Raw genomic sequence first — 113,197 nt, forward strand, 5'->3', positions numbered from 1 at the left:
TGCGGAGCACGGCCAGGAACGCCCGGTGGAGTTGACTCTCGTACGGCTCGCCGATGTGCGGCCCTGGCGGTTCCCGCCGGTGCGGGAGTTCCAGTACGGCGAGTGGCTCCGGGGCGCGTACGAGCGCGGGGAGACGCCGCGGCCCGAGGTGGATGCGGACCTGGCGCTGCTGGTCACGATGGTGCGACAGCGTGGTGTCGCCCTGTTCGGGCCGCCCGCCACCGAACTGCTCGATCCGGTACCGGAATCCGATGTGCGCCGCGCGACCGTGGCCGGGATCCCGGCGCTCCTTGAGGAGTTGGAGACGGACACCCGCAATGTGGTCCTGACCCTGGCCCGCGTCTGGGCCACCCTCGCGACCGGGGAGATCCTGTCGAAGAACGCGGCGGCGGACTGGGCCCTGGCCCGGCTCCCGGAGGAGAACCGCGCGGTGCTGGCGCATGCCCGTGCGGTGTATCTGGGCGAGGCGGAGGAGTCGTGGGAGCGGCTACGTCATCGAATTCGGCGCGACGCGGAGGCACTGGTCGCCGAGACCGAACGGGCCGCGTAGCACCGGCCTCCGGCCCGACCCAGCCCGTTACGTCCGTCGTAAGTTTGCAGCGAGACCCCACAGAGGAGAACCGTGTCGAGTGGGGCGGCGCTTACGAAAACGGTCTGGAGACGTCCCAGTGACACAGGAATCCCACCAGGAAACACACCACGTATCCATCGCCGAACACGTGGTGTCCGACGGCGCGTCCGGCCCCTACGCCCTCACCACGGGCCCGGACGACGCCCTGTGGTTCACCCTCGTCCACAGCGGCGAGATCGGCCGGCTCGTCCCGGGCGCCGATCCGACGCGCCACCGCCTCGACGCCCCCGACTGCGGACCGACCGTCATCACCCCGGGCCCGGACGGCGCCCTGTGGTTCACCGAGTACCGGGCGGACCGGATCGGGCGGATCACGGTGGCCGGCGCCGTCGACGAGTTCGATGTGCGCAGGCCCGGCTGCGGGCCGTTCGGGATCGCGGCGGGCCCCGACGGGGCGCTGTGGTTCACCGAGACGGCGGCCGACCGCATCGGCCGCATCACCGTGGACGGCGACGTCACCGAGTTCCCGCTCCCGGTCACCGGCGGCTTCCCCTCGGCGATCACGGCCGGGGCCGACGACGCGATGTGGTTCACCCTCAACCAGGCGAACGCCATCGGCCGGATCGGCATGGACGGCACGATCACCCTCCACGCCCTTCCTACGGAGGCGGCCGCCCCCGTAGGAATCGCCGCGGGCCACGACGGAGCGCTCTGGTTCGTCGAGATCGCCGCCGGGCAGGTCGGCCGGATCACTCCGGACGGCCGGATCACCGAGTTCCCGCTGGCCGACCGCGCCGCCCGCCCGCACGCCGTCACGGTCGACGCCGATGGCACCGCGTGGTTTACCGAGTGGGGCGCCAACCGCATCGGCACGCTCACGCCCGACGGCGCCCTCACCGTCCACGACCTGCCCACCCCGAACTCCGAACCGCACGGCATCGCCGTTGGCCCGGACGGCGCCGTGTGGACGGCGTTGGAGATCGGCGCGCTCGCGCGCATCGCGCCTGCGGGCCGCTCCACGTGACTGCCGAACCTGCCCACCGGATCGTCAGTTGCTGAGCGCCAGCCTGATACCGAAGACGCCGATGACGGTGCCGGTGATCCGGTCGAGCAGCCGACGGGCCTGGGGCTTGCGGAGCCAGCCCTGCAGGACGCGAGCGAAGCCGATGAGGACGGCGGACCAGAGCAGACCGATCACGACGTGCACCGTGGTGAGCAGGAGGCCCATGGAGAAGTGGCCGGTGCCCGGGGGGATTAACTGAGGCAGGACGGCGACGTAGAAGGCGCCCATCTTCGGGTTCAGGAGATTGGTGAGCGTCCCCTGCCGCCAGCCACCACTGAACGAGTCCGCGTCGGCGGCCGGACCCGAATCGTCCGTGTCCGCCGTGGGCAGCCCCCGGAAGGTGTCCCGGAGCATGCGGATCCCCATCCAGATCAGGTAGGCGGCACCGATCCAGCGCAACGCGGTGTAAGCGAGGTGGGAGGCCGTGAGAAGCGCGGTCACTCCGAGGGAGGTGAACGCGCCCCACACCAGGGTGCCGGTCTGGATTCCGAGGACGACGCCCCAGGCCCTCCTGCGCCGGCCGAGGGCCGACGTGCGCAGGATCAGCGCCGTGTCGAGTCCGGGAGTCAGAGTGAGAAGCCCTACAACTAGGGCGAAGGACCAAAGGGAGGAGCTTATTGCCATGGAATGCCAGGCTACCTCGCCAGATCGCCTGCCTTGTTGGCGGGTGCGGTGGATCTTGAGCTGTCACCGCTAATACCGCCGCGGACGGTCACCGCTGCTGTCACCGCTGCAGACAGGCGAACCCGCCTACGCCCCCACCAGCTCGCCCCACTCCACCGTCCGCCCGCACCACCGCTCCAGGAGCACCCGGTCGTGCCCCACGGCCAGCAGCCCCGCCCCGGTCTCCCGCCGGTAGTCCTCCACCACGCCCACCAGCGCGGCCGTGGTCGACGCGTCGAGCATGGCGGTCATCTCGTCGCAGATCAGCCAGCGGGGGCGCAGGGTGAGGGCGCGGGCGAGGCAGGCGCGTTGGAGTTGGCCGTCGCTGACCTCGTGGGGGCGGCGGGTCAGGAGGTCGGTGGACAGGCCGACCGTGTCCGCCAGTTCACTCACCCGGGCCGCGTGGTCAGCGCCGTTCGCGCGCAGGGGTTCCGCGATCAGGTCGGACAGGCGCAGGCGCGGGTCGGCGGACAGACGTGGCTGCTGGAAGACGACGCCGAACGCGGTGCGTTGGGAGCGCGGTGCGCGGTGGCGGAACACGTGGGCCGGTTCACCGTCGATCACGACCCGGCCCGCGTCCGGGGCGTGCAGCAGCGCCGCTACGCGCGCGAGGGTCGACTTGCCGCAGCCGCTCGGGCCGAGGAGTCCGACGCTTTCGCCGGGGCGGACGGTGAGGGTCACGTCGCGGATAGCCGGGGCGCGGCGGTCGTAGCCCGCGGTGATGGAGTGCAGTTCAAGCACGGGTGGCCTCCTGGTGGGCCGGTACGGGGTGGTGGCAGGCCACGCCGTCCGTGAGCGCGGGCATCGTCGTGCAGCGGTCGTCGGCGCCTTCGCATCGCGGGGCGAACGCGCAGCCCTCCCCCAGCGCGCTCAGCTCCGGCGGCATTCCGGGGATCGGGGTGAACTCGCGGTCGGGCAGGGCGTTGAGGAGGCCCCGGGCATACGGATGGCGGGGGCCGCGCGCCCCGAAGAAGGCGTCCGCGTCGGCCAGTTCGACGATGCGGCTCGCGTACATGACCGCCACCCGGTCCGCGATCCGCTCCGCCGCCGCGAGGTCGTGCGTGATCAGCAGCAGCGCCCGGTCGGTGCCGATGTGGCGGCGCAGTTCGTCGACGGTCCGCTCGACGAGGTCGCGGTCGAGGCCGGTGGTCGGCTCGTCGGCGAGGAGCAGCGGCGCGTCACCGACGAGCGCGAGCGCGGTCGCGGCGCGCTGCGCGAGTCCGCCGGAGAGTTCGTGGGGGTGGCGGTCGAGGTGGTCGAGCGGGAAGGCGGCGCGCTCGGCGGCTTCCTGGACGGCCACCGACAGCCGCGGACCCCGCCGCGGCGCTCCCGTCAACTGCCGCAGCGTCTCGGCCAGTTGTGAGCGCACCGTGCGGACCGGGGTGAGGTGCGCGGCCGGGCTCTGCGGCACCAGGCCGATCCGCCGACCTCGTACCGTACGCACGAGTGTCGCCTCGTCGGCCGCCATCAGGTCCAGGTCGCCGAGGCGCGCCGAGCCCGCCGTCTCCGCGTTCTGCGGCAGCAGCCCGAGGAGCGCGGAGGCCAGCACCGACTTTCCGCAGCCGCTCTCGCCCACGAGGGCCAGGCACTCCCCCGCCGCAAGGTCGAAGGAGGCGTCGCTGACGGCCCGTACGTACGCGCCGTCGCGCATTCGGAACCGTACGGACAGGTCGTCCACCGAAAGCACCGTGGTCACAGGGTCAGCTCCGATCGGCGGCGGGGGTTCAGGCGTTCACGCCAGGCGCCCGCGAGGCCCGCGATCGCCAGCGTCGGCACGATGATGAACAGGCCGGGGAAGAGGGTCGGCCACCAGTCGCCCGCGAGTAGCGAGCCGCGCGCCGTCTGGACGAGCGTGCCGAGGCTGGCCTGGTGGGTGGGCAGGCCCAACCCCAGGAAGGACAGGGCGGATTCGTGCCAGATCGCGTGCGGGACCATCAGCACCGCGGCGAGCGCCGCCTGCGGCAGGACTCCGGGCAGGAGGTGTCTGGCCGTCACCCGCCACCGTGAGGCTCCGCCGGAGATCGCCGCGTCCACGTAGGGGCGCGAGCGCAGCGACAGCACTTCCGCGCGCACGATGCGGGCGGTGGACAGCCAGTGCGTCAGGCCCACCGAGATCACGACCGGCCAGACGCCCGGCCGGAACATCGCCACGATGAAGATGCCGAGCAGCAGATGCGGCACCGACGAGAAAGTGTCCACCACGCGCATCACGCCCCGGTCCACCCAACCGCCGAGCGCGCCCGCGAGCGCCCCGACGGCGGTGCCGATGACGGTCGCGACGACGGCGGCCACCACGCCGACGAGCAGCGAGACCCGCAGCCCGTACACGCTGCGCAGCAACAGGTCGCGGCCGACGTCGTCGGTGCCGAACGGGTGCGCCCAGGAAGGTGGTTGGAGCTTCGCGGCGAGGTCGACGGCCTGCTGGTCCAGCTGGGTCAGCGGCGGCACAAGCAGCACGGCGAGGACGACCACGGACACGATCACCGCGGACGTACGTATCCGCCACGCGCGCGTGGAACGGCGCCGCACCCCGTGCGTCCGCCAGTTGAGGACCTGGTCAGCCATCGAAGCCCACCCTCGGATCGGCGATGCCGTACAGCAGGTCGGCGGCCCAGTTCCCGGCGAGCACGGCGAGGGTCGCGAGGACGGTGACGGCGGCGAGCAGCGGGAAGTCCACGGACGTGGCCGCCTGCACGGTCGCGGCGGCGATGCCCGGCCAGCTGAACACGGTCTCCACGAGCAGCGCCCCGGTGATGAGTTCGGGCACCCGTGACCCGATGAGCGTGAGCACGGGCAGCATGCCGGAGCGCAGCGCGTGCCCGAACAGGACGGTGCGCGGGGCCAGCCCGCGCGCCCTGGCCCCGCGCACGGGGTCCTCGTCGAGCGCGTCGCCCACGCCCTGACGGACGTACAGGACGAACCACGGCAGCTGCGATATCGCCAACACCCCCGCCGGGAGCGCGAGATGGGACCGCACCTGCCCGGCGGTGATCGTCGAGGAGCCCGTGTCGGTGAGCCCGCCGGCCGGCAGCACGCCGAGTTTCAGCGCGAACAGCCACACGGCGAGCAGGCCGAGCCAGAACGGGGGCGCGGCCTCCAGCGTGTACGCGAGCGAGGTGACGGCACGGTCGAGCCAGCCGCCCTGCCGGCGCGCCGCAAGGACGCCGAGGAGCGTGCCGAGGACGACCGCGACGAGGAACGCGGTGGCCGCCAGCAGCACCGACCAGCCGAGCCGCTCGCCGATCACCTGGGCGACCGGTTGCCGCATGACGGCCGAGTCGCCGAGGTCGCCGGTGAACGCGGACGTCAGCCAGTCCCACCAGCGGGCGAACAGCGGCTGGTCGACACCGAGGTTGACCCGCAGCTGGTCGAGGTTCTCCTGTGACGCGGTGAGCCCGGCCGTGCCCGCGTACGCCTTGACCGGATCGAAGGGGGAGGCCGCGGCGATCGCGAAGACGCCGAAGGTGACGGCGGCCAGGACGGGCACGGCGAACACGATCCGCCGGCCCGTCAGGCGCGCCATCGGCCCCCAGGGGAGCCGCCTGCTCATGCCTTCCAGTCCTCCACGTTCCACCACGGCCCGGAGGCGAGCCCGTGGTCGTGCGGCTCGATCTGCGTGGAGAGGTCGCCGAACTTCTTGTCGACTACGTAGAGATGGTCGATGTGGGTGAGGAAGGTGTAGCCGGGGTCCTTCACGAGTGCGCGTTGGACGGTGTCGTACGCGGCCTGCCGCTTCGCCTTGTCGTCGGTGCGGCGGGCGTCCTCCAGGGCGGCGTCGACCTTCTTGTTGTCGTAGTGCGCCATGTTGTTGAAGCCGTCGCCCGCGAGGGAGGACTTGAGCAGCGAGTACTGGTCGAAGTCGGGGTCGGCGGGCGCGCCGCCGCCCGCGAGGACGGCGTCCTTGGGCATGCGGGGCATGATGACTTCCCAGGTGCCGCTCTCGACCTTGACGTCGATGCCGAGCTTCTTGGCGTCGGAGGCGTAGGCGAGGGCGTGGTCCTGGCGGAGCTTGTCGCCGGTGAGGTACCAGAGCGGGAAGGCGGCGCGGACGCCGTCCTTCTTACGGATGCCGTCGGCTCCGGTCTTCCAACCCGCCTGGTCGAGGAGCTTCTTGGCCTTGGTGAGGTCGTGCGCGCGCTCCGTGCCCTTGGTGAACCACGGGCTGTCGGTGGGCACCGGACCGTAGGCCTCCTTGCCCGCGCCCTCCAGGATCTGGTCGACCATGGCCTTGCGGTCCACGCCGATGTCGAGGGCGCGGCGGATGTCGGTGTCACCGGCCACCTTGTTGCCGGTCGGCAGGGTGACGACGCGGTAGTCGAAGGAGTTCGCCGCGTAGGTCTTCTTGGCGGTGTCGGCCTTGAAGGTCTTGGCCAGGTTGGGCGGCAGGATGGCGCCGTCGAGGTCGCCGGAGCGCAGCCGGGTGGCGCGCACGTCGTCGTCCTTGATGATCGCCATGGTGAAGTTCTTGATCTTCGGCGCGCCGCCCCAGTAGTCGGGGTTGGCCTTGAAGACGAGCTTCTCGCCCTTGGACCACTTCACCAGCTTGTACGGGCCCGTACCGATGGGCCTCGTGGTGAACCTGCCGTTGTTCACGTCCTGTTGACCCGCGACGTGCTGGGGCGCGATGGGCAGGACGGTGCGCTCGGCGAACGGCGCGTAGGGGTACTTGAGGTGGAAGACGACGGTGTCGTCGCCCTTGGCCTCGACGTCCTTCACCGCGTCCAGTTCGGCCTTGGAGGCGTTGTTGGTCTTCTTGTCGAGGATGGTGTCGTAGGTGAAGACGACGTCCTTCGACGTGAACGGCTTGCCGTCGCTGAACTTCACGCCGTCGCGCAGCTTGTACGTGTAGGTGCGGCCGTCGTCGGTGACCTTCGGCAGCTCGTCCGCGAGCGCGGGCCTGAGCTTCATGTCGGCGTCGTGCGTGAGCAGCCCGTCGAAGATCTTCGAGTTGCCGTCCTTGCCGTAGCCGAGGAGCGGGCTGAGGCTGTCGGGCTCGTAGGCGATGCCGACGACGGCGCTGTCGCTGCCGCCGCCCTTGGCGTCGTCGTTCGGCGCCGCGCAGGCCGCAGCGGTCACCGCCAGTGCGGCGACCGCTGCTCCTGCTGTCGCGCTCCATGCCGGCCTGGCCACGCCACCCACCCCTATTCAAGATCAGCCGTTATTGCGAACAGGTCGCAATAATGCCATCCCGTCAAGAGGAGGTAAAACCCGGCTGTGGAGTTGTGTGCGCAGCAGCTTCCCTCAGGGGGCGCGCAGATCGACCAGTTCGGCCAGCTCCTCCCGGTGCCGTCCCGCCGTACCCAGCGCGATCGAGTCGGCCTTGGCGCGCTTGAGGTACAGGTGGATCGGGTGCTCCCACGTCATGCCGATGCCGCCGTGCAGTTGCAGCGCCTCCTCGGCGGCGTGCACCGCGACGGGCGCCGCGTACGCCTGGGCGACGGCGACCGCGATGTCCGCGTCCTCGCTGCCGGTGGCGAGCGCGTCGGCCGCATTGCGGGCGGCGGCACGGGTGTTGACCGTCTCCAGCCACAGCTGGGCGAGCCGGTGCTTGAGCGACTGGAAGGAGCCGACGGGCCGGTTGAACTGGTTGCGCTCCTTCGTGTAGCGCACGGTCTCCGTCAACAGCCAGTCGGCGAGCCCCAGTTGCTCGGACACGAGCAGCCCGGCACCGGCCCGTAGAGCCCGCCGCACCGCCGTCGCCGCGCTGCCGGTCAGCTTCCGCCCCGCGGTCCCCGCAAACGTCACGGCGGCCAGTGGGCGCGTACGGTCCAGGGAGACCTGCGGGTCGACGGTGACACCCTCGGCGCCCGCGTCGATCGCGAACAGGCCGCTCACGGTGGGCACGAGGAACACGTCGGCGGCGGCCGCGTCCGCGACGCCGGTGACGCGCCCGCTCAGCGCCCCGCCCTCTTCTCGTACGTCCCTGAAGTCCTGCCCGGGCGTGGCCGACAGCGGCACGGTGAGCACCCCGATGGAGCGGCCGGAGGCGAGCGCGGCGAGGACGGTGGCCGCCTCGTCCCCCTCGCAGGCGAGAAGCGCCTCGGTGGCGATGACGGCGCTGGTCAGGTACGGGACCGGGGCGACGGCACGCCCCAACTCCTCCAGGACCACGGCCGCTTCGCGGTGCGTGGCGCCCTGGCCGCCCTTGTCCTCCGGGACGAGGAGGCCGGCCAGGCCCATCGTCTCAGCGAGGTTCTTCCACAGCTCGCGGTCGTGCGGCGCGTCCGTGTCGACGCGGGCGAGGACCTCGGTGGCGTCGCAGTGGTCGGCGAGCAGGTCGCGAACCGCCGAGCGGAGCGCTTCCTCCTCCTCGGAGTAGAGGAGGTCGGGCTCGGTGTTCGTGGTGGTCGTCGTGGTCATCGGGCGAGGTCCTTCCAGGCGACGTCCTTGTCGGTGCGCGGCTCGGACGGCAGGCCCAGGACGCGCTCGGCGACGATGTTCAGCAGGATCTCGCTCGTCCCGCCCTCGATGCTGTTGCCCTTGGCGCGCAGATACCGGTAGCCGGCCTCGCGGCCCGAGAAGTCGACGATGTCGGGCCTGCGCAGGGTCCAGTCGTCGTACAACAGGCCCTCTTCGCCGAGGAGTTCGACCTCCAGGCCGCTGATCTCCTGGTTGAGGCGGGCGAAGCCGAGCTTCATGCCCGCGCCCTCGGGGCCGGGGTGTCCGGCGACGAGCTGCTGACGCAGGCGCTCGGACGTCAGGCGGGCGACCTCGGCCTCGACCCACTGCTTGACGAGGCGCTGGTGCAGGTCGTGGGTGCGCAGTTCGGGGCGCTCGCGCCAGGTCTTGGCGACGATGCCGACGAGCCCGCCCTCGCGCGGCACACGCATGCCGCCGATGGAGACGCGCTCGTTGTTGAGGGTGGTCTGGGCGACCCGCCAGCCGTCGCCGACCTCGCCGAGCCGGTGGGCGTCGGGGATCCGGACGTCGGAGAGGAACACCTCGTTGAACTCGGCCTCGCCGGTGATCTGGCGCAGCGGCCTGACCTCGACGCCGGGGTCGGTCATGTCGCACACGAAGTACGTCATACCCTTGTGCTTGGGCACGTCCGGGTCGGTGCGGGTGACGAGGATCGCGAAGCGGGCGTTGTGCGCGTTGGACGTCCACACCTTCTGGCCGTTGACGACCCAGGTGTCGCCGTCACGGACGGCGCGGGTGCCGAGCGCGGCCAGGTCGGATCCTGCGCCCGGCTCGCTGAACAGCTGGCACCAGATCTCCTCGCCGACCCAGAGCGGCTTGAGGAAGCGCTGCTTCTGCTCTTCGGTGCCGTAGCGGAGGATGGTGGGGGCGGCCATGCCGAGCCCGATCCCGTTGCGCCGGGGGTGGTTGTCCGGTGCGCCCGCGGCGGCCAGCTCGGCCTCGACGACGGCCTGGAGCGCGCGCGGCGCGTCGAGCCCGCCGAGGCCCTCGGGGTAGTGCACCCAGGCGAGACCGGCGTCGAAGCGGGCGCTGAGGAAGTCCTCGCGGCTCGTCGTCGCGGGCGGATGGGCGGCGAGGAACTCCTTTGTGCGGTCCCTCAGTTGGGCGGCGTCGAGGCTCATGCGGCGGCTCCTTCCTGCTGGCGGGCGTTCAGACCCGGCACCACCACGACGCGGCCCGTCGTGACGCCGTCGGCGACGCGCTGGACGGCGGACGCGGCGTCGCTCAGGTCGACGCGCTCGCTGACGAGCGGCTTGATGGCGCCGCTCGCGGCCAGCTCGATGAGCTTCTGGTGGCAGTGCGGGATGAGCTTCGGGTTCTTGGTGGCGTACAGGCCCCAGTGCAGCCCGAGGATCGAGTAGTTCTTCACGAGCGCGTGGTTGAGCGCGGCGGTCGGGATGGCGCCGGAGGCGAAGCCGACCACGACGATGCGGCCCTCGAAGGCGACGACCTTCGTGGACTGCCGGTACGCGTCGCCGCCCACCGGGTCGTAGATCACGTCGGCGCCCTGGCCGCCGGTGGCCTCCTTCACGGCGGCGATGACGTCCTCGGAGCGCCGGTCGATCACGACGTCGCAGCCGAGCTCGGCCGCGACCTTCGCCTTCTCGGGGCCGCCGACGACGCCGATGACCCGGGCGCCCGCGGCCTTGCCGAGCTGTACGGCGGCGCTGCCGACCCCGCCCGCGGCGGCGTGCACGAGGAGCGTCTCGCCCGCCTGGAGGTGGGCGCGCTGGTGCAGGCCGAACCAGCCGGTCTGGTAACCGATGTGGAGGGCGGCGACCTCGGCGTCGTCGAGCGATTCGGGCGCGGGCAGCAGGGACTTCGCGTCGGCGACCGTGTACTCGGCGAGGCCGCCGCGCGGCAGCGCGGGGTTGGCGATGACGCGGCGGCCGTCCTCGGTCTCGCCGCAGATCTCCACGCCCGGCGTGAACGGCAGTGGCGGCGTCACCTGGTACTGCCCCTTGCACAGCAGGGCGTCCGGGAAGTTGATGTTGGCGGCGCGCACCTTGAGCAGAACCTGCCCCTCACCGGGCTCGGGACGCGCCACCTCTTCGAGGCGCATCACCTCGCTCGGCTCGCCGTTCTCGTGCACTTGCCATGCCTGCATGCGGAGCCTCCACGGGACTGCTTCGTCAAACCGGGTTCGGCCGCATACTAAGCGGTCGCTTGCCGATCTGTGAATGCCCCTGCGGGGGTCACTGGTCCTTCTTCCGCGCGGGCCGTGCCCGTACGTGCATCCGCTCCCCCTGCGGCCCGAACAGCACGAGGAACTCGGCGGGCCCCTCCCCCGTCGACCCGAACCAGTGGGGCACGCGCGTGTCGAACTCGACGACCTCCCCCGGCTCCAGCACCACGTCGTGCTCGCCGAGCACCAGCCGCAGCTTGCCGGAGAGCATGTACATCCACTCGTAGCCCTCATGCGTCTTTTGTTCCGGCTCCAGCCGACGCTGCGGCTCGATCACCTTGTACGCCTGGAGCCCGCCCGGCTTCCGCGTCAACGGGATCATGGTCCGACCGCCCCGGATAATCGGCTTCGCCTGCACCCGCGGGTCCTCCACGGGCGGGGCGCCGACCAGCTCGTCCAGCGGCACCTTGTGCGCGCGGGCGATGGGCAGCAGCAGCTCCAGGCTGGGCTTGCGCAGGCCCGACTCCAGGCGGGACAGCGTGCTCACGGAAATGCCCGTGGTCTCGGAGAGTCCGGACAGGGTGGCGCCGCGGTCCTTGCGCAGCGCGCGCAGTCTGGACCCCACGCCGGACAGGACGGCGTCCATGCTCGCGTCCGACTGCTCGTCCTCATGGTGCTGATGACCTTGCCGATTCATGAATCCATTGCAGTTTCAGCAAGCTTGTTTGTCAATACGGCGAGAGCGGGTGCACCTTCGAGACCAAGGCATTCCACGATTATGAGGCGGTCACCATGCAGGCACAGGTCAAGCAGGGCACACAGGACACATACGAGGTCGTGATCGTCGGCGGCGGAACGGCGGGCCTGACCGCCGCGCTGATCCTGGGCCGCTCGCGCCGCTCGGTCCTCGTGGTCGACGCGGGCGAACCGCGCAACGCGCCGGCCGCGCACATGCACGGCTTCCCGTCGCGGGACGGCATGCCGCCCGCCGAATTCCTGGCGGAGGTGCGGCGGGAGGTCATCGAGTACGGCGTCGAGCTGGTACGGGACCGGGTGACGGCGGCCGAGCCGGACGGGGCGGGCGAGTTCGAGGTGACGCTGGCGGACGGCGGCCGGGTGCACGCACGACGCCTCGTCATCGCCACCGGCCTGGTGGACGAGCTCCCCGACATCCCCGGCCTCGCCGAACGCTGGGGCAATGACGTGATCCACTGCCCGTTCTGCCACGGCTACGAGGTGCGCGACCAGCCCATCGCCGTCCTGTACCGCAAGGCGACGGGCATCCACCAGGCCCTCCTCTTCAGCGGCCTCTCCTCCGACGTGACGCTGTTCCTGAACGGCGCGGACGAGGACGACCTCCCGGACGAGCACTGGCAGACGCTGGCGGCGGCCGGGGTGAGCGTGGTGAGCGGCAAGGTCGACGGCATCGAGGTGACGAACGACCGGCTGACCGGCGTGCGCCTCGAAGGCGGCCGGATCTTCCCGCGCTCGGTACTCGTCGTCCCGACGGTGATGGTGCCGCGCGACTCCCTGCTGAGCGCGCTCGGCGCCCGCACGAAGGACACCCCGGCGGGCCCCTTCGTCGAGGTCGACCCCACCGGCCTGACCAGCGTCCCGGGCGTCTGGGCGGTCGGCAACGCGACCGGCCCCGCCGAACAGGTCGTCAACGCGGCCAGCGCCGGCTACCGCGCCGGCGTCACCCTCCACGCCCAACTCCTCCACGCGGACCTGGAGCGCGAGGTCGCGCGACGCCGCGCCGGCGTGTTCTCACCGGAGGGCGAGCAGGCGGTGGCACGGGCGCGGCGGGAGGCTGTGGGGGCGTGACGGACATCCGGGGCTGGGCGTGCCATTCACGCCCAGCCCCGGGGTACGTCATTCGCCCGCGCCGCTCTCCCCCTCCCACCGCAGCAGATCTCCCGGCTGGCACTCGAGGACCTCGCAGAGGGCGGCGAGGGTGGTGAAGCGGACTGCCTTGGCGCGGCCGTTCTTGAGGACCGCGAGGTTGGCGGGGGTGATGCCCACGCGGTCGGCCAGTTCACCGACGGACATCTTGCGTTTGGCCAGCATCACGTCGACGTCGACGACGATCGGCATCAGATCACCTCGTCCAGCTCGGCCCGCAGCTCCGTCGCCTCGACGTCGCGCGCGACCGCCTGGGCGAGCAGCATCCGCAGTACGAGCACGATGAGCGCGACCCCGAGGACGGCCAGGCCGATGCCGCCCATGATGAGGGTGACGCCCGGGTCCTCCCGCTGGCCGGGTGCGTTGACGGCCGTGACCGTGAACCACAGGAGGCCGGCCGCGACGATCGCGCCGATCACCCCGTCCACGTACCGGAAGGCGGCGTCGGAGAACACGGTTCCGCGGCGGACCATCGCCACGAGCCGCCATACGCAGACCAGGGCGACCTGGGCCGCGGCCATCCCCAGGATCGTGATCACGCGCAGGGCGGTCAGCGGCAGCGTGCCGTCCTCCGGGTCGCTCCCGCTGATCAGCAGCCACGCCATCGACACCTGCACGAACACGGTGCCCGTGAGCACCACCGCGAGCACGGCGCGCAGTGCGCGCACGGTCCACTTCCCCATGACCCATCCACCCTGGTCTATCTATTGAATTGCGATGGGAAACTATCGAATTTCGATAGGTTGGGCAAGGGGGTCGGGTGAGGTTGGTTCAGGTCGCTCGTGGGTCAGGCGTGCTCGGGCACTGGTGTTTCCCGTGGCGCAGTGAGCCACGAACGCCGGCGGCGGCGTTCGATGAGCAGAAAGACCATCAGGCCGAGCAGGGTCATCGTGGCTCCGGCCACGGCCAGTTCCGGATAGTGGTGGGTGCGGTCCAGGACGAGGCCGCCCACCGCGGAGCCAAAGGCCACGCCCGCGTTGAACGACGCGGCCGCGAGCGCCGAGACCAGGGCGGAAGCGGCGCCTGCGATGTGCAGCACGTAGGACTGCAGGGGCGGAACCATGCCGAAGCCCGCGCCGCCGAGCAGCACCAGGAGGACCAGGGTGGCGGGCAGAACCGAGCCCAGCGCCCACAGGGCCAGCAGCCCGACGGTCAGGGTACCGAGGATGACGACGACCGTGCGGGTCACCGAGCGGTCCGCGTAGCGGCCGCCGAGGGCGTTTCCGGCGATCAGGCCCGCGCCGAACAGCAGCAGGATCCAGGTGACGGAGCCGGGGGACACGCCGGTGACGGTGGTCAGGTAGGGGGCGATGTAGGTGTAGACGACGAAGAGGCCGCCGTAGCTGAGCGCGATGGCGAGGAACGCGGCCCATAGTCCCCCGCTGCGCAGGACGGCGAAGCCGCGGTCCTCGCCCGCGCTGTCGCCGCCCGCGGGCGCCGCGGGCAGCAGCAGCCACATGGCGAGGGCGCCGATGGCGGCGAGGGCGGAGACGACCCAGAACGCCGACTCCCAACCAGCCGCGCGTCCGACGACGTTGCCGATGGGGACACCGATCACGTTGGAGACGGTGAATCCGGTGAAGACGACGGCGATGGCCGTGGCCCGCCGGTTGGGGGCGACCAGGCCGCCGGCGATGGTGATCGCCGTGCCGAGGAAGCCGCCCAGCATGGCTCCGGCGAGCGCACGGGAGACGGACACCACCAGCAGGTTGCCGGCGAGGGCGGTGACGGCGTTGGCCACCAGGAACACGAGGGTGAGGCAGATGACCACGGGCTTGCGGGGCAGGCGGAGCGTGGCGGCCGCAACGAGCGGGCCGCCGATCATCGCGCCGAGCGCGAAGCTGGTCGTCACCCAGCCCGCCTGGGAGACCGATACGGCGAGGTCGTCACTGATGAGCGGCAGCAGGCCGTTGGGCACGAGTTCCGCTGTGCCGAGCGCGAAGGCGGTCAGGGCGAGCGCAACGATGGGGAGAGGCATGTTCCCGATCGTGAAAGACGCGCAGGTCAGCTACCAGATCCCGGCTTTTGCACCCCTGGGGAAGGGTGGCACCGACAGGGATATGGTCGCGCGCGGGCACCACCGCATAAGGTTGATATATGAACGATCCAGGTGATCTGGCCGTCTTCCTCCGGGCCAAGCGCGCCGCCCTGCCGCCGGAGGCGACTCCCCTCAACGGCTTCGGGGTGCGCCGCCGCGTCCCCGGGCTGCGGCGGGAAGAGGTCGCGCAGCTGGCCGGGGTCAGCGTCACGTACTACACCCGCCTGGAACAGGGCCACAGCCGCCATGCCTCCGACGAGGTGCTGCTGGCCCTGGCCCGGGCGCTGCAGCTGTCCGTCACGGAGACCGAGCACCTGCTCGACCTCGTGCGCGCCAAGCGCACCACCGCCGCCGCCACGGACTCCGGGCCGGAGACCGCCGGCCGGAACGCGCGGACCTTGCTGTCGCTGGTCGACACCCGCCCCGCGGTCATCCTCGGCCGCCGCAACGACGTGCTGGCCTGGAACGAGCTCGGGCACGCCCTGATCGCCCCGCATCTGCCGGCCGACGCGCCCGAGCACCCCGACTCCCGCCCCTCCTTGCCCCGCCTGCTCTTCCTCGACCCACAGGCCCGGTCGCTGTACAGGGACTGGGGCCAGGAGGCCGCCGACTACGTCGCCTATCTGCGGCTGATCAGCGGGAAGTACCCGGACGACGAGGCCCTGACCCGTATGGTCGGCGAACTGTGCGTCCACGACGACGACTTCGCCGCCCTGTGGGCCTCGGGGCGCGTCGGCGAATGCGTCGCCGGCACCAAGCGCATGGTCCACCCCAGAGCCGGCGAGATCACCGTCGACTTCCAGCTCTGGGCCCAGTCGGACCGGCCCGACCACCGCATCGAGATCTACGAGCTGCGTGACGACCCCGACGGGATCCGCACCGGCGCGCTGCTGGACACCGGCGCCCTTCGCCTGCCGCAGTATTGATCGGGCCCCACCGGGCGCCGGGAACCCAACACCCCTCCACCCATGGAAGATTGAGCGTTCACGCGGTATCCATGTGCGCCATGACGCACTCCTCGCCCGCCCCGCGCGGCCTCCCCACCCCTCCCCCGCTCGGCACGCCCGCGCTGCCCCCGGGCACGTACGACGACCGGCTCGCGCTGGTGACCGGGGGTGGTACGGGGCTCGGGCGGGCCGTCGCCGCGGAGTTCGCGCGGCTCGGGGCCGGAGTGATGATCGTCAGCCGGAAGACGGAGCATCTGGCGCCCGCGCGCGAGGAGTTGCAGGCGATCGAGGGCGCGGGGCTGATCACGGCGGCGACCTGCGACATCCGGGACGCGGCCCGGATCACGGAGATCTTCGACGCGGCGTTCGCGGCGCACGGCCGGATGCCGGACGTGCTGGTGAACAACGCGGCCGCCAACTTCCCCGTACCGGCTGAGGAGTTGTCTCCGAACGGCTGGCGATCCGTCATCGACATCACGCTCAACGGAACGTACTTCATGACCCGCGAGTTCGGGCGCCGGCACCTGGCGGCAGGCACGCCGGGCTCGGTGATCGCCGTCGGCGCGTCGTACGCGTGGACGGGCGGGCCCGGTTTCGCGCACAGTTCGGCGGCGAAGGCGGGCGTGAAGAACCTGGTGGAGACGCTCGCCGTGGAGTGGGGGCCGTACGGGATCCAGGTCAACGGCCTGGTGCCGGGCCTCATGCCGCACGAGGACATGACGCCCGACATCCGCGACAACCTCGACCGCGCCGAGGACCCCGCCGCCCGCCAGCCCGCGCTCCGGGTGGGCGCGCCACGGGAGTTGGGGTGGGCGGCGACGTTCCTCGCCTCGCCCTACGCCCGTTTCGTCAGCGGCCACACGCTGGTGGTGGACGGCGCGAACTGGCAGCGCCGCACCTTGGTCAACGCGCCGGTGACTCCGGTGCGGGAGCAGATGGGTCGCGGCCCGTTCGAGGGAGGCTGACGGGCCACGGGCGCCGTACGGGTCTCAGCCGAGCCGCTGCCCGTACACGTGGTCCACGGCCATCACCATCAGCACCCGGCGGTCGGACACCATCACCGACCGGTACTCGTCCCAGTCCGGGTGCTCGCCCGCCGCTTTGCGGTAGTAGTCGACGAGCGCCTCGACCTCGGGGCCCTTGGGGTCGGTGCCCGGTCCGACGAGCGTCACGGCGCCCTCGGCGGTGGCCCAGGCACGGCCGTCGGAGGCTGTCACCTCCAGCGCGGCGCGGGGGTCGCGGCGCAGGTTCGCGGTCTTGGCACGCCCCTCGGTCATCGACACGTACAACGTATCGGTGTCGGGGTCGAAGAACGGCTGGACCGGGGAGAGTTGGGGCCGACCGTCGGCCTTGAGGGTGGCGAGCACGCCGAGCCTGCTCTCGGCGAGGAGGGTGCGGGGGTCGAAGGGCGCGGATGTCATGGTCACCTTTCGGGCGGACGCTACGACGTCGACGCGGTCCGCCGACACCTTTGCGAACGTCTCACGCGCCCCGGTATTCCGGCGGCCTGCGCCGCGCCTTCGCCGTGAATCCTTCGGTCGCGTCCTCGGAGGTGAGCGTCAGCGCAGCGCTCATGGCGACCCGGTCGAGCGCCGCGTCGAGCCCGGCGTCCGCGTACGCGTCGATGTCGCGCTTGACGGACTGCACGGCGAGCGGCGCGTTACCGGCGATCTCGGCGGCCACGTCGCGTGCGGCGCGCTCCAACTCGTCCACCGGTAGGACCTGTTGAAGGAGGTTCAGCCGGTGGGCGGTCCCCGCGTCGATCCGCCGCCCGGTCAGCGCGAGGAACTTTGCCCAACCGGCCCCCGCCTCGCGTGCGATCCGCAGATCCCCGCCCGCGTCGACCGCGACCCCCAACTGCGCCTCCGGCAGCGCGAACACGGCGTCGTCGGCCGCGATCCGCACATCCGCCATGAGTGCCAGCTCGAACCCGAAGCCCAGGCAGTACCCCTGTACGGCCGCGACCACGGGCTGCGGCAGCCGCGCGAACGCGGCGAACCGCTCGTGCACCCACCGAATGCCTTCGTAGTACGCCCGGTGCCGCGCGGAACCGCTCTCCCCCTCGATGCCACCACCGGGCGCGGTCACATCGATCCCCGCGCAGAAGGCCCGCCCCTCGGCGCGCAACAGCACGACACGTATCCGCTCGTCGAACCGGATCCGGTCGGCCATGATGCCCAGCTGCCGACTGGACTCCCAGCTCCAGGCGTTGAGCTTGGCCGGACGGCACAGCGTGAGCACACCGACGCCGCTCTTCTCGACGTCGAGGCGCAGCCGCCGCTCGTCCCCTTCGGGGATGCGGGTGTCGGTCGTGTCGATCATCCGCGCAGGGTAGCGGCGGGGTCTCGCATCCTGAAGACCTACCGAGCCCCCAACTCGCGCGCGCCGGCGAACTCCGCGCCGAGGCCGACACCCGCCGTAACCCCCGCACGACCGATCGACCTCCCCGTGGCCTGCGTACGCGGGTGGGCTGGACGCTGGTCGAGGTGGGCCTGAAGCTCGCCGCACCACCGAGGTCGGCGAGCGCCACACCGTAGCCCCGCGTCGAAGCGTCAGGCCCGGAGCAGGTCGGTCGAGACGGTCCAGAGGCGCTCGGCGGTCGCGGGATCGAGTGCCCATTCCTTGACACCGTGCGGGTGCTGCGCGAGTTCGGCGTCGTTCGGCACGGTGTACGCCTCTTGCCCATCGTCGAGGTAGCGGCCCCCGGTGTGGGCGAACTGCGGGGCGACCGCCGCGACGATGCTGGTGGCGGCCCCCTGCTCGACCGTCTTGTACGTGAAGGTGCCGGCGGCCTCGGCCGCGTCGAGCGACGCCTTCTGTTCGGGCGTGAAGTTCCGTTGCAGCCCCGTCGCGACGCCCCCGGGGTTCACCGCATTGGCCACGATGCCGTCGGACGCCCAGCGGCGGGTCGCCTCGACGGCGAAGAGCGAGTTCGCCGTCTTGGACTGGGCGTAGGCGAGTTGCGGATCGTACGCGCGGCGCTCGAAGTGAAGGTCGGTGAAGTCGACGCCGGCCCGCATGTGGGCCGTGGAACTGGCCGAGACGATGCGCGCCCCGTCTCGCTCGGCCGCTCCCTGCGCCAGTGCGCCACACAGCCCGGTGGCCAGCGCGAAGTGACCGAGATGGTTCGTCACGAACTGCAACTCCCAGCCCTCACGCGTGCGTTCAAGGCCACCGGTGACCACACCGGCGTTGTTGATCAGCAGATGCAGCGGCCCGCTCCAGCTGTCGACGAAGCGCGCGACGGAGGCCCCGTCGGCAAGGTCCAGCCGGACGACCCGCGGCCGGACACCGACCGTCGACTTCGCGATCCTCTCGGCGACGGCCTCCCCCGCGGCCGTGTCGCGGACGGCGAGCGTCACCTCCGCCCCGGCGGCGGCCAGCGCACGCGCCGTCTCGGCCCCGAGCCCGGAGGAAGCCCCTGTCACGACCGCGCGGACACCGGCGAGGTCAACGCCGCGCAGCACCTCCTCAGCGGTGGTCGAGGCGGTGAAGGGAGTGGTGATGAGGGCGGGAGCATCCATGCGACCGACTATACGCACTGGACTGGATTTGTATAGTTCGCGTACCGCTCTTACGCTCACACCATGAGCACCCCCGACGCCGACCGCCGCACCCTGGTCCTGGACTCCGCCATGGCCACGTTCGCGCGCTTCGGATACCGGAAGACCTCCATGGACGAGGTGGCACGAGCCGCGCACATCTCCCGGCCCGGCCTCTACTTCCTCTTCTCCTCGAAGGAGACCCTGTTCCGCGCCGCGGTCACCCAGACCCTGGAGCGGGACATCAGCGCGATCGAAGGCGTCCTGGCCGACACCGGCCGCCCCCTCGCCGACCGGCTCGTGGACGCGTTCGACCGGTGGGCGGGCCGGTACGTCGGTCCAATGTCGCGCGACGTGCCAGCGGTCATCGAAGGCAACCCCGGGCTCCTCGGCGAGATCGTCGACACAGCGCCACGACGCTTCGAGGATCTGATCACCGACGCGATCACCCTCGCATCGACCCAGGAGGCCGCCACCCCCGTCGCCCAGACCTTGATCAGCACATCGATCGGCCTCAAACACCAGGCGGAATCACGGGAGTTCTACGTGGACCGGATGAGGACCGCCGTGGCGCTGCTGGTGCGCTAGGCACTCCGCCGGCCCCTCCATCGGCGATCCACACGCGCACCGGCCAGGGGTAGACACTGTCTACCGCCATCGAGTAGACAGTGTCTATGCAGCCGAACGACACCGCCACCGGCGGCCTCCGCGAGCGCCTCATCGACACCGGCGTGACACTCGTCGACGCGGAGGGCGCGGCCGCGTTGTCGCTGCGCGAGATCGCCCGCAGGGCAGGGGTCTCGCACGGCGCGCCCCGCCGCTACTTCCCCACCCACCTCGAACTGCTGTCGGCGATCGCCCGACGCGGCTTCACCGAACTCGGCGCACACGCCACGCGGGCACTCTCCGACGCCGGACAGGACCCGCGCACGCAGGTGGTCGCCCTGTCGCACGCCTATCTCGACTTCGCCGCGCAACACCGTGGCATGTACGAGCTGATGTTCCGTCACGACCTGCTGGAGAGCGGAGAATTGGGGCTGCGCGAGACCAGCCTTCCGCTGTTCAAGGTGCTCTCCGACCTGGTCGCCGCGGCGCGCCCGGATGCGGAACCGGCGCTCGTGGCGGGCGCGTTGTGGGCGAATCTGCACGGTGTCGCTCAGCTGTGGGGCTGGGGCAGTCTCCAACTGGCCGCCGCCGTCGAGGACATCGAGCCGTTGCTGGCCTCGGTGCTCGACGCCCACCTGGGCCCGGCTCCCCGATGAATGGCCATACGCGTCGACGCGTCACACTCGCGGGCAGCGTCGTCGGCGCGGTCCTCGTCGCGCTCGACGGCACGGTCCTGACCATCGCCCAGCCCACACTTCAGGACGACCTCGGCGCCTCCCTCGCTCAGGTCCAGTGGACCAGCACCGGCTATCTGATCGCGGTGGCCAGCCTGCTGGTGTTCGCCGGGCGGCTCGGCGACCGCTACGGGCACGCCCGGCTCTTCGGCTACGGGATGCTCGGGTTCGCGGCGGCCTCCGCAGGGATCGGTGTCGCGCCGGACATCCACTGGGTGATCGCGCTGCGCGTCCTCCAAGGCGTGTGCGGCGCGCTGCTGCAGCCCGCGACGCTCGGCATGCTGCGGGCCGCGTACGACGCCGATTCGCTCGGTATGCCGATCGCTCTGCGCACCAGCGCGATCGGTGTCGCGGCGGCCGCGGGCCCGCTGGTCGGCGGGGTGCTCACGGCGCAGTTGGGCTGGCGTTCGGTGTTCTTCCTGGGCGTGCTGCCGGCGGTGGTGATCGCGGTGCTCGTCCTGGTGGTACGGGACCGGGACGCGGAGGCCGGAGCACGCGCCACCGGGCTCGATCCGGGCGGTGCGCTGCTGCTCGCGGTGGCGCTCGGCTGCCTGGTGGCGGCGCTGGCCGCACTTCCGGGAGCCGGGTGGTCGACGGGCACGGGGCTGCTCGCCGCCGGTGCGGGGACGGCGGTGGCGGTCTTCGTCGTGCACGAACGCCGTACGACGGAACCACTGTTGTCCCCCGCACTGCTCGCGTCCCCGGCCGTCGCGCCGGCGCTCGGCATCCTGTTGACGGCTTCGGCGGCCCTGTTCGGCACGCTGTTCGTGGCCACGTACTTCTTGCAGGACGTCCTCGGCCTCGACCCGCTCGGCACGGCGCTGCGGATGCTGCCCGCCGCCCTGTGCATGGTGCTCGCGGCGCCGCTCACCCCGGTGCTGCTGCGCCGCTACGGGTCCCGGGCGACGACATCGGCCGGGATGCTGGTCCTCGCGGCGGGGGTGTTCGGCTTCGGCCGCCTCGGCACGTCGGCGTCTCAACTGGCCATCGGGGCCTGCGCGTTGGCGATGGGTACGGGCTTCGGCACGGTGATGGTCGCCGCGACGGAGTCCCTCGTCCGCCGGGCCGACCTCCGCGTGGCCGGCGTGGCGGGCGGCCTCCAGCAGACAGCGATGAACGTGGGCCCGACGCTCGGCGTGGCGACGGCGACGACACTGCTCGCCTCCGGCGCGGACTTCGTGGCGTCGATGGGCGTGACGCTGACGGCGCTCGCGGCCCTGGTGCTGGCGGCCGGTGCGGCGGCGGTGCGGCTCCCCGACGGGGCGCCACGGGCAGCGGCCCGGGCCCGTACCCCTTAGGTGATACGGGGCGTGGCTCAGCCGGAGACCGGGGTGCGGGACAGCGCGGTGCGCAGCGCGAAGACGCCGAGCAGGCCGCCTGCCGTGAACCGCTGGGCGGTCATGGCGCGGGGGCGGGCGGCCAGGAACCCCGAAACCCGTGCGGCGCCCAGCATGATCAGGGCGTTCACGGTCATCCCCACGATGATCTGTACGCCACCGAGCTGGAGCAGCTGCCCCCAGGCGGGACCGGCGTGCGGGTCGAGGAACTGGGGCAGCAGCGCGGCGTACATGAGCGCGATCTTGGGGTTGAGCAGATTGGTCAGCAGCCCCATCGAGAACAGCCGGGCGTCGGAGACCGGAGGCAGGTCCGCCGCCGGAGCGAACGGCGAGCGGCCGCCGGGCTTGAGCATGCTCCAGGCGAGATAGGCCAGGTAGACGGCCCCGGCGAGCTTGACCACCAGGAACGCCACCGGCACGGCGGCGAACAACGCGGAAAGCCCCGCGGCCGCGGCCAGCAGATACGCCACGAATCCCACGGCGGTCCCACTGAGGCTGACCAGGCCCGCCCTGCGCCCTTGGGTGATCGCACGGGAGGCGAGGTGGATCATGTTCGGTCCCGGCGTGAGGGCCATGCCCAGTTCGATCAGGGCCACTCCCCCGACTGCGGTCGCACTGATCACCGGTCACCCTCCTGGTCGCTCGTCGGGCACCTGACGTGGATCGGGGCACCCGGGCGCCGGGGACGACTGCGACGCATGGCGTGCATGCCATCCGAACACCCGTGCCACAGATTACGCGACCAGGGGAACCCGCCGGTCAGCCCCTCAGTGCGGGATCCCGTCGATCAGTTCCCGCGCCCCCTGACGCAGCAGCGCCACCGCCACCGACATCCCCAGCGTCGCCGGGTCCAGCGGGCCCGCCCACTCCTGCGCGTTGAGCACCCGCTTGCCGTCGGGGGTGAACACACAGCCCCGCAGCGACAGGTCGCCGGATCGCTCGGCGCGGGCGTAGCCGGCGATCGGTGAGTTGCAGTGGCCCTGAAGGACGTGCAGGAACATGCGCTCGGCCGTCGCCTCGCGCCAGGTGTCGCGGTCGCCGAGACCGGTCACCGCCTCCAGCGTCGACTCGTCGTCCTCGCGGCACTGCAGCGCCAGGATCCCGGCGCCGATCGGCGGACACATCGTCTCCGGCGAGAGGATCTCCGTGATGACGTCGGTGCGCTCGATGCGTTCGAGTCCCGACAGCGCGAGCAGGAGTACGTCCGCGTCGCCCGCCGCCATCTTCTCCATGCGGCGATTCGCGTTCCCGCGCATCGGGACGCATTCCAAGTGCGGGTGGGAGGCGGCGAGTTGGGCCACACGGCGGACCGAGGACGTGCCGACGCGGGTCCCCTCGGGCAGCTCGTCGAGGGTGCGGCCCGCCGGGTCGATCAGCGCGTCCCGTACGTCGTCCCGCTTCAGGTACGCGCCGAACGTGCACCCCTCCGGCAGCGGCCGGTCGGCCGGGATGTCCTTGAGGCAGTGCACGGCGAGGTCGGCCTGCCCGTCGAGCAGCGCCCGGTCGACCTCCTTGGTGAAGGCTCCCTTGCCGCCGAGCTTCGACAGATCGCCCATCCACTTGTCGCCGCTGGTCGTGACCGGCACGACCTCGGTCCGGATCCCGGGGTGCAGCGCGGCGAGTTCGGCGCGGACACGCTCCACCTGGGCCAGAGCCATCGGCGACGAACGGGAGACGATACGGATCAACTCGGCTGACATGCCGACACGATAGCCCCTTGGGCGTCGAGGGGATCGACACCCCCGCGCGGAGTGCGACGCACTCAGCGGGGCTCGGCACTCCGCGACCAGCCGCGCGCCTCGCCCTCGTCGATGAGCCGCCGCCCGGCCTGCCACAGGGACGCGGACGCCTCTCCGATCACCGCTTTGCGGGCGCGGACGTCGTCGGCCGTGACGCCCGGGGTGCGCCACGTGCCGCCGCGCGCCATCCAGTTGAGCAGCAGGGGCTGCAGCCGGTCCATCGCCTTGGCGAATGCCGCCTCAGGGGTGCGCCGCTCCTCGAACTCGTCCCACAACGCCCTCATCCGCCGCCCCTGATCCGCCGGAAGCAGGCCGAACAGCTCGTCGGCCGCGGCACTCTCCCGCTCCTGCTGATCGACGCCCGCGGCACTGTCGTACAGGGGTGTGTCGCCGGCGTAGATCTCCACCAGGTCGTGCAGGAGCACCAACTGGACGGTGTGCCCGACGTCGATGGGCCGGTCGGAGTGCTCGGCGAGGACGACCACCATCATCGCCAGGTGCCAGGAGTGCTCCGCGTCGTTCTCCCGGCGGTCCGCCGCGGCCAGCGGCGACTGCCGCAGGACGGTCTTGAGCTGATCGACCTCTACGAGAAAGGTGAGTTGGTCCCGCAGCCGTTCGTCGAGGCCTTCGGGAAAGGGCGTCTTGTCGGCAAGCAGCCTGCGGCGCTCATCACTCATGCCTTCATCGTGGCATGCGCGAACGAGCGAGCGGCGGGGCACCGCGCGCCCTCATTCCGGGCGCAGGATTCCTTCCACCCCGTGCAGGAACGTCTCGGAGATGAGCGCGGGGTCGAAGAGGCAGCCGGCCGCCATGGCGCCGTCCCGGAGCATGACGAAATGCCGACCGGCCTCGTCCGCGGGCGCGCAGCCGGCCTGTCCGAGCAGCTCGACGGCCGTTTCCAGGAACCATTGCCGATGCGCCAGAACGGCCTGGTGGACCGGGTGGGACGGGTCCGGGTATTCGGCCGCGGCGTTCAGGAAGGCGCAGCCGCGAAAGCCCGAGGACCGGATGCCCTCGGTGATCGTGCGAGCGACGGCGCGGACCGTGTCGGGGGCCGGCAGTTCCTGGGCGCGGACGTCCTCGACCTGGCCCCGGATGCCCTGGTCGGCCAGTTGCAGGTAGGCGAGGACGAGTTCTTCCTTGCCCTTGAAGTGCCGGTACAGCGTGGCGCGGGTGACCTGGGCCTCTTCGATGATCCGGTCCACGCCGACCGAGTGGATGCCCTCGGTGTAGAAGATGCGGGTCGCCGTGGAGAGCAGCCGCGTCCGCGCCTCGGACGTCCTGCCGCTTGTCGTGCTCGCGCTCATGGCGCCCACCGTACCAGGCGTGCGAGGGAGAACGTTCGGTCTTGACGGCGAGGACCGGACGGCTTTAGATGAAAAGAGACCGAACGTTCTCCCTCGGTCAATCACTCCGGCGCGCCCTCCGAAAGGGATCCTCATGGAAACCGTCGTCTCCACCCCCGCCCCCGCGACGAACCCCGTCGCCTCGCTGCGTCGCCTGTACCTTCTCCGCTTCGCCTTCGCCGCCGTCTGGGCCGGGCTGCTGTTCACGAGCGCCGACTCCCTGGGGGTCCTCAGCAAGACGCTGCTGGTGCTCTATCCCCTGTTCGACGTGGCCTGCGCGATCGTCGACGTACGCTCCGCCAGGGCCACCCGCGGTCCGGTGCGCGGCCTTTACGCCAACATCGCGCTCAGCGCCCTGACCACCGCGGGGCTGCTCGCGGCCGTCTCCTCCGGCATCCCGGCGGTGCTGCGCCTGTGGGGCGCCTGGGCGATCACCGCGGGCCTCGTCCAGCTGGCCGTCGGTGTCCTGCGGCGCGGCATGGGCGGGCAGTGGCCGATGATCGCCAGCGGCGGCATCTCCGCCCTCGCCGGGGCCTCCTTCATCGCCCAGGCGGCGAAGGACGGCGCTTCCCTGACCAACCTGGCCGGATACGCCTTCCTCGGCGGCGTCTTCTTTCTCGTCTCCGCGCTCCGACTGCGGCGCTGAGACGGAGCAGCGCGAGCCCTACCGGCCGAACACCTCGAACGGCACCGCCGGCTTGCCGCCGAACCGCTCCGCCGTCGCCTGCGCGTTCCCCGTGAGGAAGGTGCGGCAGTACGTCTCCGGGTCCTCGTCCGTCAACACCTCGATGTACGTGCGGTGTTCGAGGAGGGAGCTGATGGAGCGCTCGAGCCCGGCCGTGGCGTCGACGGCGTGGGTGGGCTGCGCGGAACCGGCGATGGCCACCCACCGCACCCCGTTCCACGGCTCGAGGCCCTGCTCGGTCAGCTCGGGGAAGATCCACCGGTTGCCCGCGTCGCCGGCCGCGTCGAGCGTGGCCCGGCCGACGGCGACGTGGTCGGGCGTGTTCCAGGCGACGCCGCCCCACGTGTCACGGTGGTTGAGGGTGATGACGAGTTCCGGACGGTGGCGGCGGATCGCTGCGGCGATGTCGCGGCGCAGCGCCGTGCCGTACTCGATGACGCCGTCCCGATGGTCGAGGAACTCGACCGTGTTGACGCCGACGACCGCCGCGCTCGCCCGCTGCTCCTGCTCGCGCAGCGGACCGCACTTCGCGGGTTCGAGGGTGTCGATGCCTGCCTCGCCCCGAGTGGCGAGTACGTAGATGACCTCGCGCCCCGCGTCCGTCCAGGCCGCGACGGCGGCGGAGCAGCCGTACTCCAGGTCGTCCGGGTGGGCGACGACGGCGAGGGCGCGCTGCCAGTCCTCCGGCATGGGCTGCAGCGGGGCTTCGGTGCTGGATCCGGGCAGGGTCATACGGGCATCGTATGACCCTGCCCGACCGTAGGGCAGTCCCTACGCCTCGCCGCGCGCCATCGCCAGCAAGCGGTCGAGCACCCGCGGTCCGCCGGCACGCAGCCCGTCGTGTTCGAACTCGTTCGTCACCCACGGCCGAAGGCCCCGGATGGTGCGGGCCGTGCGCAGTGCGTGCTCCGTGTCCACGTACATGTCGTCGTGGTAGACGGCGGCGACCGCCGGGACCTCGTTCGCGGCGAGCCGCGTCGGGTCGTACAGGGGCGCCCAGTCGGTGCGGGCCGCGACCCGCTCCGCGACCTCGCGCAGCGGCCGCAGCGCCGGGTCGCAGTCGAACTGCCACGGGTGGATGGTCTCGCCGGTGAACAGCAGCGGACCGCCGCCCGCGAGGGCCTTCTCCCCGTCGAACTGCGGGAATTCACCGCGTACGCGCTCCGCGGACCAGTCGGTGGCCCGGCCGCCCTGCGCGTAGATCGCCTCGTGCAGCACGGCGTACAGCGGGTGGGAGCGGTAGGACAGGGCGCCCGCGACCTGTTCGCAGAAGGCGTCCGACAGTTCCCACCCACCCGGAGTCCGCACGAACGCGTCCTCAAGGAGGTAGTGCAGCCGGTCGCTGCCGTCGCCCGCGCCGAGCCAGATGCCGAGGGACTGGAAGGCGGGCAGGGTCAGCCGGTAGCCGTTCGGCAGGACGGGCTCGTGCTCGAGGACGTACGCGGCGATGTTCCCTGCCCGCTCGACGTCCATCGGGTAACGGGCGTAGTGCGCCCGGACCTTGCGTTCGACACGCGGGTACGCGGCTCGGTAGACATCGTCCGCGTGGCCGTCGAGCGTCGGCAGGCCACCCGTGATGATCGCGGTCTCGAGCCCCTCCGGCGCGGACGACAGATAGCGGACGGCGCAGAAGCCGCCGAAGCTCTGCCCGAGGATCGTCCAGGGCGCGCCGCCGGTGACCTCCCGGCGGATGAACTCGCAGTCGCGCACGATCGAATCGGCTCGGAAGTGCCCCACGTAGGCCGCCTGCCGCTCGACGTCGCCGCGCAGCGGGAGCGTCTGGCGGTTGACGGTGGCTGAGGCGCCGGTGCCGCGCTGGTCGAGGAGGAGGACCCGGTAGTCCTTCAGTGCGCGGCCGAGCCAGGCCGCCGGGCCGGAGAAGCGGTTGGCGCCGAAGCCGGGACCGCCCTGGAGGTAGAGGAGCCACGGCAGGTTCTCGTGCGCGCGCCCCGGTGCGACGGCCTCACGCGCGAAGAGCTCGATGCGTTCCCCGTCGGGAAGGTCGTGATCCAGGGGTACGGAGAACCGACGGTCGGTCAGGACGACCCCGGCCTGTCGATAGCTGGCGGCGCTCAATGCGGCTCCTGTGCGGCGGTGCGGACGGTATGTCCGACCAGTTCAGCACATGGCGATCGTGCGCTGGTGGGGGCTACCCCACAGGGCGTCCCCGCACGGTGTGCGTGCGGTCCTGCGTCCTGACAGATAGGGCACAGGTCACGCCGAAGCGCCGGGCGGCCCACCGTGCGGCGTGCCGGACAGCGACTCCAGGACGACCACCGTGGTCTCGAACGACCGCTTCGCCGCATGCGCGTCCAGGTTCTTCTCGGTCTCGCGCCAGCGGTCCCACAACCGCGCCCGCTCGTCGCCCGTCGCGGCGCGCGCTCGTACGACCCGTTGGCCGTTGACCGTGTGGACGATCGCCTCCGGGTGTGCCCGCAGGTTGAGCCACCAGGCGGGCTCGCCCTCGCCCCATCCGTTCATCGCCAGCGTGACCAGGCGCGGACCGTCCTCCACGTAGGCGACGATGACGCCTCGCAGGCGGCCGGTGCGGCGGCCCGTGGTGGTCAGCCGCAGGGTGCCCCATTTGTTGAGGCGCGGCTTCCACAGCCCGACCCTGCCGCCGGAGGCCCGGTACGCGCCCCGGTGCACCGACCAGGCCAGGCGGATGAACCAGCGCGGCGGGAGCCACGGCGCTTTCGTACGGTCCTGGGCCGGCATGTCGACCTCCCCACGCACAGTTGGCGGCGGTTCCGGTCAAGCTAGCCACGGCCGTCGGCAGCGGATAGAGCCGAACGGCCCACAGGATCTAGCGCGCGCCCAGGCTCGATCCGCGCACCACCAACTCCGGCTGCAGCACCACCCGTCGGTGCTCGTGCGCCCGCTCCGGGTCGTCCGCCGCCTCGATCTCCTCCAAGAGGAGGTCCGCGGCCAGGGCGCCCATGTGGACCGCGGGCTGGCGCACCGAGGTGAGCGGGACCGCGGCCGCCGCCGCGAACTCGATGTCGTCGTAGCCGACGATCGCGATGTCGTCGGGCACCCGGACCCCGGCCGCGTACAGGGACTGCAGGACGCCGAGGGCGAGGAGGTCGTTGGCGCAGAAGACGGCGGTGGGGCGCTCGGTGAGGCCGAGGAGGCGGGCGCCCGCGTCGCGGCCCGCCGCCACGTCGAGCCGTTCGGTCGGGAGTTCGCGCAGCGCGGAGGAGGGGAGGCCGGCTTCCTCCAGGGCGCGCAGCGCGCCCTGGCGGCGGTCCTGGACCTGGTTGAGCGTGCGGGGGCCGCTGACGTAGGCGATGCTGCGGTGTCCCGCGTCGATGAGGTGGCGCACCGCGAGCGCGCCGCCGTTGACGTCGTCGACCGAGACCGAGCACTCGGTGGCGCCCTCGGCGACCCGGTCGACCAGGACGAACGGGATGTCGTGCCGGCGGAAGGCCTCGACGGTGGGGCCTGTCGCCTCGGCGGGCGTCAGGAGGACTCCGCGCACCCGCTGCTCGGCGAAGAGCGACAGGTACTCGGCCTCCTCGGCCGGGCTCTGCGCGCTGTTGCACACCATCACCCCGAGCCCGGCGTCCCGCGCGGCACGCTCGGCGCCGCGTGCGACATCCACGAAGAACGGGTTGCCCATGTCGAGGACGAGCAGGCCGATGATGCGGCTGCGTCCGGCGCGCAACTGCCGCGCCGACTCGCTGCGGACGTAGCCGAGCCGCTCGATGGCGGCCTGCACGCGGGCACGCGTCGCGTCGGCCACGGCCTCGGGCCGGTTGATCACGTTCGAGACCGTGCCCACGGACACCCCCGCTTCACGGGCGACGTCCTTGATCCCCACGGACTGTCCCATCGGGTGTGGTCCTCCTGGTGAGCTGGTGCGGCAGTCGGAGTGTACGTGGCGGGGCCCGTCCGGTGTTCGAGACATCGGACGACCGGGTGAATCGTTTCGGTCCTGAGCATCTCTCCAACAGGCGGGACACCCCTCCCCCAGCCTCCGCCCGCCCAGCCTGTCGCCCCAGTAAGGCAGGTGTGCCTCATACATACCTCATGCACGCCCCTTGCCTCTCGAGGCGCAGACCTGAATCGTTTGAACCGGAACACCTTCACCGACGAAGGGACACCCCGAGATGCGCAGCGACATACGTCGCAGAACCGTCCTCGCCGCGAGTGCGGGCGCGGTGCCCGTCATCGCGGCCGCGGCCCCCACCGCCGCCGCGGCCCCCACCGGACCAGCCGCTCTCCCCGCTCCATCCGCTCTCCCGAACGGCGCCGTCACCGGCCTCACCACCGAACACCGCGTCGACCCCCTCGGCACCGACGCCACCCGCCCCCGCTTCGGCTGGCGGCTCGGTTCGCGGAAGCGGGGCCTGGCCCAGGGCGCGTACCGGATCCGGGTGGCGTCCAGCGCCGCGCGGCTCGCCCGCGCCGACGTGTGGGACAGCGGCCGCGTGACGTCGCCCGACTCGGTGGCCGTGCGCTACGCCGGGCCCGAACTCAAGCCGTCCACCCGGTACTTCTGGTCCGTGACGGTGTGGGACGCGGACGGCCGCGAGGTCGGCACCTCCCCCGCCGCCCGTTTCGAGACCGCCCTGCTGAGCAGCGACGGCACCACCCACTGGGACGGCGCCCAGTGGATCGGCATGAAGGGCAAGAAGCCCAACTCGGCCGGCGCGCCGCTGCTGCGCAGCGAGACCGCACTGCGCGGCAAGGGCCAGGTCCGCGAGGCGCGTCTGTACGTGTCGGCGCTCGGTGTCTACGAGGCGTACGTCAACGGCGAGCGCGTCACGGTCCCCGAGGGCGAGGGCCGCACGGCCGAACTGCTCACGCCGGGCTGGACCAACTACGACACGAGCGTCAACTACATGACGTACGACGTCACGGAGTCGGTCACGCGCGGCGGCGGCCGTGCCGTGACGCTAGCCGCCGTGCTCGGCAACGGCTGGTACAACGCGCGCGTCTCGGAAGGCAGCACGTACTACTCCAAGGACGGCAATCCGCTCGCCCTCAAGGCCAAGCTCCTGATCCGGTACGCGGACGGCAGCACGCAGAGCGTCGTCACGAAGCCCGGTACCGGTTGGAAGGCCACCGACACCGGCCCCTACCGCGCCGACGACATCTACGACGGTCAGACCTATGACGCCCGCAAGGAGCTCACCGGCTGGACGGCGAGCGGCTTCGACGCCTCGAAGTGGTCGGACGTGGAGGAGGTCGGCTACGCCGCGAAGTTCCCGGCCGCCAAGCTGACCGCCTACCCCGGTGAGACGGCCCGCCTGATGGAGAAGTGGGACCGCACCCCTCAGTCGCTGACCGTCTACTCGGAGGTCACGGGCGAGGAGTCGAGCGCCAACGGCAAGGGTCGCATCGTCCCCGACCCCGCCCGCTCCACCGACGGCAGGCCGGGCCCGGTCACCCTGCGCCCCGGTGACACCGCCGTCTTCGACCTCGGCCAGAACATGGTCGGCGTCCCCCGCTACACGCTGCGCGGCACCGCCGGAGCCGAAGTCGTCGTCCGATTCGGCGAGATGCTCAACGACGACAGCAAGGGCGCGGACGGCCCCGAGGGCTCGCTGTACCGGGCCAATCTGCGCTCGGCGAAGGCCACGAGCACGTACGTCCTCAAGGGCGCGGGCGACGGCGAGACGCACCAGGACTCGCTCACCTTCTACGGCTTCCGCTATGTGTCGGTGGAGGTGACCACGAAGGACGCCGAGGTCACGGTCTCGGACCTGACCGGCAAGGTCGCCACCTCCGCGATCCGCGAGACCGGCAGCATCACGACCAACGACGACGACATCAACCAGCTGATCAGCAACGTCCATTGGGGCCAGCGCGGCAACTATCTGTGGGTGCCCACCGACTGCCCGCAGCGCGACGAGCGGCTCGGCTGGACCGGCGACACGCAGGTGTTCTCCAGCACGGGCCTCTACAACACGGACTCGGTCGCCTTCCTCAGCCACTTCGAGGACATCCTGATCGAGTCGCAGAAGACGTACGGCGTCGACGGCGCCCAGTTCACGGCGGTCGCGCCCGGCAACCGGTACAACGCCGCGGAGCCGTGCAGCGGTTGGGCGGACTGCGGGGTCGTCGTGCCGTGGACCGTGTGGCAGATGAGCGGCGACCGGACCATCATCGACCGCAGCTGGGACGCGATGGTCCGCTACATCGACTGGATCAAGAAGAAGGGCGGCGACAGCTACGCAGGACAGGGCGCGATCTTCGCCGACTGGCTCGCCTTCCAGAACACCGGCACCCAGCTGATGAGCGACGTCTACTACGCGTACAGCGTCCGCCTGATGGCACAGATGGCGAAGGCCACCGGCCGCGCCCCGGAGTCGAAGGCGTACGAGGACCTCTTCACCCGCGTCCGCCGCGCCTTCATGGCCAAGTACATCGCCGTCGACGGCGACAAGATCACCGTACGGTCCAGCCTCGGCGGCAAGCCGGTCATGGGCGGCGACCCGGAGGACAACAGCCAGTCGGCCCTCCTCTGGGTCCTCAAGCTCGGCTTCTACGACACCCAGGCCCAACGCCGGGCGCTGGTCGGTCTGTTGGCGGACAACATCGGCAACGACGCGGCGTACAAGGCCGCCCACCCCGACAGCGCCCGCGTCGACTACGCCGAGAACACCCTGTCGGTCGGCTTCCTCGGCGTGAATGTGCTGGCGCCGGTCCTCACCGACGAGGGCCGCCCCGACCTCGCGTACAAGCTGCTGCACCAGGACGCCATGCCCTCATGGCTGTACTCGGTGAAGAACGGCGCGACGACGATCTGGGAACGCTGGAACTCGTACTCCAAGGACGACGGGTTCGGCCCGGTGGAGATGAACTCCTTCAACCACTATTCGTACGGCGCGATCATGGAGTGGATGTACGCGTACATGGCGGGCATCGCCTGCGACCCCGACCACCCCGGCTTCCGGCGCTTCCGGCTCCAGCCGCACCTCGACCCGACGGGCGCCGTCACCCAGGTGTCGGCGCGGCACCTGTCGCCCTACGGCGAGATCACCAGTGAGTGGGAGCTGGCCAAGGACGGGACGCTGACGTTCGAGGCCACCGTGCCCGCCAACACGGAGGCGACGCTGAGCCTGCCCAGCGTGTCGGCGTCGTCGGTCCGCTCGGGGCGTACACCGCTCGCGCAGGTCGAGGGCGTGCGAGCCGCTGGATTCGCCGACGGCAGGGCGACGTTCCGGCTGCCGCCGGGCCAGTACCGGCTGACGAGTTCGGTGCGCTGACGCGATCGGGCGGGCCCTCCTCATCCTCCGTCGGCGCTCGGCGGAGGGCGCCAGGAGAGCCCGCTCCGCCGGGAGAGTCTTCGCCATTCGCTGGGCGTGATGCCGTACGTCTGGCGGAAGCGGCGTGAGAAGAAGGCGGGATTGCCGAAGCCCCAACTGCGCGCGACCGCCTCGATCGTGCGGTGTGCGTGAGTGGGGGCCGCGAGGTCGCTGCGGGCGCCCTCGAGCCGGCGGCGGACGATCCACTTCTCGAGGCTGAGCCCGCCGTCCGCGCACAGTCGGTACAGCGTCCGCACGGACGTGTTGTGCGCCCACGCGATGCGTTGCGGGGTGAGATCGGGTTCCCGCAGATGGGTCCGGGCGTAGGCCAAGACCCGGGTCAGGAGGGTTTCCGCGGCGACGGCGCGGCGGGTGGTGTCGTCGCCCGCGACGGACACCACCCAGGCCCGGACGAGTTCCAGGGTGGCCGAGGCCAGGGCCTCGGCTTCGGGGCCGGTGGTGACCCGGTCGGCGATGCTGTGCAGGCCGTGCACGTGGTTGATCAACAGGCGGCCGACGGGGCTGTGTTCGAGCGTCGGGATCGCGGTGCGGATCGACTCCTCTGGCAGGCCGAGGCGTTCGGTGTCGAACATCAGGGCAAGCGTGCTGCCGAGCCCCGACCACCAGTACTCGTACCCGGCGGGCATGTGTTGCAGAGTCGCGCTGTTCGGGCCGATGCGCTGGTGGTGGTCGGTCCAGGAGAAGCCGCCGGATCCTTGGCGATGAATATTGATCGCGACGGTGTCGAGCGCGTCGCGTCGCGCCTGCCGGAGTGAGCGGGAGACGCGCATCCCGGTGCCCTGGGTGTGGAAGAGCGTCAGTGGGCCGAGGGGCCAGAGTTCGAGGCGTTGCCAGACCGTTCCCTCGGGCTCCTCTCCCTGGACGGAGGAGACACCGCCGGCGCCGGCGGCCACCGCTTCGAAGGCCGCGATCCGGTCGCCGACCGGAAGGTCGCTTGTGTCGAGGACGAGCACAACGCCTCCCCTGCCGGCGGCGTCCTGTCGCCGCCCGATGCGCCAGTGTCCGCCGCGTGCGTCTTGCCGGGCAAAGGTGAATGTACGCAGCACGGTCCTGCCCGAATGCCTCCTGGGGCGCACGGTGCGGCAGGTGCGGAGAGTCGCGCGCGGCCAGGGTCGTGGCACGGAGAGGACAGGCACCGACAGGCAGGGGCAAGCCGACGGGCGACACCCGTGCCACGCTCCCGCACAAGTCCTTCACAACTATGGGGTGCGGCGAGAGGTGCTGGGTATGACCTTCCACGGCCGGTCCGACGAGCGCGCACCACTCGACCTGCTGGTCGCGGACTTGCGTCAGGGACTGAGTGGGGTCGTCTTCCTGCAGGGCGACGCGGGGATCGGCAAGAGCGCACTGATCGACCACGTGGTCACGGAGGCGGCGGACCTTCGGGTGCTGCGGTTGGCGGGGATCGAGGCGGAGGCAGGGTTCGCGTTCGCCGCGCTGCAACGGCTGCTGGTTCCGTTCCAGGACGAACTGAAGGAAGGCGGCGCGTTGTTGCCGCTCCAGCAGGAGGCGCTGAAGGTCGCCTGCGGGCTGGCCGACGGGCCTCCGGCGGACCGGTTCCTGGTGGGGCTCGCCCTGCTGGCCTTTTTCGCGGACAAGGCCAAGCTGCGTCCGGTGCTGTGCTGTGTCGACGACGCCTGCCTGCTCGACCGGGACTCCCTGGAGGTGTTCGCCTTCGTGGGCCGTCGGCTGCACGCCGAGGGAGTCGGCTTCGTGTTCGCCGCCAGGTCCGGTTTCGACATCCCGCCCGGCCTGCCCGTCGTACCGGTCCCCGGACTGGCCGAGCCGGACGCGCTGGAGCTGCTGCGGTCCGTGGCGGACGGTCCTCTCGACCCCGTGGTCGGGGCCCGCATCGTGGCGGCGACCGGCGGCAACCCCCGAGCGCTGAGCGACCTCGGCCGGGAGCTCTCCGCCGAGCACCTCGCCGGCTCCCTCGCCCTGCCCGAGCCCTTACCCGTGGGGAGCCGGCTGGAGGAGCACTACCGGCAGCAGGTACGCGGGCTGCCCGACGCCACGCGCGCGTGGCTGGTGCTCGCCGCCGCCGAGCCCAGCGGTGACCTCCACTATCTCGCGCGCGCGGCGCACCTGTTGGGAATCGCGGCGGACGCGTCGGGGCCCGCCGAAGGCGCCGGGATGGTGACATTGCGCGCCGCCGTGGAGTTCCCGCATCCGCTGGTGCGCTCGGCCGTGTACGGCGGTGCCACGAGCGTGCAACGGCGCGCTGCGCACCGCGCGTTGGCGGAGGTCACGGACCGGCCGGACGACCGGGATCTTCGCGCGTGGCATCTCGCCGCCACCGTTCCCGGCCGGGATGCCGCCGTGGCGGACGAGGTGGAGCGTGCCGCCGACCGGGCCGCGACACGCGGCGGGCATGCGGCACGGGTGACGTTCATGACGCGGGCGGCGGAACTCTCGCCGGACGGCGGTGCCCGGGCCGGGCGGTTTCTCGCCGCCGCCGAGGCCGCCGTCGCCGCCGGAGCGCCACGGCAGGCCGACGTGCTGCTGGGGGCGGTCGACGTCGGTCTGTTGAGCGAGGCGGGGCGGGCGGGCGCGCTGCTGGTTCAGGCCGGGGTCGTCGACGGCCTGGGCGGGCCCGATGCCCCCGCGCGGGCGTCGGCGCTGTGCCTCGCTGCCGCGTCGGCGTACGGGAATCGGGAGCCAGGCCGCAAGCGCCAAGCTTTTCTGCACGCAGCCGAGTTGACGTTCACCGCAGGGCACCGCGCCCCCGCCACGACGGCTGCCGAGATCGCACGTGCGGTGGACTCCCTGGCAGCGTCCGGGCCGCCGACGGGCATCGACGAACTGCTGCGCGGCTTCACCGTCCTGGCCGGTGCCGGCTATGAACAGGCCGTTCCCCAGCTGCGCAAGGCCCTGACGGCGCTGCTCGCACCAGGCACGCCCGACGACGTGGTGCTGGGCGGCTACGGATTGGGCGTCTGGTTCTCCACCCTGTTGTGGGACCACAACGCCCGTACCGCCCTGTTGGAGCGCGCCGATGGCATCGCCCGGCGGCGCGGAGCCCTGGGACACCTCGACGCGATCCTCTCCTGCTCCGCCATGGCCGAGACCACGCTGGGACATCTGGCGGCCGCCGAGACACTGGAGGCCGACGGCCGGCAGCTCCGGGCGGCGATGGGCAGACCCACGGCACAGCCGCAGCATTACCGGAACGCCGAGTTGCTGGCCTGGCGTGCCGTCGACAACGGCCCGCGGGAAGCACTGCACCGGGCCCTTGAGGACGCGCGCGCACGCGGCGACGGAGCGCTGGCGTCCCTCGCGCACGGCGGCGTGCTGATCCTCGCGCTGGGAAGCGGGGACTACGCCTCGGCCCGCCCAGTGGCGGAAGAGCTCGTCCGGCCCGATGCACTCGGGCTGCACTCCCGGCACCTGCCGGCGGTCGTCGAGGTGGGCGTGCGCTGCGGGGACCGTACGCTGGCGACCGCGGCCCTGCGCATCCTGGGCGTCCGGGCCACGGCCGCAGGCACGCCGTGGGCGCTGGGGCTACTGGCGCGCTCGCGGGCCCTGCTCGCCGGGGCTGGGGACGCCGAGCCGCTGTACCGCGGGGCCATAGATCTGCTGTCCCGGACGAGCGCGGAGGCCGATCTGGCCGTCGCCCACTTGCTGTACGGCGAATGGCTGCGCCGGCGAAGGCGCCGCAGGGACGCACGGGCGCCGCTGCGGACCGCCCTGACCATGTTCCGGGCGATGGACGCGGGCGCCTTCGCCCAGCGTGCCGCGCGCGAACTGGCCGCCACTGGAGCGCACTTGACCAAGGTTCCCGAAGGCGCGCGGGAGCCGCTGACCTCGCAGGAGCTGAGGATCGCCCACCTGGCGGCGCAGGGCGCGACCAACGCCGAGATCGCCACGCAGATGATCATCAGCGCCAGCACGGTCGACTACCACCTGCGCAAGGTGTTCCGGAAGCTGGACGTGCCCTCACGGCGCCGGCTCGCCGAGGCCCTACGCGCGTGACCACGCCCACTACGCGGCGCACGTGATGCGGCGACCGCCCGGACCGGCGAACCATCGGAGTGTCACAGCCAACCCCTCCTCGGTCGGGAGCAGTTCATGCCCTACGTCACCACATCCGACGGTGCGCAGATCTTCTACAAGGACTGGGGTACGGGCCGTCCCGTCGTCCTCAGCCACGGCTGGCCCCTGAACTCCGACAGCTGGGAGGCCCAGCAGCTGTTCCTGGCCACCCACGGCTACCGCGCCATCGCCCACGACCGGCGCGGCCACGGCCGCTCCACACAGACGTGGAGCGGCAACGAGATGAACACCTACGCCGACGACCTGGCCACGCTCATCGACACCCTGGACCTGCGCGACGTCACCCTGGTCGGCTTCTCCACCGGCGGCGGCGAGGTCGCGCGTTACGTCGGCCGCCACAGCACCGCCCGTGTCGCCCAGGTCGTCCTCGTCTCCGCGGTGCCGCCGTTCATGCTCAAGACGGCCGACAACCCCGGCGGTGTCCCCGTCGAGACCTTCGATGCCATCCGGGCCGGTTCGCTCGCCGACCGCTCGCAGCTCTACCGCGACCTGGCCGACGGCCCGTTCTTCGGCAACAACCGGCCCGGTGCCGATGTCTCCCAGGGGATCCGGGAGGCGTTCTGGCTCCAGAGCATGCAGGCCGGGCACCGGAGCGCGTACGAGTGCGTCGCGGCGTTCTCCGCGACCGACTTCCGCGCCGACCTGGACGCCATCGACGTGCCCACGCTGGTCGTCCACGGCGACGACGACCAAGTCGTGCCCTTCGAGGTCGGCGGCAAGGCGTCCGCCGCCCGCATCAAGAACGCGACGCTGAAGGTCTACCCGGGCGCGCCGCACGGCATCACCGACACGCACAAGGACCAACTCGGCGCCGATCTGCTGGAGTTCCTCAACTCCTGATCACGTGAACCGACGCCGCTCCGAGCCCGGCACACGGTTTCCGCACGGCCCTTCCCTGCCTGCCCGCTTCAGAAGGAGTCACCATGAATCCCGGTCATCCTCCGCGCCGCCGTGTCCTCGGTGGCGCGCTCGCGGCCGGCGCCGCGACCCTCGTCGGCGCCGCCGCCCCCGCATCGGCCGCGTCCGCCGAAAGGTCCGGCGGCGCGAAACCGACGGTCGTCCTCGTGCACGGCGCGTTCGCCGACGCCTCCGGGTTCAACGCCACCATCGGGCTGCTGCACAAGAGCGGCTTCCCGGTGATCGCGCCGGCGAACCCGCTGCGGGACACCGCGGGCGACGCCGCGTACATCTCCAGCGTGCTGGACACCCTCACGGGACCGGTGATCCTGGCCGCCCACTCCTACGGCGGCATCGTCATCACCAACGCCGCCCGCGGGCACGCGAACGTCAAGGCCCTGGTGTACCTGGGGGCGTTCGCGCCCGACGAGGGCGAGAGCGCGCTGCAACTGGCGCAGCAGTTCCCCGGCAGCGAGCTGGGGGCCGCGCTCGTTCCGCGCCCCTATCCCCTGCCCGGCGGCGGCGAGGGCACGGACGGCTACATCGCGGCCGAGAAGTTCCAGGCGGTGTTCGCGGCCGATCTGCCCGCGTCCGAGACACGTCTCATGGCCGTCACGCAGCGCCCCGGTTCAGTCGAAGGGCTCAGCGGCCCGAGCGGCGCGCCCGCCTGGAAGAGCATCCCTTCCTGGTATCTGATCCCGACCCAGGACAAGGTCATCCCGCCCGCCGTCCAGCGGTTCATGGCCAAGCGCGCCGGCAGCAAGGTGAAGGAGATCCGCTCCTCGCACGTCGTCATGATCTCCCACCCGCAGGCCGCCGCCGACGTCATCAAGTCCGCCTACGTCGCCACCCGTTGAAGGGTCCATCCGTGAAACCCGACACGATCGTCCTCATCCACGGCTTCTGGGTCACGCCCCGCAGCTGGGAACACTGGATCACGCACTACCAGGCCAAGGGCTTCCGGGTGCTCGCGCCCGGCTACCCCGGCTTCGAGGTGGAGGTGGAGGCCCTCAACGAGGATCCGACACCCATCGAGCAGCTCTCCGTCCCCGCGATCATCTCGTCGCTGGAGAAGCTGATCGACGGCCTCGACACCCGGCCGATCCTCATGGGGCACTCCGCGGGCGGGGTGTTCACCCAGATCCTGCTGGACCACGGCTACGGCGCCTGCGGCGTCGCGATGAACTCCGCCCCCACCGAAGGCGTCGCGGTCATCCCCCTGGCGCAGGCCAAGGCGACGTTCCCGGTGCTGAAGAACCCCGCCAACCGGCACAAGGCCGTCGGCTTCACCTACGACCAGTGGCGCTACGCCTTCACCAACACCTTCCCCGAGGACCAGGCGCGGGCGGCGTACGAGCGCTACCACATCCCCGCTTCCGGCCATGTGTTCTGGGGCAGCGCGCTGGCCAACATCCACCCCGGTCATGCCGATTCGTACGTCGACTACCACAACGACAAGCGCGCGCCTCTGCTGTTCATCTCCGGTGAGAACGACCACCTGATGCCACCGAAGATCCAGCGTTCCAATGCCAAGCACTACAAGTCGGGGGCCCTGACCGAAATCATCGAATACGCGGGACGCTCCCACCTGATGCCGGCGCAGGACGGCTGGGAGGAGATCGCCGACCATGCCCTCGAGTGGGCGCTGGCTCATTCCTGACGGCGAGGTGTGAACTCGGATCCGTACGGCAAGTCCGGTCGCACCCGGCCCCGTTCGGTCGCCCTCCGGTCTCGTTCGGGCGAGTTCCGGCACAGCTCTTCTGCCGCGACGGTGTCCGTCAGACTGTCCGTTTCCGAGACGGGGCGATGCGCCGAGGGGGCCTTTCGTGGGCGGGGCCATCATGGACGGACCGAGGGGCAATCTGCCGCCCGCGCGGACGGAGTTCGTAGGGCGGCGGGCCGAACTGGAGGCCGTGGGCCGCCTGTTGGCCGCCTCCCGGCTGACGACGCTGACCGGGGTGGGCGGAGTGGGCAAGACCCGCCTGGCCCGGCAGGCGTGCGAGGCGGCGGGAGAGGACTACCCGGACGGTGTCTGGCTGGTCGAGCTGGGCCAGCTTCGGATGCCGGGGCTGGTGTACGGCGTGGTGGGCGAGGCGCTTCCGCTGGCCGATCCGACCTCGCGCCCCATGCGCGAGGTGCTGTGCGAGTGGCTGGCCGACCGCCATCTGCTGCTGCTCATGGACGGGTGCGAACACCTGCTCCCGACGTGTGCGCGGGCGGTGGAGGTGCTGCTGGCCGCCGCACCCGGCGTACGCGTTCTGGCCACCAGTCGCCAGCCCCTCGCCATCCGCGGCGAACGGCTGCTGCGGGTGCCCCCCATGCCCCTGCCGCCTCCCCCGACCCGCGGGGCGGACGGCGGGGCGGAGGAGACGAGCGAGGCGGTGGCCCTCTTCGTCCGGCGGGCCGCCACCGCCGCACCGGGGTTCACGCTGAGCGGGCGGAACCGGGCGGACACGGAGGAGGTCTGCCGCCGCCTCGACGGCATCCCGCTCGCCCTGGAGCTGGCCGCGGCCCGGCTGAGCGAGCTGTCCGTGCCGGAGCTGCTGGGACGGCTGCGGAGCCGCTTCGAGGTGCTCGCCGACACCCCGGCCAAGGCGTCGCCGCCGGCATCGCCGCGGCACCGGACGTTGCGGACCACCATCGGCTGGAGCCATGAGCTGTGCACGCCACCGGAACGCCTCGCTTGGGCCCGTCTGTCGGTGTTCCTCGGCGGCTTCGAAAAGGAGGCGGCGGAATGGGTCTGCGCGGGCGGGCCACTGGCGGCCGATGAGGTGGCCGGGGTGCTGTCCGCGCTGGTGGACAAGTCGATTCTCCAGCGCGCGGACACTCCCCAGGGCCCCCTGTATTCGATGCTGGACACGGTGCGCGAGTACGGCCTGGAGTGGCTGGCCCGCGTCGGCGACCAGCCGGCTCTTGAGGCGCGGCACCGGGACTACTACCGCTACCTGGCCCGCGCCGGTGCGTCGGAGTGGTGCGGACCCGACCAGATGGCCTGGTCCGAGCGGCTGACCGCCGCGCACAGCAACCTGCGCGTCGCCCTGGATCACTGCCTGGCCCATCCGGACCCGCGTCTCGCACTGGAGATGGCGGGCAGCCTGTGGTTCTTCTGGTTCGGCTGCGGCTTCCTGCGCGAAGGGAGCCACTATCTGGACCGGGCGCTGGGCAGGAAGCCGGACGCCGGGCCCGGCTCCGAACGGTTCTGGGCGCTGTGGGCGCGCGGTCTCGTGACGCTCGGCCAAGGCGATTTCGAAGCCACCGCCGCGCTGCACGAGGTCTGCACGCCCATGGCACGACAGCTGGGCGATCCGGCGGCGGTCGCGGCCGCGCTCTACCTCGAAGGCACGTATCCGGCGATGACCGGCAGGCCCGCGGACGCGCTCGTGCTGCTCGACGACGCGGCCCGGTCGCCCGACTGCGGCGGCGGGTTCCTCGCCGCCCGTTTCCTGACCCACTGCACCGTGTGGTTCGCCCATCTCCAGCTGGGCCGGTCCGACCGTGCCGAGGCGACGGCCACGCTCCTGCGCCGGGAGAGCGAGGCGTGCGGCGAGCAGTGGATGCGCGGCTATGCCCTGTACTTCCTGTCCATGGCCGCACTGACCAACGGCGACCCGGCCACGGCCGTCCGGCACGCCCGCACCTCGCTCGACATCAAGTGGCGGCTGCACGACACCCTGGGAGCCGCGCTGACCCTGGACGCACTGGCCCCGGCCCTCGCCGCGATCGACCCGGAGAGGGCCGCCCGCCTGCTCGGCATCGCCGACACCCTCTGGCGTTCCTTCGGCCTGGCGCAGATGGGATCACCCGGGCTCATCGCCGCCCGGCGCACCTGCGCCCAGCAGATCCGTGGGGTCATCGGCGACGCGTCCTATGAGGCGGCCTACAAGACCGGACTGGAAACCCGCCCGGAGGACTGCGTCGCACGGGCTCTCGCCACGGCGGACCGGTAATGGCCGGCCCGCTCAGCCCAGCACCTTGCACGAGCCCCGCACCACCAACTCCGGCCGCAGTATGACGTGTTGGTGCTGATGGGTGCTCGCCTGCTCTCCCGTCTCCTCCAGGAGCAGCCGCGCCGCCGTCGCGCCGAGGGTGACGGCGGGCTGGCGGACCGAGGTGAGCGGGACCGTGGCGGCCGAGGCGAATTCGATGTCGTCGTAGCCGATCAGCGACATGTCGTCGGGGACCCGGACCCCGGCCGCGTAGAGGGATTGGAGGACGCCGAGGGCGAGGAGGTCGTTGGCGCAGAAGACGGCGGTGGGGCGGTGGGCGAGGCCGAGGAGGCGGGCGCCCGCGTCGCGGCCCGCGGCCACGTCGAGGCGGTCCGTGGGGAGTTCGTAGAGGTGGGTGGCGGGCAGGCCCGCTTCGGCGAGTGCCTTGTGGGCGCCCGCGCGGCGGTCCTGCACCTGTTTGAGGTGGGGCGGTCCGCTGACGTAGGCAATGGAGCGGTGGCCCGCGTCGACGAGGTGGCGGAGGGCGAGCGCGCCGCCCGCCACGTCGTCGACCGCCACCGAGCAGCCCGGTTCGTCGCCCGCGACGCGGTCCACGACGACGTACGGGATGCCGTGGCGACGGAAGTCGCGCAGTGTGGCGCCGCTGGGGTCGGCCGGGGTGATGAGGGCGCCGCGCACCCGCTGCTCGGCGAACATCGACAGGTACTCGGCCTCCACGGCGGGGCTCTGCGCGCTGTTGCACACCATTACCCCGAGCCCCGCCCGGCGCGCGGCACGTTCGGCGCCGCGCGCGAGGTCCACGAAGAACGGGTTGCCCATGTCGAGGACGAGCAGGGACACGATCCGGCTGTGCCCGGCCCGCAGTTGGCGCGCGTACTCGCTGCGTACGTAGCCGAGGCGGGCGATGACCTGCTGGACGTGGCGGCGGGTGGGCTCGGACACCCGGTCGGGCTGGTTCAGGACGTTGGAGACGGTGCCGACGGAGACCGCCGCCTCCCGGGCGACGTCCTTGATGCCGACCGTCGCCCGGCCCGGGCCGCGTTCACGCAAGGTGGAAGACCTCGGTGAGCGGGCGCATCGCGGCGTCGGGCGCCTGCCCGTCCAACGCCTCGAAGAACTCGCCCATTTCGGCCTGCCACCGGGCGTTCACCTCGGTGGCGTCCATCGCGGCGCGCGCCTTGTCGAAGTCCTCGGTCTCCAGGTAGCCGACGAGCAGTCCGTCCTCGCGCAGGAAGAGCGAGTAGTTGTGCCAGCCGGTGGCGGTCAGGGCCTCGCGCATCTCCTGCCACACGTCCGCGTGGCGGGCGCGGTACTCCTCGATGCGGTCGGCCTTGACCTTGAGCAGGAAGCAGACCCGCTGCATGTCACTCATGTCCCTTGCCCCGCTCAGAACTTGTAGTCGTCGATGTTCGACTTGTTGAAGACGGTCGGCTTGCCGAGGGTGACGACGCCGTCCTTCTCGATGGTGTACTCGCCCATGTCCCCGGCCTTGAACTTCTCGCCCGCCTTGCCGGTGATCTGCCCGGACTCCAGGGCGACGGCGGTGTGCGCGGCGAGCGCGCCGAGCTTCGCCGGGTCCCACAGCTCGAACGCCTCGACGGTGCCGTTCTTGACGTAGGCGCGCATGTCGTTGGGGGTGCCGAGGCCGGTCAGCTTGACCTTGCCCTTGTACTTGGAGCCCGACAGGTACTGGGCGGCCGCCTTGATGCCGACGGTGGTCGGGGAGATGATCCCCTTCAGCTTCGGGTGCTCCTGGAGGAGTCCCTGGGTCTGCTGGAACGACTTCTGCGCGTCGTCGTCCCCGTAGGCGGTCGTGACGAGCTTGATGTCCTTGTAGGCGGGCTTCTTCAGCTCGTCCTTCATGTACTTGATCCACGTGTTCTGGTTGGTGGCCGTCTGGGCCGCCGAGAGGATCGCGATCTCGCCCTTGTTGCCGATCTGCTTGGCCATCTCCTGGACCTGGGTGCGGCCGAGGTCCTCGGCGCTGGCCTGGGAGACGAAGACGTTGCGGCAGTCGACCTTGGTGTCGGAGTCGTACGTGACGATGCTGACGCCGTTCTTCATGGCCTGCTTGAGCGCGGTGCACAGGGCGCCCGGGTCCTGCGCGGACACGGCGATGGCGTCGGCCTGCTGCTGGGTCAGGGTGTTGACGTAGGAGACCTGTCCGGAGGTGTCGGTGCCGGAGCTGGTGCCGACCTCCTTGTACGTCGAGCCGAGCTGCTGCACCGCCTTCTTGCCACCGTTGTCGGAGGTGGTGAAGTACGGGTTGTTGACCTGCTTGGGCAGGTAGGCGACCGTGAGGCCCTTCTTGGTCTTGGCGTTCGGGTCGGCCTTTCCGGCGGCTGCCGACTTGGCGTCCTCCTTGTTGGAGTCCGACTTGGTGGTGCCGCCGCAGGCGGAGGCGCCGAGGACGAGGGCGGTGGTCACGGCGAGGGCCGCGGTGAGCCGGCGCGTCTTCTGGGACATGGCGGTTCCTTACGTGGTGTGGGCGGGGGTGAGTGGTACGGGTGGGCGCCTCAAGTGACCGCGGTGATCGTCCTCTTGCGGGACCTCGACTGCGCGATCTGGCGGCCGACGCGCGGCGCGAGCACCGAGATCACGAGCAGCACGCCGGTGACGACGATCTGCGACTGCGCGGAGACGTTGAGCAGGCTCATCACGTTCTGCAGCGTGCCGAGCAGGAACACACCGGCGATGGCGCCGCCGAGGGTGCCCTTGCCGCCGTCGAAGTCGATGCCACCGAGCAACACGGCGGCGATGACGGAGAGTTCGAGCCCGGTGGCGTTGTCGTAGCGGGCGCTCGCGTAGTGCAACGCCCAGAAGACGCCGGTGAGCGCGGAGAGCACCCCGGTCGTCACGAACATCGACAGCTTGAGCCGCTTCACCCGCACGCCGGCGAACCGGGCGGCCTCCTCGTTCGCGCCGATCGCGAAGAGGGAGCGGCCCATGCGGGTGGCGTGCAGCACGACGATCGCGATGGCGAGGAGGACGACGAAGGGCAGGGCGGCGTACGGGATGAACGTGTCGCCGATCCGGTTCGCGCCGAAGTCCAGGTACTGGGAGGGGAAGTCGGTGACCGAGTCCGAGCCGAGGACGATCTGCGCGATGCCCCGGTAGGCGGCCATGGTGCCGATGGTGACGGCGAGGGACGGCAGGCCGAGGCGGGTCACGAGCAGCCCGTTGATCAGGCCGCAGACGACGCCGAGCAGCAGGCACAGCGGGATGATCGTCTCGATGGCCATGCCGTTGTTCCACAGCGCGCCCATCACGGCACCGGACAGGCCGACCGTGGAGCCCACCGACAGGTCGACCTCGCCGGAGATGACGAGCATCGTCATCGGCAGCGCGATGATCGCGATGGGCAGTGTGTTGCCGATCAGGAACGACAGGTTCAGCGCGTTGCCGAAGTTGTCGACGAACGCGAACGAGCAGAGCAGCAGCACGATCAGCAGGGCGCCGACGGCGGTGTCCCAGCGCACCGAATGCTTCAGGGATTCAGGCATGGCGGGCGCTCCTCATCTGTGCGGCCTGCTTGCGCAGCACTGCGGCGACGCGCAGCGCGACGATCCGGTCGACGGCGATGGCGAGCAGCAGCAGGATTCCGTTGATGGCGGTGACCCAGACGGAGCTGACGCCGATGGCGGGCAGCACGCTGTTGATGGAGGTCAGCAGCAGGGCGCCGAGCGCGGCTCCGTAGACGGTTCCGGAGCCGCCGGTGAAGGCGACGCCGCCGACCACGACGGCGCTGACGACGGTGAGTTCGTAGCCATTGCCGGTGCCGGAGTCGACGTTGCCGAAGCGCGCCAGGTACAGGGCACCCGCGAGCCCGGCGAGCGCCCCGCACAGCACGTACGCGGTCATGATGCGCTTGCGGACGGGGATGCCGGCGAGGTTCGCGGCCTCGGGGCTGGAGCCGAGCGCGTACATCTCGCGGCCGCTGCGGTAGCTGCGCAGGTAGTAGCCGACGCATACCAGGACGGCGACGGCGAGCAGCGCCAGATAGGGCACGACCCAGATGCCGTCGTGGCCGAAGTCGACGAAGCCGTCGGGCAGGTCGGCGGCGACGATCTGCTGCGAGCCGACCCAGATGGAGTCGATGCCGCGCACCACGTACAGCGTGCCGAGGGTGACGACGAGGGCGGGCACCTTGCCGAGGCTGACGAGCGCGCCGTTCAGGACGCCGAAGACGGTGCCGATGGCGACGGCGTACACGACGGCGATCAGCGAACTGCCGCCGCCCTGAAGGTAGTCACCGGCGGCGAAGGCGGAGATGCCGAGCACGGAGCCGACGGACAGGTCGACGTTGCGGGTGATGACGACGATCGCCTGGCCGGTGGCGACGAGGACGAGAATGGTGGCGTTGAGGAGGAGGTCCTTGACGCCCTGCTGCGACAGGAACTCGGTGTTCGACACCTGCGTGGCGAGCAGCATCACCACGAGCACGGCGGCGACGGCGAGTTCGCGCGCCTTGAACACCTTGTCGAGGAGGCGACGGCCCGCGGTGGGCGGTGGCGCCGCGTCCTCGCGGACGGGTGGTGCGGTGATGGTCATGCGGTGCTCCTTGCGGTGCGAGCGGCGTGTGCGGGTACGGACGTCACGCGGCCCTCCCCGTGGCCGCCGCCATCACGGACTCCTCGTTCGCCTCCGCGCGCGGCAGTTCCGCGGAGAGCCGTCCCTCGTGCATCACGAGCACCCGGTCGGCCATCCCGAGGATCTCGGGCAGGTCGGACGAGATCATCAGGACCGCGACACCCTCCGCCGCGAGCGAGGACAGCAGCCGGTGCACCTCGGCCTTCGTGCCGACATCGATGCCGCGCGTGGGCTCGTCCACGATGAGCACCTGCGGGCCCGTGGCGAGCCACTTGGCGAGGACGACCTTCTGCTGGTTGCCGCCGGAGAGCGTGCCGACGACATCGGCGAGGCGTGCGTACTTGACCTGGAGCTTCACCGACCAGTCCAGGGACCGGCTGCGCTCCGCCTTGCGGTTCATGAGGCCCGCGCGGGAGGTGTCGGCGAAGCCGGTGAGCCCGATGTTGCGCTCGATGGACATGTCCATCACGAGGCCCTGGGCCCGCCGGTCCTCCGGGACGAGAGCCAGACCCGCGTGCATGGCGAGGCTCGGCGCGCCGGGCTTGAGCTTCTGCCCGAGCACCTCGACCTCGCCGCCGTCGAAGCGGTCGACGCCGAACACGGCGCGGGCCACCTCGCTGCGGCCCGCGCCGACGAGCCCGGCGAGGCCGACGATCTCGCCGCGCCGCACCTCGAAGGACACGTCGGTGAACACACCCTCGCGGGTCAACCGGCTGACCTTCAGGGCCACTTCACCGAGTTCGGTGTCCTGCTTGGGGTAGAGCTCGTCGAGGTCGCGGCCGACCATGCGGCGCACCAGCTCGTCCTCGGTGAGTCCTTCGACCGGCTCGCTCGCCACCCACGCCCCGTCGCGCAGCGTCGTCACCCGCTGGCACAGCTCGAAGATCTCCTCCAGGCGGTGCGAGATGAACAGGACCGCCGCACCCTGTTCGCGCAGCGTCCGTACGACGCCGAACAGTCGGGCCACCTCGCTGCCGGTGAGCGCGGCCGTCGGCTCGTCCATGATCAGCACGCGGGCGTCGAAGGACAGCGCCTTGGCGATCTCGACGAGCTGCTGGTCGGCGATGGACAGGCCGCGGGCCGGCTGGTCCGGGTCGAGCTCCACGCCGAGCCGCTTGAACAGGGCCGCGGTGGCGTCCTTGACCGTGGCGTGGTCGACGCGACCGAAGGAGCGGCGCGGCTGGCGGCCCATGAAGATGTTCTCGGCGATGGACAGGTCGGGGAAGAGCGTCGGCTCCTGGTAGATGACGGCGACACCGGCGTCGCGGGCGTCGGCGGGGCCGTGGAACTCGACCGGGGAACCGTCGAGCAGCACCGTCCCGGTGTCCGGGCGGTGCACCCCGGCGAGGGTCTTGATGAGCGTCGACTTTCCCGCGCCGTTCTCACCGGCGAGGGCGTGCGCCTCGCCCGCGTGCAGGCTCAGCGACACACCGCGCAGGGCGCGCACGGCACCGAAGGACTTGCTCACCCCCTCCAGGGCGAGCACCGGAGTGGTCTCCGGCTCAGGTGGCGTCATGACAGGTCTCCAGGGGTCGAAGGGCACCCGACGTGAAATGTTTCAGTGAAACGTTCCGGAAGCTAGCCACGCCCCGGCGCCCTGGTCAAGGGGTCTGAACGGCCGGAATACATCGACGTACGAAACGATTCCGTAACGCGCCGGAGTTGGCGCGCACCCCCTTGACGCACCCCACGAGGGGGACTAGCTTCGCTGCACAATGAATCGATTCACACACGGTCGATTCAGAGACGATTCAGCAGACGGCTCGCAGACCCGTGTACTCAGAGGTGGACATGCCTGACATCGCTGCCGTGAAGGCCGCACTCGCCAACCAGCGGATCGAGACGCCTTCCTGGGGCTACGGCAACTCCGGCACCCGGTTCAAGGTGTTCGCCCAGGCCGGTGTGCCCCGCACGCCCCGCGAGAAGCTCGACGACGCCGCGAAGGTGCACGAGTTCACCGGCATCGCCCCGAAGGTCGCGCTGCACATCCCGTGGGACAAGGTCGACGACTACGCGACCCTGTCGGCGTACGCCAAGGAGCGCGGTGTCGAGCTCGGCACCATCAACTCCAACACCTTCCAGGACGACGACTACAAGCTCGGCAGCGTCTGCCACCCGGACCCGGCGGTGCGCCGCAAGGCGGTCGACCACCTCCTGGAGTGCGTCGACATCATGGACGCGACAGGTTCCAAGGACCTGAAGATCTGGCTCGCCGACGGCACCAACTACCCGGGCCAGGACGACATCGTGGCCCGCCAGGACCGCCTCGCAGAGTCCCTCGCCGCCGTCTACGAGCGCCTCGGCGACGACCAGCGACTGCTCCTGGAGTACAAGTTCTTCGAGCCGGCCTTCTACACGACGGACGTGCCGGACTGGGGCACCTCGTACATGCAGTGCATGAACCTGGGTGACAAGGCGCAGGTCGTGGTCGACACCGGTCACCACGCGCCGGGCACGAACATCGAGTTCATCGTGGCGCTGCTGCTGCGCGCGAAGAAGCTCGGCGGCTTCGACTTCAACTCCCGCTTCTACGCGGACGACGACCTGATGGTGGGCTCCGCCGACCCGTTCCAGCTCTTCCGCATCCTGCACGAGGTCGCGAAGAACGGCGGCTTCGACCCCGAGACCAACGTGGCGTTCATGCTCGACCAGTGCCACAACATCGAGGCGAAGATCCCGGCGGTCATCCGCTCCGTGATGAACGTGCAGGAGGCCACCGCGAAGGCGCTGCTCGTGGACCGCGAGGCGCTGAGCGCCGCGCAGGCCTCGGGCGACGTGCTGACCGCGAACGCCGTGATCATGGACGCGTACAACACCGACGTGCGGCCGCTCCTGGCGGAGTGGCGCGAGGAGCAGGGGCTCGCGGCGAACCCCGTCGCCGCGTACGCCGCCTCCGGGTGGCAGGAGCGGATCGCGGCCGAGCGGGTCGGCGGGGAGCAGGCGGGGTGGGGCGCGTAACCACCTGCCCGCAGTTCACCGCAGTCAACTCCTCAGGAATTTAGGACCTTTCATGGCTACGCACCCTCAGGTCGCCGCCCTCCTCGACCGCTCGAACCGGCTCGGCGCCGACCCCCGCAACACCAACTACGCCGGCGGCAACACCTCCGCCAAGGCCACCGAGACGGACCCGGTCACCGGCGGCGACGTCGAGCTGATGTGGGTCAAGGGCTCCGGCGGCGACCTGGGCACGCTCACGGAGGCCGGCCTGGCAGCGCTGCGCGTGGACCGGCTCAAGGCGCTCACCGAGGTGTACCCGGGCGTGGAGCGCGAGGACGAGATGGTCGCCGCGTTCGACTACTGCCTGCACGGCAAGGGCGGCGCCGCGCCGTCCATCGACACGGCCATGCACGGCCTGGTGGACGCGGCGCATGTCGACCATCTGCACCCGGACTCCGGCATCGCGCTGGCCTGCGCCGCCGACGGCGAGAAGCTGACCGCCGAGTGCTTCGGCGAGAAGGTCGTGTGGGTGCCGTGGCGGCGTCCCGGCTTCCAGCTCGGCCTGGACATCGCGGAGATCAAGGCCGCGAACCCGGAGGCGATCGGCTGCATCCTCGGCGGCCACGGCATCACGGCGTGGGGCGACACGGCCGAGGAGTGCGAGGCCAACTCGCTGTACATCATCCGCACCGCCGAGACGTTCCTCGCCGAGCGCGGCAAGGAGGAGCCGTTCGGCCCGGTCATCGAGGGCTACGCAGCGCTCGGCGCGGCCGGCCGCCGGGCACGCGCCGCTGAACTCGCCCCGCTCATCCGGGGGTTGGCGTCCACGGACCGCCCGCAGGTCGGCCACTTCGACGACTCGGGTCCCGTCCTCGACTTCCTGGCGTCCGCCGAGCACCCGCGGCTCGCCGCGCTCGGCACCTCCTGCCCGGACCACTTCCTTCGTACGAAGGTCCGCCCGCTCGTCCTCGACCTGCCGCCCACGGCCGAACTCGACGCCGTGGCCGAGCGGTTGAAGGAGCTTCACGCCGACTACCGCACCGAGTACGCGGCGTACTACGAGCGGCACGCGACGCCCGACTCCCCCGCGATGCGCGGCGCGGACCCGGCGATCGTGCTCGTGCCCGGTGTCGGCATGTTCTCGTTCGGCAAGGACAAGCAGACGGCGCGCGTGGCGGGCGAGTTCTACCTCAACGCGATCAACGTGATGCGCGGCGCCGAGGCCGTGTCGACGTACGCGCCGATCGAGGAGTCGGAGAAGTTCCGCATCGAGTACTGGGCGCTGGAGGAGGCCAAGCTCCAGCGGATGCCGAAGCCGAAGCCGCTCGCGACGCGGGTGGCCCTGGTGACGGGTGCGGGCTCCGGCATCGGGAAGGCCATCGCGCACCGGCTCGTCGCGGAGGGCGCGTGCGTGGTCGTCGCCGACCTCAACGCGGACGGCGCGGCGGCGGTGGCCGAGGAGTTGGGCGGCCCCGACAAGGCGGTCGCCGTGACGGTCGACGTCACGTCCGAGGAGCAGATCGCGGACGCCTTCAAGGCGGCGGCGCTGGCCTTCGGCGGTGTCGACCTGGTCGTCAACAACGCGGGCATCTCCATCTCGAAGCCTCTCCTGGAGACCACGGCCAAGGACTGGGACCTCCAGCACGACATCATGGCGCGCGGCTCGTTCCTCGTCTCGCGCGAGGCGGCGCGGGTGATGCGGGCGCAGGAGATGGGCGGCGACATCGTCTACATCGCCTCCAAGAACGCGGTGTTCGCCGGCCCGAACAATGTGGCGTACTCGGCGACGAAGGCGGACCAGGCCCACCAGGTGCGGCTGCTGGCTGCCGAGTTGGGCGGGGACGGGATCCGGGTCAACGGGGTCAACCCGGACGGCGTGGTGCGCGGGTCCGGGATCTTCGCGGGTGGCTGGGGTGCGAAGCGGGCCGCGGTGTACGGGGTGGAGGAGGAGAAGCTGGGCGAGTTCTACGCGCAGCGCACTCTCTTGAAGCGGGAGGTACTTCCGGAACACGTGGCGAACGCGGTGTTCGCGCTGACCGGGGGCGATCTCACGCACACGACGGGGTTGCACGTCCCCGTGGACGCGGGAGTCGCGGCGGCATTCCTGCGCTAACCCCGGGGGTTTGGGGGCGCGGGGAACTGCGCGCGCAACCACGTTGGGCCCGCCATGTTCCGACGACGCCCGCATCCCCTGGGGTCCGGGGCCCCGCCCCCGGTTTCGGGACGGGAAGGGGCGGCGGGGGCGACTTCCAGCCCCCGCCACCCACCACACCGCACACTCGCAAAGGCAACCTCATGCCCACCACCCCCTACGCCGCCATAGACCTGGGCGCCTCCAGCGGCCGGGTCATGACGGCCACCGTCACCCCGGACACCCTCACCCTGACGGAGTCCCACCGGTTCCCGAACACCCCGGTCCGCACCCCTGACGGCCTGCACTGGGACATCCTCGCCCTGTACACCGGCATCCTGGAGGGCCTCCGCAGAACCGGCCCGATCCGCTCCCTCGGCATCGACAGCTGGGCCGTCGACTACGGCCTCCTCGACGCGGACAACGCCCTGCTCGGCAACCCGTACCACTACCGGGACACCCGCACGGACCACACCGCCGAGAAACTGTGGGCGACCATCCCCCCGCAGGAGCTGTACGCCGCCACCGGCCTCCAGTACGTCCCGTTCAATACGATCTACCAGCTCACGGCGGCCCGCGACACGGCGCAACTCAACGCCGCCCACCGCCTGTTGATGATCCCCGACCTCCTCACATACTGGCTGACGGGCCAACAAGGCACCGAGCTGACCAACGCCTCCACCACCCAGCTCATCGACCCCCGCACCGGCGACTGGGCCCACGACGTCGCCACCCGCGCCGGCATCGACGTGAACCTCTTCGCCCCGATCCGCCGCCCCGGCGACCCCGCGGGCGAACTCCTCCCCCACGTCCTCGAAGAGACGGGCCTCACCGGACCCGTCCCGGTGACGACGGTCGCCTCGCACGACACCGCATCGGCCGTGGCCGCGGTCCCGGCGACCGAGGAGAACTTCGCGTACATCTGCACCGGCACCTGGTCCCTCGCCGGCCTCGAACTGGACGCGCCCGTCCTCACGGAGGAGAGCCGCGCCGCGAACTTCACGAACGAGCTCGGCATCGACGGCACGGTCCGCTACCTCCGCAACATCATGGGCCTGTGGCTCCTCCAGGAGTGCCAACGCGCCTGGAACCAGCCGGTCTTGACCGCGCTCCTCGACGAGGCCGCGAAGGCGACCCCGCTGCGCTCGGTCGTCGACGCCGGCGACCCCACGTTCCTGCCGCCCGGCGGCATGCCGGAGCGGATCGCCGCCGCCTGCCGCGCCACCGGCCAGCCGGAGCCCCGCACCCGCGCCGAGATCACCCGCTGCATCCTCGACTCGCTCGCCCTCGCCCACCGCCGCGCCATAGAGGACTCGGCCCGCCTGGCCGACCGCCCGGTCGACGTCGTGCACATCGTCGGCGGCGGCGCCCGGGGCGCCCTGCTGTGCCAACTCACGGCGGACGCCTGCGGGTTGCCGGTCGTGGCGGGCCCGGCCGAGGGCGCCGCGCTGGGCAACGCACTCGTTCAGGCGCGGGCCGACGGCGTCGTGGGCGACCGGGCCGCGATGCGCCGGCTCGTCGCCGACACCCAGCCGCTCGCGCGCTACGAGCCGAGCGGCGACCGGTCGGCGTGGGACGCGGCGGCGGCACGCGTCCGCACCCCGTGACCAGCTCCCGCTCACGACGTACGCTGCACCCGTCCGATGATCACCCGCAGCCCAGCCGCGCCAACCGAATCCGACCGACCGAAGGGGCCCCGATGCGTGTCGCGCTCTTCCTGACCTGTGTCAACGACACGCTCTACCCGGATACGGGCCGCGCCGTCGTCAAGCTCCTGAACCGGCTTGGCGTGGAGGTCGACTTCCCCGCCGCGCAGACCTGCTGCGGCCAGCCGCACTACAACACCGGCTACCGCCGCGAGGCCGAGCCGCTGGCCACCCACTACGCCGACACCTTCGGCCCCGGTCTCGCCTCGGGTGATTACGACGCAATCATCACGCCGTCCGGATCGTGCGCGGCGATGGTGCGCGAGCTGTACCCGCGGATGGGCGAACGGGCCCGCTCGGAGGGCCGCGGCGGCGGCCTCGCGACCACGCTCGCGCCGGTGATCCCGAAGACGTACGAGCTGACCGAGTTCCTGGTCGACGTGCTGAAGGTGACCGACGTCGGCGCGTACTACCCGCACAAGGTGACGTACCACCCCACCTGTCACGGCCTGCGCTCCCTCGGCCTCGGCGACCGTCCCACCCAACTGCTCAGCAAAGTCAAGGGACTTGAGCTGGCGGAGCTGCCGGGCGCGACCGAGTGCTGCGGGTTCGGCGGCACCTTCGCGGTGAAGAACGCGGACGTGTCGTCGGCGATGGGCACGGACAAGGTCCGCAACGCCGAGTCGACAGGCGCGGACGTGCTGTGCGCCGCCGACAACTCCTGCCTGATGCACATCGGCGGCACCATGTCCCGCCTGAAGGTCGGCATGCGCCCCGTCCACATCGCCGAGATCCTGGCCAGCACGGAAGAGGAGCCCGTGGCATGAGCGGCACTTTCGTCGGCATGCCGGCCTTCCCGAAGGCCGCGCACGACGCCGTACGCAACACCACCCTGCGCGCCAACCTGAAGCACGCCACGCACACCATCCGGGACAAGCGCGAGCGGGCGGTCTCCGAGCTCGACGACTGGGCGCGGCTTCGCCAGGCGGGCAAGGAGATCAAGGACCACACGCTGCACCACCTGGAGCACTACCTGGTGCAGCTGGAGGAGTCGGTCACGGCGGCGGGCGGCACCGTGCACTGGGCGCGCGACGCCGACGAGGCCAACCGGATCGTGGCCGGGCTCGTCAAGGAGACCGGCGAGTCGGAGGTCGTCAAGGTCAAGTCGATGGCCACCCAGGAGATCGGCCTCAACGAACACCTGGAGACCGAGGGCATCCACGCCTACGAGACCGACCTCGCCGAGCTCATCGTCCAGCTCGGCGACGACCGTCCCTCGCACATCCTGGTCCCCGCCATCCACCGCAACCGCGGCGAGATCCGCGACATCTTCCGCAAGGAGATGGGCAGTTGGGGCCGCCCGGCCCCCGAAGGACTCACCGACACCCCCGCCGAGCTCGCCGAGGCGGCCCGCCTGCACCTGCGCGAGAAGTTCCTGCGCGCCAAGGTCGGCATCTCGGGCGCCAACTTCATGGTCGCCGAGACCGGCACCCTCGTCGTGGTCGAGTCAGAAGGCAACGGCCGCATGTGTCTGACCCTGCCCGAGACACTCATCTCGGTCGTCGGCATCGAAAAGATCGTGCCGACCTGGCAGGACCTGGAGGTCTTCCTCCAGACCCTCCCACGCTCCTCCACGGCCGAGCGCATGAACCCGTACACCTCCACCTGGACGGGCACCACCGACTCCGACGGCCCCCAGAACTTCCACCTGGTCCTCATCGACAACGGCCGCACCGACACCCTGGCCGACGAGGTCGGCCGCCAGGCCCTGCGCTGCATCCGCTGCTCCGCCTGCCTCAACGTCTGCCCCGTCTACGAACGGGCCGGCGGCCACGCCTACGGCTCGGTCTACCCGGGCCCCATCGGCGCCATCCTCAGCCCCCAACTGCGCGGCACCGGAAGCGAGATCGACGCCTCGCTCCCCTACGCGTCGTCCCTGTGCGGCGCCTGCTACGAGGTGTGCCCGGTCGCCATCGACATCCCCGAGGTCCTCGTCCACCTGCGCGAGCGGGTCGTGGCCGGCGGCCCCGCCACCCGAAACGGCAACAAGGTCATGCTCCGCCCGGCCAAGGGCCACGCCGCCGAACGCGCCGCGATGCGCGCCGCCACCTGGGCCTTCACCCACCCGGCGGCACTGGCCACCGGCCAGCGTCTCGCCTCGCGCACCCGCCGCTTCCACCCGCGTACGGTGCCGGGCCCCGGCAAGGCATGGACATCGACCCGCGACCTGCCGAAGGTGCCCGCGGAGCCCTTCCGCGACTGGTGGAAGCGGACGAACGGCGGCAAGGAGACGAACAAGTGAGCAGCAGAGACGTCATCCTGGGCCGGGTGCGCCGCGCCCTCGGCGGCCCGGTCGAGGCCCCGGATTCGTACGCCAAGGACATCGACCGCAGCTATCTGCGCGAGCACGGCACCCGGACGACGCAGCAGACGGTGGAACTCCTCGCGGAGAACCTCGCCGACTACCGGGCGATCGTGCACCGCTGTGCCTCCGAGGAGCTGTCGGACGTGCTCATGCGACTGCTCGCCGAACACGGGTCGCGGTCCGTCATGGTGCCGCCCGAGTTGCCCGCGGAGTGGCTGCAGTCCGCCGACCCGGTCCGCATCCACGACCGCGCCGCAAACACCCCGGCCGAACTCGACCAGGTCGACAGCGTCGTCACCGCCTGCGCGGTCGCGATCGCCGAGACCGGCACCATCGTCCTGGACGGCTCCCCCGACCAGGGCCGCCGCCGCATCACCCTCGTCCCCGATCACCACATCTGCGTCGTACGCGTCCCGGACCAGGTGGTCTCGTCGGTCCCGCAGGCCCTCGAACGGCTCGACCCGACCCGTCCGCTGACCTGGATCTCGGGCCCGTCCGCGACCAGCGACATCGAACTCGACCGGGTCGAGGGCGTGCACGGACCGCGCACTCTGGAGGTCGTCCTGGTGAGCGGCGGCTGAAGGGCGCGGCTAGCGTTGGTGACATGATCCGGTTCGACCATGTCACCAAGCGGTACGCGGACGGCACGACGGCGGTGGACGACCTCTCGTTCGAGGTGAACGAGGGCGAATTGGTCACGCTCGTCGGCCCTTCCGGCTGCGGCAAGACGACCACGATGATGATGGTGAACCGGCTGATCGAGCCGACGTCGGGTCACATCCACGTCGAGGGCGAGGACATCTCCGGCGTCGACCCGGTGCAGCTGCGCCGCCGCATCGGCTACGTCATCCAGCAGGTCGGCCTCTTCCCGCACCGCACGATCCTCGACAACACGGCGACCGTGCCCGCGCTCATCGGCTGGAAGAAGGCGAAGGCCAGGGCGCGCGCCGCCGAGCTGCTCGACCTGGTGGGCCTGGACCCGAGCACGTACGGCAGCCGCTACCCGGAGCAGCTCTCCGGCGGCCAGCGCCAGCGCGTCGGCGTCGCCCGCGCCCTCGCCGCCGACCCGCCGGTACTCCTCATGGACGAGCCGTTCGGCGCGGTCGACCCGGTGGTGCGCGAGCAGTTGCAGGACGAGTTCCTGAAGATGCAGGCGGCCGTCCGCAAGACGGTCCTCCTCGTCACGCACGACATCGAGGAGGCGGTACGGCTCGGCGACCGCATCGCGGTGTACGGGCAGGGCCGCATCGAGCAGTACGACACACCGGGCGCGGTGCTCGGCTCCCCCGCCACTCCGTACGTCGCCGAGTTCGTCGGCGCGGACCGGGGCCTGAAGCGCCTGTCGGTCACCGAGATCGAGCCGGACGACCTGGAGCAGCCGTCGGTGGCCCGCTTCGACGAATCGCCCGCGCGGGCCGCCGCCCGCATGCGCGAGGACGGGGCGCGCTGGGCCGTGGTGCTCGACGAGGACGGTGACCTGCACGGTTGGATCGGTGTCGACGAGGCGTCACTGGCCGGCCCCGACGGCCGGGTCGGCGATCTGGCCCACCGGATGCGGGCGTGGGTGCCGGTCGGGGCGCCGCTCAAGCAGGCGTTCGGTGTGATGCTCCAGCACGACGCGGGCTGGGTCGCGGTCCTCGACGGCGCCCGCTTCCTCGGCGTCCTCACCCCGGCGAAGCTGCACGAGGCGCTGCGCCGGTCGGTGGACGCGGACGCGCAGGGCGTGGGGCGGGACGAGGTGGAGTTCGACTCGGTGGCGGACGCGTGACCAGGCCATACCAACAGGGGTAAACGTAACCCTAAGGTTGAGGTTGAGACTCCCGCCCATGGCGGTTCATCGCCCGCAGATTCTCGTCCTGTACGTCGCCGTTGATCGCCCGGCCGGGACGGTACGCGTCCAGTTCCTCGACGGCCCGCCCGCTCGTGATCTCCTGCGCGGCGAGCCGCCCGAGCACCGGGGCGAGCGTCACCGCGCTGTGCGACACCAGGTGGTACAGGCCGGGCGCCGCGTCCGCCTCGCCGACCAGCGGCAGGCCGTCCAGTGGCACGGGCCGTACGCCGATGCGCGCGTCGGCCATCCGGGCCCCGTCAAGGCCCGGCACGACGGTGCTCGCGCGCCGGTGCAGCTCCGAGGGCAGGCCGTCGGCGGTCGTCCCGTCCAGGCGTGCGTCGACCTCCCACGACAGGGCGAGCACGCCGCCGTCCGCCGTGGGCCGCAGGTCGATGCCGGGCGCCGAGAGGATCGCGGTGAGCGGCTCCTCGGCCAGCGGGGCGCTCTCCGCGACGAGCCCGGGCACGTGCCGCAGCGGTAGCCGCGCCCCGGCGAGCGCGGCGATCTGGTCGGCGGCGGGCCCCGCACAGTTCACGACGACGTCCGCGCCCCAGCTGCGCTCCCCCGCCTCCGCGCCGACGACCCGCGCGCCGCTGCGGAGCAGTCCGGTGACGCGGGTGCCGTAGTGCGCTTCGGCACCGGCCCGTACGGCGGCGTCGAGCAGGGCGTTCACCAGGCGCGGGGCGTCGAACCAGGAGGTGCCGGTGTGCACGACGACCTCGTCGACGGTGCAGGCGGCCGGGTCGACGGCGGGCGCGAGCTCGCGCAGTACGGAGGCCGGGGCGCTGCGGCAGTCGTGGCCCCATTCCCGTACGCGTGACGCCTGTTCGTGCAGGGTGCGCTGCGCGTCGTCGCTGTCGGCCCACTGGACGAGCGGCACCGGATGCCGCCAGGTGGGTCCGTCGAGTTCCTCGGCGAGGGCGCGGTGGCCGTCGGAGCCCTGGCGGTTCAGCCGGTAGTAGGTGTGCGGGGTCTTCAGGTGGGTGACGTCGGCGGCGAAGGTGGCGCTGGAGGTGCCGGACGCGGGCCCTGCCTCTTCCAGGACGACGACTTCGACGCCCGCGCGGGCAAGGTGGTAGGCGACGCAGGCGCCCAGTACGCCCGCCCCGACGACGACGGCTCGATTCATACGGCTTCCTGTACGTGTCCCGATTGCGGTCGGTGGGTCGGTCAGTCCCCCGACTGCCCGCCGAACCGCGGCACACACCTCTCAACCGCCCTGCCGCAGCAGTCCCTTGTCCTCCAGGTAGGTCCGCGCGACGTCCTCGGGCAGCCGGCGCCAGCTGTCGACCTGCTGGTTCATGGAGGCGAGGTCGTCGGTGGTGAGGACGGAGTTGAGCTTGCCGAGCGCCGCCGCGACCTTCTTGTTGCCGGCCCGCGAGCGGTTGACGACGGGCACGAGGTAGTCGGCGTTCTGCAGCTTCTTGTCGTCGTCGAGCAGTACGAGTCCGAAGTCGCCGAGGGTGGCGTCGGTGGTCGTGGTGAGCACCATCTGGTCCTGCCCGTTCTGCACGGCGTTCTTGGCCTGCGTGGTGCCGACGCCCTTGGGGTCGATCCCGGTGACGTCGATGCCGTAGACCTTCTCCAGTCCCGGCTGGCAGTACGGCCGCTGTACGCACTCGTCCCCGGCGGCGATCCGCACCTTCAGGCCGGAGGCGCCGAGGTCGCTGAGCGTCTTGAGGTCGTGCTTCTTCGCGTAGGCCTCGGTCACCGCGAACGCGTTCTGGTCGACGGCCTTCCCCGCGTCGAGCACATCGAGCCCGCGCGGGGCCGCGAGGGCGCGCAGGGACTTCATGGTGGCGTCGAGATCGGGCGAGCCGACGGGTTTCGCGTCGGGCCCGTGGGCCTTGGCGTTGAGCCAGTCGGCGAAGGTGGCGGCGTACTCGGGCACGACATCGATCTGCCCGGACTCCAGGGCGGGCTCGTACAGCTCGCGGTTGCCCACCGACAGCAGCTCGGTCTCGTACCCCCCCTGCTTCAGCAACAGCGCGTACATGTTCGCGAGCAGATCGCTCTCGGTGAAGCCGGCGGACCCGATGACGAGGTGTTTGCTGTCACCGGGCGGCGCGGTCACCTCACCGCGATCCTCCAGCGAGGGCCCCGTCGCACACCCCCCGACGAACAACACAGTCCCGAACAGGAGAGCCACTCGACGCAAGAACACTCCCATCAGGCCCTCCTCCCCCGCAGCCACCCGGGCCCGAACCGCTCGACGAGCTCGAAGAGCGCCTCGACGACGAGCGCGAAGACGGCCACGAGTACGGCTCCCGCCACCACCTGCGGCGTACTGGCGAGGTTGAACCCGGCGGTGATGATCCGCCCGAGCCCACCGCCACCGGCGATGGCCGCGATGGTCGCCGTGGCCACAAGCTGCACGGCGGCAATGCGCACGCCATTGAGAATCATCGGCAGCGCGAGCGGCACCTCGACCCGGAACAGCATCTGCCGCCCCGTCATCCCCATGCCCCTCGCGGCCCGCACGACCTCCCGGTCGACGCCGCGCATCCCGACGTACGCGTTGGTGAGCAGCGGCGGCACCGCGAACAGCACGAGGGCGACGACGGTGGGCCCTTCGCTGTACTGCCCGAGCGGCGTGAGCAGCAACAGCACGAGCACGGCGAAGGTGGGCACGGCGCGCCCCACGTTGGCGATGTTGACGGCGAGCGCCCCGCCCTTCCCCAGATGCCCGAGCACCAGCGCAACCGGCAGAGCAATAAGACAACTGATGACGAGACAAACAACGGTCAACGTCACGTGCTGGGCGAGCCGGTGCCAGACGCCGTTGTCGCCGGCCCAGTGGGCGGAATCGGCGAGCCAGTTCCAGGAGTCGGAGAGGAGCTTCACGCGCGACTCGCTCTCGTCCAGGGAGTGAGCAGCCGCCCGATGCCGAGCAGCACCACATCGGCGACGAGCGCGATGACGACGCACAGCACGGAGGCGGTCAGCACCTGAGCCTTGAAGTACGTGTTCATGCCGCTGTAGATCAGATTCCCCAGACCTCCGTATCCGACGATGGCACCGACGGTCACGAGTGAGACGGCGGACACGGTGGCGATGCGCAGCCCGGCGAGCGCCGCGGGCAGCGCGAGCGGCAGCTCGACGGTCAGCAGCAGCCGGATCGGCCCGTACCCCATACCGCGCGCGGCCTGCCGGGTGTCCTCGGGCACGGACCGCAGCCCGGCGAGAATGTTCCGTACGAGGAGGGTGAGCGAGTAGAGGACGAGCCCGGCGATCACCAGCGTGGCGGACAGCCCGTACACGGGCAGCAGCAACGAGAACATCGCGAGCGACGGGATCGTGTAGAGCACGGTCGTCAGGGCGAGCACGGGCCCGGCGGCCCACCCCCACCGCCGCGCCAGGAGCGCCAACGGCACGGCGATCACCACAGCGATGGCGACGGCCACGACGGTGATCTCCAGATGCTGCACGGTGGCATCCACCAACATGTGCCGACGCGTGCTCAGATACTCGCCGCAGATCCAGTCGTTGCGGGCGAGACAGTCGTCGGGCGGCGAAGTACCGGACCCACCGTTCACGAGGCGCACCCGACCATTCCAGTGCCTGGCCCCCGACTCGGCGCGCCGGGTGACCCGTACGGGCGGCGCTCCGCTTTCCCCGGGCCGCACACCTGACGCGGCGCGGCGCCGGAGCTAGGGTCTGCGTCATGAGCAATCTTGACCGCGAGCCAGTGCCCTCGGTGTGCGGCGGACGCGGCTTCGTCGTCGCGGAGCCGGTACGCGAACTCCTCAGCCCGCGCCGCGTCCGGCTCGGCGGGTCCACGGAGGTGCGCAGGCTGCTGCCGAACCTGGGGCGCCGCATGGTCGGGGCGTGGGCCTTCGTCGACCACTACGGCCCGGACGACATCGCGGACGAGCCCGGCATGCAGGTGCCGCCGCACCCGCACATGGGTCTGCAGACGGTGAGCTGGCTGCACGACGGCGAGGTCCTCCACCGGGACTCGACCGGCAGCCTCCAGACGATCCGCCCCCGCGAACTGGGCCTGATGACCTCCGGCCGGGCGATCTCCCACTCCGAGGAGAGCCCGCGCGCCCACGCCCGCTTCCTGCACGGGGCCCAGCTCTGGGTGGCGCTCCCCGACTCCCACCGCCACGTGGACCCCCACTTCGAGCACCACGGGACGCTGCCGACGGTGACGGCGCCGGGCCTGACGGCCACGGTCATCCTGGGCTCGCTCGACGGCTCGACGTCCCCCGGCACCACGTACACCCCCATCGTGGGCGCGGACCTCTCCCTCACCCACGGCACGGAAACGCGCCTCCCCTTGAACCCCGACTTCGAGTACGCGGTCCTGTCGATGTCCGGCGAGGCCCACGTCGACGACGTCCCCCTGCTCCCCGGCTCGATGCTCTACCTCGGCTGCGGCCGTACCGAACTCCCACTGCGCGCGGCCTCGGACGCGGGCCTGATGCTGCTCGGCGGGGAACCGTTCGAGGAGGAGCTGGTGATGTGGTGGAACTTCATCGGCCGCAACCAGGACGAAATCGCGCAGGCGCGGGAGGACTGGATGACGGGGTCCCGGTTCGGCGAGGTGAAGGGGTACGACGGGGATCCGTTGCCGGCGCCTGAGCTGCCGCCGGTGCCACTCAAGCCGCGGGGGCGTGTGCGCTGACCCGAGACGTCGGCCGAAGGAAGAACCAGGAGGCGCTCGGCATATCCTCTAGGTGTTGATGTCATGGAGGAGCAACGATGGGCCGTCCCACACTGGTGGATGTCGCCAAACGCGCCGGTGTGCACGCCGGGACGGTGTCGCGGTACGTGCACAAGCAGACCAGGGGGCTGGTCAACGAGGAGACCGCCAAGCGCATCGAAGCGGCGATCCAGGAGCTCGGCTACCGTCCGAACCAGCTTGCACGCGGTCTGCGCACTCGACGCACCGGCTTGATCGCCACCATCGTCCCCGATCTGTCGAACCCGCTCTTCCCTCTCATGGTCCAGGGGATCGAGGAGCGGCTGGCACAGGACGGCTACGTCACCCTCGTGGGGAACACCAACAACGACGACGCGCGCGAGTCCGCCACCGTGAACGCCATGCGCGAGCGTCAAGTGGACGGTTTCATCATGGCCACGGCGCACCGTGGGGACCAGGCGCTGGCGGATCTCACGGCCGACAGGACGCCGGTCGTCCTGTTGAACCGCAGCTTCGGCGACGAGATCACCGCCGTGGTCGCCGACGACCGGTCGGGGATGGAACTCGCCGTGGATCACATGGTCGAGTTGGGGCACCGGATACTGGGGCACATCGCGGGCCCGAGCGACCTCTCTTCGGCACTCGACCGAAAGGCCGGCTTCGACGCGGCTGTCGCCAAGCACCGTGGCAGGGGTGTGGAGTTGACCGTGACGGCGCAGGTCGCACGCGCCATGACGTTCGCCGAGGGGACCGGCGCCGCACAGAGGTTGCTCGACAGCATCGATCCGCCCACGGCCCTGCTCGCCGCGAACGACATGCTGGCTCTGGGCGCGTACAAGGCGATCGCCGAGCGCGGGTTGCGGGTCCCCGACGACATCTCGGTCGTGGGGTTCAACGACATGCCGTTCGCGGAGAACTTCCAGCCGCCACTGACCACCATCGGCATCCCGCATCGAGCCATGGGAGCACGAGCGGCCTCGCTACTGCTGGACGTCCTGAAAAGCGACGGGGCCGCGCAGCCGCCGGACCCGAGCGTCACCGTGATGCCGGTGCGGTTGATCACCCGTCAGTCCACCGGTAGGTGCGTCACCTCGTGACGCGACAGTCCGCGATGCCCTTCCGGCTCGGCCGTCTCGCAGCTGGCATCTTCTGGCGGACAGAAACTGCAAACGTCAGCATCAAGGTATCGGAAGCCCTCAGCCACACGGACGGTCGCGGCCTCCCCCTCCCCGGAAGCAGGTACACATGAGCGGGACCACATTGCTGCGAGGCGCAACGATCCTGAGCATGGACGACACCGTCGGAGATCTGGAAGGCGATGTGCTCATCGCCGACGGTCACATCGCCGACGTCGGACCGTCGCTCGACGCCGAGGCGGACACCGTGGTCGACGCGCACGGCAAATTCGTCCTGCCCGGGCTCATCGACTCCCATGTCCATCTCTGGCAGGCCCCTGTCCGCGGAATCGCCTCGGGATGCTGGGGGCGTGAGTACTTCGGTCTCGTACACCCTCTGTCCGGCCGACTGCGCCCCGAGGATCTGCACGCGGCGACCTTTGGCGGTGCCGTGGAACTGCTCACCCGCGGCGTGACCACGGTCTTCGATTTCTGCCATTCGGGGAACACCGAGGAGCACGCCCGGGCCGCGCTCACCGGGCTGTCCGAGGCGGGCATCCGCGCCCTGTACGGCTACACCTTCCGTAACCGACCCGAAGCGGGGACCGGCCCGACGCTGGACCAGCGCGTCGGCGTACTGACGCGCCTTCACCAGCAGTTCGCGAGTCACGGTCGGGTCCAGTTGGCGGTGTCCTTGAACAATATGGAACACGTCTCGCCCGATGAGCACGCACGCGAGGTCGCCGCCGCGCGTGCACTCGGAGTCCGGGCCTCGCTGCATTCGAACCTGGAAGGGCAGATCACGCAGTCCTGGCAGCAGGGGCTGCTCGGGCCGGATCTGCTGTGGGTGCACTGCGGTCCCGCCACGGATCGGGAACTCGGCCTTCTCGCCGACCACGGCGGTGTCATCGTGTGCACGCCGGAGGCGGAGACGGCCCAGATGGGCGTCGATCCGTTGATCGGACGTGCTCGCCGACACTCCGTCCCTGTCGTGGTGGGCACCGACGTACCCGCCGCGCTCAATGGTGACATCCTGGCCCAGCTCCGTATGGCCCATGCCTTTGACCGCCTTTCGTGCGCCCAGGAACTGCAGGCGGCCGGCCGGCCCGTTCAGCGGACCGCAGAGCACCCCTCGGTCGACGCGCACCGGCTGTTGCGCATGGCCACGATCGACGCGGCCGACGCGTTGGGCCTCGGCGCGCGTACCGGCAGCATCACTCCGGGGAAGCTCGCGGATCTACTCGTCGTAGCGGCGCCGTTCGGCACGGGTGCCGCGTCTCCCGCGGATCACGTGCTGTTCCAGACCACCGTGGGCGACATCGAGGCCGTCTACGTCGGGGGCAGGCGCGTGGTGGACCGGGGCACGGTAGAGGGTGTTGATCCCGCGCACGTGCGGCGCGGGCTCGAGTCGGCTAGGGACTGGATCCTGGGGCGCTCCCCCGGTGCCGACTGGCCGGTTCTCGATGCGGAGCAGCGACGGCAGTACGAGGCCGGACAGGGAATGCGCACTCCAGCGGCGGCCCGGCCGCCCGGAGCGGGTGGGGCCACCTCGGACGTCTGAGCCCACGGGCCATTCCGGGGAGAAGGGGAGACGACGGCCGGCCCGGAGTGAGACCGCGGTGCGGTCAGGGCTGGGACAGGCCGTCGTCGACCGCCACGTCCTGTGGTTCGAGGGCGATGCCCGAGACACGGCCCTGCTCCAGCAGGAGTGTGGCGAAGTCGTCCTTCACATGGCCGGCCCCGATGGCCGCGGCGACCAACTGCGCCGTGGCGGACGCGAGCGGCATCGGCACCTCCAGCGAGCGGGCGGCTGCCAGCCCCAGATCGAAGTCCTTGCGCAACAGCGGGTTGGTGAAGGTGGGAGTGAAGTCGAGGTTGACGAAGGCCGGGGACTTGTACCGGGTGAAGGTCGAGCCCATCACCGAGTCGTTGAGGAACTCCAGGAAAGCCGCCCGGCTGACGCCGCCCTTCTCCGCGAGAACGGTGATCTCCGCCAGGGACTGGGTCACGACACCGAGGAACACGTTGTGGGCGATCTTCACCAGGCGGGCGACCTCGTCCTCCCCCACGTAGGTCACGCTGCGCCCCAGGAGGTTCAGGAGCGGCTCGACGTCCTCGTACACGGTCCGCGGGCCGGAGACGGCGACCGTCAGCTTCCCAGCGGCGATGACCTTGGGGTTGCCGCTGACCGGCGCCGCCAGGAACTCGGTTCCCCGCTCGGCGGCCGCGGCCCGCACGGTCGCCGAAGCGCCGGGCGACACGGTGGAGCTGTCGATCAGCACCCGCGGCGCCGACCCCTCGGCGGTGAGAAGGCCCCCGTCCCCGGTGGTGACGGCCTCCAGGTCCACCGAGGCCGACACCATGGAGAAGACGATGTCGCGGTCGGCGAGGTCGACCGGCTGATCCACCACCACCGCCCCCAGCTCTTCCAGAGGTGCGGCCTTGGCGCGCGTGCGGTTGTAGACGGCCACGTCGTGGCCTGCCTCAAGCAGTCGGGTGGCGAGCTGGAAGCCCATGCGGCCGGTGCCGATCCAGCCGAGGCGGAGGGGTTCATCGGTGTGGGTCATCAGTATTCCCTTGCTGGGCGAGACCGTGAGGACCGGTCACTGGTGGTCGCGTTCGGCCTTGATCGCCGCGACACACTTGATCTCGAACCGCAGATCGGCGGGGACCAGCCGCGGCACCTCCACCGTCGTCGACGTGGGCAGGTGCGTGAAGAACTCGTGCAGCACCTCGACGATCACAGGGTTGTTGCGCTCCATGTCCACGATGAACTTGTCCACCGACACGACGTCGTCGAAGGTGGCTCCGGCCGACGCGAGCACGTCGGCCATGTGCCGGAACGCCCGGCGCGCCTCGGAGCGCATGTCGGTCGCCGGGTCCTCGGGGGTCGGCGGGCCGAGGATCCCGCTCACGAACACCAGGTCGTGCCCGGCGGGCACCTTGATGGCGGGGACGAACGGCATGTCAGGGATGCCGTACATCTCCTCGGTGTCCCCGAGCACCTCGAACGTCGTGTTCCGCGGCTTCTGGTTCATGGTCTTTCCCTCTCGATCTGATGTACCGGCCGGCGGCCTCTTCATCGAGCGCACACGCCTGACGAGACGTCCGCGCGGGCGTTTTGCAAACGTTAGCAGTCAGCCGCAGTCCATCCCCGGCTGACCGCCGGCCCGCGGGTGCTCCGCCGCGTTCACGCCTCCAGGTCGGCGTGGAAGGGGTAGTGCCCGTGCCAGGGGGCGTGCCGCTCGAACACCGCGCTCGCGGCCAGCACGTCCCCATCCGCCCGTCGCCCGCCGATCACCTGCATGCCGACCGGCAGGCCGTCGACCAGCCCAGCGGGCAGGGAGGCGGCCGGGTGGCCGGTCAGATTCACGGGGTAGGTCAGGGCCCAGCCGATGAGCGGGTCGACATCGACCCCCGCCACCTGAGCCGGGCCCACGGTCTCGCCGCGGGAGCCGTTGAGCACGGCAGTGGTGCCCACGGTCGGAGTGACCAGGAGGTGGTGCTCGTTCAGGACTCCCTGTACCGCGTCGTAGACATGACTGCGCGTCACGGCGTCCCTGGAAGCCTGCAAGGGGGATTCACGGAAGCTCGCCTCGACCCATTGGCGCAGGACCGGCGGCAGCTCCGGCATGAGGTCCACGCCCGCCTCCCGGAAGCCCAGGACGGCATCGCGGTTCATGCGGGACATCATCCGGCACCACAGATCGCTCAACTCACGCTGGTCGACGTCGAGTCCGAGCCGCACCGGTTCCACGGTCGCGCCCGCGTCGACCAGCACCTGGAGAGCCCTCTCGACGGCGGCCGCCACGTCGCTCTCCACCGGGAACACGTCGAAATCGGCGCTGTACGCGATGCGATAGCCGTGCAAGGAGTCCGGGACCGTACCGCGGTAGTCGGGGCGTTCGTCGAGGCTGAACGGGTCCCGGGGGTCGTGCCCCGCGAGTACGTGCATGCCCAGGATCGCGTCGTCCACGGTTCTTGTGATCAGCCCTTCGTGGACGAAGGGATCGATGGCGCCGAACGCATTCGGACGCATGACCACGGGCACCCGGCCGGCCGACGGCTTGAAGCCGTACAGGTTGCACCAGGCCGCCGGGATGCGCACGGATCCTCCGGCATCGGTGCCCTCGGCGAACGGCACCATGCCGTCGGCCACGGCGGCGGCCGCCCCGCCGGACGAACCGCCGCTGTTGCGGGTGACGTCGAAGGGATTGCGGGTGGGGCCGAAGAGTTGATTGTCGGTCACGCCGCGGAATCCGAGGACGGGGCTGTTCGTCTTGCCGAGCAGGATGGCGCCCGCGCGTTCCATGCGTTTGGCCCACAGGCAGTGGTCCGCTGCCCGGAAGTTCCGGAGGGACGGGATGCCGCCCAGCGTCGAGGGCCAGCCCGGCCGGGAGTCGTAGAGGTCCTTGATGGCGGTCGGCACGCCATGGAGCGGGCCGAGTTCCTTCCCGGAGACGACCGCTTGTTCGGCCGCGCGTGCGGCGCTGCGCGCATGCTCGAAATCGGTGAGGACAAAGGCGCCGAGGTGGGGGTCGCACCGCTCGATCCGGTCGATGCACGCGTCCACCACCTCCACAGGAGAGAGCTCCTTCGCTGAGATACGCCGGGCCAACTCGACGGCCGAGAGACGCAGAATGCTCACGTCAGTTGCAGACACGCTGACTCCTTGGCTGAGGGACGGTGACCGCGTACGAGGCTGAAGCGGCGACCACCGTGAGCGGAGCGGATGGTGGCGGCTGCCTTGCGAGGCGGCCGCCACCACGGCGCCCCTCGGCCTACTGGGCCGGGGGGATGTTCACGTTCGAACGGAACAGGTTCTCGGGGTCGTAGGTGGCCTTGACCTGCTGCAGCCTGCGGAAGTTGGCGTCACCGTAGGCGTGCCGGAGATCGTCCGGAGTGGACTCCCGGGGCATGTAGTTCACATAGCCACCGCCCGCGGAGAACGGGGCCAGCGCGTCGTGCACGTCCCGCGTCCACTGCATGTTCTTCTCGTCGTCCGCCTCGTCCTCCCACTGCGCCGTGATCATCACGTTGTAGCGGGCCTGCCGGAAGCCGATGGGCGTGGCATCGGGAGCGACCCGGGTGATCTCTCCGCGGAACTCCTCCAGCACGATCTGCGACAGGGCGCCGGGCGCTTCGCGGATGAGCCGCACCAGGGCCTCCACCGCTTCTTCCTTGATCCCGGTCAGGGTCTGGGACCGCATGTGGTGCCGGTTGCCCCAGGGGGTCATGGCGTCGAGGAAGCACTGCGACTGCCGGTAGGTGAACTCCTGGATGTCGTCGATGACGGGCGTCCCCAGACCGCGCAGGAGCCCGAGCACGGGTTCCGCGTCCGCCATGCGGCCCGCGTACCGCGGGATGATCATCAGGAGCTTGCGGTCGCTGCCCGGTGCGGGATCGGGAATGAACATGATCTCGGACATGAAGCTGTCGGGCAGTTCGTCGGCGTGCTCGGCGTACCCGGCCAGCACCGAGACCGCCTCCTCCACGGGGAAGGCAAGCAGGCCGGACACCATGTGCGTAACGGGGTGCACGTTGAACTCGAAGCCGACCACCACACCGAAGTTGCCGCTTCCGCCGTGCAGGGCCCAGAACAGGTCCGGGTCCTGCGTCTCACTGACGGTCCGCAGCGAGCCGTCCGCGAGGACGACGTCAGCCGAGTTGAGGTTGTCGCAGGCAAAGCCGTAGAGGCCGCGGAGCGCGCCGATTCCGCCGCCGAGCGTCAAGCCGGCCACGCCCGTGGTGGAGATGACTCCGCCGGGGCTCGCCAGTCCGTGCTCCTGGGTCGCCGCGTCGTAGTCCGACCATGTCGCTCCCGGCCCGGCCTTGGCGAGGCGACGCTCCGGGTCGACGGTGACGCCGCGGAACTCGGAGAAGTCGAGAACGATCCCGTCGCACAGCGCGCGTCCCGACGCGTTGTGGCCACCGCCGCGCGGGGAGATGGTGACACCGTGTTCGGCGGCGGTCCGCACGGCCGCGATGACGTCGCCCTCCGTGCGGCAGCGCACCACGACCTGGGGCCGGTCCAGGTGAGTGCTGCTGTAGAGCGTGCACGTCTTCTCGTACTCGGGGCTTCCGGGCAGAGCCAGAGCGCCGGTTTCGAGCCGCGGTCCGAGACTCTCGAGCAGCTGCATGGTGGTTCCTTCCTCGACAAAACCCTGATGGCGGGCTGCACAACCGGCACAACTCACTTTGCTGGGGGCTGTGTTCGTGACTGAGGGGCTGGGGGCTGGGGGGGCTGATCACACTCATCCGGATCAGAACCGGTACCAGTGGTCCGACCTGCCGTGAGCGACGTTGCAAACGTTAGCAGTCCGGTTTTCGTGCCCGTAAGGCGGCGCCCCTCGACCGTCAGTCGGCACACCCGAGCACAGCGATCCGCTGGATCCGACAGGAGATGTCCGATGCCCGCCTCGCGCGTCCCTCTACCGGATCTCGTACAGGTGCGGACACGGCCCCACCGCGACTCGGGTGGTCGCAGTGGGGCCGTGTCCGCTGAGCTGTGGCTTCGCCGTCGCGACCTCGGGTCGCAGGTGCTACGGGCGACCTGCTCGACCGGTGTGGGACACCACGGCGTTGATGAGGTCCGGCCAGAGCTCGCGGGGGCGGTCGTGGCCCATGTCGGGGATCAGGAGGAGTTCCGCACCAGGCACGAGCTCCGCAGTGCGCTTTCCGCCGCTGGGGTCGATCAGCGTGTCGTCCAGGCCGTGGATCACCAGCGTCGGCACCCGCAGTTCACGGAGTGCGTCCGCGCGTGAACCGCTGAGGATCATCGCGCCGAGTTGCCGCCCGATCCCTGCGGGGTAGTACGAGCGGTCGTAGCTCGCGGCGGCCAGCTCACGCAGCGCCGCCGCGTCGCCGTAGCGCCTGGAGGCCCACACCAGCTCCTTCTCCGCCGCCGCGACGTACCCCTCGCGGTCGGTGGGCTTCGGACTGAACAGCGCCGCCTGCGCCTCCGGGCTTGACTGGCCGTACTCGCTCTCGCCTGTCGAGGACATCATCGACGTCAGGGTCAGCACCCGCTCCGGGGAGGAGAGAGCCATTGCCTGGGCGATCATCCCTCCCATCGAGGCGCCGACCACGTGGGCGCGTTCGATACCGAGCGCGGTGAGCAGGCCAAGTCCGTCGTCGGCCATGTCGCGCAGCCGGTAGGGAACCATCGCGAGGGCGGCGGGGATGTCACCCGAGCTGACGGCAGAGATGAACTCGCCCATGTCGACAGGGCGATCGTCGAACTTGGTGGACAGCCCGCAGTCACGGTTGTCGAATCGGATCACGTACCGACCACGGTCTGCCAGCGCCCGACAGAAGTCCTCATGCCAGGCAAGCATCTGCGCACCGAAACCCATCACGAGCAGGAGGGCTGGGTCCCCGGGGTCGCCGAAGCTCTCGTACGCGATGGACACCTCGGAGGACACGTCAACGATCGGCATGCAGGAATCCTGCCATGGGACCGATCATGGAACGGACCTACAAATCTGGCGGGCCGTGGCACTCACCGACGATCACAAGTGGGCCACAGACGTTCACACATTCCCCGCACATCGGCAATGATGCTCCGTCAGCACATCCTCATGGGGGGAACCATGAAGCACCGCTACACCACCACCGCCACCGGTCTACTCGCCGCCGCGGCCCTCGTCCTCACCGGCTGCACCGCCGACAACACCAGCGAGGCCAAGCCGAAGGCGAGCGCCACACCGGTCACTCCGCAGCCGAGCGTCACCGAGATTGAACTGGCCAAGCCTGGGGGAACGCCTCTCGTCATCCCGCCGGAGCCGACCGGCGCCAAGCGCGCCGAACTGCTCCGTGCGCTCGCGGCCGCCAATCCGGCGGTCGTGAAGTACGAGGACAAGGCGGTCGACGCCGCACGCAACCAGTGCGGCGCCTTCGGCGAGGGCGTGAAGGGGCCGGACCGGCTGGCCTCCCAGCGCTTCACGTACAAGGACGTAAAGACATCAGAGGCTCAGGGCAAGCAGATCAACGAGGCTCTCAAGGGCCTCAAGTTCTGCGAGGTCTGACGCCCGAGACGAGCCCGGCCAGCTACGTCCATGGGGCCGGGCCTACGACTTGTGGGGCATGGCACTAGCCGCCGGGAAGGGGCTCGGGGTAGCGCTTGAGGACCTGGGCAGGGTGGTCTTCGTCGGTGGGCCAGAGCACGACGTGGTAGTGGTCCTCGCCTTCCAAGCCGTCCTCGGAGACGCTGTCCAAGCCGTGGGAGTAGGTGCGCACGGCGTAGTTACCGGAGGCAAGAGGGATGCGGGGAATCTTGTCGCTGGTGTCCTGCATGGAGATCAGCAGGCGTCCTGAGGGGAGCGCGAGGCCGGCCTGTGTGACGTGGTCGGCTTGCCGTAGTTCCGTGTCGTCGGCCGGAGGTGCGCGGCGCACGTCCACGGTGACGGGAACGTTGAAGGGGCGGGCGGCTCCGATTCCGACCACGCCAGGAGCAGTGTTGATCCAGTCCTCAGCCAGTGCATCGAACCAGCCGAGCTCGGGTTCACCCAGGTCTGCATCGTCGTCCTGGATCAGCAGGGTGGAGTAGTCGGCGAGGACCGTGAGTTCGTGGCGGGAGAGCAGGCCGGGGTCGCTGGGCGGCGGGGTGGCGGTCATCTGGAACTGGGCTCCGTCGAGAAGTGAGTGTGAGCGGTCTGGGCTAGTGGCCGTGAGGTCGGTGCGCCGGTAAGCGGCCACCAGCAGAAGGCAATCCACCAGTGGCAGCTTCCATGGCCGCCCCCGGATCGGGGCGTCCGCTTCAGCTCGGCGTAGCTGCTTCACCGACCTCCCGAAGGCCCTCGGGCCACCCATTCCTTCAGCCGAGGACCTTGACGTACCAGTGGTCCGCCTTGCCATGCCCTTCGTAGGGTCCGATTTCCTCGTAGCCGTGCCTGGTGTACAAAGCCCGTGCCGCGGTGAGTTGGGCGTTGGTCTCGCACACGATCCGGGCAGCGCCCAGCCTCCTCGCCGATTGCTCGACGGCGAGGAGGAGGCCCAGGCCCAGCCCCGCTCCTCGCCCAGCGGGGCGCACGAACATCCGCTTGAGCTCCGCGGTCTCAGGAGCACCTCTGAGCAGCCGCAACCCCGCGCAGCCCAGGAACTCACCCTTGTCCCCGCGCGCAACGAGAAACTCGCCGCCGGGCGGGCCGAGCACATGGTGAGGATCTTCGACCAGCACCGCTTGCAGCTCCGTCTCTGTGGCTGGGCGCCCCAGCACCCGCCGCCCCATCTCGGTGAGGTACTCCCGCATCACCTCGTCGACACCCGGGCCGATGACAGGCTCCACCTTGATGGTCCACGTTGGCATGCAGGCCATGGTCCCCGAGCGACCTGTGGCCGTCCACCGTCATGTCGAGGTCGACGACGCCGGCAGGCCGGCGGACGCAACCGGATACCGGTGAGGGGCATCGCCCGCGGGGCTCTTCCGGCGTCCGTCCGACTCGCCCGCCGCCCCTCATGCGCAGTCGTATGTCAGCCGGCCCGCTTATAGGTAAGGACGGTCTTCGGGTGGTTGCCGATCTTGCGTAGGCGCAGCGGGCCGTCCGAGGACTTCACGTCGAAGGAGTACTCGGTCTCCTTCGGCGGGCAGTTGACGGTCCTGGTGCCCTGCTCGAGCTTGAAGTTGCTCATGGACAGGTCGTGCTGGTCGATGCCGGTGACAATGGCGCTGCCCTTGCATCGCGGGCCGGTGCGGGACTCGATGACCGCGCGTGCCCATCTGCCCGGCCCGACCTGATGGATGGTCAGCTGCTGGCTGCCGTCCGTGGCTCGCCACCGGCCCACGAACCAGGGGTGGATGGGCTTGTACTTCATGGCCACCTTGGCGAATCCGGAGCCTTTGCGCCAGGTCAGCGTGGCGGTTCTCACCCAGCTGGGATCGACGAAGTCCACTCGGGCGCCACCGTCGCGGATGCGGACCTTCGGCCAGGGGACGTTGTTCTTGGTCGGGTCGGTGGTCCAGGAGGAGAGGTCCCCGGTGGCGACGGCCGCGATCACTTCCTGCGGTTCTTCGCCGTCCCTGCAGTACGCGCCGAAGCCGGCCGCGAGCCACACGGTGTCCCGGTACGCCTTTGCCCTGATGCCGCCGCACGGTTTGGTGCCGGTCTCATAGACCGTCTTCCGGGCGGACCAGGCGTCGTCAGAGGCGTCGCGATGCTGTGCCTCCAGGCCGCGGCGGGTGAAGCGGAGGGACACCTGCCGGCCGTCGGACAGTTCGAGGACGGTGTGGTCGTCGTCGTCCTCGACGACCCGTGAATCAGGCTTGTCCTCGGGTTCGCGGTGCGACTTCGTGTGCTTCGCGCTGCTGCCGGACGGTCCCTTGCCCGATTGCTCGGCACAGCCGCCGACGGCTGCGCCGAGCACCAGCACCGCTACCGCCCACGCCGCTTCGCTCTTCGTTCTCATGCCGTGTCAGCTCCCCTGTACGCCGCGCCGCGATGCCCGGGCCGGTGGGTGGCACGAACTCGGCGATGCTAGCCGGTGGGCGGCCCGCCCCGCTCGGCCCCCGGCACGGTGCGGCCCCGGCGGTTCCGTCACTCGTCGAGGACGGCGGCGACCGCACCCGGGCCCGGGCCGCCGCCTCCCGCGCCTCCAACTCCCCGATCAACGACCCCATCAGCGTCGCCTCTGGCCAGCGACGGGTCTTGATCGAGCTCCTGCTGCCCGTCCCGGCCTGCGAGACCCCGCGCGGGCGTGCCGCCAGGGCGACCAGTCTGTGCAGTTCCTTGCGGCGTGTGGCCACCCCGCCACTCCGGCGATTTCACCGGTTCGCCCCTCGCGGCCCGCGGCTTCTCGCAAGCATGAATACATGGTGACTGCTGCGCACGAACCGGTCATGGACCTCATCCGCGCGGGCCTGGATCCTGCCGGGCGGCATGCCCTCCTGGGCGTGCCGCCCGGCTGTGGTCAGTCAGTAGGCCACCGCCGGCTCTACATCCAGGACCGCCTTGCCCGCGATTCGCCGGTCCAACAGCGCTTGGGCGGCCTCGGCGACACGCTCCCAGGAACCACGCCAGTCGACCTCTGAGGAAAGCTTCCCTGCTGCCACAAACTCCAGCAGGGTTGCCAGGTCCGGGCCGACCTCATGGACGTCGCCGAACGTGTTCATCGTCTTAGGCGGCCCCACGGAGAACAGTGAGTACGGCGCGAACACCGCCGGTTCCTCGGAAGCCCAGCCGATGTTCTGCACACTCCCGCCCGGCGCGAGGAGTTCCCAGGCTGCGGCCAGCTGTTGGCCGCCGACATTGTCGAGGATGAGGTCCACCGGCCGGTCGATGCCTTCCAGGCCGACCACCACTTGGTGGGCGCCCAGCTTGGCCAAGCCGGCGGCACGCGTCGACGATCCCACCGAGGCGATCACATGGGCACCCCCCAGGGCCGCGAGCTGGACCGCATAGCGGCCGACGCCGCCGGCCGCGCCGGTGATCAGTACTCGTCGGCCCAGGATGGAACGGGAGCGCAGCGTGCGCAGCGCAGTGATGCCGGCCATCGGCAGCGCGGCGGCGTCAGCGAGTTCGACCTGGGCGGGAACTTCGGCCACCGCACTGGTGTCCACGACCATCCGCTGGGCCCACGCGCCGGCTCCGAAGGCCGTGACCCTGGCCCCTACGGGCGGTCCAGTGCCGTCCGACGCGGCACGTACGACGACACCGGCGGCGTCGTAGCCGTGAACGGTCCCGGCCGGAAGTCGCCCCGCGAACGCCACCTCGCCGCGGTTGAGCGAGATGTGCTGGACATCGACCACCAGCTGATGCGGTGCTGCAGGGGGTTCTGCGACCGTCCTCAGACGCAGCGATCCGGGAGCTTCGGGATCGACGACGAGCGCGCGCATGACCATGAGGCCTCCCCGTAGACGTGCACTATGCGGACTGTTAGTCCGGTTGGAAGTCACGATAGTATGCGGACTATCAGTCCGTCTAGCTGAGGGGTGCCAATGCCTGAACAGCGGGCCGAACGCGCTGACGCGGTCCGTAACCGTCGCGCGGTGCTACGCGCGACGGAGCAACTCTTGGCGGAAGGCGGCGGGGACCATGTGTCTCTCGACCGCGTTGCTGCCCTTGCCGGAGTCGGGAAAGGCACCGTCTTCCGGCGCTTCGGCAACCGCGCCGGACTGCTGCAGGCGCTGCTGGAGGAGAGGTCCCGGGAACTGCGCGACGCGGTCAGTAATGGCCCCCCACCTCTGGGGCCCGGAGCTCCCACATCGGAGCGACTGCTCGCCTTCCTGGATGGGCTCGGTGCGATCGCCGAAGGCAACGCCACCTTGCTGTCCGCGCACGGGCAAGCCTGCGCAGAGGACAAGTACGACGATCCCAGCTACCAGCTCTGGCATCGTCATCTGAGCACCTTGTTCGCCGACGGAAGTCCAGATCTCGACGCCGGCTTCCTGGCCCACTCCGTGCTCGCAGTCTTCGACGGCGACCTGATCCGCCACATGACACCGCCTGAGGACCCTCGCCGCTTCACCCGTTCCGTCCAGCAGATGGCCATGGCGCTCCTCCGCCGCGACTGATCGTCGGAGTGCCCAATCCTGGCGCGTCACCTGTGGGGGCGATTTGGGAGAGTTACCCGGCGGCGTCGTGCTCCCCCATTACCGTTTTCGTAGCCCCGCAACGGGGTTACCGGCCTTCGGAGTTGGCATGACCACCGGCCTTTTCGCAGGTTGAGAGGCTCTTCTTGCTGGACAATGCCAGACGCTGCCAGCGATGCGGAACCGCAGCAAGGAGGATCGATGGGTGCACGTTGGCCGGCGAGAGCACCCTTCAGGCCGACGCCCGTGAGCTGCGGGCGCTCCTCGGCGGGTGCTGGCTACCGGTTCATGCGGCTGGGTGCGCCGCACTTTCCGGCGGCATTCGTCATGGGGCAGTCGCCCCAAGCTCAGGACTGTGTCAGAACCCCGTGCGAGATCAACAGGTTTCGCACCTCCGACAAGGAGGTGACACACGTGTGTGCCTGCCAGAGCGATTCCTCCTGGTGGTCGGTATGCAGCCAAGGCGAAACAGTCCGGCGCAGGCTGGGAGTTTTCAACATCGCTGCCATAGACCCGAACGGTGGGAAGAGGAAGCCCAGCTGCCGCAAAACGGGATTCGACGAAGGCTCGGTCACCGGACGTCACGATCGCCCACGGACTGTGGGACAGATCCTGCAGCAGATCAAGCGCGCCATCGACCGGCAAGACGTTGTCTCGTTCCTGGGCCAACAGCTCGTCGAGCAACTGCCGTTCGACGAGGAAGACAACGAAGAGAACCACGCCTTCAGGCGAACGGCCCGTCGCTCGCGAAGGCGTGGTCCGCGAAGTGCTTGCCCATACGGCGGTATGCGGCAGCCGTGGGGTGGAGGCCGTCGGACAGGTCGTCCGCCTCGTCCGGGCCCAGCAGTTCGCGGCCGTCGAGATAGTGGAGGTGGGGGTCGTGTGCCCTGCGGGCCTCCACGATCCGGGCCAGTTCGGCACGGACCACGGTCAGGGACAACGCACCGGTGGCCACGTCTTCCGGGTCGCCCAGGGCCGTGATCCTTCCGTCCGGTCCCATCGTGGTCGGGCCGGGGGTCTCCTCGAGCGCAGGACAGCTCACCGGGGACATCAGCAGGAGCGGGGTGTCCGGGTGGCCGTCCCGGATCGTGTCCAGGAAACCGTGGACCGCCGGGCCGAACGTCCGCGTCCGGAAGGCCGCTTGGCTCACGATGTTGATGCCGACCTTGAGGCTGATCAGGTCGGCGGGCATGTCGCGGATCGTCCGGGCGACGTACGGGTCGAGCATCGCGTTGCCCGCCTGACTGAGGTTGATCACCTCCACCCCGCCGAGCGCGGCCGCCACCACCGGCCAGGTGCCGGTCGGGCCGTCGGCCTCGATGCAGTGGCTGATGGAGCTGCCGTGGTGCACCCACTGGCGGCGCCCGTCCGGCAGCGGCACCAGCACCTCGCCGTCGGCGCGCAGTGCCACCAGTTCCGTGGGGGTCTGCTGCGGCAGCCACAGCTCGACGTTCTTCATGCCGGCAGGCAGCCCGGTGAACCGTACGGTCCCCGGCTCGCCCGGGATCAGGCGCTGCTCGGCCCCGGGGCCCGCCATCCGCATCACATTGCCCACCGGGGCCTGCCGGCGTCCGGCCGGGACGCCGTCCACCACCAGATCAAGCATCCCGGTCGGGCGTGGCTCGGGATCGGTCTCGAGCTGCCCCGTCGAGGTGAGAACCTCGAGCTCCAGCTCACTGGCATCGGTGCGGAACACCAGCCGCACTCCCGACGGCATGATGGTCACCCCGTAGACCGACGGGTCCTGGTACTGCTCCGTGGTCCAGGCGGGCAACCGGCGCGGCATCAACCCCGCCTTCGTGGTCTCCAGATCCAGCGCACCCCGGATTTCCACCGGCCCACCCACCAGAGGCACCGCCCGCACCGCCACCGTCACCGCTCCCGCCTCAGGTCGAACATCCCAGGTCCGATTTCGCCGCCATGAACCTACTGATCATCAACCCGCGCCGACAACCGGCCGACCGGCCGTACGGGCCGTGACCGCCCTCGCCACTCACGCATCGGTCGCCTCGCGCAAGACGTCGCAGGTGTTCTGAAACTCCTCCATCAGCCGCGTCGCTTCGACGATGAGGACGCCGTACGGGCGTGAGACGTCGGCCAGGGGCAGGTCGTAGCGTCCTGCCGTGTCCAGGACCTCTTGCAGTGCCTCTTGCGCCACGGTGGCCGCCTCCCGCATCTCCTCGGCCTGCTCGGTGAGCGTGTCGCTGTCGAGTTCGGCGATGACATGGGCGATGTCACGCAGGCGGAGGGCGAAGTCGGCGTAGGCCTTGAAGGCGGGGGCGTAGGTGTAGGTGCTCTCCGTCTCACGCCAGCGGTCCAGGCTCCGGGTGAGCGAGGCCAGTTGGTGGACCGCCCGTTCCATCGCGCTCAGGACCTGGCGATAGCGGCGGAAATCCAGGTAGCCGCGATGGGCCGGCAGCAGCCGTCGCGGGTTGAAGGGCAGGCTGTTCTCCGCCGTGTGCAGCCCTGCCCGGGCCTGGCCCACAGCGTCCTGCGCCCGCTCCCCCGCCCGACGCCACTGCTCCGCCCGCTCGGCGTCCACATCGCCCTCGCCGAGACCGTCGGCCAGATCGTCCAGCAACGACTCCATCTCGGCCGCCAGGATCTGCAATCCCTGCTCGGCACTCCGGTAACGCAGCGGTGGCGCGATGCACAGGTTCACGACCAGGCCCACCCCGCAGCCGATCAGGACCAGGACGATGATCTGCCCCAACTGTCGCGCCCCATCGGCGCTCGTCGTGGCCGCCGCGTACGTGGAGAACGCGAAGAACGCCGCCGTGGAGACCTGGGACCGCTGTTCGCCCAGCGCCGGCCACTGGCTCAGGACCAGCGCGATGACGGCGACGACCACGAAGGCGAGCAGGTCCGGTCCGGCCGTGAACCCGATCGCCGCCTGTACGGCCACTCCCACGACGACCGCCGCGACGTACCGCAGCGTCTGCCACACCGACGTGTGCAGCGTGACGTTCATCGTCAGCACCGCGGAGAACGGCGCGAACGCCGGCGACGTCGCGTTCATCAGGTCGTACGCGATCCACCACGCCAAGGTCGCCGCCACCACACGCTTGACGACCAGAAGGGCGGTGTGCCGCTCATGCCCCGCCGACCCCCACGCCCGCGCCAGCCACGCCCCGGCATTCCGCACTCGAACCACTACACACTCCAGAACCCGTCCTACGTTTCAGACCACAGCCTGGCGTGCCCGTAGGCAGCGGCGCATCTCCTCCGCGTACGGCAGGGCCACACCGGCGCCGATGACCGCGGCCAGGGCGGCGAGGTAACCGGCGGACAGCGGACGCTCCTTGGGGCGCAGCCGCCAGTCCTCGCGCCCCCGGCCGCCGCGCAGCGCGGCGTGCACCTCGTCGGAGTGCAGGCACGCCGTGAACGCCATCGCCGTCAGCGGAAGTACCTCCAGAAAGCTGTGGATGTGCTGCTCCACGGGGCGGACCTCCCGCTGACCGGTCGCGAGGGTGACGTCCCACAGGGCGGTTGCCGAGTGGGCGAGCGCCGCACCCCCCATGACGGTGAGGACCAACGGGTTGACGCGGGCGAGCAGCCCCATCGTGACGGGGACACCCGCCTCGGTCATCATCAGGGCGTGCACCGCGGACTCCTTGGCGCCGCTGGTCTCCTCGATCCGGGTCTTGCGGTGCATCGCCCAGTCGGCGACCGCCGGAACCACCCACAGCGGCAGCACGCCGTAGAGCAGGAACCGGCGGTTGGCGTCCTCCGTGTCGGTGCTGCGCAGCGGCACCGGGAGGTCCTTGCCGCGCCGCCAGTGTCGCCACGACCGGGCGCGGGTCGATGTGCGCGATGTCATGTGTTCCTCCATGGCAGGCGTGTGAGGCGCTGTCGCAGGTGTGTCAGGCGCTTTGGTGTGCCCGCTCCCGTTGCGGGACCACGGTGTGCTTGGGGTCTTCGGCGGACGCGACGCCGGCGGCGAACACACCGAACCGGGTGCAGGCCGACCCGCTCAGCAGTGCCAGTCCCGAGAGCGTGGCGGCGGCCCGGTAGTGTCCCAGGAGCGCCCCGGTCAGGGCGCCGCCCGCGACCAGGGCGCGTGAGGCGCGCAGCAGACGTCCCGCGCGGCCGTCGCGCCAGGTCTCCGCGACGATGCCGAGGCGCTGTTCGGCGGCCCTCATGAGGTACGCGTCGGCGCCCGCGGCGAGGACGGCCGCGCAGCGGGCCGGACTGGTCTCCCCCGGCGGCGCGGTCACCAGCGCCATACCGGCGGCCGCTGCGGTTGCCGACGCCGTGAACAGGTACGGCAGTTCACGGTGGACACCGTGCCACGCCGGTACGGCCGTGTCGGCGGCCAGGACGCCGGTGTAGGCGGCGACCGCCGGGCCGAGCGCGGCCGCCGTGCAGGTCGCGGCGGTGCCGACGCGAGGGAGCCGGCCGGTGACGGCGCAGGCGGCCGCGACACCCGCGGCCGGACCGTAGGCGCTCAGCAGCCACGAACCGACACTCATCGGGGACGTCGGCTTGATCACGCGCAGCATGTTGACGAATCGGCCGGGCCGCCCGAGGTCGTGCACCAGGGCCGCGGCCGACAGGGAGACCGCGGTGAGGGACGAGACCTTCATCGCGGTCGCCATGCGCCCGCGGCCGGTCACATGGGCGCCCGCCGCGAGCACGGACCCGGCCCCGGCGAGGCCGCCGAGGAAGAAGTACCCGGCGATGTCACGTGCCGCCCACGACGGGGCCTTGATGACCGGCTTGCCGTAGTAGGAGGCGAACTCGGCCTCGGGGACCATGAGTTGCTCGCCGCGGCGCCCGCGCCCGCGACGCCCCTTGCGTCCGGGTCGGCCGGAGTCCTGGCGGCGGGAGCGGTTCGGGTCGATGTCACTCATGCGCGCTTCCCTGTCGCTCATGCGCGCCTCCCTGTCACTCATGCGCGCCTCCTGCCCGCCACGGCGAACGACAGCGCCACACCGCCGAGCAGCGTCAGCGCGGCGGCCCCCGCGTGCTTCCACATGGCCGGCAGGTCGCGGGTGGTGACGACCGGGTCGGGTGGCAGTCCGTAGACCTCCGGCCGGTCGAGCAGCAGGAAGAACGCGCCATCGCCGCCCACCCCGTCGTCCGGGTCGTTGCCGTAGAGGTGGGCCTCGGGCACACCCGCCTTGTGCAGTTCGTCGACGCGCAGCGCCGCCCGCTCCCGCAGTTCGTCGAGCGGCCCGAATTGGATGGACTCCGTCGGGCAGGCCTTGGCGCACGCGGGTTCCTGACCGGCGCCCAGCCGGTCGTAGCAGAGCGTGCACTTGAACACCCGCCCGTCGCTGGGGCGTTGCTCGATCACGCCGTACGGGCAGGCGGGCACGCAGTACCCGCAGCCGTTGCAGACGTCCTCCTGGACGACGACCGTGCCGAACTCGGTCCGGAACAGCGCGCCGGTCGGACACACGTCGAGACATGCGGCGTGCGTGCAGTGCTTGCAGACGTCCGAGGACATGAGCCAGCGCATCTCCGGCGCGCCGCCGTCCACCGGGGCGGATGACTCCGTGGCCAACGCTCCCTGTGCCAGCGGGAGTTCGGTCCGCCCCTCCGGCCGCGGCGGCTCGGCCTTCGGCTGCTGGACGGAATCAGTCTTCGACCCCTCGACGGGCTGGGTCCGCGGCTGCTCCACGAAGGCGACATGACGCCACGTCGAGGCGCCCAGGGACTGCGTGTTGTCGTACGACATCCCGGTCAGCGTCAGGCCGTCCTCGGGGATGGCGTTCCACTCCTTGCAGGCCACCTCGCACGCCTTGCAGCCGATGCACACGGACGTGTCGGTGAAGAAGCCGACCCGCTCCTCGCTCATGCGCGGTTCTCCGTTCCGGTCGTCTCGGTGATGCCCGCGCGGCGCCGGTACTCGGCGACGAGCCGGGGCAGGTCGGCCCCGCGCGGGCGGCGGCCGGGGCGGATGTCGGCGGTGAGGGCCTTGTCCTCCTGGATGTGCGCGTTCGGGTCCATGGCGATGGCGACCAGTTCGTTGGCGGCGTCCCCGGTGGCCGTCCCGTTCGGGCCCCAGTGGAACGGCAGCCCGATCTGGTGCAGCGTGCGCCCCTGCACGGTCAGGGACCGGATCCGGTCGGTGACCAGGACCCGCGCCTCGATGGCGTTGCGCGCGGTGATGACGGTCGCCCAGCCCCCGTGCTCCAGGCCACGCTCGGCGGCGAGACCGGGAGACACCTCGCAGAACATCTCCGGCTGCAACTCGGACAGGTAGGGCGACCAGCGGCTCATCCCGCCGGCGGTGAAGTGCTCGGTGAGCCGGTGGGTGGTGACGACGTACGGGTACACGTCCGCGCCCGGCTCGGCGCCGCTCGGGTGGTAGCGGTTGCCCTCGCGCGGCAGCAGCCGGCGGGCGGGCGACCGGGAAGTGGACGGGTACACGGCGTTGGGGAACGGCGAGTCCTGCGGCTCGTAGTGCGTGGGCAGCGGCCCGTCCTCCAGGCCCGCCGGCGCGTACAGCCAGCCCTTGCCGTCGGCCTGCATGATGAACGGGTCGTCGCCGCGCAGCGCGTCGGGTCCTTTGGCGTCCTCGTCGGGTACGTGGCCTGGGGCGCGGTCCGGGACGAAGTCGGGGATGTCGTGGCCGGTCCAGCGGCCGGTGTCCGGGTCCCACCACACGTACGCCTTGCGCTCGCTCCACGGTGTTCCGTCCGGCGCGGCGGAGGCGCGGTTGTAGAGGATGCGCCGGTTGGCGGGCCAGGACCAGGCCCACTCGGCGGCCACCCAGTCCTGCTCCGATTCCGGCTTCTTGCGGGCGGCCTGGTTGATGCCGTCGGCGTACACACCGCAGTAGATCCAGCAGCCGCAACGTGTCGAGCCGTCGTCCTTCAGCTCCGTGTACGCGGACAATGGACTGCCGTCCGGGCCATGGCCGTTGATCTCCGCGAGGACGGCGTCGGCCACCGGCTCCTGGAGCGGCCCGGCCACCGGGTAGTCCCAGGTCAGGTCGAGGATCGCGCGGTCCATCGGATCCGTGGAGCCGGCCAGCTTCTCCTTGATGCGGCGGCCCAGGTGGTACATGAACCACAGATCGCTGCGCGCGTCACCGGTCGGCTCGACGGCGGCGTGGTGCCACTGCACCCACCGGTTCGTGTTGGTGAACGAGCCCGACTTCTCGGTGTGCGCGGCCGCCGGGAAGAAGAACACCTCCGTCCCGATGTCCTCCGTACGCAGTTCGCCGCTCTCGATCTCCGGGCCGTCCTGCCACCAGGTCGCGGACTCGATCAGCGAGAAGTCGCGGACGACGAGCCAGTCCAGCTGCGCCATGCCGAGTCGCTGGAGCCGGGTGTTCGCCGAGCCGACAGCGGGGTTCTCGCCCATCAGGAAGTAGCCCTTGCACGCGCCGTCGAGCTGCGCCATCACCGTCTCGTACGTGGAGTGGTCGCCGGTCAGACGCGGCAGGTGGTCGAAGCAGAAGTCGTTCTCGGGCGTGGCCGCGTCGCCGTAGTAGGACTTGAGCAGGCTGACGAAGTAGGACCGCATGTCCGCCCAGAAGCCCTTGTCGGTGCGGGACGCGGTGACGAAGTCGTCCAGGTCCATGTGCTGGTGGGCGTGCGGCATGGGCAGGTAGCCGGGCAGCAGGTTGAACAGGGTGGGGATGTCGCTCGACCCTTGGATCGAGGCGTGTCCGCGCAGCGCCTGGATGCCGCCGCCGGGCCGCCCGATGTTGCCGAGCAGCAGTTGGAGGATGCTCGCGCAGCGGATGTACTGTGCTCCCACCGAGTGCTGCGTCCAGCCGACCGCGTACGCGAAGGAATTGGTGCGCTCACGGCCGGAGTTGGAGGTCAGCGCGTCGCAGACGCGGGCGAACGTGGCGGCCGGGACGCCGCACACCTCCTCGACCAGCTCCGGTGTGTAGCGGGCGAAGTGCCGCTTCAGGACCTGGTACACGCACCTGGGGTGGGTCAGCGTCGGGTCCGTCGGGGCGTGCGGTGTGCTCTGCGGGCCGCCGGAGCCGTGTGTCTCCGCGCCGCCCGACGGGTGCACCCGGTCCTCGTACTGTTCGTCGACGTCGCCGATCGGCTGCTGGACCTGCTCGCCCTCGTAGCCCCAACTGTGCTGGTCGTAATGGCCCTTGTCCTCGTCGAGCCCGGAGAAGACGCCGTCGAGGTCCTCCGTGTCGCGGAAGTCCTCGCTCACCAGCGTTGCCGCGTTCGTGTAGTGCAGCACGTACTCGCGGAAGTCCTTCTCCTCGGTCAGGACGTGGTTGATGATGCCGCCGAGGAACGCGATGTCGGTGCCCGCGCGCAGCGGGACGTGCAGGTCGGCGAGCGCGCTGGTGCGGGTGAAGCGCGGGTCGACGTGGATGATGGTCGCGCCGCGCGCCTTGGCCTCCATCACCCACTGGAAGCCGACCGGGTGTGCCTCGGCGAAGTTCGAGCCCTGGATGACAATGCAGTCGGAGTGCTGCAGGTCCTGCATGAACGTCGTGGCGCCGCCCCGGCCGAACGAGGTGCCGAGTCCGGCCACGGTGGAGCTGTGGCAGACCCGGGCCTGGTTCTCCACCTGGACCACGCCGAGGCCGGTCAGCAGCTTCTTGATGAGGTAGTTCTCCTCGTTGTCGAGCGTCGCGCCGCCGAGCGAGGCGATGCCCATGGTGCGCGCGGTGCGCTTGCCCTCCCGCTCCCACTCCCAGGTCTCGCGCCGCGTCGCGATGACCCGGTCGGCGACCATGTCCATCGCCGTCTCAAGGTCGACGGGCTCCCACTCGGTGGCGTACGGGCGTCGGCGCAGCACCTGGTGGTGGCGTGCGGAGCCGGTCGTCAGCTGGAGGGTCGCCGAGCCCTTGGGGCACAGCCGGCCTCGGCTCACCGGTGAGTCGGGGTCGCCCTCGATCTGGACGACCTCGTCGTCCTTCACGTACACCTGCTGACCGCAGCCGACGGCGCAGTACGGACAGATGGACCGGGTGACCCGTTCGGCGGTGTCGGTGCGGGGGCGGAGCTGCCGGGTGCGGGCCGAGGTCACGGCGTCGCCGCGCCCGGTGCGGTCGCGGCCGGTCGTCAGCTGCCGGTACACGGGCCATTTGCGCAGCTCGTCCATCGCGCCCATGAGGGGCTCCCTGAGGTCGGTCGTGGCGCCATCCATTCTTGAACGGCCCCCCATCCGGCGCCAACGCTCGGCCGTTCGACGCGTGAGTACCGCGCCGGGTGCCGGTAAAACTCCTCAGCCTCCGAGGACTCCGGGCAGCGCCAGCGCACCCAGGAGGGCCGTGCCCAGGACGAACCAGGCGACGTAGTCCCCGATGTGTCCCGAGTGCAGGCGGCGCAGCGGGGCCGTCCAGGCGTACGGCTCCGTCGGGGCGCCGCGGCCCAGGGACAGCGCGGCACATCCGGCCGCGCACACCGTGGACAGCAGCCCGGTCAGCACGGAGGCGGCCGTCCAGTGCGGTGCGAGGGCGGCCGGGGCTTCGAACGCCCGGCCGACTCCCTCGGCGAAGGCGGGGACGAGCCCGGCGGCGAGCGCCCCGGCGAGCAGCAGACCGGGCACGGCCACCATCGGCAGCGGCACACGCCGCAGCGGTTCACTCGTCTCCGGTTCCTCGTCTCCTCCGGTCGTCGTCGCCGACCGGGACCGCTCGGGACGGGGTCCCACGCCCCAGAAGACCCGCGCGGCCACCCGCAGCACGGCGGCGCCGGTGATCGCGGACACGACGAGGAACAGCGCGGTGCCCACGGCGCCGGCCGCCTCCTCGGTCGTGCCCTTGCCCAGCGCCGTGCCGAAGGGCGGCAGACCCGCGAGGACGAGGGCCGCAACGGTGTAGAGCACGGCGACGGCGCGCAACTCCCCTGCGCGGCCGTGCAGTTCGTGTTCGTCGACACTGCCGTACCGGTCGAGGAGAATGCCGGTGCACGCGAACAGCGCGGCCTTGGCCCCGGCGTGGCTGAGCACGTACAGCGCGACACCGGCCGTGGACTCCGGGCGCAGCAGGCCGATGCCGACGAGGAACAGTCCGGTGTGCGCGATGGTCGAGTAGGCGAGCAGCCGTTTGAGGTGGCGCTGCTGCCAGCACATCAGGGCGCCCAGGAGGGCGGTGAGCGCGCCGAGCAGGACGAGGCACCGGGTGATGTCCTGGGCGGGCAGTCCGCCGGCGCCGGAGAAGACGCGGTCGTACACCCGCCACACCCCGTACACCCCGAGCTCGACCATGACCCCGGACATGAGCATGCACACCGGCGTCGGCGCGACGGCGTGCGCGTCGGGCAGCCAGAAGTGGAAGGGGACGGCGGCCGCCTTCACCAGCAGACCCGTCGCGACGAGGACGAAGGCGGCCAGGGTCAGGGCGTCGGGCGGCCCGTCGGCGTCGAGCGCGGACCCGATCTGACGCATGCCCAGTTCGCCGGTCCGCGCGTACAGCAGGGCGATGCCCATCAACGTCGCATACGCGCCAAGGGAGTTGACGAGCCCGAAGGTGAGCGCACCCTGGACGGCCTTCGGTTCCTCAACGCGGTGTCCCGTCAACGCGTAGGCGGCGACGCTCATCAGCTCGAAGAAGACGAACGCGTTGAACAGGTCCCCGGTCAGCGTGAAGCCGCACATGCCGGCCTGGAACAGCAGCACGAGCGCGGGGAACGAGGCCGCGGTCCCGTGCGGTACTTCGTCGAAGTACCGCCAGGAGTACGCGAGGACCGCCACGGTCAGCAGTGAGACGAGCGTGGCAAGCCCGGTGCTCGGCGCGTCGCCGCTCAGCACGATGCCCACACTCCGGCCGTGCACCGGTTCCCAGCCGCCCACCCACTCGACGGCGCCCGGCGACGCGTGCCCGAGGAGGAAGGCCGCGAGCACGGTCGTCGCGACGGCGACGGTGGCGGCGATCGAGTCGGCGGCGACGCGCGGCAACATCCGGCCCAGTGCGACGAGCAGCGCGCCGCCCAGCAGGGGCAGGGCCACGACGAGGGGCAGCAGTTGGCTCATCCGCGCAGCTCGGAGAGTTCGTCGGGGTCGGCCGTGCCGTGCCGCTTGGCCACCTGGATCACCAGGGCGAGCAGCAGCGCCGTCACCGTCGCCCCCACGACGACGTCGGTCAGCGCCAGGGCCTGGACCACCGGATCGACCAGCGGGCGGGTGTGCGGCTTCAGGTCGGAGTGCAGGGGCGCGGTGCCGCCCGAGCGGTATCCAACGGCGAGCAGCAGCACGTAGGTCGCCGACTGGCACACGGCCAGGCAGCCGACGGCGTGCACCAGATGCCGGCTGGTGGCCAGCCCGTAACAGCCCACCAGGAAGATCCAGCCGGACACGAGGTACGGGAGGACGGTCATGTCCGGGCCCCCTTCGTCCGGCCGCGCGGAGCGTCCGTGATCTCGACGGCCTGGTCGAGGAACCGGCTCACCAACACCACGACGGCGCACGCCACTTCGATGCCGACGGCGAAGTTCAGCAGGGGCACGATGCCGCCGGACGCGAGCGTGTTGAAGGTGCCGTACGGGAGGGTGTTGGCGAGGAAGGACCCGCCGCCGATGAGCCCTGCCACCCCGACGAGCAGATAGGCCGCCTCGCCCACCGCGTCCCCGATCTCGTACGGGCCGATGGGCCGGATCCGTTCCAACGCCCGGTAGTCGGCGCCGATATAGAGAAAGTGCACGGCGGTGGCGACGACGACCCCGCCCTGGAAGCCGCCGCCGGGGCTCAACTGCCCGCTGGCGACGACGTACAGGCCGACCACGAGAGCCAGCGGCAGCAGGACGAGTGAGTACCGCCGCACCCACGGGTCCACGCGCGCGGAGCCGGGCGGGACGCGGTCCTCGTCGCGGGACTGCCGGAGCAGGACGACGGTGCCGAGCACCGCGGTGAGCAGGATCGACTCCTCCCCGAGGGTGTCGAAGGCCCGCTGGTCGAAGTTGACCGCGGCGACGACGTTCGCGGTGTGCCGGGCGAGCGCGGCCTCCGTCGACCGCTCCCCGTAGGGATGCCGGTCGCTCCCGAACTCCGGCAGCGACAAGAACGCGGCGGTGAGCAGCGCGGCGAGTCCCACCCCGCCCACACCGAGCAGCCACAGCCGGAACCGGACGCTCATCGGCCCGCCTCCTCGTCCGCCGCCCGTTTGCGGCGCCGGACCTTGCGCACGGACAGCAGGATGAGCAGCGGGGTGAGCACCGATCCCACGGCGAGCTGGGACAGCGCCACGTCGGGCGCTTGGAGCACGGTGAACAGGGCAGCGAGCGTCAGGCCGAGGACGGCGAGGACCAGGGCCTGCCGGGCCGGATCACGCACCAGGACCGCCGCGGTGGCCGCGGCGGCGACCAGCAGCAGACACACGGTGATCAGTACGTCGTCGTTCACCGACGCCTCACTCTCGACTCCGGACACTCGACTCCGGTTTCCCTCGGGCATTCACTTCGGGCGCTCACTCGTCCGCATCGGCCTCGTCCACCACACCCACCGACAGGCTCCGGGAGGCGACCACGTTCCCGGCGGCCACAAGCACGCCGATGACGGCCGTCTTCACGGTCGAACGACCCGGTGTCGCCGCCGCGCACACGGCGACGGTCACCGCGACGCTCACGGCGACACACACGCACGTCACCACCGTGGAACCACGCGGCGCGCCCGGCGCCAGGTCGTCGGCCAGCAGCCGTACGCACACCAGCGTCCCGGCGGGGCCGAGCAGCGCCAGGACCAGCGAGAGGTCGACGTAGGAGGGACGGGCGTACCCCTGCGCCATGAGCAGCAGGGCCAGCGCGACCACCGTGCCGCCCGCGTTCTGCGCGAGGATCCGCCGGTCCGTGGAGCCGGTGACCACGCCCCACAGGACCAGGGGCGCCCCGATGCCGAGGAGCGCGGCGGCGCACGCGAGCCACCCGTTCACCGGGAGCCCGCCGCGCGTCGCGCCGCGGTCACGGCCCAGGCGCCGGCCGCCGCGCAGCACACGCCCACGACCGACGTCAGCAGGTCGACCGAGGTGACGAGCACCAGCCACAGCGCGGTGAGCCCGGCCCACCAGGCGGCGAACTCAGCGCCGCGGATCAGGCGCGACACAGGCAGAACGGGTGCCCGGCCGGGTCCGCGTACACCCGGAAATCACGCTGCCCGTCCTGGTCGTCGAGGTCCAGCGGCATCGCGCCGAGGGCCAGCGCCTCGGCCTCCGCCGCGGCCATGTCGGTGACGTCGAAGTCCAGGTGCAGCTGCTGCGAGTTGTCCTCGGCGTGCGGCCAGCGGGGCGGGCGGTGCCCGGGCGCCCGCTGGAAGGCGATGCGGTGACCGCCGGGGACGTACAGGTCGTACCAGTCCTCGTCGTCCTGCTTGATCTCGCCGCCGAGCAGCGCGGCGTAGAAGCCGGCGAGGGCGGCGGGGTCGGGGCAGTCGACGGCGACGAGGCTGTACTGGGCAACGGCCATGACGTTCTCCTGCTCTCACGGGTCCATGTGGTCGATGGGACGTGCGCAGACGGGTACCTCGGAGGCGTGCGTGCATGCCACGTTCGGCCGCGCGGCGCGGCGGGCGCCACCGCTACGCAAATAGACCATCTTCCGTCGCTCGATGCTCGTATCGACGCGGTGCGTGCCGGTCAGGCCGGGCGGATGCCCGGCCACCGGCCCGTGGCGGCCAGTTCCCTGGTGACCTCGAGGATGCCGCGGCGGACCGCCACGACGGTGTCGCGCGGCTCATAGCTGTCCGTGGCCGTGCGCACCGCGATGTGGCGACGCAGCGCGGGGTCGATGATGCGGCGGACGCCGAGGCGGTGCCGGCCGCCGTGGACCGCGACCACCGAGCGCGGCAGGATCGTGCAGGCCTCGCCGCTCTCGGCGATACGGATCAGCGTGCCGAGGGATTCCACGTCGCCGACGTTCCTGGGCACCAACCCGTGGGCGGCGAACGCCCGGTCCACCAGGGCCCGCAGGTTGCTGCGCGCTCCGGGCGTCACCAGTGGCACCTGCCGCAGTTCGTGCAGGGACACCTCGTCCGTGCTGTCCAGGGCGGGGTCGGGGTGGCCGATCAGGTACAACTCCTCGGAGTAGAGCGGGAGTTCCTCCGCGCGTGGCGCGTCGTCCTCTCGGAAGACCGCGGCCAGGTCGAGGCGCCCTGCGAGCAGCAGCTCGTGGACGTAGCCGCTCATCGACTCGAAGAGTTGCAGGTGGATGCCCGGGTAGTGGGCGCGCACCCAGGAGAACAGGGCGGGGGCGAGCGGCGCGGTCACCGTGGTGGGCAGGCCGATCGCGACCGGGCCGTGGATCGGCTGCCGGCCGCCGGTGATGTCCTGCGCGAGGCGGTCGAACTGCCGCACCAGTTGCTGCGCGTCGCGGTAGAGCGTCCGGCCCTGGGACGTGGGCCGTACGCCGCGTGGGCCGCGGTCGAGGAGCCGGACACCGAGGTGTGCTTCGAGTTGGGCCATGCGCTGGCTGATCGCGGGCTGCGACACATGCAGCACGCCGGCGGCCCGGGACAGGCTGCCGGCGTCGACGACGGCGATGAAATCGCGTAGTTGGGCGATGTCCACGGTGGTGTCCGGTGCCGCCTTCCCACGGGGGTCCTGATTACGAGGTGGTGTGCCGCTCGGCCTGCGCGATGATGCGGCGCGCGCGTTCGACGACCGGCCGGTCGATCATCTCACCGTCCACGGTCGTCGCCGCGTCGTGGCCTGGGGCGAGCACTCGCCGGGCCCAGTTCACCTCGTCCTCGGTGGGTGCGAAGGCCGTGCGCACGTGCGGGAGTTGCGCGGGGTGGATGCACAGCTTGCCGCCGAAGCCCCAGCCGCGGGCGCGGGCGGCCGCCCGGGTGACGGCATCCGCGTCGCGGACGGCCGTGGTGACTCCGTCGACGGGCGCGGACAGTCCGTTCGCCGCCGACCAGCGGACCAGGTCGGCGCGGGCGGAGTCCAGCGCCCGGTCGTCGGACACACCCAGGTCGAGCGCGAGGTCGATGCTGCCGAAGAGCAGCCGGACGCAGGCGGGTTCGGCGGTGATGCCGTCGAGGTTGACCAGCCCGCGCGCGGTCTCGATCAGCGGGAGTACGCGGGCGCCGCTCGCTTCGGACGCTTCACGCACCTGCGCCGCGGACTCGGTCTTGGGCAGCACGACGGCCGCGGGCGACAGGGCGCGGCATGCGGCGAGGTCGTCCGCGAACTCGGCGGTCCGGGGGCCGTTGACCCGTACCGCCACCGGCACATCGGCGTCCCGGGGCCAGGCATCGCGCAAGTGGTCGCGGGCGGTCGCCTTGTCCCCCGCGACGACGGCGTCCTCCAGGTCGATGATGACGGCGTCGGCGCCGCTGGCGGCCGCCTTCGCGAACCGGTCGGGGCGGGAGGCCGGCACGAACAGCCAACTCACCGCCGTTGCCAGGGCGTTCACCGGGTCGGCGGTCATGCGGCACCCCGGCTGGTGAGTTCGTCGATCTCGGCGTCCGTCAGGCCCGCCTCGGCGAGGATGGCCCGGGTGTGCTCGCCGACGCCGGGCACCGGGTCCATGCGTGGGGTGTCGTCGACCAGTCCCGGCGGCGCCAGCGCGGGGATCGGGCCTGCCGGGGTCCGCACCTCGTGCCAGCGGCCGCGGGCGGTCAGTTGCGGGTGCTCCCACACCTCGGCCAGCGAGTTCACGCGGGCGTGCGCCACCGGGACGGCGGCCAGCAGTTCGACGGCCTCGGCGGCGGTGAGCTCCGCGAACCGCGCCGCGATGATCGCACCCAGGGCCTCGCGGTGCGCGTTGCGGGCGGCGTTGCCTGCGTAGTCCGGGTGGGTCGTCAGCTCCGGGCGCAGCAGGAAGCGTTCGCAGAAGGCCGCCCACTCGCGCTCGTTCTGGATGCACATCATGACGACCTTGCCGTCCCCGGCGGTGAAGGGGCCGTACGGATAGATGGTCGCGTGCGCCGCGCCCGCACGCGGCGGCGGCTCGGCGCCGTCGTACGCGTAGTACAGGGGGAAGCCCAGCCACTCCACGGTGGCCTCGAGCATCGATACGTCGACATGGACACCTTCGCCGGTGCGACCACGCTCCAGCAGGGCGGCGAGGATCGCGCTGTAGGCGTACATGCCGGCGGCGATGTCGGACACGGAGATGCCGACCTTCGCCATTTCCTCGGCCGTGCCGGTCACCGACAGCAGCCCGGACTCGCTCTGCACCATCAGGTCGTACGCCTTCGCGGTGGCGTACGGGCCGGGGGTGCCGTAGCCGGAGATGTCGCAGACGATCAACTTCGGGTGGGCGGCGTGCAGTTCGGCCCAGCCGAGGCCGGCCCGCTCGGCCGCGCCGGGCGCCAGGTTCTGCACGAAGACGTCGGCGTCGGCGAGGAGCCGGCGCAGGGCGTCCATGCCCTGGGGGTCCTTGATGTCGAGGGTGAGCGACTCCTTGTTGCGGTTGACCCACACGAAGTGGGAGCTGAGTCCGCGCACGCGGGTGTCGTAGGCGCGGGCGAAGTCCCCGGTGCCGGGACGCTCCACCTTGATCACGCGGGCGCCGAGGTCGGCGAGCTGTCGGGTGGCGTACGGAGCGGCGATGGCCTGCTCGAGCGAGACGACGGTGATGCCGCGGAGGGGTTGCATGTGCGTCTTTCTCTCGGGGTTCTCTCGGGCTTGCTGCCGGGGCCGGGTGGGTGGGTCTCACACAACGAAGCTCACTGCGATGACCAGCACCAGCGAGACGACCGATGCCATCGCGGTCACGAAGGTGAGTGCCTTGAGCGCGCCCCGGGTGGTCACTCCGAGGAGCGGTTGGAACATCCAGAAGAAGTTGCTGTTGACCTGGAGGGCGAAGAGCGAGCCCGAACCGATCGCCAGGGCCAGAACCGCGGGCGGCACGGCGAGGTCGCCCATGATCGGGGCGATGATCCCGGCGGCCGCGATGGCGGCGACACCGATGGACCCGATGGCCAGGTGCAGCAGCGCCGCCACCAGCCACACCAGCAGGATCGTCACCACCGTGGACATGCCCGCGTCGGCGGAGAAGATCCCGGAGAGCACCTTGTCGAGGCCGGTCTTGCCGATGACGGCCCCGAGCGATCCGCCCACGCCGGTGACGAGCAGGATCTGCCCGGTGCTGTGGAAGCCCTCGGTCACCGCCTGGTCCACCCGCTCGTTGCTGAGCACCCGCTTCGCCAGGGCGTACGCGCCGACCAGCCCTGCGAACAGGGCGAACGCCGGGTTGCCGAGGAAGGCGAGCAGATCGGACTCCACGCCCGCGGCGTCGGCGATGGCGCCGGTGGCGATGAGCAGCAGCGGGACGACGATCGGCAGCAGCGAGAGGTAAAGCGGCGGCAACGGGCGGCGGGCGCCGGAGTGTTCGCCCTCGGTCGCGGCGGCGGCAGCGGGTACGGCGGCGGTGACATCGGCCGGTTCATCCCGCACGTCATCGCTGTCGGGCACTTCGTCGGTGTCCGCGTTCCACAGGCCGTGGCGCAGCAACCGACCGTAGAGGAACGTGGTCAGCAGCGCCGCGAGCGGGCCGAGGACGAAGCCGTACACCAGCATCGTGCTGAGCGGCACATGCAGCAGACCGGCGACCGCGAGGGTGCCGAGGCCGGGCACCACGAACACGTAGCCGACCAGGATGCCCGCGCTCAACGCGCCGCCCATCATGGGCAGGCCGTACCGTCCCATGCGCGGCGCGGCCGACTTGGCCAGCGGGGCGGCGAGGACGAGTTGGACGTCCACGTAGATCGACGGGAAGACGGCGCTGAGGGCTCCGGCGAGCGCGTAGGGAAGCTTGCCCGGGCCGAGGATGCGCATCAGCTTCTCGACCAGTTTCTGCAGCGCCCCCATGGAGTTCAGCAGCGAGCCGAGCAGCACGCCGAAGCCGATCAGCAGCCCCACCTCGGCCATGATGTCGCCGAAGCCGTCGACGATCGTGTTGATGGTGCCCTCGAAACCGAGGCCGGTCGCGATACCGAGGTAGAGCGAGCCGATGACCAGGGCGATCACCGGTTCGACCTTGGGCACCAGAATCAGTAGGACAACCACGAGGATGGCTATCGCGGTATGCAGAGCTGTCACGGGGTTCCTCTCACCACGTCGTGAGTACATGTGAGGGAAACACGGTGATCACGGTGGCGGAAGGCAGGAATCCGCGAGGGGGGTATCAGGTGCCCTTATGGCGTTCGTGCAGGGCTGGTCAGGCCCGTGCGAGACAGATTTGTCGGACGGCGGACCGCACGGCGTCGGCAGTGCGGTCCGCCGTCCTCAGCTCAAACAGTCGCGATACCCGGGTCGCTCACCGACGGTGTCCCGTTCTCCACGTGCCCGGCCAGCCGGCGCAGCCAGCCGGTGACGCCCTCGGCGCGCACCGTCAGGTCGTACCAGCGACGGGTGCTCTTCAGGTCGACGGTCTGCCGGACCGTGCCGCCTGCGGGCACGGAGTACGTCTGGACGCCGCCGCCGTACGCGTTGGTGACGGTGAGTCGGACGGCCGCGGACGTCGGGTTCGTCAGGGTGAGGGCGAGGTTGCCCGTGCCCGCGTCGTGGCGCGCGGTCACCTCGGGGCCCGCGGTCTTGTTGTCGCCCTGGAAGGCGCGCAGGAAGCCGTTCGGGCCGTGCGCGGTGAGGTCGTAACGGCCCTCGGAGTAGGTCGAGTTCCAGCTGTCCGCGATCGACTTCCCGGCCTCGGCCGTGTACGTCCAGGGGCCGTCGCCGCGGCTGAGCGAGCGCACCTGGAAGGCGGCACCGGCCCGGTCGCCGCCGCTGAGGGTGAGCCGGTACTTGCCGGTCGCGACGTCGGCCGCGCCGTCGACATACGGGGCGTAGGCGAGCGGTCGGGTGGGTCGCGACCCTGCCTCCTGGCGGGGCAACGCGCCCTGTGCGGGCGGCTTCGGTACGTAGCTGGGGTGGCGGTCGCGGTCCGGCGGGGTGTAGCCGGAGGTGTCGGGCAGCTGCGCCGGGTCGGTCACCTTCATCGAGAAGTCGAAGGCCGAGGTGAGGTCGCCGCAAATGGCGCGGCGCCAGGGCGAGATGTTGGTCTCCTTCACCCCGAATCGTCTCTCCATGAACCGCAGGATCGACGTGTGGTCGAAGGTCTCGGAGCACACATAGCCGCCGGTGGACCAGGGCGACACGACGATCATGGGGACGCGCTGGCCAAGACCGTAGGGGCCGGCGGCACGCGTTCCACCGGGGTAGTAGTCGAGCCCGGTGTCGACGGTGGACAGGCCCTGGTCCGCGGACGCCGGCGGGTAGGGCGGCACGACGTGGTCGAAGTAGCCGTCGTTCTCGTCGTACGTGACGAACAGGGCGGTCTTGCTCCACACCTCGGGGTTCGAGGTGAGGGCGTCGATGACCTGGGAGATGTACCAGGCGCCGTAGTTCGCGGGCCAGTTGGGGTGCTCGCAGAACGCCTCGGGAGCGGCGATCCAGGAGATCTGCGGCAGCTTGCCGGCCTTCACGTCGGCCTTGAGGAGGTCGAAGTAGCCGTCCCCCGCCTTGGCGTTCGTGCCGGTGCGCGCCTTGTCGTAGAGCGGGTCGCCGGGCTTGGCGTTGCGGAAGTTGTTGAAGTAGAGGAGCGAGTTGTCCCCGTAGTTGCCTCGGTAGGCGTCGTCTATCCAGCCCCAGCCGCCGTCGGCGTCGAGGCCGTCGCCGATGTCCTGGTAGACCTTCCAGGAGACACCGGCCTTCTCCAGGCGCTCGGCGTACGTCGTCCAGCCGTAGCCCGCCTCCTCGTTGCCGAGGACGGGGCCGCCGCCCGTGCCGTCGTTGCCGACGTAGCCGCTCAGCATGTAGTAGCGGTTGGGGTCGGTCGCGCCCATGAACGAGCAGTGGTAGTCGTCGCAGACCGTGAACCGGTCGGCGAGCGCGTGGTGGAAGGGGATGTCCTCCCGTGTCAGGTACGCCATCGTGCCGGTGCTCTTGGCGGCGATCCAGTTGTCGTACTTGCCGTTGGCGAAGGCGCTGTGGCCACCGGCCCAGTCGTGGTCGAGCCCGGCGATGAACTGCATGCCGAGGTCGTCCGCGTCCGGGTGGTACGGCAGGGTCTCCTTGCCGGCGCTGGACTGGTGCCAGACCGGCTTGCCGCTCGGCAGGGTGACCGGACGCGGGTCACCGAACCCGCGGACGCCCTTCAGGGTGCCGAAGTAGTGGTCGAAGGACCGGTTCTCCTGCATGAGCACCACGATGTGCTCGACGTCCTGGACGGTGCCGCTGCGGCGGGCGGCGGGGATGGCGGCGGCGCGGTCGATGGAGCCGTTCAGCGCCGTGAGAGCGGCGGTGGCTCCGGCGATCTGCAGGAAGCGACGCCGGTTGAGTTCGGTCATGTGTGGGGGGTTCTCCTGTTTCTTCAGTGGTGACGCGTCAGAGCTGTTGTGCCCAGAGGCTGTTGTGCAGGGAGCACGGGCAGCACAGCACTCATTAGGTCACCGCCGACCGACAGTTCGGAGACAGCAAGTCGAACTCGTTCTTACGCGAATCGACACACATGATCAAGACACTGCACCAGGCGATCACATGCCCATTACCGGCCGATCCACGCTCCCCAACATCCGACGATCCACCGACGCGGGGTCAACCCACTGACTCAGGTTCAGGCCTGCCGCCTGCCACCGTCCGTCGCCAAGCGGGTGAGCCACTCCCGCAGCAGGCCCTGCTCGGCCTCGCTGAGGACATCAACCTTGTCGGGCAGCGCGGCGCGCAGCGCCCGGGCCGCCGGGGCGGGGCCGGACTCCGCGGCGGAGAAGGCGGGTTCGACCCGGGTGATGGCGGCGATCATCGACTCGCGGAGCACGGTCAGCAGCGCCGGGTCGCGGCGCTGTGCCGGAGTGGCCTGCCAGGTGATGACGGCGCCCTGGCCGGTGGCCTGGATGATCTGCGCCGCCAACTCCTCGTCGACCCGCAGCCATCCCGACGCAGCGAGCCGGCGCACCCGGCCATGAAGGATCTCCAGACCCGCGTGGTGTGCCACGTCCGCCTCCCGGCCGGTGGCCCTGTTCATCACCGCGAAGAGCTCGGGGCGCGAGACACCGAACTCCACCACCATGTCCCAGCCCCGGCGCAGCTCCTCCACCGGATCCTCCGGCGCGGGATCGAGCTGGGCGCGCTTGCTCTCCAGGAACTGCGCGTAGCCGTGCTCGGCGACCGCCTCCAGGAGTCCCTCCTTGTCGCCGAAGAGCCGGTAGATCGCCGGCGGCTGGAGCCCGGCGGCGGCGGCGACCGCGCGGGTGCTGACCGCGTCCGGTCCCCCGCTCTCCAGCAGCTCGACGGCCGCTTCGACGATGCGGCTGCGGGGGCTGTCTGCGGTGTCACGGGTAGGCATGTATCGATGATACCGGGATATTGCTTCCACCGTTAATTCCAGTGTTACCGTTGCAGTGATTCCACTGGAAACACGGTAGGGAGAACCCCGTGATCATCGTGACCGGAGCCACCGGAAAGCTCGGCCGTCGCGTCGTCGAACGCCTGCTGGAGCGCGTCCCCGCCGAGCGTGTCGGCGTCAGCGTCCGCGACACCCAAAAGGCCCAGGACCTCGCCGACCGCGGAGTCCGTGTACGGCAGGGCAGCTTCGACGACCCCGCCTCACTCGTGCACGCCTTCGAGGACGCCGAGCAGCTGCTCCTCGTCTCCCTGGACCGCACCGGCGAGGAGTGCGTCGCGGGCCACCGCACCGCCATCGACGCGGCGGTGAAGGCCGGCGTCGGCCGCATCCTCTACACCAGCCAGATGGGCGCCGCCCACGACTCGCACTTCCAGCCGTGCCGCGACCACGCACGGACCGAGGACCTGCTGCGCGCCACCGGCCTGCCGTGGACCGCGCTGCGCAACGGCTTCTACGCCGCCAGCGCCCTGCAGTTCCTGGAGCCCTCGCGCCACAGCGGCGACATAGCCCTGCCCGCGGACGGCCCCGTGGCCTGGACCGGCCACGACGACCTCGCCGAGGCCACCGCCGCGATCCTCACCGACGAGGGCCGCTTCGAGGGGCCCACCCCGCCGCTCACCGGTCCTGCGGCGCTGGACTTCGACGCCGTGGCCGAACTCGCGGCCCACGCCGCCGGGCGGCCCTTCACCCGCACCGTCGTCCCCGACGACACCTTCCGCGAGCAGGCCGTGGCGCATGGTGTGCCCGACCCGATGGCCGACCTGATGCTGAGCATCTTCGCGGCGGCACGCCACGCCGAGTTCAGCGCCGTCGACCCGACGCTCGCCGAACTGATCGGCCGTGAGCCCGCCGGCTTCCGCGCCCTGCTGGAGGACTCCTGGGCCGAGGAGGTCGAGGAGGTCCCGGGACGATGACGTGAGGGGCTCAACTCCCGCTGCTCTCCCGCACGATGAGCTCGTGGCCGACGACATGATCCCGTGGCGGGGCCCCGCCCGGATCGTCGATGCGATCGAGCAGGAGCGCCACCGCGGCGCGGGCGATCTCCTGCTTGTCCGGGGCCACCGTCGTCAGGCTCGGCACGCTGAAGCGCGACGCCTCGATGTCGTCGAAGCCGACCACGTCGAGGCTCCCCGGGACACTCACGCGCCGCTCGTGCAGGGCCCGTAGCGCACCCAGAGCGAGGTGGTCGTTGAGGCAGACCAGGGCGTCCGGGCGCGGATCCGTATCGAGGAGCGCGGTCGCGGCCCGCGCGCCGTCCCGCCACTGGAAGGCGTCCACCGGGATCACGAGGTCGCCGTCGAAGGGAACCCCGGCCTCCTTCAGCGCCTCGCGATAGCCGTCGGTGCGCAGCCGGTCCGTGCCCTGCCGGCCGCGCACCCTGCCACCGACAACAGCGATACGACGCCGGCCCCGCGACAGCAGGTGTGCGGTGGCCTCGCGCGCCGCCGCCACGTTGTCGATGGCGACATGGTCCGCGCCGCCCTCGGCGGGCCGCTCGCCGAGCAGCACCACGGGGAGGCCCCGGTCGCGGCTGGCCAGGTCACGCGGGTGCAGCGCGAGCGGACTGAGGATGACACCGTCGGTGAACTGGGCGTCGAAGCCGTGCAGCGCGGCCAGTTCACGCTCGCGCACGCCGTTCGTCCGGTGCAGCAGCACGGTCCGGCCGCGCCGGTCGGCCTCCGCCATGACGAGCCCGGCCAGTTCGGCGAAGTACGCGACGTCGAGCTCGGGCACGGCCAGGGTGATCATGCCGGTGCGGCCCTGGCGCAGCTGCCGGCCCGCGATGTTGACCCGGTAACCGAGCGCGTCGATCGCCTCTTTGACGGCCTCGCGGGTCCGGTCCGACAGATACTCGAAGTTGTTGATCACGTTGGAGACGGTCTTGGGCGAGACGCCCGCGTACTCCGCCACGTCCTTGATCCTGGGCCTGCCCGCCACGCCGCTCACCCCTTCGACTCCGTCCGCCGGCGGTGAGCGTATCCACCCGGCCGCCCCCGTCGCTCACTCGCCGTCGGTGGCCGACTCGCCGTCCCATCCGCCGCGTTGACACGCCTCTGCCCCTTCCCTACCGTCCTGAAGCCCTGGGACTTACATCGATGTAAGGAGAAGCTCATGCGCGCACGACACCGTGCCGCTCTGGTCGCCGGTCTGGCCGCCGCGTTAATCGCGCTGTTCGCCGGCCTGGTCAGCGCGACGCAGGCCCCCGAGGAGAAGCCCGCGCCGGCCTCCGCGCGGAAGTCGGCATCGGCCGCGGCCGCATCGAGCACCTTCCGCAATCCGCTCAACACCGGTCCGGACCCGTTCCTGTCCTACGCGAACGGGGCCTACCACCTCACCACCACCCAGGGCGACAGCATCAAGATGTGGAGCTCGCCCTCCCTGGCCACGCTGCTCGACGCCGACCCGAAGACGGTGTGGACGGACAGCGACACCTCGCGCAACCAGCACATCTGGGCGCCGGAGTTCTACCGCTCCGGCGGGCACTGGTACATGTACTACACGGCTGACGACGGCACGGACGAGCACCACCGCCTCTACGTACTGGAGTCGGAGGGCGACGACCCGACCGGCCCGTACCACTTCAAGGCGAAGCTCACGCCGCCCAACCACGCGAACGACTTCGCGATCGACCCGGGCATCCTCCAGCACAACGGCAAGCTCTACCTCGCGTACAGCGGCCTCAACCCGTACCAGCACAACGGCCTCAACATCGCGCCGATGTCCAACCCGTACACCGTCTCGGGCGACGCGGTCGCCATCGACGGCGACGGCGGCTGCCCCGAGGTCCGCGAGGGCCCGGAGTTCCTCAACCGCAACGGCCGTACGTGGATGACGTATTCGACCTGCGACACGGGCAAGCCCGACTACCAGGTATGGATGATGTCGCTGGCGGACGGCGCCGACCCGCTCGTGCCCGGCAACTGGAAGCAGCACGACGGACCGGTCTTCAAGCGCGCCGACGACCGCGGCGTGTTCGGCCCCGGCCACCACGCCTTCTTCAAGTCCCCGGACGGCAAGGAGGACTGGCTGATCTACCACGCCAAGACCACGTCGACGAACACCTACAGCAACCGCACGACCCGCGCCCAGAAGATCAGTTGGAACGCCGACGGCAGTCCGAACCTCGGCACGCCGCTCGCCATGGGCTCCACCCAGAACCTGCCCTCAGGCGACCCCGGATCGGGCAACCACTGGATCAACGACGACGGCCGCTCCAGCGGATCCGGCTCCGTCAAGTACACCGGCACGTGGAACTCCGGTACGGGCTGCGCGGCGCAGTGCTTCTGGAGCGACGACCACTGGAGCGACAAGGCGGGCAACACCGCGACGTACTCCTTCACCGGCACCCGGATCGCCCTGCTGTCCGTCAAGGACACGGGGAACGGCATCGCCGCGATCAGCGTCGACGACGGCCCCGAGCAGCGCGTCGACTTCTACGGCGCGATCCGCACCGGCGAGACCCTCCAGTACCTCAGCCCACGCCTCACGAACGGACCGCACACGGTGCGGGTCCGGGTGACGGGCGACAAGAACGCGTCCTCCTCCGGCGCGTTCGTGAGCGTGGACCGGGCGGAGGTCTACACGGACTGAGGCCCATACGGCGTTCCCCGTCGCCCCGGTTCCGGCTCACCGGGGCCGGGGCGACGGTTACGGGACGGTCGCGCAGGTGAGGAACAGGTCGCGGCTCGGGCACGTCGCGTTGCCCGGATACAGCGCGTGGAGCGGCGCGTGGACCGGGGGTTCGAGGGCGATGACGCGCGCCCTGCCGCCCGCGACGTCACCAGGTGGTGAGGTCACGAAGGCGAGCCGGCCGGTGCCGATGACCGCGGTGACCGGCGGGGTGCCCTGCCGGTCGGTGCGCTCGACGTGCGGGTCGAACCCGGCGTGGCGGCAGTGGGCGATGAGCAGGTCGGTGTAACCGGACCGGCCGGGTGTTCCCCACACCATGAAGCGCTCGTCCTCGAGGTCCGGCAGGGCCACGGTGGTTCGGCCGGCGAGGGGGTGGTCGGCGGCGACGGCGATGTGCAGCCGCTGCCGCCCCAGGGTGGTGCGGGTCAGTCCGTGCTCGGGCGCCATACCGCGGCACAGCCCGAGGTCGAGGTCGCCGGCGAGCAGTGCGGCCGCCAACTCGTCGGGGTAGCGCTGGTGCACCTCGGGGACGACGTCCGGGTGCGCGTCGGTCAGCGGGGCGAGCAGGGTGACGACCTCCTCGCCGGTCACCGCCGGGGTGTATCCGATGCGCAGCGGTGCGGTGTCACCGCGCCCGATGTACCGGGCGCGGCGCAGGGCGGTGCGCGCCACGCCGTTCAGTACGCGGGCATCCTCGACGAGCGCCTGTCCGGCGGGCAGCACGGTGATGCCGGAGCTGCCGCGTTCCAACAGGGGCACTCCCACCTCGCGTTCGAGAACGCGGATGGACGTCGACAGTGCCTGCTGCGACAGGTGCAGTCGGGCGGCGGCGCGGGTCACACTGCCCTCCTCCACGACAGCGACGAGGTGCTCGAGCTTGTTCAGGTCCAGGGCCATGTCACTGTCCTACGCCATGACGGGATCGACCGCGCGGACGCGTCAGGCCTGGCCCGTCTCGAAACGGCTGACCCGGCCGTCGGTCACGGTGAAGGTCCACCGCGTGCGCATGCTGCCCCACGTGCTGTTCGTATAGACAACCGTCAGGGTCCTGCCGTCGTCCGACACGGCGTCGACGTCCATGTGCCCGTCGGCCGAGAAGATCTCGCGGTCGACCCATGCGGCCAGGTCGCGCTCCGTACCGTCGTCGGACATCGTGGCGTCGTCGGTCAGCACGTCGAAGAACGCGCCCTTGTCGCCGGCGTTCACCGCGGCGATGAACGCGGCCACCGCCGGGTCCGTCGGTCGAGCAGACATCGCTACCTCCTGGGATGGTTCAGCGGGTGGTGTAGCCGCCGTTGGCGAACAAGGTCTGTCCTGTGATCCACCGGCCCGACGTGGCCAAGAAGGTGACGAGCGGGACGATGTCCTCGATGTGGGTGAGCTGATTGCCCATCGCCTGCGACTTGTGGAAGGCGACGCGCTCCGGGGTCTCCTGCGGGTAGAAGAACGGGGTGTCCATCGGGCCGGGAGCCACCGTGTTCACCGAGATGGACCGATCGGCGAACTCCTTGGACGCCGCCCGGGTGAAGTGCTCCAGGGGCGCCTTGCCGCCGGCGTACGTCGAGTAGCCGTCGGTGTACGCGGCCAGCAGCGACGTGCCCAGGCTGATGATTTTCCCGTGGTCGTTCAGCCGCCGCCCGGCCTCCTGGATGAAGAAGTAGGCCGCCTTGGCGTTGATGCCGAACATGCGGTCGTACTCGTCCTCAGTAGTCTCCAGGATCGGCTTGCGCAGCACCATTCCAGTGGTGTTCACGGCGATGTCGACCCCGCCATAGGTGTCGACCGCGACATCGAAGAGGCGTCGCACGTCCGCGACTTTCGTCAGGTCGCCCTGGACGGCGACCGCCTGCCCGCCGGCCTCCCGGATCGCCTTCACTGTCTGCTCGGCGTCGTCCTCGGAGGTGTGGAAGTGGACGACCACCTTCGCTCCCGCCTCGGCGAAGGTCCTGCTGGTCAGCCCGCCCAGGTTCTTCTCTCCCCCGCCGATGACCGCGACCTTGTCGCGTAGCGTGTCCTCGCTCATGCTCATCACTCCCTCGCGTCCTTGCCGGTGACCGGCCGGTTCACGGACCGGCCCGTTCACGTCTCACGACCGAGGCTAGGAGGACAATCCGGGCGTGGGGTAACAGAAGCTTTGAGTCACCCCACAGGCATCGTCGATGGCCGCAGGTCAGGCCCCCGCGCCCGACACCACCGGTGAATCGGTCCGGTCGCCCACCGAGCCCTTTGTCGCCTTCTTCGGGACCGGCTGGTCGTGGCGCAGGGCCTTCCACACAGTGTGCGAGGCCTTTTGCAGGGGGAGGACGCGGCTCGCGTCCTGCGTGTCGTAGGTGACCGGCAGGGTGACCATGGTGGTGCGGTCGGGGCTGATGCCCTTCAGCTCCTTGGCGAGGCCGAGGAGTTTGTCGGCGGACGCCAGCTCGGAGTCCGCGCTGATGGTCTTGGTCGCCGTGTCGGCGAGGGCGTAGGACTTGCTCGGGCTGCCCAGCGGGTCGACCGTGTCGGCGCGGTGGATCAGCGCCTTGATGAACGCCTGCTGGAGCTGGATGCGGCCGAGGTCGCTGCCGTCGCCCACGCCGTGCCGGGTGCGGACGAGCGCGAGAGCGTCCTTGCCCTTCAGGCGGTGCTTTCCGGAGTCCAGGGAAAGGCCGCTGTTGCTGTCGTGGATGGCGTTGCGGGTGGTGATGTCGACGCCGCCGAGCTCGTCGATCATCTTCTGGAAGCCCTTGAAGTCGACTTCCAGGTAGTGGTCCATGCGGACGCCCGACATCTTCTCGACCGTCTTCACGGTGCAGGCGGGCCCGCCCAGCGCGTACGAGGAGTTGAACACGGCCTTGTGCTCCGCCTGGACGTCTCCGTGCGAGGTCTTGCAGGTGGGGCGGTCGACCTCGGTGTCACGCGGGATGCTGACGACCGAAGCCTTCTTGTGGGTCTTGTCGACGTGCAGGACCATCGCCGTGTCCGCGCGGGCGCCCATGACACCGCTGCCGTACTCGCCGTGGGTTCCCGCCCGGGAGTCGGAGCCGAGCAGGAGGATGTTCATCGCGCCGTCGCGCTGTTCGTCGGGCCGGTCGGAGCCGAGGGCGGCGTCCACGTCCGTGCCCTTGATGTTGCCGTTGAGGTGCTGCCAGGCGTAGGCCACGCCGCCGCCACCGACCAGGGTCAGGCCCAGCGCGCCGCCCGCGATCCAGCGCAGGGCGCGCTTGCGCTTGCGGTGCTTGGAGCGGCGCAACCGGGCGGGGCCGTACGCGGGCACCGCGGGCGCCGCGGGCTCATCGGCCGGGTGCGCCCGGTGTTCGTTCCCGCTCTCGTGCGGCATGGGGGCTTCCTAACTGCTCAGTGCTACGTACTGCTCGCTGCTCGCCGGAGGGCGGCTCAGTACGCCGAGTCGACGTTGTCGATGGAGCCGTAGCGGTCGGCGGCGTAGTTGGCGGCCGCGGTGATGTTCGCGACCGGGTCCGTCAGGTCGTTCGCCGTGCCCGCGACGTGGTACGTGTCGAAGGTGGGCTGGATCACCTGGAGCAGGCCCTTGGACGGGGTGCCGTTCTGGGCGTTGACGTCCCAGCCGTTCTCGGCGTTCGGGTTGCCGGAGGACTCGCGCATGATGTTGCGGTGCAGGCCCTCGTACGTGCCGGGGATGCCCTTGGACTTCATGATGTCGAGGGACTCACGGATCCAGCCGTCGAGGTTGTCGGGGTAGGTCTTGGCGGACGCCGCGGCCTTCGTGGTCGTGGCGGTCTTGGCGGCCGTGCCGGTGTGCTCGGCGGCGTGCGCCTGCGTGGGCACCAGGGTGAGCGCGGCGGCGATCGCGCCCGCCGCGGCGATGCCGGAGACGGAGATCTTGCGCGTACGGGCGGTGCGGTCGGCGTTCACCGGCGTCTGGACAAACTGCATGAGGGTGCTCTCCAACGGTTCTACGGGGTGGGGACGGCACACGGTGCGTCGTGTGCGGATGGCCGGTGCCGGTGCTTTCCGGACGCTTCCGGCCGGTCCCGGCTACTCGGGACTCAGTCAGGGTTAGCGGCGCGCGACGGCGGGACGCAAAGATGTGACGTACTACCCGGGTACGCAGAACTGGCGGATCGGGCACTTCGGACAGGCTCCGGACGGGACGGCGGGCGGCCACTCACCCGGTCGGCGGCGGCTACTACCGCGCCTAGCATGTGCCGTGGCTCATATGGGTGGGCTCACAGCCGGAGGGGTCCGCGAGGGGCCCGCGAGGGGTTTGACCGGCTTCGCCGGAAGAGCGATTCCCGGCCGTTCACATCTCCTCCACCCCGGCGTGGGCAACCGGTCACCTGCCCCAGAGGTCTGCTGTGATGTCGATGCGCCGGATTCCCCGATGAATCCGCTCGGGAATCCCTCCGGAAATCCCCGCGCACCGGCAGCTCAGCGACAGGACAACCGGGAGTGTGTGTGAACGGCATGAGACGGCAACGGATGCTCGCGGCGTGCGCGACGGCGCTGGCGGTGACGGGAGGCGTGCTGCTGGTGGGGCCCGCGCAGGCGCAGGCCGAGCCCCGGGCCGAGGCCTCCCCCGCGGGTGACTTCGACGGCGACGGCTTCGGCGACCTCGCGGTCGGGGCGCCGGAGGGGACGATCGCCGGGTTCGCGAAGGCCGGCTACGTCTCGGTGGCGTACGGCACCGCACAGGGCGTACGCACCACCCGCCACAAGGGCATCACCCAGCGCACCGCGGGCATCCCCGGCACCCCGGAGGCGGGCGACCGGTTCGGTTCGGCGACGGCCGTCGGGGACGTGGACGGCGACGCGTACGCGGATCTGGTCATCGGAGCAGGCGGGGAGGCCATCGGCTCCGTCAAGGGAGCGGGTTCGGTCACCGTCGTCTTCGGCGCGAAGGGCGGGCTGAGCGCGGACGCGATCGCCTTCCACGCCCCGACCCCGACGGCCCGCCAGGCCTTCGGCGACAAGCTGGCCGTCGGCGACTTCGACCACGACGGCCGAGCCGACATCGCGGTCGCGGCCGGGACGAAGGTGCACGTGGTGAAGGGGGCCGCCCATCTCCGTGACACCCCGAAGCCGGCCATCAAGGCGCTCACCCCGCCCGGCGGCGGCGCAGGAACCGGCCAGATCGCGGCGGCCGACGTCAACGGCGACGGCTACACCGACCTCGCCACCGTCGCCTACGTCGACGACGCGGCGGACGAGGGCACCCTCGGCGTCCTGGCCGGGTCTGCCAGGGGCCTCACCGGCACGACTCTGGGCAAGACCGGCCTGCCGTTCGCGGGCTACAGCATCGTCGCCGGTGACGTCACCGGCGACGGCAAGGACGACATCGTCGTGGACACCGGTTTCTCGGACGGTCCGGACGACTTCCTCATGCGCATGTTCCCGGGCACCGCTTCGGGGATGGGCGAGGGTGTCGCGTACGAGGGTGAGGCGCAGCCCGGCCGGGCCGGCGTCCTCGCCGACCTCGACGGCGACGGCCACGCCGACCTCGTCACCGCCGACACCACGGCCACCGACCCGGACGGGTTCAACAACGCGGGGGCGGTGACGGTCGTGCCCGGCGCCGATTCCGGCCTCGACGCGCAGGGCGCGCACACCATCACCCTGGCCACGCCCGGCGTGACCGGCTCCAGCGAGGGCAACGACCTCTTCGGCTCGGCGGTGGCCGCAGGCGACTACGACGCGGACGGCACGGCCGACCTCACCGTCGGCGCCCCCGGCAAGTACCTCGGGACCGGCGCGGTCAGCGTCATCCCCGGCTCGGCGGACGGCCCGACCGGCAAGGGCTCGATCCTCTTCACCCCGGAGGACTTGGACCACCCGACGGCCAAGGCCCGCTTCGGCTCGTCCCTGGGCGCGACGACGCGCCACTGACGTCACGAGGGCTCGGGGGCGTTGTCCCCGGGCCTTGGTCGGTCCGGCCGCTTGATGTCGCGCTCAAAACGGTGGACCAGCGGTCACCCGCTCACAAGACTGGGCGGGTGACGACACCACCAGCGTCTCCCGACACACTCCAGGCCGTGCTCTTCGACTCCGGCGGCGTACTCATGCAGCCGATCGGTGGCCGCTGGAACCCGCGAGCGGACTTCGAGCAGACCGTCCTGGCCCACGCCCCCTCGATCACGCCGGAGCAGTTCGCCGCGGCCATCAGCGCGGGCGACCACTTCTTCGCCGCCTCGTCGTCGACGCCCGACTACGACGATTACCACCGTCTGATGCTCCACCACCTCGGCGTGGAGCCGACCTCGCGGCTTCTGGCCGACTTGGGTCGCGAAGTGCCCCCCGTCCGTGTTCGGATGGCCGTGGTGTCGGACGCCTGGCCCGGATTGCCCGACCTCCACGCCGGACTCGGCATCGACCGGTACTTCGAGGCGTACGCGATCTCAGCCGTCCTCGGCTGCAACAAGTCGGACCCCCGCATGTACCACCACGCCACCGCCGCACGTGACACGCCCGCCGATCCGGACGTTCCCTCCATCGCGTCCCTGACCGAACTCCTGCAGCTCTGTCGTTAATGCCTCGCGCCGAGGACCTCGTCCAGCACGCTCAGCAGGCGGTCCGCGTCGTTCGTGTCGAAGACCAGGGGTGGGCGGATCTTCAGGACGTTGCCGTGCGTTCCGGTCGCGGAGATCAGGACCCTGCGTTCGCGGAGGCCGTTGACCACCGCGGTGGTCAGGTTCGGGTCCGGGGTTCTGGTGTCGCGGTCGGTGACGAGTTCCACGCCCGCGTACAGGCCCGCCCCGCGGACGTCGCCGATGGTCGGGTGGCGGGCGCTCAGGTCGTCGAGGCCCGCGCGGAGGACCTCGCCTACCCTGCGGGAGTTGTCGAGCAGGTTCTCGTCACGGATGACGTCGAAGGTCGCCTGGGCCGCGGCGATGGCCACCGTATTGCCGCCGAAGGTGTTGAAGTACCGCATGTCGTGGCCGAATTCGGCGACGGCGTCGTGGGTGACGGCGAGGCCCGCGACGGGGTAGCCGTTGCCCATGGGCTTGCCCATCGTGACGATGTCGGGGTGCACGTCGTGGCGCTGGTAACCCCACATCCGCTCCCCCGAGCGCGCGAACCCGCACTGCACCTCGTCGGCGATGAACAGCCCACCTGCCTCCTGCACCGCCTTGACGGCCGGGCCGAGGAGGTCCGTCGGCTGGGCGTACAGGCCGTCGGAGCTGAACAGGGAGTCGACGACGAACGCGGCCACGCCCACCCCGTGGCGCTCAAGCTCGCGTATCTGCTCGCGCACGTGGTCGGCGAACCATTCCGCCATGCCCTCCCGAGGGATGCGGTACGAGTCCGGGGTCGGTACGCGGCGAACCCAGGTGCCCAGGACGGCGTTCTCCCCCATGGCCGGCGAGATACCCGCCACCTGGTCGGAATTGCCGTGGTACGCCTCGGAGGTGATGATGACGCCCTGGTTGCCGGTGCGGTACTTGGCGATGCGCAGCGCGAGGTCGTTGGCCTCCGAGCCGGTGCAGGTGAACATCGCGTGGCCGTCCGCGACCGGCCCGGTGAGGGAGGCCAGCAGGTCCTCGGCGTAGTCCAGGACGCCTTCCTGGAGGTAGCGGGTGTGGGTGCACAGCGTCTGCATCTGCTGGTGCACGGCCTCGACGACGTGCGGGTGGGCGTGGCCGACGGAGACCACGTTGTTGTACGCGTCGAGGTACTCGTTCCCCTCGTCGTCCCAGAGCCGACAGCCCTTGCCGCGCACGATGTGCAGTGGTTGCTGGTAGAAGAGGCGATAGGCGGGTCCCAGCAACTTCCCGCGGCGTTCGATCAGTTGGCGTGAGGACGGGGACAGTCCCTGCGCCGCGTCCGGGTCGAACGCGTTGTTCATCTTGCCGCGGGCCTTGGTCCTGGTCTCAGGGGTGCTCATGCTCGTCCTTGGGGTGGGCGTCGGGCCGGTCGTCCGCCGGCTGCTCGGTCAGAGGAACGTCGAGGAGATCTCGTCGGGCGTACGGTCGAGGAACCACGCCAACTGGCCCCATCCCGGCGCGGTGTTGCGCAGGATGTACGTGGTGTTCCCGGGGATCAGCGACGCGCGGTGCAGCGTGATCAGCGCCCGGGCGACCACCCGGCCCATGACGAGGTGCGGGAGCAGCGCCAGTTCGGCCTCGGTGAGGTCGGCCGAGCGCAGGTATCCGCGCAGTACGTCGCGGGCCTCGGCGAACAGGTCCGGCACCGGTCGCGACGAGGCGTCCCGTGACAGTTGGTTGAGCAGTGCGGTGGCGACATCCACCGCGATCGCGGTGTGCACGGCGTCGCCGAAGTCGATGACACCGGTGACGAATTCGGCGGTGTCGTGGTCGACGAGGAGGTTGGACGTGCTGAAGTCGTTGTGCAGCACCTGGTAGCGAAGGAACGGCAGTTGGGGCACGACCACGTCCAGGTAGCGGGCCAACCCCTGGGTCAGCGCCCGGCGTTGCCCGGTGTCCGGGACTTCGTCGAGCAGTGGGTGCAGCGCCGGGAGGTGGCGGACGTCCCAGGCGCACACCCTGCCGTCGGCCGGGTGCCGGAAGTCGGCGGTGGCGTGCCGGAGTTGGGCCAGCATCTCCCCCACGCGTTCGCGTTCCGGCGCGGACGTCGTCCCGGCCGTGTCGAGCGGTGTGCCCACGGCGTGGGTCATGACGCGTGCCAGGCGGTGTCGACCGGCCGTGTCCCTCACCGGTTCGAGCAGGCGGCCGCCGTCCGAGGGCAGCAGCTCGGGTACCGGCACCCCGTACCCGGACGCGTGCACGTGCCGCATCAGCTCGGTCTCGAAAGCGACTTCGTCGTCGTCCTCGTCCGGGTGGGAGACCTTGACGACGAACCGGCCGCCGCCTGAGATGTCGAGCCGGAACGTGTCGTCCTTCTCGGTCGCCAGCCGGGTGGCCACGACGGCATCCAGGGACCACCGCGTGCGGGCCAGGGCGATCGCGTCGGCCTCGTCCATGACCGCGTGGGGGGCGGCCAGCCGCCCGCTCCCGAGGCCGAGTTGGCCGAGCGTCACGCCAGGCCCCACGCCCTCGACCTGCCGGGCAACAGCGTCCGTCATGCCACCGTCCTCCCCCGGCGCGCCGGTCACCGGTGATGTCCGTAACGACGTACTCGACGTGGGTGCGCTCCTCCGTGCTCCTCGTACTCCTCGTACTCCTCGTGCTCCTCGAAGGAATACGCCGACATGACCCCGCCAAAACCTGATGCCCGGCAACCTCCTTGGGACAGGCCTGGCTCGCGGCTCCGCGCCTACCGGAAGCCCAGGTCCGGATCGGTGCCGGTCAACTCGCCACTGGCGGCCCACAGGCGAGCGGCCACGTCCGCGTCGGCCATGTGCGCGGGGACGGGCTCACATCGCGGTGTGCCGCGCAGTCCGAAGACCCGCGGCCCCCACAGTTGCCCTCCCCGCACCTCCGGGTCGAGGACGGCACGTACGACGGGCCGTGCTCCGGCCTCCTTGCCCTGCACCAGGAGCGCCGCGGGCAGGGCGCGCAACCGCTGACCGGGCGTGGTCACGGAGACCGGCGGACGGGACGGTGTGAGGGAGTCCAGTGCTCCGCCGGGGTGGGCCACCACGCTGAGCACCGTGCTGTTGATGGCACGCAGCCGGCGGTCGAGTTCGAAGCCGAAAGACATCTGCGCGAGCTTGGAGCGGCCGTAGGTGCGCTTGGGCCGGTATTCGTGCGTCGATTGCAGATCGCCGAGGTCCAGCCGCTCGGAGCGCGCCGCGAAGCTTCCCACCGTCACGACGCGGCCCGCAAGCGCTGCGGAGAGCAGGGGAGCCAGCCACTGGGTCAGTGCGAAGTGGCCGAGGTGGTTGGTGGCGAACATGAGCTCGTGGCCGTCGCCGGTCTCCCGGCGGGGCGGGTCGTCGAGTGCGACCCCGGCGTTGTGCACCACCGCGTCGAGACGGTCGAGCTCCAGCCTGCCCACCGCCGCCTTCAGGGACGTCAGATCGGCGAGGTCCAGGGGAAGGTGGCTCACGTGCGCGCCGGGGACGCGCGAGCGGATCGAGGCCATGGCGGCGTCGGCCTTGGCGCGGTCCCGACTGCCGAGGACCACATGGGCGCCGGTGGCGGCGAGCTGCTCCGAGGTGAAGTAGCCGATGCCGGCGTTGCCCCCGGTGACCAGGAAGGTGCTGCCCGCGGCGGAGGGCAGCCGGTGAACGTCCCACGGTCGGTGCTGGGATGCGGAAGACACGGTGTCGGGCTCCTTGCGGTCCTGGGCGGCGTGCTCATGGGAAGCACTCATGTGCCCAGAATGACGTGCGCCACCGACATATCGCCGACAGGTCTCCGACACACTGCGGCCCGGACTGCGACGTCAGTTGCACGGCAGGTGCACGGTCGACGTCGCGGTCCGGGCCGCAGGAGTTCCCGGCAGGTCAGCCCGCGATCTCGGCCCGCTCCTCCGAGTTCGCACCGGCCTCCGCCCCGGCCGGTGCGGACTGCGGGCCCGTACCGGTCCGCCGGCGCACCCACAGGACGTAGACCACCGTGAGCAGCGCCAGCCAGACCGCGCCGACCTCCAGCGCCACGCGCGTGCTCTCGTGGAAGCCGAGGAGGACCAGCACGGCGACCATGAACAGGAGCGTGATGATCTGGCCGTAGGGCCAGAACGGGGCCGGGAACTTCAGGGCCGCGGACTCCTCGGCCGACATCGAGCCGCGGGCCTTCATGTGGGTGAGCATGATCATCACCCAGACGAAGACGGTGGCGAACGTGGCGATCGAGGAGATGATCAGGAAGATCTCGCCGGGCACGACGGCGTTCATCACGACGCCGAAGAGCAGGGCGCCGATCATGACGAGGGTGGTCACCCACGGCACGCCGTTGCCGGTCGTGCGGCGCATGGCGGCGGGCCCGTGGCCGCGCTCGGCGAGACCGTACATCGTGCGTCCCGCGGCGAAGATGTCGCTGTTGATGGCCGACAGGGCGGCGGTCAGGACGACCACGTTGAGGACGGCGGCCGCGGACTTGAGGCCGACCCCGGCGAAGATCTGCACGAACGGGCTGCCCGAGTCGTCGATCTGCTGCCAGGGGGTGATCGACATGATCACGGCGAGGGTCAGGACGTAGAACAGGATGATGCGCAGCGGGATGGAGTTGACCGCGCCCGGGATCGTCTTCTCCGGGGACTGCGCCTCGCCCGCCGTGACACCGATGATCTCGGTGCCGCCGAAGGCGAACATGACGATGGCGAAGGAGATCACGAAGCCGTCGATGCCGCCCGCGAAGAAGCCTCCGTGGCTCCAGAGGTTGTCCAGGCCGACGTGGACGTGGCCGGTACCGAGGCCGAAGGCGATGACCGCGATGCCGACGAGGATCATCGCGACGATGGCGACGATCTTCACGAGGGAGAGCCAGAACTCCAGCTCGCCGAAGACCTTGACGCTGACGAGGTTGAGCGCGCCGACGATGACGACGGCGGCCAGCACCCAGATCCAGCGGGGCACGTCGGGGAACCAGAAGCCCATGTAGACACCGATGGCGGTGACGTCGGCGACGGCCACGATGACCATCTCGAAGGCGTACGTCCAGCCGGTGAGGAAACCGGCCAGCGGTCCGAGGTGCCGGTTCGCGTACTCGCCGAAGGAGCCGGCGGTGGGCGACGCCACGGCCATCTCACCCAGGGACCTGAGGACGAGGAAGACGGCGGCGCCGCCGATCAGATAGGCGAGCAGGACGGCCGGGCCGCCCGCCTGTATGGACTCGGAGGAGCCGTAGAACAGCCCCGTGCCGATGGCGGAGCCGAGCGCGATGAAGCGGATGTGCCGCGAGTTGAGCCCACGGCTCAGGCCGGCCTTTTCGGTACGCAAACGAGTGTCTCCCTCTTCGGGGTGGGGCCGGCGGACGGACTGCGGGACCTGCGGTCCGGGCCCCGATGACGCGAACGCCAGCCTGTATATGCCTGTCTATACAGGTGCGTCAAGAGGTAGTCCGGAGAGTGGGCGCACGAACAGCTTTGAGCGGTCCCCGGCACGCGTCGGGCGCGTCCCTCGCAATGGGACGCGCCCTGGAGTGCTGCCGTGCCTCACCGGCCGACCAGGCCTGGTGCAGGCCGCCATTTTAGCTTGTTGACCTGGGCGTACCGTGCCCGCCTGCCCACCAGGTCCGCAGTGGGAAGGGCCCGCGTCAGTGCGTGGCGAACGCGCCCTCGAGGCGGTAGCGGGTGCCGGGGTGGAGCAGCCGCGCGATGCTCACGAGGGCGTCCCTCGACCAGGTGCGGCGCTGGATCAGCAGACACGGCTCGGCCGGGCCCACGTCGAGGATCGCGGCCTCGTCCGGCGAGGCCAGGACCGCCTCCACGATGTGCTCGCCACGGCCGAGCGGCGCGACCTTCGACAGGAACGCGAACGGTGTTTGCAGCGTGAAGTCCTGTTGCAGGTAGCCGGGCGCGAAGGCCGGGTTGACGTAGCGGTCCTCCAGCTGGAGCGGCACCCCGTCCTCGTAGTGCACGACCTGTGAGCGGAAGACCGGCCGTCCCTTGCCGAGGCCGAGGTGCGCGCCGGTCCGCTCGTCGGCCTGCTCCTCGCCGAGGGACAGCACGCGGGCCGAGTAGCGGTGGCCGCGGCTTCGCACCTCGTCGGCGATGTTGTGGACCTCCAGGAGCGCGGAGCTGGCCTTGCGCTCGGCGACGAAGCTGCCGACGCCCATGACACGCCGGATGAGCCCGTCCGCGGCGAGCTCGCGCAGCGCGCGGTTGACGGTCATCCGGGACAGCCCGAGCGC

At 70.9% G+C, this 113,197-nt stretch carries 105 protein-coding genes (2 of these 105 only partly in view); 31 read left to right on the forward strand and 74 right to left on the reverse strand.

Annotated features, from left to right (window positions below):
- Both ACYSUO_RS00415 and ACYSUO_RS00420 read left to right on the forward strand, forming a co-directional pair.
- Positions 1–550 carry the 3' portion of an aminoglycoside adenylyltransferase family protein gene (locus ACYSUO_RS00415; RefSeq protein ID WP_461773929.1) on the forward strand. Its footprint begins 203 nt before the window's first position, so only the last 550 of its 753 coding nucleotides appear in the window; its start codon lies beyond the left edge, outside the window; it ends in the stop codon at positions 548–550.
- Between the two features lie 118 nt (positions 551–668).
- Positions 669–1,595, forward strand: coding sequence for a Vgb family protein (locus tag ACYSUO_RS00420; RefSeq protein WP_461773930.1), 927 nt, complete (start codon positions 669–671; stop codon positions 1,593–1,595).
- Between the two features lie 24 nt (positions 1,596–1,619).
- Here ACYSUO_RS00420 and ACYSUO_RS00425 read toward each other — a convergent pair whose 3' ends face one another.
- The 10 genes from ACYSUO_RS00425 to ACYSUO_RS00470 form a co-directional block, all read right to left on the reverse strand.
- Entirely contained in the window at positions 1,620–2,258 is a 639-nt protein-coding gene (locus ACYSUO_RS00425; RefSeq protein ID WP_461773931.1) for a LysE family translocator, read from the reverse strand.
- A 126-nt stretch (positions 2,259–2,384) separates the two neighbouring features.
- Positions 2,385–3,038, reverse strand: a complete 654-nt coding sequence (locus ACYSUO_RS00430) for an ABC transporter ATP-binding protein (RefSeq protein ID WP_461773932.1) — start codon at positions 3,036–3,038, stop codon at positions 2,385–2,387.
- Complete coding sequence (locus tag ACYSUO_RS00435) at positions 3,031–3,948, reverse strand: ABC transporter ATP-binding protein (RefSeq protein WP_461774353.1); 918 nt, start codon at positions 3,946–3,948, stop codon at positions 3,031–3,033. The genes ACYSUO_RS00430 and ACYSUO_RS00435 overlap by 8 nt, the downstream gene beginning before the upstream one ends.
- A 41-nt stretch (positions 3,949–3,989) precedes the next feature.
- The gene (locus ACYSUO_RS00440) at positions 3,990–4,862 is read right to left on the reverse strand and encodes an ABC transporter permease (protein ID WP_461773933.1); all 873 of its coding nucleotides are present in this window, start codon (positions 4,860–4,862) and stop codon (positions 3,990–3,992) included.
- Positions 4,855–5,847 carry an ABC transporter permease gene (locus ACYSUO_RS00445; RefSeq protein WP_461773934.1) on the reverse strand — a complete coding sequence of 331 codons (993 nt, stop codon included), beginning with the start codon at positions 5,845–5,847 and terminating at the stop codon, positions 4,855–4,857. Before ACYSUO_RS00445 ends, ACYSUO_RS00440 begins: the two co-directional genes overlap by 8 nt.
- A complete protein-coding gene (locus ACYSUO_RS00450; RefSeq protein WP_461773935.1) occupies positions 5,844–7,427 on the reverse strand; it encodes an ABC transporter substrate-binding protein in 1,584 nt (527 codons plus the stop codon). Before ACYSUO_RS00450 ends, ACYSUO_RS00445 begins: the two co-directional genes overlap by 4 nt.
- A gap of 111 nt (positions 7,428–7,538) precedes the next feature.
- The gene (locus ACYSUO_RS00455; protein WP_461773936.1) at positions 7,539–8,657 is read right to left on the reverse strand and encodes an acyl-CoA dehydrogenase family protein; all 1,119 of its coding nucleotides are present in this window, start codon (positions 8,655–8,657) and stop codon (positions 7,539–7,541) included.
- Positions 8,654–9,838, reverse strand: a complete 1,185-nt coding sequence (locus ACYSUO_RS00460) for an acyl-CoA dehydrogenase family protein (RefSeq protein ID WP_461773937.1) — start codon at positions 9,836–9,838, stop codon at positions 8,654–8,656. The genes ACYSUO_RS00455 and ACYSUO_RS00460 overlap by 4 nt, the downstream gene beginning before the upstream one ends.
- Positions 9,835–10,824: an NADPH:quinone oxidoreductase family protein gene (locus ACYSUO_RS00465; RefSeq protein WP_461773938.1), complete on the reverse strand. Its 990-nt coding sequence runs from the start codon at positions 10,822–10,824 to the stop codon at positions 9,835–9,837. The genes ACYSUO_RS00460 and ACYSUO_RS00465 overlap by 4 nt, the downstream gene beginning before the upstream one ends.
- An 88-nt stretch (positions 10,825–10,912) precedes the next feature.
- Positions 10,913–11,539 carry a helix-turn-helix domain-containing protein gene (locus ACYSUO_RS00470; RefSeq protein WP_403715959.1) on the reverse strand — a complete coding sequence of 209 codons (627 nt, stop codon included), beginning with the start codon at positions 11,537–11,539 and terminating at the stop codon, positions 10,913–10,915.
- 95 nt (positions 11,540–11,634) lie between these two features.
- Here ACYSUO_RS00470 and ACYSUO_RS00475 point away from each other — a divergent pair, with 95 nt between their 5' ends.
- Positions 11,635–12,666, forward strand: coding sequence for an NAD(P)/FAD-dependent oxidoreductase (locus ACYSUO_RS00475; RefSeq protein WP_461773939.1), 1,032 nt, complete (start codon positions 11,635–11,637; stop codon positions 12,664–12,666).
- A gap of 48 nt (positions 12,667–12,714) precedes the next feature.
- Here ACYSUO_RS00475 and ACYSUO_RS00480 read toward each other — a convergent pair whose 3' ends face one another.
- From ACYSUO_RS00480 to ACYSUO_RS00490, 3 genes are all read right to left on the reverse strand, one after another.
- Entirely contained in the window at positions 12,715–12,936 is a 222-nt protein-coding gene (locus tag ACYSUO_RS00480) for a helix-turn-helix domain-containing protein (protein ID WP_461773940.1), read from the reverse strand.
- Positions 12,936–13,427, reverse strand: coding sequence for a DUF2975 domain-containing protein (locus tag ACYSUO_RS00485; protein WP_461773941.1), 492 nt, complete (start codon positions 13,425–13,427; stop codon positions 12,936–12,938). The genes ACYSUO_RS00480 and ACYSUO_RS00485 overlap by 1 nt, the downstream gene beginning before the upstream one ends.
- 104 nt (positions 13,428–13,531) lie before the next feature.
- Complete coding sequence (locus tag ACYSUO_RS00490) at positions 13,532–14,722, reverse strand: MFS transporter (protein WP_461773942.1); 1,191 nt, start codon at positions 14,720–14,722, stop codon at positions 13,532–13,534.
- A gap of 119 nt (positions 14,723–14,841) precedes the next feature.
- Between ACYSUO_RS00490 and ACYSUO_RS00495 the strand changes: the two genes are divergently transcribed.
- Positions 14,842–15,708, forward strand: coding sequence for a helix-turn-helix domain-containing protein (locus ACYSUO_RS00495; RefSeq protein WP_461773943.1), 867 nt, complete (start codon positions 14,842–14,844; stop codon positions 15,706–15,708).
- An 80-nt stretch (positions 15,709–15,788) separates the two neighbouring features.
- Positions 15,789–16,694: an SDR family oxidoreductase gene (locus tag ACYSUO_RS00500; protein ID WP_461773944.1), complete on the forward strand. Its 906-nt coding sequence runs from the start codon at positions 15,789–15,791 to the stop codon at positions 16,692–16,694.
- Positions 16,695–16,718: 24 nt separating this feature from the next.
- Here the strand turns inward: ACYSUO_RS00500 and ACYSUO_RS00505 are convergent, their stop codons facing one another.
- From ACYSUO_RS00505 to ACYSUO_RS00515, 3 genes are all read right to left on the reverse strand, one after another.
- Positions 16,719–17,150, reverse strand: coding sequence for a PPOX class F420-dependent oxidoreductase (locus ACYSUO_RS00505; RefSeq protein ID WP_461773945.1), 432 nt, complete (start codon positions 17,148–17,150; stop codon positions 16,719–16,721).
- 61 nt (positions 17,151–17,211) lie between these two features.
- Positions 17,212–18,051 (reverse strand): enoyl-CoA hydratase/isomerase family protein, encoded by an 840-nt coding sequence (locus ACYSUO_RS00510; RefSeq protein ID WP_461773946.1) that lies wholly within the window; start codon positions 18,049–18,051, stop codon positions 17,212–17,214.
- A 230-nt stretch (positions 18,052–18,281) separates the two neighbouring features.
- Entirely contained in the window at positions 18,282–19,253 is a 972-nt protein-coding gene (locus tag ACYSUO_RS00515; protein WP_461773947.1) for an SDR family NAD(P)-dependent oxidoreductase, read from the reverse strand.
- A gap of 63 nt (positions 19,254–19,316) precedes the next feature.
- On the opposite strand from ACYSUO_RS00515, the gene ACYSUO_RS00520 reads away from it, so the two are divergent.
- The 3 genes from ACYSUO_RS00520 to ACYSUO_RS00530 all read left to right on the forward strand — a co-directional run bounded on the left by ACYSUO_RS00520 (position 19,317) and on the right by ACYSUO_RS00530 (position 21,909).
- Positions 19,317–19,859 carry a TetR/AcrR family transcriptional regulator gene (locus ACYSUO_RS00520; RefSeq protein ID WP_461773948.1) on the forward strand — a complete coding sequence of 181 codons (543 nt, stop codon included), beginning with the start codon at positions 19,317–19,319 and terminating at the stop codon, positions 19,857–19,859.
- An 86-nt stretch (positions 19,860–19,945) separates the two neighbouring features.
- Complete coding sequence (locus tag ACYSUO_RS00525) at positions 19,946–20,533, forward strand: TetR/AcrR family transcriptional regulator (RefSeq protein WP_461773949.1); 588 nt, start codon at positions 19,946–19,948, stop codon at positions 20,531–20,533.
- Complete coding sequence (locus ACYSUO_RS00530; protein ID WP_461773950.1) at positions 20,530–21,909, forward strand: MFS transporter; 1,380 nt, start codon at positions 20,530–20,532, stop codon at positions 21,907–21,909. Before ACYSUO_RS00525 ends, ACYSUO_RS00530 begins: the two co-directional genes overlap by 4 nt.
- Before the next feature lie 17 nt (positions 21,910–21,926).
- Here ACYSUO_RS00530 and ACYSUO_RS00535 read toward each other — a convergent pair whose 3' ends face one another.
- The 4 genes from ACYSUO_RS00535 to ACYSUO_RS00550 all read right to left on the reverse strand — a co-directional run bounded on the left by ACYSUO_RS00535 (position 21,927) and on the right by ACYSUO_RS00550 (position 24,994).
- On the reverse strand, positions 21,927–22,571 hold the full coding sequence (locus ACYSUO_RS00535) for a LysE family translocator (protein WP_461773951.1): 645 nt from the start codon (positions 22,569–22,571) through the stop codon (positions 21,927–21,929).
- Positions 22,572–22,715: 144 nt separating this feature from the next.
- Complete coding sequence (gene hemC / locus ACYSUO_RS00540; RefSeq protein WP_461773952.1) at positions 22,716–23,648, reverse strand: hydroxymethylbilane synthase; 933 nt, start codon at positions 23,646–23,648, stop codon at positions 22,716–22,718.
- 62 nt (positions 23,649–23,710) lie between these two features.
- The gene (locus ACYSUO_RS00545) at positions 23,711–24,364 is read right to left on the reverse strand and encodes an HD domain-containing protein (RefSeq protein WP_461773953.1); all 654 of its coding nucleotides are present in this window, start codon (positions 24,362–24,364) and stop codon (positions 23,711–23,713) included.
- A gap of 51 nt (positions 24,365–24,415) precedes the next feature.
- On the reverse strand, positions 24,416–24,994 hold the full coding sequence (locus ACYSUO_RS00550; protein WP_461773954.1) for a TetR/AcrR family transcriptional regulator: 579 nt from the start codon (positions 24,992–24,994) through the stop codon (positions 24,416–24,418).
- A 133-nt stretch (positions 24,995–25,127) separates the two neighbouring features.
- Between ACYSUO_RS00550 and ACYSUO_RS00555 the strand changes: the two genes are divergently transcribed.
- A complete protein-coding gene (locus ACYSUO_RS00555) occupies positions 25,128–25,679 on the forward strand; it encodes a hypothetical protein (protein WP_461773955.1) in 552 nt (183 codons plus the stop codon).
- A gap of 18 nt (positions 25,680–25,697) precedes the next feature.
- On the opposite strand, the gene ACYSUO_RS00560 is transcribed toward ACYSUO_RS00555, so the two are convergent.
- The 4 genes from ACYSUO_RS00560 to ACYSUO_RS00575 all read right to left on the reverse strand — a co-directional run bounded on the left by ACYSUO_RS00560 (position 25,698) and on the right by ACYSUO_RS00575 (position 29,553).
- The gene (locus tag ACYSUO_RS00560) at positions 25,698–26,450 is read right to left on the reverse strand and encodes a PIG-L deacetylase family protein (RefSeq protein ID WP_461773956.1); all 753 of its coding nucleotides are present in this window, start codon (positions 26,448–26,450) and stop codon (positions 25,698–25,700) included.
- 39 nt (positions 26,451–26,489) lie between these two features.
- Positions 26,490–27,794 (reverse strand): alpha/beta fold hydrolase, encoded by a 1,305-nt coding sequence (locus ACYSUO_RS00565; RefSeq protein ID WP_461773957.1) that lies wholly within the window; start codon positions 27,792–27,794, stop codon positions 26,490–26,492.
- A gap of 138 nt (positions 27,795–27,932) precedes the next feature.
- Positions 27,933–28,436, reverse strand: a complete 504-nt coding sequence (locus tag ACYSUO_RS00570) for a nitroreductase/quinone reductase family protein (protein ID WP_461773958.1) — start codon at positions 28,434–28,436, stop codon at positions 27,933–27,935.
- Between the two features lie 88 nt (positions 28,437–28,524).
- Entirely contained in the window at positions 28,525–29,553 is a 1,029-nt protein-coding gene (locus tag ACYSUO_RS00575) for a LacI family DNA-binding transcriptional regulator (protein WP_266717894.1), read from the reverse strand.
- 277 nt (positions 29,554–29,830) lie between these two features.
- Here ACYSUO_RS00575 and ACYSUO_RS00580 point away from each other — a divergent pair, with 277 nt between their 5' ends.
- Positions 29,831–32,935, forward strand: a complete 3,105-nt coding sequence (locus tag ACYSUO_RS00580; protein ID WP_461773959.1) for a family 78 glycoside hydrolase catalytic domain — start codon at positions 29,831–29,833, stop codon at positions 32,933–32,935.
- Between the two features lie 20 nt (positions 32,936–32,955).
- Here the strand turns inward: ACYSUO_RS00580 and ACYSUO_RS00585 are convergent, their stop codons facing one another.
- Positions 32,956–33,948, reverse strand: a complete 993-nt coding sequence (locus ACYSUO_RS00585) for a helix-turn-helix domain-containing protein (RefSeq protein ID WP_461773960.1) — start codon at positions 33,946–33,948, stop codon at positions 32,956–32,958.
- Positions 33,949–34,222: 274 nt separating this feature from the next.
- Here ACYSUO_RS00585 and ACYSUO_RS00590 point away from each other — a divergent pair, with 274 nt between their 5' ends.
- From ACYSUO_RS00590 to ACYSUO_RS00610, 5 genes are all read left to right on the forward strand, one after another.
- Entirely contained in the window at positions 34,223–36,967 is a 2,745-nt protein-coding gene (locus tag ACYSUO_RS00590; protein ID WP_461773961.1) for a LuxR C-terminal-related transcriptional regulator, read from the forward strand.
- 96 nt (positions 36,968–37,063) lie between these two features.
- Positions 37,064–37,888, forward strand: coding sequence for an alpha/beta fold hydrolase (locus ACYSUO_RS00595; RefSeq protein WP_461773962.1), 825 nt, complete (start codon positions 37,064–37,066; stop codon positions 37,886–37,888).
- 83 nt (positions 37,889–37,971) lie between these two features.
- Positions 37,972–38,802 (forward strand): alpha/beta fold hydrolase, encoded by an 831-nt coding sequence (locus tag ACYSUO_RS00600; protein WP_461773963.1) that lies wholly within the window; start codon positions 37,972–37,974, stop codon positions 38,800–38,802.
- An 11-nt stretch (positions 38,803–38,813) separates the two neighbouring features.
- The gene (locus tag ACYSUO_RS00605; RefSeq protein WP_461773964.1) at positions 38,814–39,605 is read left to right on the forward strand and encodes an alpha/beta hydrolase; all 792 of its coding nucleotides are present in this window, start codon (positions 38,814–38,816) and stop codon (positions 39,603–39,605) included.
- Positions 39,606–39,786: 181 nt separating this feature from the next.
- A complete protein-coding gene (locus ACYSUO_RS00610) occupies positions 39,787–41,892 on the forward strand; it encodes an ATP-binding protein (RefSeq protein ID WP_461773965.1) in 2,106 nt (701 codons plus the stop codon).
- 12 nt (positions 41,893–41,904) lie between these two features.
- Here ACYSUO_RS00610 and ACYSUO_RS00615 read toward each other — a convergent pair whose 3' ends face one another.
- From ACYSUO_RS00615 to ACYSUO_RS00640, 6 genes are read right to left on the reverse strand one after another with little or no spacing between them, the layout of a single operon-like run.
- Complete coding sequence (locus ACYSUO_RS00615; protein WP_461773966.1) at positions 41,905–42,942, reverse strand: LacI family DNA-binding transcriptional regulator; 1,038 nt, start codon at positions 42,940–42,942, stop codon at positions 41,905–41,907.
- On the reverse strand, positions 42,935–43,255 hold the full coding sequence (locus ACYSUO_RS00620; RefSeq protein ID WP_404074245.1) for an L-rhamnose mutarotase: 321 nt from the start codon (positions 43,253–43,255) through the stop codon (positions 42,935–42,937). Before ACYSUO_RS00620 ends, ACYSUO_RS00615 begins: the two co-directional genes overlap by 8 nt.
- A 23-nt stretch (positions 43,256–43,278) precedes the next feature.
- A complete protein-coding gene (gene rhaS / locus ACYSUO_RS00625; RefSeq protein ID WP_461773967.1) occupies positions 43,279–44,358 on the reverse strand; it encodes a rhamnose ABC transporter substrate-binding protein in 1,080 nt (359 codons plus the stop codon).
- Between the two features lie 50 nt (positions 44,359–44,408).
- The gene (locus tag ACYSUO_RS00630) at positions 44,409–45,395 is read right to left on the reverse strand and encodes an ABC transporter permease (RefSeq protein ID WP_461773968.1); all 987 of its coding nucleotides are present in this window, start codon (positions 45,393–45,395) and stop codon (positions 44,409–44,411) included.
- On the reverse strand, positions 45,388–46,443 hold the full coding sequence (locus tag ACYSUO_RS00635) for an ABC transporter permease (protein WP_327665581.1): 1,056 nt from the start codon (positions 46,441–46,443) through the stop codon (positions 45,388–45,390). The genes ACYSUO_RS00630 and ACYSUO_RS00635 overlap by 8 nt, the downstream gene beginning before the upstream one ends.
- 43 nt (positions 46,444–46,486) lie before the next feature.
- Positions 46,487–47,998: a sugar ABC transporter ATP-binding protein gene (locus ACYSUO_RS00640; protein ID WP_461773969.1), complete on the reverse strand. Its 1,512-nt coding sequence runs from the start codon at positions 47,996–47,998 to the stop codon at positions 46,487–46,489.
- A gap of 275 nt (positions 47,999–48,273) precedes the next feature.
- On the opposite strand from ACYSUO_RS00640, the gene rhaI reads away from it, so the two are divergent.
- The 7 genes from rhaI to ACYSUO_RS00675 all read left to right on the forward strand — a co-directional run bounded on the left by rhaI (position 48,274) and on the right by ACYSUO_RS00675 (position 57,329).
- Positions 48,274–49,440: an L-rhamnose isomerase gene (gene rhaI, locus ACYSUO_RS00645; protein ID WP_461773970.1), complete on the forward strand. Its 1,167-nt coding sequence runs from the start codon at positions 48,274–48,276 to the stop codon at positions 49,438–49,440.
- Between the two features lie 52 nt (positions 49,441–49,492).
- Positions 49,493–51,532, forward strand: coding sequence for a bifunctional aldolase/short-chain dehydrogenase (locus tag ACYSUO_RS00650; protein WP_461773971.1), 2,040 nt, complete (start codon positions 49,493–49,495; stop codon positions 51,530–51,532).
- 182 nt (positions 51,533–51,714) lie between these two features.
- Positions 51,715–53,157 (forward strand): rhamnulokinase, encoded by a 1,443-nt coding sequence (locus ACYSUO_RS00655; RefSeq protein ID WP_461773972.1) that lies wholly within the window; start codon positions 51,715–51,717, stop codon positions 53,155–53,157.
- A gap of 92 nt (positions 53,158–53,249) precedes the next feature.
- Positions 53,250–54,023, forward strand: a complete 774-nt coding sequence (locus ACYSUO_RS00660) for a (Fe-S)-binding protein (protein WP_461773973.1) — start codon at positions 53,250–53,252, stop codon at positions 54,021–54,023.
- Entirely contained in the window at positions 54,020–55,498 is a 1,479-nt protein-coding gene (locus ACYSUO_RS00665; RefSeq protein ID WP_461773974.1) for a LutB/LldF family L-lactate oxidation iron-sulfur protein, read from the forward strand. Before ACYSUO_RS00660 ends, ACYSUO_RS00665 begins: the two co-directional genes overlap by 4 nt.
- On the forward strand, positions 55,495–56,142 hold the full coding sequence (locus ACYSUO_RS00670) for a LutC/YkgG family protein (protein ID WP_461773975.1): 648 nt from the start codon (positions 55,495–55,497) through the stop codon (positions 56,140–56,142). Before ACYSUO_RS00665 ends, ACYSUO_RS00670 begins: the two co-directional genes overlap by 4 nt.
- A 23-nt stretch (positions 56,143–56,165) precedes the next feature.
- Positions 56,166–57,329 carry an ABC transporter ATP-binding protein gene (locus ACYSUO_RS00675; protein WP_461773976.1) on the forward strand — a complete coding sequence of 388 codons (1,164 nt, stop codon included), beginning with the start codon at positions 56,166–56,168 and terminating at the stop codon, positions 57,327–57,329.
- A 31-nt stretch (positions 57,330–57,360) separates the two neighbouring features.
- Here ACYSUO_RS00675 and ACYSUO_RS00680 read toward each other — a convergent pair whose 3' ends face one another.
- The 4 genes from ACYSUO_RS00680 to ACYSUO_RS00695 form a co-directional block, all read right to left on the reverse strand.
- Positions 57,361–58,521 carry an NAD(P)/FAD-dependent oxidoreductase gene (locus tag ACYSUO_RS00680; protein ID WP_461773977.1) on the reverse strand — a complete coding sequence of 387 codons (1,161 nt, stop codon included), beginning with the start codon at positions 58,519–58,521 and terminating at the stop codon, positions 57,361–57,363.
- A gap of 81 nt (positions 58,522–58,602) precedes the next feature.
- On the reverse strand, positions 58,603–59,562 hold the full coding sequence (locus tag ACYSUO_RS00685; RefSeq protein WP_461773978.1) for an ABC transporter substrate-binding protein: 960 nt from the start codon (positions 59,560–59,562) through the stop codon (positions 58,603–58,605).
- The gene (locus tag ACYSUO_RS00690; RefSeq protein WP_461773979.1) at positions 59,562–60,236 is read right to left on the reverse strand and encodes an ABC transporter permease; all 675 of its coding nucleotides are present in this window, start codon (positions 60,234–60,236) and stop codon (positions 59,562–59,564) included. The genes ACYSUO_RS00685 and ACYSUO_RS00690 overlap by 1 nt, the downstream gene beginning before the upstream one ends.
- Positions 60,233–60,937 (reverse strand): ABC transporter permease, encoded by a 705-nt coding sequence (locus ACYSUO_RS00695; RefSeq protein WP_461773980.1) that lies wholly within the window; start codon positions 60,935–60,937, stop codon positions 60,233–60,235. The genes ACYSUO_RS00690 and ACYSUO_RS00695 overlap by 4 nt, the downstream gene beginning before the upstream one ends.
- A 119-nt stretch (positions 60,938–61,056) precedes the next feature.
- Here ACYSUO_RS00695 and ACYSUO_RS00700 point away from each other — a divergent pair, with 119 nt between their 5' ends.
- The 3 genes from ACYSUO_RS00700 to ACYSUO_RS00710 all read left to right on the forward strand — a co-directional run bounded on the left by ACYSUO_RS00700 (position 61,057) and on the right by ACYSUO_RS00710 (position 64,716).
- Positions 61,057–62,022 carry a pirin family protein gene (locus tag ACYSUO_RS00700; protein ID WP_461773981.1) on the forward strand — a complete coding sequence of 322 codons (966 nt, stop codon included), beginning with the start codon at positions 61,057–61,059 and terminating at the stop codon, positions 62,020–62,022.
- A gap of 77 nt (positions 62,023–62,099) precedes the next feature.
- Positions 62,100–63,137, forward strand: coding sequence for a LacI family DNA-binding transcriptional regulator (locus ACYSUO_RS00705; RefSeq protein WP_461773982.1), 1,038 nt, complete (start codon positions 62,100–62,102; stop codon positions 63,135–63,137).
- A 190-nt stretch (positions 63,138–63,327) separates the two neighbouring features.
- Entirely contained in the window at positions 63,328–64,716 is a 1,389-nt protein-coding gene (locus tag ACYSUO_RS00710; RefSeq protein WP_461773983.1) for an amidohydrolase family protein, read from the forward strand.
- Between the two features lie 64 nt (positions 64,717–64,780).
- On the opposite strand, the gene ACYSUO_RS00715 is transcribed toward ACYSUO_RS00710, so the two are convergent.
- The 5 genes from ACYSUO_RS00715 to ACYSUO_RS00735 form a co-directional block, all read right to left on the reverse strand.
- Positions 64,781–65,722, reverse strand: coding sequence for an NAD(P)-dependent oxidoreductase (locus ACYSUO_RS00715; RefSeq protein ID WP_461773984.1), 942 nt, complete (start codon positions 65,720–65,722; stop codon positions 64,781–64,783).
- A gap of 36 nt (positions 65,723–65,758) precedes the next feature.
- Positions 65,759–66,193: a RidA family protein gene (locus ACYSUO_RS00720; protein WP_461773985.1), complete on the reverse strand. Its 435-nt coding sequence runs from the start codon at positions 66,191–66,193 to the stop codon at positions 65,759–65,761.
- A 152-nt stretch (positions 66,194–66,345) separates the two neighbouring features.
- Positions 66,346–67,818, reverse strand: a complete 1,473-nt coding sequence (locus tag ACYSUO_RS00725) for an amidase (RefSeq protein ID WP_461773986.1) — start codon at positions 67,816–67,818, stop codon at positions 66,346–66,348.
- 118 nt (positions 67,819–67,936) lie between these two features.
- Positions 67,937–69,295 (reverse strand): FAD-binding oxidoreductase, encoded by a 1,359-nt coding sequence (locus ACYSUO_RS00730; protein WP_461773987.1) that lies wholly within the window; start codon positions 69,293–69,295, stop codon positions 67,937–67,939.
- Positions 69,296–69,697: 402 nt separating this feature from the next.
- Positions 69,698–70,594: an alpha/beta fold hydrolase gene (locus ACYSUO_RS00735; protein WP_461773988.1), complete on the reverse strand. Its 897-nt coding sequence runs from the start codon at positions 70,592–70,594 to the stop codon at positions 69,698–69,700.
- Between the two features lie 153 nt (positions 70,595–70,747).
- Between ACYSUO_RS00735 and ACYSUO_RS00740 the strand changes: the two genes are divergently transcribed.
- Positions 70,748–71,182, forward strand: coding sequence for a hypothetical protein (locus ACYSUO_RS00740; protein WP_461773989.1), 435 nt, complete (start codon positions 70,748–70,750; stop codon positions 71,180–71,182).
- 64 nt (positions 71,183–71,246) lie between these two features.
- On the opposite strand, the gene ACYSUO_RS00745 is transcribed toward ACYSUO_RS00740, so the two are convergent.
- The 4 genes from ACYSUO_RS00745 to ACYSUO_RS00760 all read right to left on the reverse strand — a co-directional run bounded on the left by ACYSUO_RS00745 (position 71,247) and on the right by ACYSUO_RS00760 (position 74,985).
- The gene (locus ACYSUO_RS00745; protein WP_461773990.1) at positions 71,247–71,771 is read right to left on the reverse strand and encodes a hypothetical protein; all 525 of its coding nucleotides are present in this window, start codon (positions 71,769–71,771) and stop codon (positions 71,247–71,249) included.
- 199 nt (positions 71,772–71,970) lie between these two features.
- Positions 71,971–72,462 carry a GNAT family N-acetyltransferase gene (locus tag ACYSUO_RS00750; RefSeq protein WP_461773991.1) on the reverse strand — a complete coding sequence of 164 codons (492 nt, stop codon included), beginning with the start codon at positions 72,460–72,462 and terminating at the stop codon, positions 71,971–71,973.
- Between the two features lie 164 nt (positions 72,463–72,626).
- On the reverse strand, positions 72,627–73,559 hold the full coding sequence (locus ACYSUO_RS00755) for a hypothetical protein (RefSeq protein ID WP_461773992.1): 933 nt from the start codon (positions 73,557–73,559) through the stop codon (positions 72,627–72,629).
- 505 nt (positions 73,560–74,064) lie between these two features.
- Positions 74,065–74,985 (reverse strand): zinc-binding dehydrogenase, encoded by a 921-nt coding sequence (locus ACYSUO_RS00760; RefSeq protein WP_461773993.1) that lies wholly within the window; start codon positions 74,983–74,985, stop codon positions 74,065–74,067.
- A gap of 102 nt (positions 74,986–75,087) precedes the next feature.
- On the opposite strand from ACYSUO_RS00760, the gene ACYSUO_RS00765 reads away from it, so the two are divergent.
- Positions 75,088–75,663: a TetR/AcrR family transcriptional regulator gene (locus tag ACYSUO_RS00765; protein WP_461773994.1), complete on the forward strand. Its 576-nt coding sequence runs from the start codon at positions 75,088–75,090 to the stop codon at positions 75,661–75,663.
- A gap of 742 nt (positions 75,664–76,405) precedes the next feature.
- Here ACYSUO_RS00765 and ACYSUO_RS00770 read toward each other — a convergent pair.
- From ACYSUO_RS00770 to ACYSUO_RS00860, 19 genes are all read right to left on the reverse strand, one after another.
- On the reverse strand, positions 76,406–77,515 hold the full coding sequence (locus ACYSUO_RS00770) for a GDSL-type esterase/lipase family protein (RefSeq protein ID WP_461773995.1): 1,110 nt from the start codon (positions 77,513–77,515) through the stop codon (positions 76,406–76,408).
- A gap of 159 nt (positions 77,516–77,674) precedes the next feature.
- Positions 77,675–78,835: an aromatic acid exporter family protein gene (locus ACYSUO_RS00775; protein ID WP_461773996.1), complete on the reverse strand. Its 1,161-nt coding sequence runs from the start codon at positions 78,833–78,835 to the stop codon at positions 77,675–77,677.
- A 27-nt stretch (positions 78,836–78,862) separates the two neighbouring features.
- Entirely contained in the window at positions 78,863–79,501 is a 639-nt protein-coding gene (locus tag ACYSUO_RS00780; RefSeq protein ID WP_461773997.1) for a diguanylate cyclase, read from the reverse strand.
- Positions 79,502–79,544: 43 nt separating this feature from the next.
- Complete coding sequence (gene nrfD, locus ACYSUO_RS00785; RefSeq protein WP_461774354.1) at positions 79,545–80,534, reverse strand: NrfD/PsrC family molybdoenzyme membrane anchor subunit; 990 nt, start codon at positions 80,532–80,534, stop codon at positions 79,545–79,547.
- Positions 80,535–80,572: 38 nt separating this feature from the next.
- Entirely contained in the window at positions 80,573–81,484 is a 912-nt protein-coding gene (locus ACYSUO_RS00790) for a 4Fe-4S dicluster domain-containing protein (protein WP_461773998.1), read from the reverse strand.
- Positions 81,481–84,729: a formate dehydrogenase gene (gene fdh, locus ACYSUO_RS00795; protein WP_461773999.1), complete on the reverse strand. Its 3,249-nt coding sequence runs from the start codon at positions 84,727–84,729 to the stop codon at positions 81,481–81,483. Before fdh ends, ACYSUO_RS00790 begins: the two co-directional genes overlap by 4 nt.
- 114 nt (positions 84,730–84,843) lie before the next feature.
- The gene (locus ACYSUO_RS00800) at positions 84,844–86,592 is read right to left on the reverse strand and encodes a complex I subunit 5 family protein (RefSeq protein WP_461774000.1); all 1,749 of its coding nucleotides are present in this window, start codon (positions 86,590–86,592) and stop codon (positions 84,844–84,846) included.
- Positions 86,589–86,936 (reverse strand): sodium:proton antiporter, encoded by a 348-nt coding sequence (locus tag ACYSUO_RS00805; RefSeq protein ID WP_461774001.1) that lies wholly within the window; start codon positions 86,934–86,936, stop codon positions 86,589–86,591. The genes ACYSUO_RS00800 and ACYSUO_RS00805 overlap by 4 nt, the downstream gene beginning before the upstream one ends.
- Positions 86,933–87,691, reverse strand: coding sequence for an MnhB domain-containing protein (locus ACYSUO_RS00810; RefSeq protein ID WP_461774002.1), 759 nt, complete (start codon positions 87,689–87,691; stop codon positions 86,933–86,935). Before ACYSUO_RS00810 ends, ACYSUO_RS00805 begins: the two co-directional genes overlap by 4 nt.
- On the reverse strand, positions 87,688–87,957 hold the full coding sequence (locus ACYSUO_RS00815; protein WP_461774003.1) for a Na(+)/H(+) antiporter subunit B: 270 nt from the start codon (positions 87,955–87,957) through the stop codon (positions 87,688–87,690). The genes ACYSUO_RS00810 and ACYSUO_RS00815 overlap by 4 nt, the downstream gene beginning before the upstream one ends.
- A 64-nt stretch (positions 87,958–88,021) precedes the next feature.
- Entirely contained in the window at positions 88,022–88,483 is a 462-nt protein-coding gene (locus tag ACYSUO_RS00820) for a monovalent cation/H+ antiporter complex subunit F (RefSeq protein ID WP_461774004.1), read from the reverse strand.
- Positions 88,480–88,653 carry a hypothetical protein gene (locus ACYSUO_RS00825; RefSeq protein ID WP_461774005.1) on the reverse strand — a complete coding sequence of 58 codons (174 nt, stop codon included), beginning with the start codon at positions 88,651–88,653 and terminating at the stop codon, positions 88,480–88,482. The genes ACYSUO_RS00820 and ACYSUO_RS00825 overlap by 4 nt, the downstream gene beginning before the upstream one ends.
- Positions 88,641–89,012: a VOC family protein gene (locus ACYSUO_RS00830; RefSeq protein WP_461774006.1), complete on the reverse strand. Its 372-nt coding sequence runs from the start codon at positions 89,010–89,012 to the stop codon at positions 88,641–88,643. Before ACYSUO_RS00830 ends, ACYSUO_RS00825 begins: the two co-directional genes overlap by 13 nt.
- 170 nt (positions 89,013–89,182) lie before the next feature.
- On the reverse strand, positions 89,183–90,112 hold the full coding sequence (locus ACYSUO_RS00835) for a LysR substrate-binding domain-containing protein (RefSeq protein WP_461774007.1): 930 nt from the start codon (positions 90,110–90,112) through the stop codon (positions 89,183–89,185).
- A gap of 37 nt (positions 90,113–90,149) precedes the next feature.
- Complete coding sequence (locus tag ACYSUO_RS00840) at positions 90,150–90,977, reverse strand: HpcH/HpaI aldolase/citrate lyase family protein (RefSeq protein ID WP_461774008.1); 828 nt, start codon at positions 90,975–90,977, stop codon at positions 90,150–90,152.
- Entirely contained in the window at positions 90,974–92,149 is a 1,176-nt protein-coding gene (locus ACYSUO_RS00845; protein ID WP_461774009.1) for a CaiB/BaiF CoA transferase family protein, read from the reverse strand. Before ACYSUO_RS00845 ends, ACYSUO_RS00840 begins: the two co-directional genes overlap by 4 nt.
- Before the next feature lie 57 nt (positions 92,150–92,206).
- Positions 92,207–93,595, reverse strand: coding sequence for a GntP family permease (locus ACYSUO_RS00850; RefSeq protein ID WP_461774010.1), 1,389 nt, complete (start codon positions 93,593–93,595; stop codon positions 92,207–92,209).
- A gap of 191 nt (positions 93,596–93,786) precedes the next feature.
- Positions 93,787–95,841, reverse strand: a complete 2,055-nt coding sequence (locus tag ACYSUO_RS00855) for a phosphocholine-specific phospholipase C (protein WP_461774011.1) — start codon at positions 95,839–95,841, stop codon at positions 93,787–93,789.
- A 266-nt stretch (positions 95,842–96,107) separates the two neighbouring features.
- Positions 96,108–96,836 carry a TetR/AcrR family transcriptional regulator gene (locus tag ACYSUO_RS00860; protein WP_461774012.1) on the reverse strand — a complete coding sequence of 243 codons (729 nt, stop codon included), beginning with the start codon at positions 96,834–96,836 and terminating at the stop codon, positions 96,108–96,110.
- An 89-nt stretch (positions 96,837–96,925) separates the two neighbouring features.
- Here ACYSUO_RS00860 and ACYSUO_RS00865 point away from each other — a divergent pair, with 89 nt between their 5' ends.
- Complete coding sequence (locus ACYSUO_RS00865) at positions 96,926–97,810, forward strand: SDR family oxidoreductase (protein WP_461774013.1); 885 nt, start codon at positions 96,926–96,928, stop codon at positions 97,808–97,810.
- Positions 97,811–97,820: 10 nt separating this feature from the next.
- On the opposite strand, the gene ACYSUO_RS00870 is transcribed toward ACYSUO_RS00865, so the two are convergent.
- On the reverse strand, positions 97,821–98,834 hold the full coding sequence (locus ACYSUO_RS00870) for a LacI family DNA-binding transcriptional regulator (protein WP_461774014.1): 1,014 nt from the start codon (positions 98,832–98,834) through the stop codon (positions 97,821–97,823).
- A gap of 174 nt (positions 98,835–99,008) precedes the next feature.
- Between ACYSUO_RS00870 and ACYSUO_RS00875 the strand changes: the two genes are divergently transcribed.
- The gene (locus tag ACYSUO_RS00875; RefSeq protein WP_461774015.1) at positions 99,009–100,487 is read left to right on the forward strand and encodes a glycoside hydrolase family 43 protein; all 1,479 of its coding nucleotides are present in this window, start codon (positions 99,009–99,011) and stop codon (positions 100,485–100,487) included.
- A gap of 57 nt (positions 100,488–100,544) precedes the next feature.
- Here the strand turns inward: ACYSUO_RS00875 and ACYSUO_RS00880 are convergent, their stop codons facing one another.
- The 5 genes from ACYSUO_RS00880 to ACYSUO_RS00900 form a co-directional block, all read right to left on the reverse strand.
- Entirely contained in the window at positions 100,545–101,423 is an 879-nt protein-coding gene (locus ACYSUO_RS00880; RefSeq protein ID WP_461774016.1) for a LysR family transcriptional regulator, read from the reverse strand.
- Positions 101,424–101,465: 42 nt separating this feature from the next.
- A complete protein-coding gene (locus ACYSUO_RS00885; protein WP_461774017.1) occupies positions 101,466–101,780 on the reverse strand; it encodes a nuclear transport factor 2 family protein in 315 nt (104 codons plus the stop codon).
- A gap of 19 nt (positions 101,781–101,799) precedes the next feature.
- Complete coding sequence (locus ACYSUO_RS00890) at positions 101,800–102,549, reverse strand: SDR family oxidoreductase (protein WP_461774018.1); 750 nt, start codon at positions 102,547–102,549, stop codon at positions 101,800–101,802.
- A 147-nt stretch (positions 102,550–102,696) separates the two neighbouring features.
- Positions 102,697–103,845, reverse strand: a complete 1,149-nt coding sequence (locus ACYSUO_RS00895) for an LCP family protein (protein WP_461774019.1) — start codon at positions 103,843–103,845, stop codon at positions 102,697–102,699.
- A 56-nt stretch (positions 103,846–103,901) separates the two neighbouring features.
- The gene (locus tag ACYSUO_RS00900; protein WP_461774020.1) at positions 103,902–104,420 is read right to left on the reverse strand and encodes a transglycosylase SLT domain-containing protein; all 519 of its coding nucleotides are present in this window, start codon (positions 104,418–104,420) and stop codon (positions 103,902–103,904) included.
- 531 nt (positions 104,421–104,951) lie between these two features.
- Here ACYSUO_RS00900 and ACYSUO_RS00905 point away from each other — a divergent pair.
- Together ACYSUO_RS00905 and ACYSUO_RS00910 are read left to right on the forward strand one after the other, a co-directional pair.
- Positions 104,952–106,370, forward strand: coding sequence for an FG-GAP-like repeat-containing protein (locus ACYSUO_RS00905; RefSeq protein ID WP_461774355.1), 1,419 nt, complete (start codon positions 104,952–104,954; stop codon positions 106,368–106,370).
- 107 nt (positions 106,371–106,477) lie between these two features.
- Positions 106,478–107,011 (forward strand): HAD family hydrolase, encoded by a 534-nt coding sequence (locus ACYSUO_RS00910; protein ID WP_461774021.1) that lies wholly within the window; start codon positions 106,478–106,480, stop codon positions 107,009–107,011.
- Here the strand turns inward: ACYSUO_RS00910 and ACYSUO_RS00915 are convergent.
- The 5 genes from ACYSUO_RS00915 to hutC form a co-directional block, all read right to left on the reverse strand.
- Entirely contained in the window at positions 107,008–108,366 is a 1,359-nt protein-coding gene (locus ACYSUO_RS00915) for an aspartate aminotransferase family protein (RefSeq protein ID WP_461774022.1), read from the reverse strand. The two genes, ACYSUO_RS00910 and ACYSUO_RS00915, sit on opposite strands and share 4 nt — an antisense overlap.
- 48 nt (positions 108,367–108,414) lie before the next feature.
- On the reverse strand, positions 108,415–109,524 hold the full coding sequence (locus ACYSUO_RS00920) for a phosphotransferase (protein ID WP_461774023.1): 1,110 nt from the start codon (positions 109,522–109,524) through the stop codon (positions 108,415–108,417).
- A 191-nt stretch (positions 109,525–109,715) separates the two neighbouring features.
- A complete protein-coding gene (locus ACYSUO_RS00925) occupies positions 109,716–110,666 on the reverse strand; it encodes an SDR family NAD(P)-dependent oxidoreductase (RefSeq protein WP_461774356.1) in 951 nt (316 codons plus the stop codon).
- A gap of 184 nt (positions 110,667–110,850) precedes the next feature.
- Positions 110,851–112,284, reverse strand: a complete 1,434-nt coding sequence (locus tag ACYSUO_RS00930; protein ID WP_461774024.1) for an amino acid permease — start codon at positions 112,282–112,284, stop codon at positions 110,851–110,853.
- A gap of 316 nt (positions 112,285–112,600) precedes the next feature.
- Positions 112,601–113,197 carry the 3' portion of a histidine utilization repressor gene (gene hutC, locus ACYSUO_RS00935; protein WP_461774025.1) on the reverse strand. 180 nt of this gene lie beyond the right edge of the window, so only the last 597 of its 777 coding nucleotides appear in the window; the start codon falls outside the window, past its right edge; it ends in the stop codon at positions 112,601–112,603.

This window comes from Streptomyces sp. UC4497, assembly GCF_054871485.1.

Bases quoted from the DNA above. Each gene is read 5' to 3' on its own strand.
- rhaS (WP_461773967.1), bottom strand. From the start codon at position 44,358: ATGTCCCAGAAGACGCGCCGGCTCACCGCGGCCCTCGCCGTGACCACC.
- ACYSUO_RS00490 (WP_461773942.1), bottom strand. From the start codon at position 14,722: ATGCCTCTCCCCATCGTTGCGCTCGCCCTGACCGCCTTCGCGCTCGGC.
- ACYSUO_RS00630 (WP_461773968.1), bottom strand. From the start codon at position 45,395: ATGCCTGAATCCCTGAAGCATTCGGTGCGCTGGGACACCGCCGTCGGC.
- ACYSUO_RS00655 (WP_461773972.1), top strand. From the start codon at position 51,715: ATGCCCACCACCCCCTACGCCGCCATAGACCTGGGCGCCTCCAGCGGC.
- ACYSUO_RS00680 (WP_461773977.1), bottom strand. From the start codon at position 58,521: ATGAATCGAGCCGTCGTCGTCGGGGCGGGCGTACTGGGCGCCTGCGTC.
- ACYSUO_RS00600 (WP_461773963.1), top strand. From the start codon at position 37,972: ATGAATCCCGGTCATCCTCCGCGCCGCCGTGTCCTCGGTGGCGCGCTC.
- ACYSUO_RS00480 (WP_461773940.1), bottom strand. From the start codon at position 12,936: ATGCCGATCGTCGTCGACGTCGACGTGATGCTGGCCAAACGCAAGATG.
- ACYSUO_RS00755 (WP_461773992.1), bottom strand. From the start codon at position 73,559: ATGAGAACGAAGAGCGAAGCGGCGTGGGCGGTAGCGGTGCTGGTGCTC.
- ACYSUO_RS00590 (WP_461773961.1), top strand. From the start codon at position 34,223: ATGACCTTCCACGGCCGGTCCGACGAGCGCGCACCACTCGACCTGCTG.
- ACYSUO_RS00760 (WP_461773993.1), bottom strand. From the start codon at position 74,985: ATGCGCGCGCTCGTCGTCGATCCCGAAGCTCCCGGATCGCTGCGTCTG.
- ACYSUO_RS00575 (WP_266717894.1), bottom strand. From the start codon at position 29,553: ATGGGACAGTCCGTGGGGATCAAGGACGTCGCCCGTGAAGCGGGGGTG.
- ACYSUO_RS00895 (WP_461774019.1), bottom strand. From the start codon at position 103,845: ATGCCGCACGAGAGCGGGAACGAACACCGGGCGCACCCGGCCGATGAG.
- ACYSUO_RS00720 (WP_461773985.1), bottom strand. From the start codon at position 66,193: ATGAACCAGAAGCCGCGGAACACGACGTTCGAGGTGCTCGGGGACACC.
- ACYSUO_RS00805 (WP_461774001.1), bottom strand. From the start codon at position 86,936: ATGACCGTCCTCCCGTACCTCGTGTCCGGCTGGATCTTCCTGGTGGGC.
- ACYSUO_RS00780 (WP_461773997.1), bottom strand. From the start codon at position 79,501: ATGACATCGCGCACATCGACCCGCGCCCGGTCGTGGCGACACTGGCGG.
- ACYSUO_RS00800 (WP_461774000.1), bottom strand. From the start codon at position 86,592: ATGAGCCAACTGCTGCCCCTCGTCGTGGCCCTGCCCCTGCTGGGCGGC.
- ACYSUO_RS00705 (WP_461773982.1), top strand. From the start codon at position 62,100: ATGGGCCGTCCCACACTGGTGGATGTCGCCAAACGCGCCGGTGTGCAC.
- ACYSUO_RS00470 (WP_403715959.1), bottom strand. From the start codon at position 11,539: ATGAATCGGCAAGGTCATCAGCACCATGAGGACGAGCAGTCGGACGCG.
- ACYSUO_RS00610 (WP_461773965.1), top strand. From the start codon at position 39,787: ATGGACGGACCGAGGGGCAATCTGCCGCCCGCGCGGACGGAGTTCGTA.
- ACYSUO_RS00500 (WP_461773944.1), top strand. From the start codon at position 15,789: ATGACGCACTCCTCGCCCGCCCCGCGCGGCCTCCCCACCCCTCCCCCG.
- ACYSUO_RS00900 (WP_461774020.1), bottom strand. From the start codon at position 104,420: ATGCAGTTTGTCCAGACGCCGGTGAACGCCGACCGCACCGCCCGTACG.
- ACYSUO_RS00460 (WP_461773937.1), bottom strand. From the start codon at position 9,838: ATGAGCCTCGACGCCGCCCAACTGAGGGACCGCACAAAGGAGTTCCTC.
- ACYSUO_RS00455 (WP_461773936.1), bottom strand. From the start codon at position 8,657: ATGACCACGACGACCACCACGAACACCGAGCCCGACCTCCTCTACTCC.
- ACYSUO_RS00765 (WP_461773994.1), top strand. From the start codon at position 75,088: ATGCCTGAACAGCGGGCCGAACGCGCTGACGCGGTCCGTAACCGTCGC.
- ACYSUO_RS00875 (WP_461774015.1), top strand. From the start codon at position 99,009: ATGCGCGCACGACACCGTGCCGCTCTGGTCGCCGGTCTGGCCGCCGCG.
- ACYSUO_RS00640 (WP_461773969.1), bottom strand. From the start codon at position 47,998: ATGACGCCACCTGAGCCGGAGACCACTCCGGTGCTCGCCCTGGAGGGG.
- rhaI (WP_461773970.1), top strand. From the start codon at position 48,274: ATGCCTGACATCGCTGCCGTGAAGGCCGCACTCGCCAACCAGCGGATC.
- ACYSUO_RS00635 (WP_327665581.1), bottom strand. From the start codon at position 46,443: ATGACCATCACCGCACCACCCGTCCGCGAGGACGCGGCGCCACCGCCC.
- ACYSUO_RS00700 (WP_461773981.1), top strand. From the start codon at position 61,057: ATGAGCAATCTTGACCGCGAGCCAGTGCCCTCGGTGTGCGGCGGACGC.
- ACYSUO_RS00550 (WP_461773954.1), bottom strand. From the start codon at position 24,994: ATGAGCGCGAGCACGACAAGCGGCAGGACGTCCGAGGCGCGGACGCGG.
- ACYSUO_RS00915 (WP_461774022.1), bottom strand. From the start codon at position 108,366: ATGAGCACCCCTGAGACCAGGACCAAGGCCCGCGGCAAGATGAACAAC.
- ACYSUO_RS00425 (WP_461773931.1), bottom strand. From the start codon at position 2,258: ATGGCAATAAGCTCCTCCCTTTGGTCCTTCGCCCTAGTTGTAGGGCTT.
- ACYSUO_RS00520 (WP_461773948.1), top strand. From the start codon at position 19,317: ATGAGCACCCCCGACGCCGACCGCCGCACCCTGGTCCTGGACTCCGCC.
- ACYSUO_RS00515 (WP_461773947.1), bottom strand. From the start codon at position 19,253: ATGGATGCTCCCGCCCTCATCACCACTCCCTTCACCGCCTCGACCACC.
- ACYSUO_RS00880 (WP_461774016.1), bottom strand. From the start codon at position 101,423: ATGGCCCTGGACCTGAACAAGCTCGAGCACCTCGTCGCTGTCGTGGAG.
- ACYSUO_RS00435 (WP_461774353.1), bottom strand. From the start codon at position 3,948: ATGCGCGACGGCGCGTACGTACGGGCCGTCAGCGACGCCTCCTTCGAC.
- ACYSUO_RS00545 (WP_461773953.1), bottom strand. From the start codon at position 24,364: ATGAGTGATGAGCGCCGCAGGCTGCTTGCCGACAAGACGCCCTTTCCC.
- ACYSUO_RS00840 (WP_461774008.1), bottom strand. From the start codon at position 90,977: ATGACCGCCGACCCGGTGAACGCCCTGGCAACGGCGGTGAGTTGGCTG.
- ACYSUO_RS00570 (WP_461773958.1), bottom strand. From the start codon at position 28,436: ATGCCGGCCCAGGACCGTACGAAAGCGCCGTGGCTCCCGCCGCGCTGG.
- ACYSUO_RS00860 (WP_461774012.1), bottom strand. From the start codon at position 96,836: ATGCCTACCCGTGACACCGCAGACAGCCCCCGCAGCCGCATCGTCGAA.
- ACYSUO_RS00745 (WP_461773990.1), bottom strand. From the start codon at position 71,771: ATGACCGCCACCCCGCCGCCCAGCGACCCCGGCCTGCTCTCCCGCCAC.
- ACYSUO_RS00505 (WP_461773945.1), bottom strand. From the start codon at position 17,150: ATGACATCCGCGCCCTTCGACCCCCGCACCCTCCTCGCCGAGAGCAGG.
- ACYSUO_RS00485 (WP_461773941.1), bottom strand. From the start codon at position 13,427: ATGGGGAAGTGGACCGTGCGCGCACTGCGCGCCGTGCTCGCGGTGGTG.
- ACYSUO_RS00445 (WP_461773934.1), bottom strand. From the start codon at position 5,847: ATGAGCAGGCGGCTCCCCTGGGGGCCGATGGCGCGCCTGACGGGCCGG.
- ACYSUO_RS00710 (WP_461773983.1), top strand. From the start codon at position 63,328: ATGGACGACACCGTCGGAGATCTGGAAGGCGATGTGCTCATCGCCGAC.
- ACYSUO_RS00620 (WP_404074245.1), bottom strand. From the start codon at position 43,255: ATGCAGCGGGTCTGCTTCCTGCTCAAGGTCAAGGCCGACCGCATCGAG.
- fdh (WP_461773999.1), bottom strand. From the start codon at position 84,729: ATGGGCGCGATGGACGAGCTGCGCAAATGGCCCGTGTACCGGCAGCTG.
- ACYSUO_RS00715 (WP_461773984.1), bottom strand. From the start codon at position 65,722: ATGACCCACACCGATGAACCCCTCCGCCTCGGCTGGATCGGCACCGGC.
- ACYSUO_RS00475 (WP_461773939.1), top strand. From the start codon at position 11,635: ATGCAGGCACAGGTCAAGCAGGGCACACAGGACACATACGAGGTCGTG.
- ACYSUO_RS00735 (WP_461773988.1), bottom strand. From the start codon at position 70,594: ATGCCGATCGTTGACGTGTCCTCCGAGGTGTCCATCGCGTACGAGAGC.
- ACYSUO_RS00580 (WP_461773959.1), top strand. From the start codon at position 29,831: ATGCGCAGCGACATACGTCGCAGAACCGTCCTCGCCGCGAGTGCGGGC.
- ACYSUO_RS00810 (WP_461774002.1), bottom strand. From the start codon at position 87,691: ATGAGCGTCCGGTTCCGGCTGTGGCTGCTCGGTGTGGGCGGGGTGGGA.
- ACYSUO_RS00890 (WP_461774018.1), bottom strand. From the start codon at position 102,549: ATGAGCGAGGACACGCTACGCGACAAGGTCGCGGTCATCGGCGGGGGA.
- ACYSUO_RS00530 (WP_461773950.1), top strand. From the start codon at position 20,530: ATGAATGGCCATACGCGTCGACGCGTCACACTCGCGGGCAGCGTCGTC.
- ACYSUO_RS00790 (WP_461773998.1), bottom strand. From the start codon at position 81,484: ATGAGCGAGGAGCGGGTCGGCTTCTTCACCGACACGTCCGTGTGCATC.
- ACYSUO_RS00665 (WP_461773974.1), top strand. From the start codon at position 54,020: ATGAGCGGCACTTTCGTCGGCATGCCGGCCTTCCCGAAGGCCGCGCAC.
- ACYSUO_RS00650 (WP_461773971.1), top strand. From the start codon at position 49,493: ATGGCTACGCACCCTCAGGTCGCCGCCCTCCTCGACCGCTCGAACCGG.
- ACYSUO_RS00525 (WP_461773949.1), top strand. From the start codon at position 19,946: ATGCAGCCGAACGACACCGCCACCGGCGGCCTCCGCGAGCGCCTCATC.
- ACYSUO_RS00750 (WP_461773991.1), bottom strand. From the start codon at position 72,462: ATGCCAACGTGGACCATCAAGGTGGAGCCTGTCATCGGCCCGGGTGTC.
- ACYSUO_RS00465 (WP_461773938.1), bottom strand. From the start codon at position 10,824: ATGCAGGCATGGCAAGTGCACGAGAACGGCGAGCCGAGCGAGGTGATG.
- ACYSUO_RS00885 (WP_461774017.1), bottom strand. From the start codon at position 101,780: ATGTCTGCTCGACCGACGGACCCGGCGGTGGCCGCGTTCATCGCCGCG.
- nrfD (WP_461774354.1), bottom strand. From the start codon at position 80,534: ATGAGTGACATCGACCCGAACCGCTCCCGCCGCCAGGACTCCGGCCGA.
- ACYSUO_RS00845 (WP_461774009.1), bottom strand. From the start codon at position 92,149: ATGCAACCCCTCCGCGGCATCACCGTCGTCTCGCTCGAGCAGGCCATC.
- ACYSUO_RS00595 (WP_461773962.1), top strand. From the start codon at position 37,064: ATGCCCTACGTCACCACATCCGACGGTGCGCAGATCTTCTACAAGGAC.
- ACYSUO_RS00555 (WP_461773955.1), top strand. From the start codon at position 25,128: ATGGAAACCGTCGTCTCCACCCCCGCCCCCGCGACGAACCCCGTCGCC.
- ACYSUO_RS00440 (WP_461773933.1), bottom strand. From the start codon at position 4,862: ATGGCTGACCAGGTCCTCAACTGGCGGACGCACGGGGTGCGGCGCCGT.
- ACYSUO_RS00495 (WP_461773943.1), top strand. From the start codon at position 14,842: ATGAACGATCCAGGTGATCTGGCCGTCTTCCTCCGGGCCAAGCGCGCC.
- ACYSUO_RS00660 (WP_461773973.1), top strand. From the start codon at position 53,250: ATGCGTGTCGCGCTCTTCCTGACCTGTGTCAACGACACGCTCTACCCG.
- ACYSUO_RS00675 (WP_461773976.1), top strand. From the start codon at position 56,166: ATGATCCGGTTCGACCATGTCACCAAGCGGTACGCGGACGGCACGACG.
- ACYSUO_RS00905 (WP_461774355.1), top strand. From the start codon at position 104,952: ATGAGACGGCAACGGATGCTCGCGGCGTGCGCGACGGCGCTGGCGGTG.
- ACYSUO_RS00730 (WP_461773987.1), bottom strand. From the start codon at position 69,295: ATGCAGCTGCTCGAGAGTCTCGGACCGCGGCTCGAAACCGGCGCTCTG.
- ACYSUO_RS00920 (WP_461774023.1), bottom strand. From the start codon at position 109,524: ATGACGGACGCTGTTGCCCGGCAGGTCGAGGGCGTGGGGCCTGGCGTG.
- ACYSUO_RS00855 (WP_461774011.1), bottom strand. From the start codon at position 95,841: ATGACCGAACTCAACCGGCGTCGCTTCCTGCAGATCGCCGGAGCCACC.
- ACYSUO_RS00685 (WP_461773978.1), bottom strand. From the start codon at position 59,562: ATGGGAGTGTTCTTGCGTCGAGTGGCTCTCCTGTTCGGGACTGTGTTG.
- hemC (WP_461773952.1), bottom strand. From the start codon at position 23,648: ATGTCAGCCGAGTTGATCCGTATCGTCTCCCGTTCGTCGCCGATGGCT.
- ACYSUO_RS00560 (WP_461773956.1), bottom strand. From the start codon at position 26,450: ATGACCCTGCCCGGATCCAGCACCGAAGCCCCGCTGCAGCCCATGCCG.
- ACYSUO_RS00510 (WP_461773946.1), bottom strand. From the start codon at position 18,051: ATGATCGACACGACCGACACCCGCATCCCCGAAGGGGACGAGCGGCGG.
- ACYSUO_RS00740 (WP_461773989.1), top strand. From the start codon at position 70,748: ATGAAGCACCGCTACACCACCACCGCCACCGGTCTACTCGCCGCCGCG.
- ACYSUO_RS00830 (WP_461774006.1), bottom strand. From the start codon at position 89,012: ATGGCCGTTGCCCAGTACAGCCTCGTCGCCGTCGACTGCCCCGACCCC.